We start from the raw sequence: 111,749 nt of genomic DNA, 5'->3' as shown, positions 1-111,749 counted from the left end.
TTCCTAGACAGCTCCACTCCACACCCGGGAGGCCTTCGCCCGTCTACAGATCAGACCGTGTCGTCACACGATCTCGACCAACGTGCCTGGGCATCACACCTAGCCGCGCGCCGCGCCCGGCGGGCCGCTGCCGGTCGGGCCGGTGGGACCGGATGCCGGTCCGGGCGCGGCCGGCTCCGGCCGACCGGAGCTGCCCGGTGCTACACCACCGGAACCGGTATCTCCCGGGCCGCCGGCGTTCAGGCCACCGGCGCTCGGGTCGCCGGCACCGGGGCGGCCGGCACCGGGGCCGCCGGCCCCCGAGCCACCGGGACCGGCGCCGGGCCCAGCAGCACCCGAACCACCGGAACCGGGGTCACCAGCACCGGGGCCGCCGCCCCCGGGTGCACCTGCACCACCGGCGCCGGGTTGAGCTGCACCCGCCCCGCCGCCCCCGGGCTGCGCCGTACCCGAACCACCGGGCTCAGCCGGGCCACCGGCACCGGGCTCTCCGGGCCCCGGACCCCCGGCCCCCGGCTCACCGGGCCCCGGTCCTCCGGCGCCCGGATGGACATCGCCCGGTTCCACGGTGTCCGGGTCTGCACCCGCGACGGAGCCACCGGCACCGGGCTCGACCGGTACCGGGGTGCCGAGCCACGGCTGACCGGGGTCGCCGGCCCCGGCCCCGCCGGTCCCGGCTCGCGCCGCGGCGCCGCCGGCGGGCCCGCCCGGATTCTCTGCGATGCCCTGCCCCGCCGTGCCGGGCGCGCCGTCACCCCCGGTCCCGGACGCGCCGCGATCGGCCCCCGGGCCGGGCAGGGCGGATCGTGCACCGGGATCCGCTGCACCCGGCCCGGCGGGCGCGGCGGGATCCAGCACCGCGGCGGGAGCCCCTGCCCGGGGCCAGCCACGGTCCTGCTGCACCGCGGCCGACGCGGCGACGACCGCCACCGACGCGCCCGCGACCGCGACCGCGAGGAACACACCCGCCATCCCGAACGTCAGCACCCGCGAGGCCGGTCGGCCGGGGACGGGCCGGGCCGGCGGTTCCACCGGCGACGACGGCTGGGACGAGATCGGCGACAGCAGCGCGGGGCGGGTCCCCGACACCGACTGCGGCACGGGACCGGGCCCGGACACCAGCGGTAGCGCGGCACCGGTCCCCGACACCAGCGGCAGCGCGGCACCGGTCCCCGAGACCGGCGCGGGACGGACCCCCGGCTCCGGCGCAGCACGATCCCCCGGCCCCGACCCCGACGCGAGACCGGGCCCGGGCCCGGGCGGCAGCGCGGCACCGGCTCCCGACACCGGCGGCGGATCGGACATCGGCGCGGGCTGCACCGGCGGTCGGGGTGGCATCGGCCGGCGCGCACCATGGACCGCCCAGTCCGGGACCCACCGGACCGTGTCCGGACCGCGATCGGGCGCCGGCGCGCCGTCACCGCCGGGATCCCCGGAGGTCACCGCCCGCCACCGGGGCATGCCGCACGGCACACCCGTCCTGAACCCGGCATCGCGTCCCCCTGTCGCACCGTGTCGCATCGCACTGTGTCGAACCAGCGATCCTCGGGACCGAGGCTGCGGGATTCCAGTCCGTCCGACGGAAATGCACCGCAGGAACCGGAAGACCGCACGGCCGGGTGACCCCCCGGCGGGGCCGGATCAGTCGCGTGGGCCGGGCCGGGGGAACTCCGCGGTCGATCCGGCGTCGTCGCCGGGCCGAGCGGGGAGGGTGAACACCGTCGTCGGGCGGTTGTCCGCCGGGAACCCGTCGGAAGCGGCGGCCGAACCGGTGCCGGCCCAGTCGGCGGGCCCGGTCTCCCCGGCCCGCCGCAGGTAGACCACGGGGGCGCCGGAGTCCGGGGCGATCCCGTCGGGCGCGGGGGCCCCGCCCCCGATGCCGTCGTAGGTCCGGGGCCGGGTCCGGCGCAGGTGCAGCGCCCAGCCGGCGCCGGCCAGCGCGGCCAGCAGCACGAGCCCGGGCAGCACCCAGCGGGCCGGCGACGACGGGTCGGTCCCGAGCAGCGCGTCGAAGTTGCCGACCAGCACGGTCAGGATGGACGCGAGCAGCAGCGCCGCCAGCGCGGGAGCGATCGTGGACGCCCACACCGACGCCCGCGCCGTCCGGTCCCGGCGGAAGAAGCCGATCACCGCGACCGAGGTGCCGGTCATCAGCAGCACCACGCCGATCGCGGACAGTCCGGAGAACCAGCTGAACAGGGCGAGCATAGGGTCGGCACCGGTCAGCGCGAACGCCGCCACCACGACCAGCGCCAGCACCGACTGGGCCAGCGAACCGGCGACCGGGCCACCGGACCGGGCGCCGACCGTGGCGAGCCCGGCGGGCAGCACCCGCTCCCGGCCGAGCGCGAACAGGTAGCGGGCGACGCCGTTGTGGAAGCTCAGCAGCGCGGCGAACACGCTGGTGAGCAGCAGCAGGGTCGCGACGTCGGCGACCAACGGGCCGAATCGGTCCGCCAGCGGCCCGAACACCAGTCCCGGCCCCTCCTCTGCGGCCCTCACCTGCAGTTCGGCCGCACCGGTGGCGGCGACCATCGCCCAGGCGGACAGCGCGTAGAACAGGCCGGTGAAGGCGACCGCGACGAACGTCGCCCGGGCCACCGTGCGCCGCGGGTCGCGGGCCTCCTCGGAGTAGATCGCGCCGGACTCGAACCCGGTGAAGGAGGCCACGGTGAACGCGATGACCGCCCCGATCCCCCCGGCGAGCAGCGTCGAGGGGAGCAGCGGCTCGGTGCTCAGCACACCGTCGGCGGGCTCGGTGAAGCCGACCACGTCGAACGCGACGACGACCGCGACCTCGACGAGCAGCAGCACCGCCAGCACCCGGGCGTTCAGATCGACCCGCAGCAGCCCCAGCCAGCCGACGGCGAGCATCGCGAACAACGCCCAGCTCCACCACGGCAACCGGAGCCCGGCGAGCTCGGCGACGAAATCGGACATGGCGGCACCGAAGAGGCCGTAGAGCGCGATCTGGATCGCGTTGTAGGCGACCAGCGCCACGAACGAACCGGCCACCCCGGCCGGCCGGCCGATACCGCGCGACAGATAGGCGTAGAACGCGCCCGCGTTCGCGACGTGCCGGCTCATCGCCGCGTAGCCGACCGCGAACAGCACGAGCACCGCGGCCACCCCGAGGAACGCCAGCGGCACGCCCTGGTTCCCGCTCACCGCGTAGGCCGTGGTGACGCCGCCCGCGAGCACCGTCAGCGGGGCGGACGCCGCGACGGTGAAGAACACCAGGTGCACCACCCCGAGCCGTCGCCGTCGCAGCCCGGGCACCTGCCGGTCCACCGTCGCGTGCCGTGCCATTCGGGTCTCCTGATCACCGGAAAACGTTTGTCGGCGCAAAATGCTAACGTCCAGTCACAACCGTGGCGCAATCGGAGGGTTATCCTGGCGTTATGCGCGCGAACAATTACTCAGAGTGAATTGCTTGGGGGCGGTGACGTGAAGCAGGGCGCGCTCGCGACCGGTTTCTTCCTGATCGCGTACGACGAGCCGGGCGGGCGCCCCGGCCTGGCGCCGGACCTGCTCGCCTGCGGCCTGGTCGGCGCCCAGCTCGGCGACCTGGTGACCGCGGGGGCGCTGACCGTCGACGAGGAGGACCGGGTCGTCGCGACCCGGGGCACCGGCGATCCCGAACCGACGGGCCGGGCCGCGACGCTCGTGCTGGACAGCGTCGCGCACGAGGCGCGGGCCCATCCGGTGCGGGCCTGGGCCGACGTGCTCGGCGAACCACTGCTGGGGGCCGTCCGCGACGAGCTCGTCCGACAGGGCGTGCTCGTCGCGGAGACCGGGCGGAGCCTGCTGGGCCGCCGCCGGGATCGGCTGGCCGTCTCCGACCGGTCCGCCGCGCACGGACCGGGGCTCGCCCTGCGGGACATGGTGCGCAGGCCCGGCACCTGCACGCTGCACGGCGCATTCACCCTGGCGCTGGTCTCGGCGCTCGGGGTCGAGCGGCTGCTGGAGCCCGAGATCGACCGGGCGAGGGTCCGCGACCTGGCCCGCGACGCCGTCGTGCACCTGCCGGCGCCGCTCGCCCGGCTGCACTCCGGGGTCGCCGCGGCGGCCGCGGCGGCCAGCCTCGCCGTCCGCCGCTGACCGGGGGTCGCAGCACGGTGACAGCGGGTGGACGGCCGGGGTGGCGTACGCCTCGAACAGCCCAGCAGTTCCCGACGACGACCGAGGGAAGGGTACGCTGAGTAGCGATCTTCAGAGCCGACCGGGTGGTCGGCCGACGACCGGAGAGGAGCCGACGATCATGGGCGACAGCGTCTTCGCCGGTTCCCCGTTCCTGCGCGAGAGCGCGGACGTCGAGCACCGCGCGGGCGGGGCACGCAGCGCGCTGCGGGTGCGGCACGACCGGGCCGCGACCGGCGTCCGGGCGGCCGGCCGGATCGGCGACGGGCCGGCGCTGACCGACGCCACCCGGCGGCTGGAGCGGGTGCTCGCCGCCGCGCAGCGCGACCTGGGCCCGCGCGACACCGACACGCTCGTCGTCGAGGGCAGTCTCGCCGTCGCCTATCTCCTCGGCGACGACGAGCCCCGCGGCCTCGCGCTCGCCGCCCGCAATCTCGCCGCACGCGAGCAGGAGCTCGGCGCCGACCATCCGGCGTCGCTGGCCGCCGCCGACGCGCTCGCCGCCGCGCACCGGATCACCGGGGACCCGCAGGAGGCGATCACCCGGCACCAGGACGTCATCACCCGGCGGACCCGGGTGCTCGGTCCGGCGCACCCGTGCACCATCGCGTCCTGCGCCGCGCTGGCGCTGGCCCGGGCCGACAACGGTGACCTGCGCGGGGCGGGCAACCTGCTGGCCGCGACCGCCGACACCGCCGCGGGGATCCTCGGCGACTCGCATCCGGTCACCGTCGACGTGCGCGAGCTGCTGGCCGAGGCGACTGCGCCGGAGGAGCAGCCAGCGCCGGACGACCAGGCCGTGTCGCACGACCACGCAGCGCCGCAAAACCACGCAGTGCCGCACGACCACACGGTGTCGCACGACCACACGGTGCCGCACGACCACACGGTGCCGCACGACCACGCAGCGCCGGACGACCACGCGGTGCCGCACGAGCAGGCTGTGCCGCACGACCAGGCTGTGTCGCGCGACCAGGCTGTGTCGCACGACCAGGCTGTGTCGCACGACCAGGCTGTGTCGCACGGGCCTCCCCGGGAGGACCCGTCGACGGGTCTGCTCCCGCTGTTGCCGCGGGTGCCCGATCCCCGCGAGTCCACCCGGCCGCTGCACCTGGACCGGCCGTCCGGCCCGCTGCCCGCCGTCTCCTGAACCCCGGGCCCCGGATCAGCCGCGGGCGACCAGCTTCATCAGGGTGTCGACCAGCTCGTCGAGTGCCCGCTCCTGCTCGGCCCCGCGCAGCTCGCCGCACCACACCGGGGCCTGGCTCATCGCCGCGTGCATGCACTGCAGGGTCGGGTCGACGGCGACGACCGCGAACTCGCCGCTCGCCAGGCCCTCGGTGAGGACGGACCGGAACACCCGGTCGTGCCGCAGCCGCAGCTCCTTGATCCGGGTGCGCTGTTCGGCGGGCCAGGTGCTCGGCACCAGGAACAGCCGCAGCGCGGCCGGGTACTCGCGCACCGCGATCCGCACGTGCTCGCCGAGCAGCGCCCGCAGCCGCCGGGTGGCGCTGCCCTCCCGAGCGGCGGGCAGGCTCTCCAGCCGGCTGGTCCAGTCGTCGCCGAGGGTCTCGATGGCGGCGGTGACCAGCTCGTCCTTGCCCGGGAAGTAGTAGTAGAGCGATCCCTTGGTGACGTCCAGCCGCTCCGCGACGTCCTCCAGGCTGACCGCGTCGTAGCCGCGCTCGCCGACCAGCTCGGCAGCGGTGGTGAGGATCTCCCGGATCCGCCTGCCGCGCCTGCGCTGCACCCGCCCGACCTGCCCGGCCGACGCGTCCGCCATCGTCACACCTCCCCGGCCAGTCTCGCACCCCTGAACATTGACTCTAGGGTCAAAGTTTGTCACTGTGGTCAAACTTCCAGTGACGAAGGAGGGTCGGTGTGGACCTCTCCCCCGACGACACCCAGCGTCGGTACCGCGACCGGGCTCGCGCGTTCTCCGACTCCGTGCTGCTCCCCGGCTACCGGGACCGGGAACAGGCCGGCCGGATCGACCCGGACCTGCGCCGCGAGATGGGCCGCCTGGGGCTGATCGCACCGCAGCTGCCCGCCGCGCTCGGCGGCGCCGGCACCGACGGTCTCACCACCGGCCTGGTCCTCGAGGAGATCGGCCGCGGCGATCTCGCGGTCGGCTACCTGGTCGTCGTCGGGGCGCTGGCCGGGCGGATCCTCGCCGGCAGCGCCACCCGCGGGATCGCCGAGGACCGGGTGCCGCGGATCTGCTCCGGGGAGGAGATCGTCGGGATCGGGCTGACCGAGCCGCAGGCCGGTTCGGACGCCGGCGTCCCCCGGCTGACCGCGGTCCGGGACGGCGGCGACTGGGTGCTCGACGGCGTCAAGTCGCTGTCGTTCGCCGCCGAGGCGTCCGCGGCCGTGCTCGTCGCCCGGACCGACCCGGATGCCGGGCGGGGCCGCGGGATCAGCGCGTTCCTCGTGCCGCTCGGCTCGCCCGGAGTGACCGTCGAGACCTACCCGGACATGGGGACGCGGGCGGTCGGGCGGGGCGCCGTCCACCTGGACGGCGTGCGCGTCCCGGCCGATCACCTGCTCGGCGAGGAGGGACGCGCCTTCGGCCGGGTACTCGCCGGCTTCGACTTCTCGCGGGCGCTGATCGGGCTGCAGTGCGTCGGCTGCGCGCAGCAGACCGTCGACGAGACGTGGGCCCACGTCTCCACCCGCACCGCGTTCGACCGGCCGCTGTCGGTCAACCAGGGCGTCTCGTTCCCGCTGGCCGAGGCGGACACGCTGCTCGCCGCCGCCCGCGCGCTCTGCCATCGCGCGCTGTGGCTGGCCGACACCGGGGCGCCGCACACCGCCGAGGCCGCCATGTGCAAGTGGTTCGCCCCGAAGACCGCCTACGACCAGATCAACCAGTGCCTGCTGCTGCACGGCCAGTACGGCTACCGCAGGGAGCTGCCCGTCGAGCAGCGGCTGCGCGACGTGCTCGGCCTGCAGATCGGCGACGGCACCGCCCAGATCATGAAGCTCGTCATCGCCCGCGACCGGCTCGGCCGCGAGCTCGCACCGTGAGAGCAGGAGGCCCGATGGGCAGGATGGACGACAGGACCGTGATCGTGACCGGCGCCGGCCGCGGCATCGGCCGGGCGATCGCCGAACGGCTGGCCGCGGAGGGTGCGACGGTCGCCGTCACCGACGTCGACGGCGACTCCGCGGCGGCCACCGCCGCCGCGATCGGCGGGCGGGCCACCGGGATCGAGGCGGACGTCACCGACCCGGAGTCGGTGCGTGCGATGACCGCGCGGGTCCTGGCCGCGCACGGCCGGATCGACGTGCTGGTCAACAACGCCGGCTGGGACCGGGTCGGCCCGTTCGTCGACTCCGATCCCGACGACTGGGACCGGATCGTCCGGATCAACCTCTACGGCGTCCTGCACACCGCGCACGCCGTCGCCCCGGTGATGATCGAGCAGGGCGCCGGGACGGTCGTCAACCTCGCCTCCGACGCCGGCCGGGTCGGGTCCAGCGGCGAGGCCGTCTACTCGGCGGCCAAGGGCGGGGTCATCGCCTTCACCAAGACCCTCGCCCGCGAGGTCGCGCGGCACGGCATCAACGTCAACTGCGTGTGTCCCGGCCCCACCGACACCGCCCTGTTCGCCTCGGTCGTCGAGGGCGACGACCGGCTGCGCGACGCGCTGGTGCGCTCCATCCCGTTCCGCAGGCTGGCGCAGCCGGCCGACCTCGCCGCGACGGTCGCGTTCTTCGCCTCGCCCGATGCCGGGTACCTCACCGGTCAGACCGTCAGCGTCAGCGGCGGTCTGACGATGGTCTGAGACGGAGGAACCGTGAGCACCGTGAGCACCGACTACTACCTGATCGACGCCGATCTCCCGGAGCACGTCCGCGACCTGCGCGACCGGGTCCGCGGCTTCGTCGACACCGAGCTGCTGCCGGTGATCAACGACTACTGGGACCGGGCGGAGTTCCCGTTCCCGCTGGTGCCGGGCCTGGCCGCGCTGGGGGTCGCCGGGTACACCGCGCAGGGCCCCGGCTGCCCGGAGCTGAGCCCGCTGGAGGCCGGGATCGTGATCCGCGAGCTGGCCCGCGGCGACGGCAGCATCACCACCTTCATGGGCGTCCAGTCCGGGCTGGCGATGGGCACGATCGCGCTGCTCGGCGACGACGAGCAGAAGGAGCGCTGGCTGCCCTCGATGGCCGCACTGGAGCGGATCGGCGCGTTCGCGCTCACCGAGCCCGACCACGGCTCGGACTCGGTCCGGCTGGAGACCTCCGCCCGGCGCGACGGCGACGGGTGGGTGCTCGACGGCGCCAAGCGCTGGATCGGGAACGCGAGCTTCGCCGACGTCGTCGTGGTCTGGGCCCGGGACACCGCCGACGGCCGGGTGGGGGCGTTCGTCGTCGAGTCGGACCCGGAGCACGGGTACCCGGCCGGGTACTCGGCGGAGGTGATCACCGGCAAGATCGGCAAGCGTGCCGTGTGGCAGCCCGACGTCGTGCTGGACGGGGTGCGGGTGCCCGCGGCGAACCGGCTGCCGGGTGCGCGCTCGTTCCACGACGCGTCCCGGGTGCTGGCCACCACCCGCGGCGGCGCCGCCTGGGAGTCGCTCGGGCACGCGATGGCCGCGTTCGACGCCGCGCTCGCCTACACCGCGCACCGCGAGCAGTTCGGCCGCCCGATCGCCGGGTTCCAGCTGGTGCAGCAGACGCTGGCCGGGATGCTCGCCGAGGTCGTCTCGATGCAGCTGTGGTGCGCCCGGATGGCCGAGCTGCAGGAGCGCGGCGAGTGGACCGGGCCGATGGCGTCGCTGGCGAAGCTGCACCACGCCCGCCGGGCCCGTCAGGTCTGCCTGGACGCGCGGGACCTGCTCGGCGGCAACGGCCTGCTCCTGGAGCACCACGTCGCCCGGCACCTCACCGACATGGAGGTCGTGCACACCTACGAGGGCACCGACCACATCCAGTCGCTGATCGTCGGCCGTGACCTGACCGGACTGTCCGCATTCGCCTGAGCCGGAGGAACCGATGTACACCTACGATCCCGCGCCGTACCGGGAGTGGTTCGAACGGGACTTCACCTACCTGGCCGGCTTCCGGCGCGTCGTGCGGCGCTTCGGGCGGCGCACCGCGCTGGTCGACCCGGACACCGGCGAGCAGCACAGCTACACCGATCTCGCCGGCCAGGTGGACGCGCTCGCCGCCGGGCTGCTGCACGCCGGCGTCGGCCCCGGCGACGTCGTCGTGCACCAGCTGTTCAACTCGCCCGATCTCGCCCGCCTCTACCTCGCGACGCAGGCGGCCGGGGCGGTCGGCGCCCCGGTCAACTTCCGGCTCGCCCCCGGTGAGCTCGCCTACGTTCTCGACGACAGCGCGCCCCGGGTGTTCGTCTACACCACCGAGCTGACCGGCACGGTGCGGGAGGCACTGGCGCTGGCGACACACCGGCCGCCGGTGCTGGTCGCGTGCGGCGGCGGTGAGCCGTTGCCCGGCGCGGTCCGGATCGGCGAGCTCACCCGGTCCGGTGCCGCACCACCGGACCCGGCGCGCAGCACCTTCGACGAGACCACCCGGCTGTACACCTCGGGGACCACCGGGATGCCCAAGGGCGTCCCGCTGAACAGCCTGGTGGAGGTGTTCAGCGCACACGACGTGATCATGCACTTCCCGCTGGGGCCGGAGGACCGCACGCTGAACATGACGCCGTGGTTCCATCGTGGCGGGCTCTACTCCGGCGGTCCGAACCCGGTGTTCTACGCGGGCGCCGGGTTGGTCCCGCTGCGCGCCTTCGACCCGCACCGGGTGCTGGACCTGGTCGGCGAGCACGCGCTCACCTACCTGATCGGCGCACCGACCAACCTGGAGATGCTCGCCGGCGCGCAGGCGGACCGGCCGCGCGACCTGTCGTCGCTGCGCGGCATCGTCACGATGGGGGCCCCGCTGGAGCGTGCGGCGTGCCTGCGGTACCAGCAGGTGCTGACGCCGCGGATCTTCAACGGGTACGGCACCACCGAGACCTTCTGGAACACGTTCCTGCGCCCGGAGGACCTCCCCGCCCACGCCGGGTCGGCCGGGCGCGCCTGCACCGACGACGACGTCCGGGTCGTCCGGATCGACGAGGCCGGGGTGGCCGAACCGGACCGGCTCGCCGCCCGGGACGGTCACGAGGTCGGCGAGGTGCTCGTCCGCTCGCCCAAGGCCGGCTACGCCTACACCGGCGGCGCCGACCGGGCCCGGTTCGCCGGCGGCTGGGTCCGGCTCGGCGACCTCGCCACCTGGGACGCCGACGAGTTCGTGACGATCGTCGGACGGCGCGACGACATGATCGTCTCCGGCGGGGAGAACGTGCACCCGGTCCAGGTCGAGGAGGTGCTCAACGAGCATCCGGGGATCGCCGACGCGCTCGTCGTCGGCGTGCCCGACCAGCGCTGGGGTCGCAGGCTGGTCGCCTACCTGGTGCCCGCCGATCCGGAGCTGACCGTCGCCGACTGCGACGCGCACTGCCGGGCGCATCCCGGCCTGGCCGACTTCAAGCGGCCGCGCGGCTACCGGTTCGTCGACACCTTGCCGCTCACCGCGACCGGCAAGAAGATCCACTACCGGGCGACCACCCAGGCCGCCGACGACGACAGCCGCGGCCTCTTCGAGGTCCCCCGTACGGAAGGAACCCACCCGTGACCCTCGACCCGAGCACCTACCGGCAGCTGTTGTTCGACCGCCGCACCGACGGCGTCCTGCTCATCACGATCAACAACCCGGACCGCTACAACGCCGCCGACGAGATCCTGCACGCCGAGCTCGCCCGGGTCTGGCGGGACGTCTCCACGGACGAGCGGACCCGGGTCGCGGTGATCACCGGCGCCGGGAAGGCGTTCTCCGCGGGCGGCGACCTGGACATGGTCGAGCGGATGGCGGGCGACCACGAGCGGGTCTCGTCGATGCTGGACGAGATGTCCGACCTGGTCTACAACATGATCGACTGCCGCAAGCCGATCGTGTCGGCGATCAACGGCGTCGCGGTCGGTGCGGGTGTGGTCGTGGCGCTGCTCGCCGACATCGCGATCTGCGCCGAGGACGCCCGGATCGGCGACGGGCACGTCCGGCTCGGCGTCGCGGCCGGCGACCACGCCGCGATCATCTGGCCGCTGCTCGCCGGGATGGCGAAGTCGCGCTACTACCTGCTCACCGGGGAGATGCTGACCGGGGCGGAGGCCGAGCGGATCGGGATGGTCGCGAAGGCGCTCCCCCGCGGGGAGGTGCTCGACGAGGCGCTGCGGATCGCACACGCCCTGGGCACCGGGTCGCAGCAGGCGATCCGGCTGACCAAGCGGGCGTTGAACGAGTGGCTGCGCAGCGCCGGTCCGGCCTTCGACGCGTCCGCCGCCTACGAGATGCTGACCTTCATGGGCCCCGACGTGCTGGAGGGGGCCGCGGCGCTGCGCGAGAAGCGGGCGCCGCGGTTCCCCTCCGCACGGGACGACTGAGCCCGCGACCTCGCGGGCCGGCCGGACTCGGCACCGGGGGTGCCGGCAGGGCAGGCTGGGCAGCGCGCGTCCCACCACACGCGAGGAGCACCATCGTGAGCACCGACCTGCACGACCGGCTGGCCGCCGCCGTCTCACCGGACGCCGTCCGGACCAGGGCGCTCGACAGGCTCGGCATGGCGCACGACGCGTCGCACTTCGCCCGCACCCCGCAGGCGGTGGTGACGGCGGCCGGCGCCGACGACGTCGCCCGGCTGTTCCGGGTGTCCGCCGCGACCGGCGTCCCGCTCACCTTCCGGTCCGGCGGGACCAGCCTGTCCGGCCAGGCCGTCACCGACGGGATCCTGGTCGACACCCGGCGGCACTTCCGCGGGATCGAGATCCTCGACGACGGCGCCCGGGTGCGGGTCGGCCCGGGGGCGACGGTGCGCGCGGTGAACGCCCGGCTGGCCCGGCACGGCCGGATGCTAGGGCCGGACCCGGCCAGCGAGGTCGCCTGCACGCTCGGCGGGGTGGTGGCGAACAACTCGTCCGGAATGGCCTGCGGAACGGTCGCGAACAGCTACGCGCTGCTGGACTCGCTGCACATCGTGCTGCCGTCGGGGACCGCGCTGGACACCGGCGCCCCCGGTGCCGACGACGAGCTGCGCGCCCGCGAGCCCGGGCTGTGGGCGGGCCTGGCCCGGATCCGGGACCGGCTGCGGAACGACCCGGCGGCCCGCAAGACGATCGAGCAGCAGTTCGCACTGAAGAACACGATGGGTTACGGCCTGAACTCGTTCCTCGACCACGAGCGGCCGGTCGACGTGCTGGCCCGGCTGATCGTCGGGTCCGAGGGGACGCTGGCGTTCATCGCCTCGATCACCATGCGGACCGTCCCGGTGCTCGCGCACACCCGCACCGGCCTGCTGGTCTTCGACGACCTGGCGGCCGCGAACCGGGCGCTGCCGTCGCTGGTGGACTCCGGTCCGGCGACGATCGAGCTGCTCGACGCCACCTCGCTGCGGGTCGGCCAGGCCGACGCCGACGCCGATCCCCGGCTGCGCGCACTCACCGTGCGTGACCAGGCCGCGTTGCTCGTCGAGTACCGCGGGCACTCGGCCGGCGAGGCCGACGAGCTCGCCGGGGCGGCCGCCGGGGTGATCGGGGCGCTGCCGCTGCAGGGCCCGCGCGAGCTGTCCGGTGACCCGGTCGCGAAGGCCGGGCTGTGGAAGCTGCGCAAGGGCCTCTACGCGAAGGTCGCCGGGGCGCGGCCGTCCGGCACGGCGGCGCTGCTGGAGGACATCGCGGTCCCGGTGCCGGACCTGCTGCCGACCTGCGAGGGCCTGATCGGGCTGTTCGGCCGGCACGGCTACGACCACGCGGTGATCTTCGGGCACGCCAAGGACGGCAACGTCCACTTCATGCTCACCGAACGGCTCGGCGACGGCGCCGGCCGGGACCGGTTCGGCCGGTTCACCGACGACATGGTCGAGCTGGTGCTCGCGCACGGCGGCACCCTCAAGGCTGAGCACGGGACCGGCCGGATGATGACGCCGTTCGTCCGCAGGCAGTACGGCGACGACCTGTACGAGGTCATGCGCGAGATCAAGCGGCTGTGCGACCCGCGCGGCGTGCTCTCCCCCGGCGTCGTCCTCGACGACGACCCGACGGCGCACCTGTCCGACCTCAAGTCCGCCCCGGCCGTCGAGTCCGAGGTGGACCGGTGCGTCGAGTGCGGTTTCTGCGAGCCGGTGTGCCCCAGCCGGGACCTGACGACGACGCCGCGGCAGCGGATCGTGCTGCGCCGCGAGCTGGAGCGGGCGCGGGCCGCAGGCGACGGGCAGCTGGTCGCCGAGCTGGAGACGGACTACGCCTACGACGGCGTCGACACCTGCGCGGTCGACGGCATGTGCGGCACCGCCTGCCCGGTGCTGATCAACACCGGGGACCTGGTGCGCCGGCTGCGTGCCGAGCGCCCGCAGCCGGTCGCCGCCCGGGGGTGGGCGTTCGCGGCCCGGCACTGGGGCGCCACCACCCGGGCGGCGGGCGTCGCGCTGTCGATGGCGCGGCGGGTGCCGGGTGCGGGGCCCGCCTCCGCCGCGCTGCGCCGGATCGCCGACACCGAGCAGGTCCCGCTGTGGTCCGCCGACCTGCCCGGCGGTGGCGGGCGGCGCAGGCCCGGCGGGCTGGTCGGGACCGACGCCGCACTGGTGCTGTTCTCCTCGTGCACCGGTGCGATGTTCGGCTCCGCCGGGGACGGCGCCGCGGACGCGTTCGTCCGGCTCTGCGACCGCGCCGGGATCCGGGTCACCGCACCCGCCGATCTCGGCTCGCTGTGCTGCGGCACCCCGTGGAAGTCCAAGGGGCTGACCGAGGGGGCGACGGCGATGGCACAGCGGGTGCTGCCCGCGCTCTGGACGACCACCCGGCGCGGCACCCTCCCGGTGGTGACCGACGCGTCGTCGTGCACCGAGGGCCTGCGGGTGATGATCGCGGCCGGACCGGCGGAGTACCGCGGCATCGAGGTGCTCGACTCGGTCGCCTACACCGCCGAGCACCTGCTGACCGCGCTCGCCGGCTCGGTGCGCGGACGGCTGGACCGGCTCGTGCTGCACCCGACCTGCTCGGCCACCCAGCTCGGGCTCGTCGAGCCGCTGCGGCGGGTCGCCGCCGCGGTCGCCGACGACGTCGTCGTCCCCGATTCCTGGGGATGCTGCGGGTTCGCCGGGGACCGCGGGCTGCTGCATCCGGAGCTGACCGCGGCGGCCACCGCGGAGCAGGCCCGGGAGATCGCCGCGGTGCCGGCCGACGGGTACGCCTCGTGCAACCGGACCTGCGAGCTCGGGATGAGCCGGGCGACCGGCGAGGAGTACGAGCACGTGCTGGAGATCCTGGAGCGACTCACCCGCCTGTGAGCCGTACAGGTGAACGCGATCGGCTGAATGCCACCCTCCGCAGTGACATTGACAGATACTTTCTCGATCCAGTTCTTGTTTGATCCCGGCGTGTCAGGGAAACAATGATCCGAGATGCGCACTTCGTGGGGCGGTGCGCAGCGGAAGGAGCCACGGACCGTGAGTGCTGTGAGCACAGGGATGCCGAATGCCGTGATGGCCGTCGTCCGGGTCGAGGCACCCGCCGGCGCCGAGGCACAGACGGTCGAGGCCGAGCTGACCCGGGCGTTGCACGAGCACGAGAAGCGGCCGATGACCGTCGAGCTGTCGCTCGCCGACGGCACCGGTCCCTGGCCTCGCCGCGGGCCCGCCCGCTACGCCTTCGTCGCCGTGCTGACCCTCGCCGGGCGGACCGTCCCGGAGCGGTTGGCGCACAAGGTCGAGAAGGTCGCCCGGAAGGCGATCAAGCGTCGCTTCGGCCGGCCCGCCGGGGTGGAGGTGCGCACCGACATGAGCGACGCCGAGGCCGGCGCGTACTGGTACAGCCTGCGCGGGACCCCGCACCGCCCGGCCTGACCCTGCCTACCCCCTCGGCCTGATCCCGGCGCGGGCCGCCGGGCCCCTGTTCCGCACCCCCGGCCGGGTCGCCGGGCCGGGGCGCCGCCCCGACGAGGCGTGTCCCCGTGACGCGCGCCGCGCCCTCCGAGTGACGCGCCTCCGAGTGACGTGCCCCCGGCCGCACACCTCGCACCCCTCCCCCTGCTTCGCACCCCGTGTCCGGCGTCGCACCGGACGGAAGCGGTGCGGCATCGCGCCAGGGGTGCGACGCCCGCACCCGCTCCGCATGCCGCACCCCGGCACTCACACCGCACCGGCTGGAAGCGGTGCGACGTCGCGCTGGGGGTGCGACGAGGGGGCAGGGGTGCGAGGCGTGCGAGACCCACGACCGGACCGCTCACCGCCTGCCGCGCGCGACGGGCAACACCCCAGCCCGCGACCCGACCCAGCCCGGGCGACGCGAGCGCACCGGACGATCCGCGATCACCGGACGGCGCGAGCACATCGGACACGCCGTCGCGCCGGGCGAAGCGGCCGCCCCGGCCACCCCGCGGCGACGCTGCGCCGGCACGGTCTGGGCGACGTGGACATGACCGGCGTGCTGTCGCACCTGGACGCGCACGGCCACGACGGTTGGCACGTCCTGGAGCAGGACACGATCCTGCACGGGCCGCCGACCGGCGACGGACCGGGCGGGGACCTCGCGACCAGCGTGGCGAACCTGCTGGGCGCGCTGCGCGCCTGGTGACCCGTCAGACCACCAGGGAGGTCTGCACCGTGTACCGATCGGCGCGATAGAGATGGCGGCCGAGCTCGACGAGCGCACCGGCGTCGTCGTAGACGATCCGTTCGGCGGTCACGCAGGCCAGCGGCTGCGGCTGCTCCAGCAGCGCCGCCTCCTCGGCGTCGGCGAGCCGGGCCCCGATCGTCTGGTGCGCGATCGCGATCTGCGCCCCCTGGTCGCGCAGCAGGTTGTAGAGGCTGCGCCCGGCGAGCGCCTCGCCGTCCAGCCGGAACCGGGCGGGCAGGTAGTTGGCCATGATCGCCAGCGGCTCGCCGTCCGCCCGGCGCAGCCGCAGCACCCGCTGCAGCGGCTCGTCGGCGGGCAGCAGCTCGCTCAGCACCGCGATGCCGGAGGTGGCCGGCGTGCAGCTCCCGTGCTCCAGCACGGTGGTGTCCGGGACCCGGCCGGAGGCGGCCAGGTCGTCGTAGAGGCTGCTGAGCCGGACGTCGCGGTGGATCGCCGGGCGGACCACCTGCGTGCCGAGGCCCCGCCTGCGCACCAGAAGCCCCTTGCGGACCAGTTCTTGGATCGCCTGCCGGGCGGTCGGCCGGGCGAGCCCGAGCCGCCGGGTCAGCGAGAGCTCGTTCTCCAGCCGGTCCCCCGGTTTCAGGTCGCCCGAGTCGATCGCGGCCTCGATCGCCTGGGCGAGCTGGTGGTAGAGCGGCACCGGGCTGGCCCGGTCGAGCCGGACATCGACCTGCACCGCATCGGTTCGGGTGGCCATGCCCGGAGCGTAACCCGGAAGGTCCGGTTGTCTTTATGTCTGTACAAATTACTTCCCGGACCCCCCTGTCGCGCCTACCGTTCGCAGGGAAGCCGCAGCACGGACCCCACAGGAAGAGGATCATGAACACCTCCGCCGATATCCTGACCTTCGGCCGCGCCGGGGTGGACATCTATCCGTTGCAGGTCGGCGTCGGCCTTGAGGACGTGATGTCGTTCGGCAAGTTCCCCGGCGGCACCACGGCCACGTCGCGGTCGTCGGGGCCGACCTGCTCTGGCTGTCGGTGTCCGGGCCGTCCGAGGAGCCGTCCCGCTCGGCGCACGACGAGGCCCTCACCGCCCGGGCCGGCGGCCGGACCGTGCTCGACCTGGACTACCGGCCGATGTTCTGGGACTCCCCGGCCGCGGCCACCGCGCAGGTGCAGAAGGTGCTCGGGCAGGTCACCGTGGCGGTCGGCAACCGGGAGGAGTGCGAGGTCGCGGCCGGCGAGACCGACCCGGACCGGGCCGCCGAGGCGCTGCTCGACGCCGGGGTCCGGCTCGCGGTCGTCAAGCGCGGCGCCGACGGGGTGCTGGCCAGGACCCGCACCGAGCGCGTCGTGTCCCCGCCGATCCCGGCCACCCCGTGCAACGGCCTGGGCGCCGTCGACAGCTTCGGCGGCTCGCTCGCGCACGGCCTGCTCGCCGGCTGGCCGCTGGAGACGGCGTTCGCCCGGGCGAACGCCGCGGGCGCGATCGTCGCCTCCCGGCCGGAGTGCCTGCCCGCCGGCGGCCACCGGCTCGTCGACACCGGGGACGAGGAGATCGACTCGGTGAAGCACTCCGGTGTGCCGGTCGTCGCCGACGCGCGGGAGACGCTGCGCGAGCTCACCGTGCTGCTGCGCGGGTACCGGGTGCCCGCGGCGTACCGGGCGGAGTACACCCGCGCGGAGGCCGAGTGGACGGCGCGGGTGGACACCGCCTTCCGCGGCACGCCGATCCCGGACGGGCTGCTGTCCCAGAGCGCGGTGATCGGCCTGGTCAACGAGCTGTCCGACGCGCAGGACGTGGTCGTGTGCGCGGCCGGTTCGATGCCGGGCGACCTGCACGAGCTGTGGCGGGTGCGGAGGCGAAGGGCTACCACGTCGAGTACGGCTACAGCTGCATGGGCTACGAGGTCGCGGGTGGGCTCGGGGTGCGGATGGCCTGCCCGGACCGGGACGTGTTCGTGCTGGTCGGCGACGGGTCGTACCTGATGATGGCGACCGAGCCGGCGACCGCGGTCCAGGAGGGCATCAAGACCACGGGTTCGCCTCGATCGGCGCGCTGTCGGAGTCGCTGGGCTCGCAGCGGTTCGGCACCCGGTACCGGGTACCGGTCCGCGGCGACCGGCCGGCTGGATGGCGACCGGCTCCCGATGGATCTGGCCGCGAACGCCGCGAGCTTCGGGGTGCGGGTCGTCCGCGCCTCGACGGCGGAGGAGGTCGCGGCGGCGATCCGGTCGGCGAAGGCGGCCGACGACAGCACGGTGATCCACGTCGAGACCGATCCGCTCGCGGGTTCCCCGCACTCGGAGGTGTGGTGGGACGTGCCGGTCGCCGAGGTCAGCGAGCTCGCGACCACGCAGTCCGCGCGCAAGACCTACGAGCAGAACAAGGCCGCGAACTCTGGGCCGAAGCCGGCCTGCCCGACGGCGTGTTCAACGTCGTGCACGGCGACAAGACCGCCGTCGACGGACTCCTCACCGGGCCCGGGCCGGGCACCGCACCGATCAGGTCGGCACGGGTGTCCGGTCCGGGAGGTCGAGGCCGAGGTTCTCGCGCAGGGTCGTCCCGGCGTAGTCGTCGGCGACGATCCCGCGGCGGCGCAGCTCGTGCAGCAGACCGTTCACGACGAAGTCGTGCAGCCGCGGATCGCCGACGCCCTGCAGCGAGATCACGTCCAGCACCCCGGCCCGGAAGCGTTCCTGCACCGCGTCGGCCAGCTGCTCCGGGGTGCCCGCCACCGCCCAGTGCCCGGTGTCCTGGGCAGCGATCACCAGCTCACGCAGCGTGTAGCCCTGCCGGGCGTAGCGGGAGAAGATGTCGACCCGGCCGCGCCGGCGGTGCACCGAGGCGACGTCGGGCAGCAGACTCTCCGGCAGCGGCGCGTCCAGCGGGAGCTCGGAGAGGTCCACTCCCCCGCCGAGCATGTCGGCGACCTGCAGCCGTCCCTTCTCGAAGTCGAGCGCCTCGCGGCGCTCCCGGACGATCCGGCGGGCCTCCTCCTCGGTGGCCCCGTAGGTGGCGTGGAACGAGCTGAAGATCAGCGGGAGGCCGCCGCGCCTGCCGTGCTGCGCGGCCTCGGCGCGGATCCGGCGGGTGAAGTCCTGCGCGACGTCCAGGGTGGGCAGCGAGGTGAAGACGATCTCGGCGTAGCGGGCGCCCAGCGACCGGCCGGCGTCGGACTGCCCGGCCTGGATCTGCACCGGGCGGCGCTGCGGCAGCGGCGGGATGTTCAGCGGACCGGCGACCGAGAAGAACCGGCCGGTGTGGTCGATCGGGTGCACCCGTTCCGGGTGCAGCACCGCGCCGCCGTCGGGACCCGCGGTCAGCGCGCCGGGCTCCCAGCTGTCCCACAGCGCGTTGACGACGTCGAGCGCCTCCGCGGCGCGGGCGTAGCGGTCCTCCGGTGCGGGCAGCCCACCCGGGCCGAAGTTCTCCTCGCCGACCGACGACGTCACCAGGTTCCAGGCGGCCCGCCCGTTGCTGACGTGGTCCAGGGTGCCGAACATCCGGGCCAGGTTGAACGGATGGTGGAAGGTCGTCGACACGGTGGCGATCAGCCCGATCCGGGAGGTCACCTGGCTCAGCGCCGACACGAACACCAGCGGCTCCTGCGACCCGATCGCGCCCTGCGCGCCGAAGCTCAGCAGGTCGGCGGTGAAGAACGCGTCGATCCGGGCCTCCTCGGCGAGCTTCGCGACCCGCACCGCGGTGTCCAGGGTGCCGCGGGTCGGGTCGATCGCGAGATCGTAGGTGTCCGCGGTGCCGACGCCGGTGACCGTCCGCAGGGTCCTGGGCCGCGCCGCGCTCACCGGATCTCCGGCAGGTCGAGGTGCTCGCGCAGGGTCGATCCCTGGTAGCCGGTGCGGTAGACGCCGCGTTCCTGAAGGGCGGGGACCAGCAGGTCGACGACGTCGGTGAGCGCGCCCGGGATCAGGTACGGCAGCAGGTTGAACCCGTCGACGACCCGCGCGCGGACGTAGCGCGCCCACTCGTCGGCGACCTGGGCCGGGGTCCCGACGAACGCCGGATGACCCGGCGAGACCTCCAGCGCGAGATCGCGGATCGACAGGTTCCCGGCGTCGGCCCGCTCCCGCCACTGCGCGATCAGGGCGAGCTTGCCGCTGCGCCGGTCGATCGAGATGGTGCCCCGCGAGGGGTCCAGCTCGGCGTCCGACGGCTCGATGTCGGGCAGCGGCCCGTCCGGGTCGTAACCGGACAGGTCGGTCCCCCAGTACTGCTCGAAGAACGCCAGCGCGCGGCGCCCGGTGACCTGCTCGCCGCGCACCCAGCGCGCCTTCTCCTCGGCCTCGGCGGCGGTCTCGCCGAGCACGATCTCGGCGCCCGGCAGGATCCGCAGCGACTCCCGGTCCCGGCCGTACCGGGCGAGCCGGACGGTCAGGTCCTCGGCCAGCGCGCGGGCTTCGTCGAACCGGGTGTGCGCGGAGAAGACGACGTCGGCGTGCTTCGCGGCGAGCTCGCGGCCGCCGGCCGAGTCACCGGCCTGGAACAGCACCGGCCTGCCCTGCCTGCTCGCCGGGACGGTCGGCACGGCGGTGAGATCGACCAGGTCGGTGTGCCGATCCACGGTCGCGATCGAGCCGGGCCGTGCCCAGCTCTTCGCGTCGGCGTCCTGCACGGCGTCGGCGTCCCAGGCCGACCAGAGCGCCTTCGCCGCCTCCACGAACTGCTCGGCCCGTTCGTAGCGGCGCTCGTGCGCGAGCCAGCCGCCGTGCCGAAAGTTCTCCCCGGTCCAGGCGTTGTCGGTGGTCACGACGTTCCAGCCGGCCCGGCCGTCGGAGAGCAGGTCGAGGCTCGCCAGGCGGCGCGCGAGATCGGCCGGGAAGTTGTAGGTGGTGTTCTGGGTGGCGACCAGGCCGATCCGTTCGGTGGCCCCGGCCAGCGCCGCCAGCTGGGTGATCGCGTCCGGCCTGCCGGCGACGTCGAGCTCGTGCACCCGGCCGCGGTTCTCCCGCACCCGCAGGCCCTCACCGAGGAAGAACGCGTCGAACAGGCCGCGCTCCAGCAGCTGCGCGGTCTGCACGAACGTCTCGATCGCGGTGTGCGGCGCGGCGTCCGGGTGCGCCCAGACCAGTTGCGGGCCGACCCCGGCCTGGAACACCCCGAGGTGCACGTGTGGTCCGGTCACGACTGTCCTCCTCGGACGGCGAAGCGGTTCTCGGGACGGGTCAGGCCGAACGTGCCGCGCAGGGTGTCCCCCGTGGCGGCCCGGAGATCGGCGAGCTCGGGCAGCACCCGGCCGGCCAGCACCGGCAGGTCGTCGGCGAGCACCGCGGGATGCAGGCGGACGCCGTCGACGAGCGGGGCGAGCCGGCGCAGCAGTGCGACCAGCCCGGCGGCCGGTCCGACGTGCCGCAACCGGCCGTCGTCCGGCCAGGGGGTGTGGTCGTCGAGCTCGGCGAGCCGCTCGGCGCCGGACCGGTCGGTGTCGAGAACGACCTGCACCTCGGCCAGCACCCGCGCCGCACCGGCACCCCGTGCCCGTTCGGCGCGGTCCGCGACGTCGGCCGGATCGGCACCGCCGACCAGCACCACGTCGGTGCGGCCGGCCACGTCCAGCTCCTCGGGCGCGAGCACCACGAGCTGCCCCTGCGGCGGGCGCGGGGTGATCAGCGGCCCCTTCACGGTGAACCGGGCGGCGGTCACGTCGACGTGGTGCACCCGGTCCGGGTCGAGATAGCGGCCGGTGGCGACGTCGCGGATCACGGCGTCGTCCTGCCAGGAGTCCCAGAGCGCCCGGGCGGTGTCCAGCACGTCGGTGATCTCGCGGTGCAGCCCGGCCGGATCGAGCGGCACACCGCCGACGGTGGCCGCGGACGCCACGTCGTTCGCCGCGCCGAGGACCCAGCCGGCCCGGCCGCGGGTCGCGTGGTCCAGCGAGGCGAGCTGGGTGGCCAGGTGGAACGGTTCGGTGGTCGTCACGTGCAGGGTCGGTGCCAGCCCGATCCGCGACGTGCTGGTCGCGACGAACGCGGCCCGCGTGCCGGCCTCGATCCGGCCGGCGGCGTCCGGGCCGCCGGCCGGCGGCACCGGGGTGTCGGCGAACGTCGCGAGATCGAAACCGGCGCGCTCGGCGTCGTGCACCGAGGTGCGCAGCGCGGCGCCGCCGAGCACGGCACCGGGTGAGCGGCGGGAGTGCCGCCAGGCGGACGGGTGGGCTCCGTCGCCGTCGAGTTCGACGGCAAGGACGAAGGACATGGCACCTCCGGGCGCGGTGGGGCGGAACACGAGCGGGTGCCCGCGCGCCCCATCACGGCAGCGACGGCAGGACCCGCTGGGCCGCCGGCGCGGGACTGCGCGGGGGCGGCCGGACGAGCGGTCAGCCCGGACAGCAGGCGCTGGACGTGCGGAGGAGATCCACGTGCCGGCGTCGCACCCCGACGAACATTCGGTCCTCCATCGCTCCCGGCATGAGCACCCGCCCGGTGGTCCGGGGCGGGTTGCTGCGGCGTCGTCGAGCCAGGTCTCTCGGCCGCTCTGGATGGTCCCTTCCGCACTGTACGTGCGTCCCGGCACCGGACGACGGTCCGTTGTGTAGCCCTCGTCACGCTCCGGCGGCATCCGCGCACGGCCGGTTCAGGATGACGGCATGCCCTCCCCGGCCATGCGCCGCGAAGTCCCCACCGCGAGCCACTTCGGGACCTACCTCGCCGAGACCGACGGGACCCGGATACTGGGTCTGCGTCCCGATCCGGCCGATCCGGAGCCGTCCCCGATCGGTCTCGGGGTGCCGTCCAGCCTGACCGCGCCGTCCCGGCTGACCCGGCCACACGTGCGGCGCGGCTACCTTGAGCACGGGCCCGGCCCGGCGGGCGGCGGGCGGGGCGTGCGCGGCACCGACCCGTACGTGCCGGTCGACTGGGACACCGCCGTCGAGCTCACCGCCTCGGCGCTGCACGACACGATCGACCGGCACGGCAACTCCGCGGTGTTCGGCGGCTCCTACGGCTGGGGGTCCGCGGGCCGGTTCCACCACCCGCAGTCCCAGATCCACCGCTTCCTGAACCTGCTCGGCGGCTACCCCCGGTCCGTCGAGTCGTACTCGTCGGCGGCGATGCAGGTGATCCTGCGGCGGGTCGGCGGCGGCTACGGGGCGGCGCTGGCGTCCAACCCGACCTGGCGCGAGATCGGCGAGCAGCGCTCGCTGGTCCTCGCATTCGGCGGGCTCCCCGGACGGAACACGCAGGTCAACGGCGGCGGCATCGGGCGGCACACGAACCTCGCCGAGCAGCGGGCGGCCCGCGCCCGGGGCGCCGAGTTCGTGTCGGTGTCGCCGCTGCACACCGACATCGACGACGCCCTGGACGCCACCCGGCTGCCCGCCCGGCCGGGCACCGACGTCGCGATCATGCTGGCGCTCGCGCACGAGCTGGTCACCGCGGGCGCGCACGACGAGGACTTCCTGCGCCGGTGCACCGTCGGCTGGGACCGATTCGAGTCGCACCTGCTCGGTCGCGACGACGGCGTGCCGAAGACCCCGCGCTGGGCGGCGGCGATCAGCGGTCTGGCCGCCGACGACATCGCCGGACTGGCCCGCCGGATGCGCGGCCGCCGCGTCGTGGTCACCACCGCGTACTCGCTGCAGCGCGCCGACCACGGCGAGCAGGCACCGTGGGCGGCGCTCACGCTGGCCGCGGTCACCGGATCGCTCGGGCGGCCGGGCGGCGGGTTCGGGGCGGCGCTGGGCGCGATGCACCAGCTCGGGCTGGTGCCGTCCCGGTTCCGGGCCGCCGCCCTGCCCCAGGGGCCGCGCGGCGTGGACACCTTCATCCCGGTCGCCCGGATCGCGGACATGCTGCTGCACCCCGGGGAGCCGTTCGACTACGACGGCGGCCGGCACACCTACCCCGACACCCGGCTCGTGTACTGGGTCGGCGGGAACCCGTTCCACCACCACCAGGACCTGAACCGGCTGGTCCGGGCGTGGCAGCGGCCCGACACCGTGATCGTGCACGAGCACTTCGCGAACCCGCTCGCCCGGCACGCCGACATCGTGCTGCCCGCGGCGACCTGGCTGGAACGCGACGACGTCGCCGTCGGCGGGGCCGATCCGTACGTCTCGGCGATGGTGCGTGCCGCCCGCCCGCCGGACGGCGTCCGCACCGACCACGCCATCCTCGCCGCGGTCGCCGCCCGGCTCGGGATCGCCGGGGAGTTCACCGAGGGCCGCTCCGAACAGGAGTGGATCGAGCACCTGTACCGGCAGATCCGGGACGAGGCCGCCGGGCTCGGCGGCGAGCTGCCCCCGCTGGCCGAGCTGCGCCGGATCGGCACCGTCGCGCTGCCGCAGCCGCCGCCGGTGCCCGCGCCGTACTCGGCGCTGCGCGACGACCCGGACGCGAACCCGATCGCCACCCCGTCCGGCCGGATCGAGATCGTCTCCGACACGATCGGCGGGTTCGCCCTCGACGACTGCCCGGCCCACCCCACCTGGCTGGAACCGGCCGAGTGGCTCGGCTCGCCGGCGGCCGCCCGGTTCCCGCTGCACCTGCTCTCCGGGCAGCCCGACCGCCGGCTGCACTCGCAGTTCGACAACGGCTCGCACTCGCAGGCCGGGAAGGTCGCCGGCCGCGAACCGGTGACGATCAACCCGCTCGACGCGGCCGCCCGCGGGATCACCGACGGCGCCGTTGTCCGGATCCACAACGACCGCGGCGCCTGCCTCGCCGGGGCCGTGCTGTCGGACCGGATCCGAACCGGTGTCGTGCGGCTCGCGACCGGCGCCTGGTACGACCCGTCCGGGCCGGACGGGCTCGACGTGCACGGCAACGCCAACGTGCTGACCGGGGACCGCGGCACGTCCGCGCTCGCCCAGGGACCGAGCGCGCACAGCTGCCTGGTCGAGATCGAACCGGTGACCGGTGAGGTCCCGCCGGTCACCGTGTTCGGACCACTACCCACGGCGTGACCGGCGGTTGCCCAGGGCACACCGCACAGATCGGACGATCGGAACGTGTCCGGACGTTTGCCGAGGTAGGGGGGTCGTCCGGGGCCTCGTTGCCTCACGTACCGTGCCGGGATGGCTTCCGAGACGACCCACGACACGGAGACCTCTCCGGTCGCGAACGACACGGACCCGAGGGGCGCCGAGACAGTCGGCGGGACCGACACCCCGGTCGGCTCCGGCACCGCCCGGACCGACACCGCGGCCGGCTCTGACTCCGGCGCTGACTCCGGCGCGGTCTCTGAGTCTGTCTCCGGCTCCGGCGCCGGTGCGGCGGCAGGCTCTGACTCCGGCTCCGGTGCGGCGGCAGGCTCTGACTCCGGCTCCGGCTCGGCGTCCGGCTCCGGCGAGCCGGCCCACGGCGCCGCGACCGGTGCGGCGGCAGGCGCCGCGGCGGGCACCGGCACCGCCTCGGCCGGCGCGGCGGCGGGCGCCGGTGCCGTGGTCGGCGCGGGCCTCGGGCTCGCCTCGCTGACCGGCACCTCGCTGACCGACATGCTGCGCTCCCGGGAGGAGCTGGTCGGCCAGATCGAGGCCGCCACCGGCATGCCGGGCGACTCGATCGACGCGTTCTACGGCGCCCCGTGGAACGTCGCGGCCGGCGTCAACGGCCTGATCGCACTGGTCGCCGTCGTGCTGACCACGGTGCTGCTGCTCGGCCCGGCCAAGCGCCCCGGCACCGCGGCCTGGGTGCGCCCGGTCGCGCTGGGCGGGCTGGTGCTCGGCGTGCTCGGCCTGTTCGTGTCCGGCGGGATGTACCTCGACCTGTTCGCGTCCCAGCCGGTGCTACCCGAGATGCCGATGATGCCCGGCATGCCCGGCTGAGCTGCACCACCAGCACCACCAGCACCACCGGTCCGCCCGGCCACCCCACGGTGGCCGGGCGGACCCGTTCATGATCCCTGTTTCAGGAGTGCGGGGCGCTCGGAGCGGTACCTGCACTCCCGAAACAGGGATCATGAACGGGGCGGGAGGGTGTACTCCCGCAGCGCCCGGTTCCGCAGCGCCACCCAGCCCACGACCACGCTCGCCGCCAGTCCCCCGCCGACCAGCGCGACCGGTCCCGAGGTCAGCGCCGCCACCAGCCCGCCGCGCAGGTTCCCCAGCTCGGGCCCGGCGATCCCGACCACCGTCTCGGCCGAGGACACCCGCCCGCGGAACGCGTCCGGCGTCGCCAGCTGCACCAGCACGCCGCGCACCATCACCGACGCCGAGTCCGCGGCACCCGCGACGACCAGGCAGCCCAGCGCCACCCACACCGAGCCCGCAAGGCCGAACCCGGCGACCGCGAGCCCCCAGGCGCCCGCGGCGGCGAGCTGGACCGTCCCGGCCCGCCGGATCCGGGTGAGGCCACCGGAGAACAGCCCGACGACAAGCCCACCGACCGCGAGCGCGCTGAGGAACGCCCCGAGCACCCGCGGGTCACCGCCGTAGCGCAGCTCGTTGACCAGCGGGAACAGTGCGACCGGGAAGGCGATCAGGGTGGCCGCGAGTTCGGTGGCGAACGAGCCGCGCACGACCGGCGAGCGCAGCAGGAACCCCCATCCGCCGGCCGCGGCCCGCCCGGTGCCACCGGCCACGGGAAGCGCCGGGAGCCACACCGTCGTAAGCAGTGCCACCACCGTGGTCCCGGTCAGCAGGCCGTATCCGGCGGCCGGGGTCCAGAGCGCGATCAGCGTCCCGGCGGCGGCCGGCCCGGCCAGCATCGACACCTGGAAGGAGACCGCCGTCAGGGCGATCCCGGCGGGCACCTGGGCGGCGGGGAGCAGCCGGACCGGCAGCGTCCGGCGGGCCGGAACACCCAGTCCCGCCCCGGCGGCGAGCAGCGCGACCAGGCCGAACAGCAGCGCCACCCGAGCCGCGCCGAGCACCGCCTGGGTGACCAGTGCGAGCGCGACGACCAACTGCCACGCGGACGCGAGCCGGATCAGCAGCCGCTGGTCGACCGCGTCGGCCAGTGCACCGCCGACCGGGCCGGTCAGCAGCGGCACCGCGGTCGCGACGCCGAGCGCACCGGTCCACAGCGGGCTCCGGGTCAGGTCCCAGGTCTGTTGCAGCACCGCGACGGTCGCCGCCTGCTGGCCGAAGCCGTGCGCGGTGCCGCCGATCCAGGCGGCCCGGAAGGCCGGGACCCGCAGCGGCCGTAGATCGATCAGGCCGGTGCGCATCAGGCGGACGGCGGGGGTCCCGGCTCACCGAGCCGGTCGGTGATCCGGTCGGCCAGGCCGCGCCGCCCCAGCGCGGCCCGCATCGCGTCCACCGCCGCACCGATCGAGGTCGGCAGGCACTCGTCGTCGAGCTCGGCGACCGCCGCCGCGGTCGCCCGCCACTCCGCCTCCAGGAACGGGACCAGTGCGCGGCCCTGCTCGGTGAGCGCGATCCGGCGGGTCCTGGCGTCCGGCCCCGGTTCGGACGTCACGAGCCCCTCGCGGCGCATCCCGGCCAGGGTCTGGCTGACCGCGGAGTGCGTGTGCCCGAGCGACGCGGCGAGCTCACGGATCGTCGACGGCCCGGTGTGCGCGAGCCGGATCAGCGGATACGCGTAGCGCGGCCGCAGCCCGTACAGCCCGCGCGCCTCGTAGACCTGCACGATCTCGTCCTCCAGATCGGCGACGAGCGCGCGCAGCGGCGCCAGCCGGTCCGGCCTGCAGGTCGGGTCGTCCGACGTCCCGGATGTCATGCCGCGATGTAACAGCGCTTATACGACAGCGCTTGCACGAGGCGCTGTCGGATTTCCCGAACGTCGTCCGCCAGCCGGCCGGGCCTGCCCCGACGACTCGTGCCTTCACCCGCCGCCGGCCCGGGCCCTGTTGCACGTCGCGAGATCAGCGCGAGGCCCCCGGGGGGCCACCACACGCGAGATCGGAGCGGCAGATGGCTGACACCCGGGACGCACTGGTCGTCGGAGCGGGACCGGCCGGACTGACGACCGCGTGCCGGCTGGCCCGGCTCGGGGCGTCCGTGCGGGTGGTGGAGCAGCTCGAGCGGTCGACGACCGAGTCGCGGGCGGTCGGGGTGCACGCCAGAAGCCTGGAGATGCTCGCCTCGCTGGGCATGGTGGACCGGCTGGGGGCCCGCACCAGCCGGTCCGGCCTGCTGGAGATGGTCGAGGGCCGCACCGGGCGGACGCGGGCCCGGATCGACCTGGCCGGTGCACAGCCCGGCCGGTGCGCAGGGGATGAACACCGGCGTCCAGGACGCCGCGAACCTCGCCTGGAAGCTGGCGCTGGTGGCGCGCGGGATCGCGGCACCGGAGCTGCTCGACAGCGACCAGGCCGAGCGGCATCCGGTGGGCGCCGAGGTGGTCCGGGCGACGACGCTGCTGACCGACGTCGGGACCGCCACCGGCCCGGAGTCGCTGCTGCGTGACGCGGCGCTGTTCGTCGCCGGGCACGTCCGTCCGGCGGCGGCCGCCGCGGCGACCCGGCTGGCCGAGCTGGCCGTCCGGTACCGGGACAGCCCGCTGTCGGTCCGGCACGGACACGGGCGGGAGCACCGACGCGGACGCGGCAGGCTGCGTGCCAGGGACCGGGCGCCCGACCCGGCCGGACCCGTCCCGGCCCGACGGCACCCCGGTCGCGATCGAGGACCTGCTCGCGGAACCGGGGGCTGCTGGGTGCGCGACGGGCAGCAGCGCGGGGCCCTGCAGGACGTCCTCGCCCGCCTTGGCCGAGTGCTCCCGGTGGGGCGCGAGGCGACCGGCGGCGACGGCCTGGTCGATCCGGACGACGGCCTGGGCCTGCAAGGTCGGGCACTGGTCCGCCCGGACGGCCATCTCGGGCTGGTGGCGGACACCGCCGATCCGGCGCTGCTGCGCCGCTACCTGACCGACACGCTGCAGGTCACCGCGACGGCGCCGGCGGCACGCGGTCTCCGCGGCTGACCTGCGCACCGGCCGCCAGGTGCAGCGGCGGTAGGTCACGCTCCCGACGATCCCGAGCAGCACACCGGTCCCGGCCGGGACGCCGGACGATGCCCCGCTCTATATCTTTGTTATGGTCGAGTGGTCAGCCGATATAGGAGAGGGTTCATGACCGCGCACACGCTGCAGGACAAGAACGTGCTGGTTGCCGCCGGCGGCAAGAATCTCGGCGGGCTGATCAGCCGCCAGGCCGCGGAGGCCGGGGCGAACGTGGCGATCCACTACAACTCCGAGTCCTCCCGCGGGGAGGCCGAGGACACCCTGAAGGCGGTCGAGGCGGCCGGTCGGACCGGCGTGGTGCTGAGCGGGGACCTCACGGTCCCGGCGAACGTCGAGCGGCTGTTCACCGACGCCGAGGCCGCCATCGGGCGGATCGACGTCGCGGTCAACACGGTCGGCAAGGTGCTACGCAAGCCGATCGTGGAGACCAGCGAGGCCGAGTACGACTCGATGTTCGACATCAACTCCAAGGCCGCGTACTTCTTCATCAAGGAGGCCGGTCTGCGCCTCGCCGACAACGGCAAGGTGATCACCATCGTGACGTCGCTGCTGGCGGCGTTCACCGACGGCTACTCCACCTACGCGGGCGGCAAGTCGCCGGTGGAGCACTTCACCCGGGCCGCGGCGAAGGAGTTCGCCGACCGCGGCATCTCGGTGACCGCGGTCGGCCCCGGGCCGATGGACACCCCGTTCTTCTACCCTCAGGAGACGCCGGAGCGGGTCGAGTTCCACAAGTCGATGGCGATGGGCAACCAGCTCACCCGGATCGAGGACATCGCTCCGATCGTGCGGTTCCTGGCCACCGACGGCTGGTGGATCACCGGGCAGACCATCTTCGCCAACGGCGGGTACACCACCCGCTGAGAGGAGCGGCCGTGAGCACGCAGATCAGCGATCCGGTCGTCGCCGCGTTCGTCGCGACGGTGAACCGGCACGACCGGGAGGGCTTCCTGGACGCCTTCGCCGACGACGGCGTCGTCGACGACTGGGGGCGCACCTTCACCGGCCGCGAGGCGATCGCGGCCTGGAGCGACCGGGAGTTCATCGGGTCCTCGGGCGTGCTGACGCCGGAGGAGGTCCGGGAGTCCGGTGGCGCGGTGACCGTCGTCGGGGACTGGCGGAGCACGCACGCCAACGGGCGCAGCAGCTTCGAGTTCCGCACCGACGGTGCGCGGATCGCGTCGATGACGATCCGGGAGGGCTGAGCGGTGGCCGGATGTGCGGGCGAGGGTCCGCGCATCCGGCCACTCGTCCGCGGACGCGCAGGCCCGGCACCGGGGGCCACGTACAGTGACGGGGTGGTTGATGGGCGTGTTGGGAACACGCGGGACCGGCTCCTGCGGGCCGCCGCCGATCTCATCGCGGCCGCCCCCGGCGAGCCGGTGCCGCTGCGGGCGATCTGCGACGCCGCCGGGGTCCGGCTGCCGACGCTGTACCACTTCTTCGGCAGCAAGGACGGCCTGCTCGACGCCGTCGTCGAGCACGGGTTCGATCAGTACCTGGAGCTGAAGGGGTCCCGCGAGTCGACCGGCGACCCGATCCGGGACATCCGCGACGGGTGGGACGCGCACGTCGCGTTCGGCCTGGCCAATCCCGGTTTCTACGCGTTGATGTACGGCCAGGTGACGCCGGGCCGGCGGCCTGCGGCGCAGGACCGGACGAACGCGATCCTGCTGGAGCTGACACGGGAGGCGCAGCGGCGCGGGCGGCTCGTGACGACCCCGGAGCGGGCGGCCGGGCACGTGCTGGCCGCGAACGTCGGGGTCACGCTGCACCAGATCACCGGCTCCCCCGATCCGGACCTGTCCGCGGACGTCCGGGACGCGACGCTGGAGGCGATCACGGGCGGCCGGCCGGGACGCAGGCCCGACGCCGGGCGGTCACCGGCGGAGGCGGCCGCGGCGGTGCTGGCCGGTCTGCCGGACGACAACACGGCGCTGGACGCGCCGGAGACGGTGCTGCTGAAGAAGTGGCTGGCGGCCGTCGTCCGTGACGGGACGGAGTGTTCTGCGGGGGCTCCGAACGATACGGACTGACGATGCCGGGGGTGATCGTCGGCGGGCCACCCTTGCCGCATGACGAGTCCGGTGAGCAGTCCAGCGAAGATCGACGTCGTGCCGCACTGGGTGGGTGGCCGGGCGGTGCCGGGTTCCGGAGAGCGTTACGGTGAGGTGACGGATCCGGCGACCGGCGAGGTGGCCCGGCGGGTGGCGTTCGCGGAGCCGGCGGACGTGGAGTCGGCGGTGGCGGCGGCGACGGCGGCGTTCCCCGCCTGGCGCGACACCAGCCTGACCCGCCGCACCCAGATCCTGTTCCGCTTCCGCGAACTACTCAACCACCGCGCACCCGAACTCGCCGCACTCATCACCGCCGAACACGGCAAAGTCCTCACCGACGCCGCCGGCGAAGTAGCCCGCGGCCAGGAAGTCGTCGAATTCGCCTGCGGCGCACCCCACCTACTCACCGGCTCCGCCACCGAGAACGCCTCCACCGGCATCGACGTCCACTCCATCCACCAGCCACTCGGCCCCGTCGCCATCATCTCCCCGTTCAACTTCCCGGCCATGGTCCCGATGTGGTTCTTCCCCATCGCCATCGCCACCGGCAACACCGTCGTGCTCAAACCCTCCGAGAAGGTCCCCTCCGCCGCGAACCGGATCGCCGAACTCTGGGCCGAAGCCGGCCTGCCCGACGGCGTGTTCAACGTCGTGCACGGCGACAAGACCGCCGTCGACACCCTGCTCACCCACCCCGACATCAAAGCGATCAGCTTCGTCGGATCCACCCCCGTCGCCCGCCACATCTACGAGACCGGCACCGCCCACGGCAAACGGGTCCAGGCACTCGGCGGCGCCAAGAACCACATGGTCGTCCTCCCCGACGCCGACCTCGACCACGCCGCCGACCAGGCCGTGAACGCCGGCTACGGCTCCGCCGGCGAACGCTGCATGGCCATCTCCGCACTCGTCGCCGTCGGCGACATCGCCGACGACCTGGTCGACCGGATCGCCCAACGCACCCGCGCCCTACGCACCGGCGACGGGCGCCGCAACACCTCCGACATGGGACCCCTGGTCACCCGCGCCGCGCAGCAACGGGTCACCAGCTACATCGACGCCGGACAGGCCGCGGGAGCCACCGTCGTCGTCGACGGACGCACCAGCAGCATCGACGCCGACGGGAACGGCTTCTTCGTCGGACCCACCCTCCTCGACCACGTCACCACCGACATGACCGTCTACACCGACGAAATCTTCGGCCCCGTCCTCTCCGTACTCCGCGTCGACACCTACCCCGACGCCGTCGAACTCATCAACACCAACCCCTACGGCAACGGCACCGCACTGTTCACCCGCAGTGGCACCGCCGCCCGACGCTTCCAGAACGAAATCGAAGTCGGCATGATCGGCATCAACGTCCCCGTCCCCGTCCCCATGGCCTACTACAGCTTCGGCGGCTGGAAGAACTCACTGTTCGGCGACACCCACGCCCACGGCACCCACGGCGTGCACTTCTACACCCGCACCAAAGTCGTCACCACCCGCTGGCCCGACACCACCGCCGGCGGCGTCGACCTCGGATTCCCGACGAACGCCTGACCGGCGGGATCATCAGGTCCCCTCGGCGAGCAGCGCCAGCTGGTTCCGTTCGTCGGGATCGAGGTGCCCGGCGTAGTAGGCCCGGATCCCGAGGGTGACCTCGCGGGCGGCGGCGCGGCCGTCCCGGTCGGCGATGGCGTCGAGCACGGCGGTGGCGTACCCCTCGCTGGCGCGCAATCGTCGCCGGACGTCGGGTTCGTCGGCGAGCCTGCGGTCGATCAGGGTACGGACGACCCCGGCCAGCACCCCGCCGGTGACGGCGACGAGCTGGTTGTGCGAGGCCCGCCGGATGGCGGCCTGGAAGCTGTCGGCGGCGGCACCGAAGCCGCCGTCGGCGCGGTCGGCGGCGGCCCGCAGCTCGCGGTGCGCGGCCCGGATGTCGCGCAGGTCGTCGTCGGTGCGGTTGTGCGCGGCGAGCAGCGAGCCGTTGGCCTCGATGACGATCCGGAACTGCAGGATCTCCACCCGGGACATGGTGTCGACGCCGGCGAGGCGGGTGAGCGACTTCTCGAACACGGCCGGGGAGTAGGCGAGGATCTCGGGGCCGCGCGGGTCGCCGGGGTGCGCGGCGACGACGCCGGTGGCCTGCAGCACCCGCATCGCCTCGCGGACGGTGGGGCGGCTGACGCCGAACTGCTCCATCAGCCTGCGCTCGCTGGGCAGCCGGTCGCCGGGGCGCAGCCGGCCGTCGTCGACGGCGCGCTCGATCTGCTCGACGATCGCCTCGTGCGCGCTCTGCCGGCCGATCGCCTGGAACTCCACGCGGGCTCTTCCCTCCGGGACGTGATCGACGCACCAGCCTAGTGCGCGCGCGGGCGGGTCCGCTCGTACCAGCGGGCGACCCGCAGCAGCTCGACGTCGGCGAACCGGCGGCCGGCGAGCTGCAGGCCGATCGGCCGTCCGTCGGAGGTGGAGCCGGCGTCGACGGTGGCGGCCGGCTGCTCGGAGAAGTTGTAGGGGGCGGTGTAGGCGATGTGGTCGAGCGCGGTGACCGGGTCGTCGGTGGGGCCGTGCTGCTCGGCCGGGAACGCGGCGACCGGGGCGACCGGGGACAGCACGACGTCGACGGTGTGGGTGGCGGTGATCGTGGCCGCCCGGATCCGATGGACGGCGTGGTAGGCCTCGAACACGTCGGGCCCGCGCAGGTCCGCGGCGGCCGCCGCCCACTCCCGGATGTAGGGCAGCACGGCGTCGCGGCGGTGCGGCGGGAGCGCGACCAGATCGGCCCAGGACCGGGCGCGCAGGAACATGTCGAGCTGGTGCAGCAGCTCGGGGGTGAGGAACGGATCGACCGGCACGATCTGCGCCCCGGCCCGCGCGAACAGCTCGGCGGCGGCGCGGACGGTGGCCGCGACCTCCGGATCGGTGGGCAGGCCGCACCCGGCGTCCGGGTGCAGTCCGATCCGCAGGGCGCCGATCGCGTCGTCGGTCATCGGGTCCGCGCTCACCCGCTCCCAGGAGGCGTCCGGCAGCGCCAGCCAGGTCGGGTCCCGGTACGCCGGATCGGGCCGGGCGAGCACCTGCATGGCGAGCGCGACGTCGTCGACGGAGCGGGCCAGCGGTCCGAGCGCCCGCCCCAGATAGGGCGGGTCGACCGGGACGATGCCGTAGCTGGGTTTCAGCGACACCAGCCCGGTCCACGACGCGGGCAGCCGGATCGAGCCGCCGATGTCGCTGCCGACGTGCAGCGGGCCGAACCCGGCGGCGGCCGCGGCGGCAGCGCCGCCGCTGGACCCGCCGACCGTCCACGCCGGGTCCAGCGGGCTGCGGGTGATCCCGTGCAGGCCGGACACCCCGGACGAGAGCATGCCCAGCTCGGACATGACGGTGCTGCCCAGCCGGATCGCGCCCTCGGCGGCGGTGCTCGCCGCGGCGGGCCCGTCCTCGGTGGCGGGTTCGGCGTCGGCGAATGCGGCCGAGCCGGACGGCCGCGGATGCCCGACGGCGGCGATGTTCTCCTTCAGGGTGACCGGGACGCCGTCGAGCAGCCCGGCCCTGCCCTGCGCCCAGCGGACGCCCGCGGCATCGGCGGCGGCGAGAACGTCCGCGGCGGGTTCCCGGCGGGCGAACGCGCCGAGCCCGGGCTCGCGCCGGTCGATGCGGTCCTGCACGGCGCGCAGCACCTCGGCGGGGCTGAACTCGCCGGCCGCGTACCCGGCGCGCAGCCGGGTCGCGGTCAGGGCAGTGAGCTCGGTGTCGGTCAGCGCGCTCGTCACGCCGGGTCTCCCTTCGTGCGGCCGGCCAGGGCCTCGCGCAGTCGCGGTGTGGCCGCGACCAGGCGCCGGGTGAACGGGTGCTGCGGGTCGGTGTAGACGTCGGCGGTGGGCCCGGCCTCCACGATCCGGCCCTGGTTCATCACGGCGACGGTGTCGCAGACGTGCCGGACGACGGCCAGATCGTGCGAGATCAGCACGACGGTCAGCCGGTACTCCTGGGCCAGGTCGGTGATCAGGTTGAGCACCTGGGCGCGAACGGACACGTCGAGCGCGCTGACCGGTTCGTCGGCGACCAGGATCCGCGGGCGGGTGATCAGGGCGCGGGCGATCGCGATCCGCTGCCGCTGGCCGCCGGAGAACTGATGCGGGTAGCGGTCGAGGGCGGCGGCGTCGAGGCCGACCGACTCCAGCAGCCGGGCCACCCGGTCCCGGATCTGCGCGCGGTCCCCGCGCAGCACCGGCTCGGCGACGATGTCGCGCACCCGCATCCGCGGGTCGAGCGAGCCCATCGGATCCTGGAACACGATGGAGACGGCGCCCCGGACCCGGCGCAGGGTGTCCCGGCCCGGGTCCGTCAGGTCGTCGCCGGCCAGCTGCAACGACCCGGAGGTGGGCCGGTCCAGCCCGCAGAGCTGCCGGATCAGGGTCGACTTGCCGGAGCCGGACTCGCCGACGATCCCGAGCGCCTGCCCCTCGACGACGTCGAACCCGACGCCGCGCAGCGCGTCCACCGGCCGGCTGCGGCGCAGCACCGACGCGCCGGCGCGGCGGTAGGTGCGGGTGAGGTCACGGGCCCGGATGAGCGCCGGGTGCTCGGGGTCGCCGGCCTCGTTGAACACCGGTGGCGGGCCGTCCTCGGGCAGGACCAGGTGCGCGGCCGGGCCGCCGGGGCGGGACGGGCCGGTCGGCGGCACCGGCGTGCCCGGGTCGTACCGCACCGGCGTGCTCGTCGTGGTGCGCAGCCGGCCGTGCTCGTCGAACACCGACAGGTCGGCGGCGGCGAGCAGCGCCCGCGTGTAGGGATGGCTCGGAGCCGTGAACACCTCGTCGACCGGCCCCTGCTCGACGACCCGGCCGTCCTGCATGACGGCCACCCGGTCGGTGACCGACGCGACCACCGCCAGATCGTGGCTGATGAACAGCAGCGCGGTCCCGCGCTCCCGGGCCAGTTCGGTGATCAGCTCCAGCACCTGCCCCTGGACGGTCACGTCGAGCGCGGTGGTCGGCTCGTCGCACACCAGCAGCGCCGGGGCGTTGGCCATCGCGATGGCCAGCACCACCCGCTGCCGCTGCCCGCCGGAGAGCTGGTGCGGGTAGGCCCGCGCCGCCTGCTCCGGATCGGGCATCCGGACCCGTTCCAGCAGCTCCACCGCGGCCGTCGCGGCGGCCGACCGGCCGGGCACCGTCCGGTGCTCCAGCAGCACCTCGGCGATCTGCGCGCCGACCCGCATCAGCGGGTTCAGCGCGGTCATCGGCTCCTGGAACACCATCGACGCGGTACGGCCGCGGGCCCGGCACAGGGCGGCCTCCCCGGCGTCGAGCAGGTTGCCGTCGACCCCGGCCAGCTCGACCGTCCCGGTCGCCCGCAGCGACTCGTCGAGCAGCCCGAGCGCCGCGTACGCGGTGAGCGACTTGCCGCTGCCGGACTCCCCGATCAACCCGAGCCGCTCCCCCGGGGCCAGCTCCAGGTCGACGCCGTGCACCAGCGTCCGCCCGCCGGCGTGCACGTCCAGGTTCGCCAGGCGCAGCGCCGGGGCGGTGACGGTCGTCGCTGTGGGGGCACTCATCGGCCCGCCTCCATCCGGGGGTCGAGATGGTCGCGCAGACCGTCGCCGAACAGGTTCAGCCCGAGCACGGTGAGCGCGATCGCCAGGCCCGGCCACACCACCAGGTGCGGCGCGGACGCCAGGTAGCTCTGGCTCTCCTGCAGCATCCGGCCCCAGGACGGGGTGGGCGGCACGGTGCCGAAGCCGAGATAGGACAGCGCCGCCTCGGAGAGCACCGCGATCGCGAACGCCACCGAGGACTGCACGATCACCAGGCCGGAGATGTTGGGCAGCACGTGCCGGACGGCGACGAACAGCCTGCCCCGCCCGGCGGCCCGGGCTGCGGTGACGTACTCCTGGCTCATCACCTGCAGCGTCCCGCTGCGCGACACCCTGGCGAACGACGGTGCGGCGCCGATCCCGAGCGCGATCATCGCGGTGCCGACGCCCGCGCCGAACACCGCGCCCAGCACGATCGCGAGCAGCAGCGCGGGGAAGGCCAGCGCGACGTCGTTGACCCGCATCAGGAACTGGTCGGCGCGGCCGCCGCTCATCCCGGCGCAGACACCGACCGGGACGCCGATCAGCACCGCCACCGCCACCGCGACGACGCCGACCAGCAGGCTGATCCGGGCGCCGTACATGAGCAGGCTGAGCACGTCCCGGCCGTACGGGTCGGTGCCCAGCAGGTAGCCGTCGCCGGGGCCGAGCAGCCGGTCCGCGGCGACGACCGGCAGCGGATCGTGCGGCGTCCACACCAGCGAGACGAGCGCGGCCAGCACGACCAGCGCGACCAGCCCCCCGCCGACGAGGATGCCGGTGTTCGGGCGCCGCGCGGCCGTGGCCGGGGCGGTGCGCTGCGGTCCGGTCACGAGGCCTCCCGGAGTCGGGGGTCGACGGAGGTCTGCACGAGATCGACCACCAGGTTGATGAGCAGCACCGCAAACACCAGGACCAGCACGATCCCCTGGACGGCGATCATGTCCCGGGTGGCGACCCGCTCCAGCAGCATGCTGCCGAGCCCATTGATCACGAAGACCCGTTCGATCACGACCGCGCCGATCAGCATCACGCCCAGCTGCACGCCGCCGACGGTGAGCACCGGGACCGCGGCGTTGCGCAGCCCGTGCCGCCGCAGCGCCCGCGCCGGGGACAGCCCCTTGGCCCGGGCGGTGCGCATCCAGTCCTCGCGCATCACGTCGAGCACCGCGGAGCGCACGTACCGGGCCAGCACCGCGCCCTGCACCGAGCCCAGCGCGAGTGCCGGGAGCACCAGGTGCCCGAGCAGCGTGCCGAACCCGTCGCCGGTGCGGTACCAGCCGCCGGCCGGGAACCAGCGCAGCTGCACCGCGAACACGGTGATCAGCAGCAGCCCGGCCAGGAAGCCGGGGATCGCGATCCCGACCTGGCTCGAACCGCTGAGCAGCGCGCCGAGCGGCCGTCGCTGGTGGGTCGCGGCGAGCACACCCAGCGGGACGGCGACGACGACCGCGACGGCCATTCCGGAACCGATCAGCACCGCCGTCGTCGCCAGCCGGGAGCCCAGCTCGGCGCCGACCGGCGTGCCGGTGACCGCGGAGGTGCCGAAGTCGCCCTGCACCAGCCCGCCCAGCCACTGCAGGTACTGCGCGGCGAGCGGCCGGTCCAGGCCCATCTCGGCGCGCTGGGCGGCCAGCTCGTCCGGGGAGGCGCCGAGCCCGAGTGCGACCTCGGCGGGATCGCCGGGGAGCACCGACAGCAACCCGAAGATCACCGCCGAGGCGGCGAGGACGGTGCCCGCGAACACCAGCAGCCGCCGCGTCATCGAAACGATCATGTTCCGCTCCCCCGGGTCAGCCGCGCGCGACGCGGGTGAGGTCGATGGACTCCGACGTCGAGTTCACCGGCAGGCCGGTGACGTCGCTGCGGTGCGCGGTCAGCCAGGGCGTCAGGTACAGGAACCCGGCGGCGGCGCGATCGGAGATGCGCTCGGCGTAGGCGCGCATCCGGTCCGGGTACTCCTCGGCCGGGCCGCTGCGCGCCTGCTCCAGCATGTCGTCGGCGACCGGGTCCTGGTAGCCGAAGTAGTAGTCCGGATTGGCGAACTGCCCGATGTCCCACGGCTCGGCGTGGTTGATGATCGCCAGCTGGTAGTCCTTGCGGCTGAACACCTCGTCCAGCCAGACCGCCGGGAACTCACGGATCCGCAGGTCGACGGTCAGCCCGACGCGGGTGAGATCGGACTGCACGACTTGGGCCGCGGCCACGTACTGGGGCAGGTTCGGCACCGTGAAGCCGATCTCGGCGCCGGTCAGCCCGGCCTCGGCGAGCAGCTGCGCGGCGCGCTCCGGATCGTGCGGGTGGGGATCGGGCCGGTCGTCGTACCAGGGATCGGTGGGCGGGACCATGGAGGTGATCGCGGTGCCGCGGCCGTCCGCCGCGACCTCGCGGACGGCGTCGTCGTCGACGGCGTGCCGGATCGCACGGCGCACCCGCTCGTCGTCGAACGGGGCGGTGGCGTTGTTCATCGCCAGCACCACCTCGCCGTTGGTGGTGCCCTCGGTGACGCCGAACTCCGGATCGCCCTCGAGCTGCTCCAGCAGCTGCGGCGCGGTCAGCCCGACGACCGCGTCCGCGCTGCCGCTGAGCAGCGCGTTGACCTGCGCCGTCGGGTCGCTGTAGTAGGCGAGGGTGAGCCGGTCGGCCGGCGGCGGGCCCGCCCAGTGGTCGTCGTTGGCGACCAGGCGCATCTCGAAGCTCTGTGCGTAGCCCTCGACCCGGTACGGCCCGGTGCCGACGGCGCTGGTCGCCAGCTCGTCCACCGCGCCCGGGGTGAAGATCGCACCGGCCGGGCCGGCCAGGTTGCGGAGCAGGTCGTTGTCCGGTTCGGACAGCTCCACCACCACCTCGCGCGGCGACAGCACCCGGGTCCCGGAGATCGACGACAGGGACCGCGCGCTGGCCGTCGTCCACTCGTCGAGCCGGTCGAAGCTGAACGCGACGTCGTCGGCGGTCATCGGGGTCCCGTCGGAGAAGCGGACGCCCTCGCGCAGCCGGAACGTGTAACCGAGCCCGTCCGGCGCCGCGGTCCAGGACTCGGCGAGCAGCGGCACCACGCGGGCGTCGTCGTCGATCTTCACCAGCCCCTCGTAGACGTTGTAGAGCAGGGCCTGCGGGATCGCGACGCCCGCGCTGCGGGTGAAGTCGAGGTTCGTCGGCGACGTGCCGAGGGCGATCGTGATCTCCCCGTCGGCGGACCGGGACGCCGGCGGGCCGGCCGCACAGCCGGTCAGGATCACCGCCGTGACCAGCGCCAGGGCCACGACCGGCAGACGTCGGCGGGCCCGCGTCGGGCGCGCGATGGGCGGCATGCGACCCCCTCGTCAGGTGCTACTGGCTAGGCCAGTAAATCGGAGCGGTGGGTATGCGACAAGAGCCGGACCGGAGCCGTTGCACCGCCGTCACGTCGCTGAAACGGGTGGGGTGCGGCGGGGTGGGAGTGGGGGTGCGGGGCGCGCGGGGCGCAGCGCGGTACGGCGCGCAGCGCGGTGTGGGGCGCGGCGCGATGTGCGGCGCGGCGCGATGTGCGGCGCGGTGTGGCGTGGGGCGCGGCGCGGTGTGGGGCGCGGCGCGATGTGCGGACGCGATGCGGGGCGCGGCACGGCGCGGCACGGCGCGATGCGGGGCGCGGCACGGCACGGCACGGCACGGCACGGCGCGATGCGGGGCGCGGCACGGCGCGGCACGGCACGGCACGGCGCGATGCGGGGCGGGGCGAGCGAGGCGCGGTGCGGTGCGGACGGGTGCGCGGCGCGGACGGCGCGAGGCGCGTCGCGGAGCGGATCGCTGCGCCACCCGCCACACTCGCAACACTTCGCACCCCGCGACTCGCCGAGATGCAGCTCAGCGGGCCGCGAAGATCAACAATTCCCGCTCATCTGCATCTCGGCGAGCGACGGGGGGCGACGTGGCCCGGCGGTCCCGGGGAGAGCGCGGGAGCGGGGCGGAACGCGGCATGAGGCGGAGTGGCGCGACACGGAGTGCACACAACACGCTACGGAGCGGCGCGGGCCGGCACGGCGTGGCGTGGCGTGGCGTGGGCACGACACACCCCAGGCGCAGCTCAGCGCGCCCGACGCTCCGCAGCCGGGAGCTCCTCCCGGTAGATGCTGTAGCGGACCGCGGCCCCCGCCTCACGCAGCGCCGGGACGAGCCGCTGCCAGGCCACCCCGGCCGGCCCGGTCAGGGTCAGCGCCGAGACGACGGCGCCGGCCGGGTTCGCGATCCCCACCGACATCGACGTCGTGCCGGCCGGACCGGTGCGGCCGACGGACAGGCCGTGCCTGCGGATCTCGCGCAGCGGCTCGGGCAGATCGTCCGCGGATCCGCCGAAGGCGGCGAGCAGCCGGGCGGCGGGATCGTCGCCGGTGAGCCGGTCGCCCTCCTGGACGGCGCCGGGCGGCACCCGTCCGCCGGGCGCGGCGGTGCTCACCACGAGTGCGCTGTCCTGGTCGAGCACCGAGAGGTGCACGCCGCGCCCGGTCTCGGTGGCGAGATCGCGCAGCAGCCGGGAGCTGTCCCGCTGGATCCGCCGGACGCACGGCGCGGAGCTGCCGACCGCCCACACCCGGGTGGCGATCCGGTAGCGGCCGTCGTCGAGCTGCTCGACGCCACCCCATTCGACCAGCTCGCGGACCATCCGCCAGGCGGTGGCCAGCGGCAGTCCGGTGCTCTCGGCGATCTGGCTGACCTGCAGCGGGCCGCGGGCCCGTTCGATCGCCCCGAGCACCGACAGCACCCGGGAGGCGACGCTGCTCCGTGGCTCGGCCATCCGCGGTCCCTCCCCTGCCGTGACGCGCCGTCGTGCAGCGATCCGCGTCACCCGCGAGCTTTCCGATGGCTGGAAGCGGGTGCCCGTCGCGGCAGCCCGACCGGGTGACGCTAGCGGCCCCGATCCCCGACGACAACAGGAACGCCGATGCAGATCCTCTCCCGCGCCGCAGCCGTGCTGGCCTGCGGTGCCGTGCTGGCCGGCTGCGGTGGCGGCGCCGCCGCGGACCCGGCCCGCGCCGACGTCCTCACCGCCGGGCTCAGTGCCCCGGTCGACTGCCTCGACCCGCACCAGACGCCGCGCACCCCGAACCTGCAGGTCTCCCAGCAGCTCGTCGCGAGCCTCACCGACCAGGACCCGGCGACCGGCGAGATCGTGCCGTGGCTCGCCGAGTCCTGGACCGTCGACGACGACGCGACCGTCTTCACCTTCACGCTGCGCCCCGGCGCCACCTTCGCCGACGGCACCCCGGTGGACGCGGCAGCGGTCGTCGCGAACCTCGACGACGTCGCGGAGCTGGGTGCCCGCTCCCCGCTCGGTGCGACCTACCTGGCCGGGTACGAGGGTGCGACGGTCACCGGCGAGCGCGAGGTGCAGGTGCGGTTCTCTGCACCGAGCGCCCAGTTCCTGCAGGCCACGTCCACGGTCACGCTCGGCCTGCTGGCGCCGGCCACGCTCGACGCGGACCCGGACGGCCGCTGTGCCGGCGAGCTGACCGGCTCCGGACCGTACACACTGGACACGATCGTGCTGAACGAGGAGATCCGGCTCGCCGCCCGGGCGGACTACACATGGCCGTCGGCGGTGTCGACGCACAGCGGGCCGCCCCGGGTGGGCTCGCTCGTCTTGGCCGTGACCACCGACGCCGGGGCCCGGCACGGCAGCCTGGTTTCCGGGCAGCTCGACGTCGACCTGCAGGTGCTCCCGCAGGACGAGCCGGCGCTCACCGGGGACGGCCCGTCGCTGCTGTCCGCGCCGCGCGCCGGGATCGTCTACACCCTGCTGCCCAACGAGTCCCGGCCGGTACTGGCCGATCCGGCGGTGCGCGGCGCGATCGGCGCCGCCGTCGACCGGGCCGCGCTGAGCCCGCTGCTGTCGGCCGGTGAGCGGCCCGCGACGAGTGTGATCGCGTCGACGACGCCGGGCTGGACGGACCGCTCCGACCTGCTGCGGCACGATCCGGCGGCGGCCGCGCGGCTGCTCGACGACGCCGGCTGGCGGCCGGGTGCGGACGGCATCCGGGAACGTGACGGCGAGCGTCTGGAGCTGGAGCTGGTCTACTCGGCGACCGAGCGCTACGGCTCGGTGTACGAGCTGGTCGCCCAGCAGCTCGCCGGGGTGGGGATCGCACTACGGCTGAGCCCGCTCGACGACGCGACGAACAACGCCCGTCAGTCCGCGGGCGACTACGATCTCGTCTCCTGGGCGGTGACCCGCGCCGATCCGTCGGTGCTGGCCAGCGTCTATCCGGTGCAGAGCGCGAACCCGCAGCGGCGCACCACCCCCGACGAGCTGGACGCGCAGGTCGCCACCATCTCCAGCACGCTGGACGACGACCGGCGCGCGGCCGCCGTCGACGCGGCGGTGGGCACGATCATCGGTGCGGGACACGGCGTCCCGCTGTTCGAGCAGGCCGCGTCGCTGGGCATCGCCCCGGGTGTCGACGGCGTGTGGCTGGACTCCGCGGGCCGGCCTCGCTTCGCGGACGCGCAGGTGCAGCGATGAGCGGCTGGAACGACTTCGGCCCCGGCCGCCCGGTCGGCGCCGCGGAGTTCGTCGCCGCCGCCGGGAACCTGCTCGGTGCGGCGCTGGCGGCGCTCGGCGAGGACGACGGGCCGGGCGCCCGCACCGATCTCGTCGACGGCCTGGCCGCGGTGCTCCGGCTGGACGGCCCGTACGCGACGCTGCGGATGGACACCGGACCGGCCGGGCAGCCGGCCCGCGCCGAGCTGGCGGCCTCGGCCGCGGCGGCGTCCGAGCTGGTGCTCGACCTGGTCGGCCGGGCCGTGCCGGAGGCACCGGCGCGGATCGACGACATCCACAGCTCGTGCGTCGGCTACGCCTGGACCCCTGCCGTCGTCGCGCTGCTGCTGGAGCGCCCTGGCCGGCACGCCGCCCGCAACCTCTACAACGAGTGGCTGTGGCAGCTCGTGCTGCTGCGCGACGTGCTGATCCCGTTCAGCACCCCGGAGCGGACCCGGGTGCACGCCGACGCCGACGGGCTCACCCGGCTGCAGGACGACCGGGACCGGTTCGTCGTGCAGCTGATGACCCGCCGGGTCGCGCACGCCGAGCTGGTCCGGTTCGCCGCGCGGGTGAGCGTGCCGGACGCCGCGGTCCCCGGGGCCGCGTTCGGCTTCCGGACCGGGGACGCGCTGGTACTGCCGCCGGTCGCGCTGGGCGGGCCGGTGCTCGGCCCGGCGCACCTGCTGGAGTGGCGCACCGGCGGGATCGACGGATTGCCGGACGGGGACACCGTCTTCTTCGTGCCCGCGGACGCCGCCGGCGACCGGTCCGGGCCGGACGCCGATCCGCGCGACCCCGGTGACGTCACGGTGGTGCCGATCCACGGGCGGCTGGTCGCCGGTGCGCCCGGTCCGGCCGGCGGGTACAGCCTGGACCTGGTCGTCAGGTTCGACGAGCACGAGTGGCGGGCCGACCTGGGCCGGGCGCTGGCCGGGCACCGCTACGCGATCCGGCCGACCGGTGGCGATGCAGCCGCAGCGGCCACGGAGGCCGGCGCCGGCACGGCCGGGACGGCCACCAGCAGCACAGCCGGGACAGCCACCAGCAGCACGGCCGGGACGGCCACCAGCAGCACAGCCGGGACAGCCACCAGCGGCACGGCCGATCCGGCCGCCTGGTCGGGCTGTGCGGTGCTGCGCCGCGACGGTGCGGTGGACCTGCCACCCGGCGGCGGCGTCGTCCCGACCGGCGGTCAGTGGGCGCTGACCCTGGCGCTGCTCGGCCGGCTGACGCCGGGCTCGGTGGTGCTGTGGCAGGGCCAGGACGTGTCGGCGGTGCCGGACGCCGTGCTGCTCGACCTGCGGGTGTGACGCGGTGGCACGGACGGGCTGGGTGCCGTTCGTCGGCGGCCGGCTGGGGCAGGCGGCGGGGGTGGTGTGGGCGGCGTACACGGTGGGATTCGCGCTGTTCCACCTGCTGCCGTCGGACCCGGTGCGGATCATGATCGGGCCGGAGACGGCGGTCGACGAGGCGCGGATCGAGGCATTGCGCGCCGAGCTGGGGCTGGACCGGCCGATCGGCCTGCGCTACCTGGACGGCCTGTGGTCGGCGCTGCACGGGGACCTGGGCACGTCGTTCCGCACCGGCCGCCCGGTGGCCGAGGCGATCGGCGAGGCGCTGCCGCGCACGCTGGCCCTGGCCGGTGCGGCGCTGGTGCCCGCGGTCGTCGTCGGGGTGCTGCTCGCCTGGTGTGCGGTGCTCACCCGCAGCGGCCGGGTGCGGGCCGTGCTGGCCGGGCAGCCCGGCCTGGCGCTGTCGGTGCCGACGTTCTGGCTCGGGCTGGTGCTGCTGCAGCTGTTCTCGTTCCGGTGGCCGCTGCTGCCCGCGCGCGGGGAGCACGGCTGGGAGTCGATGGTCCTGCCCGCCGCGACGCTCGCCGTCCCGGCGGGGGCGCTGCTGGCGCAGGTGCTGCTCGCCCGGCTGTCCGAGTCCTGGCGGGACCCGTACGTGACGACGGCCAGGGCGAAGGGCGTGTCGCGGCCGCTGGCGCTGACCGTGCACGCCCTGCCGAACGCGGTGATGCCCGCGCTGACGGTGCTCGCGCTGCTGGTCGGCTGGCTGCTGTCCGGCTCGGTGGTGGTGGAGACGGTGTTCGCGCGCAACGGGATCGGCCGGCTCGTGCACGCCTCGGTCGCCGCCCAGGACCTGCCGATGCTGCTGGGGCTGCTGGTGGTCGCGACGCTGGTGTTCGTCGCGGTCACGCTGGCGGTGGACCTGCTGCACCGGGCCCTCGATCCGCGCGCCGCCCGGTGAGCGCGCGTCGCGGGACCGGGTTCGCGGTCGCGGTGGCGACGCTGGCGATGGCCGCGACGGTGGCCGTCGCGCCGGGCCTGTTCACCTCGCGGGATCCGCTGCACGGCGAGCTCGCCGACCGGTTGCGGCCGCCGGACCTGCGGCATCCGTTCGGCACCGACGAGCTGGGCCGCGACGTGCTGGCCCGGGTGCTGCACGGGGCCGGACTCTCGCTGACCGCGGTGGTGATCGCGGTCGGGACGGCGCTGGTCGTCGGGGTGCTGGTCGGGGTGGTCGCCGGGTCGGGCCCGCGCCGGCTCGACGACGTGCTGATGCGCGGCGTCGAGGTGGTGCTGGCCGTCCCGTCGCTGCTGCTGGTGCTGTCGCTGGTGGCGGTGCTCGGGCCGGGCACGGTGAACATCGCGCTGGCGGTCGGGCTGACGTCGGCGGCCGGGTTCGCCCGGGTGATGCGGACCGAGGCGGTGCGGGTCCGGCGGCTGGACTACGTGGACGCGGCCCGCTCGTCCGGCACCAGGCGGGCCGCGGTGATCACCCGGCACGTGCTGCCGAACTCGGTCCGCCCGGTGCTGGCGCTGGCGACCGTCGAGCTCGGCAACGCGGTGCTGACAGTGGCGGCGCTGGGCTATCTCGGCTACGGTAACCCGCCGCCGACCCCGGAGTGGGGGTCGCTGATCGCGGCCGGCCAGGACTACCTGGCGAGCGCCTGGTGGCTGACCGTGCTGCCGGGGCTGGCCGTCGTCGCGGTGGTGGTGGCGGCCAACCACATCGGGCACCACCTGCGGGAACGGTGACGCGGGGCCCGGCCGGTGGGCCGGGCCCCGCGCCGCGGGGGTCAGTCCTGCCCGGCGCGCCGCTGCGCGACGGTCACCCCGCCGACCGTCCAGTGCGTCGGCGGGACCTCCCTGAGCAGCACCCGGACCGAACCGGGCGGCACGTCGAGGGCGGCGACGGCGGCGTCGTGCAGGGCGACCTGGAGGGCGTGCAGCACCTCGGGCCGGCGCCCGGCCAGCAGCGAGACGTCGATGACGGGCATCGCGGTCACCGCACCGGATCGGACTCGGTGACGGGTTCCTCGCCCGGGATGCGGACCGTCGTCAGGTCGGTGCCGCGGGTCTCGGGCAGCGTCACGACGAGCACGGCCAGGCCGAGCGCCATCGCGATCACCGGGTACCACAGCGCCGTCGAGGTGCTCCCCACCTCGGCGCCGATCGCGACCATCGTCGCCGGGAGCAGCCCGCCGAACACCCCGACGCCGAGCTGGTAGGGCAGGGCGAGCGCGGTGGCCCGGATCCGGGTCGGGAAGACCTCGGTCATCGTGGTGGCCGCGGGTCCCTGAGCCAGCTGCGCGAACAGCACGACGGTGAGCAGCAGCCCCATCACACCCAGCACCCGGACGTCGAACAGGTCCCCGAAGCCCTCGATCGCGATGACATCGGTGGCGCCGTCGACCGGGTAGCCGGCGTCGCCGAGCGCGCGGGTCAGGTCGTCGGTGAGGGTGGGTCCGCCGGCCACCGGGACGTCGTTCACCGTGACCACGGTCGGGCCGCCGGTGTCGACCAGGTCGAAGCGGACCGCGTTGGCCTGCAGCACCTCGCGGGCGCGGTCGCAGTCGGAGTCGAACGACGCCGTCCCGGCCGGGTTGAACTGGAACGCGCACTCGTCGGGATCGGCGCGCAGCAGCACCGACACCTCGCTCTGTGCGGTCGCGAGCTGCGGGTTGGCGACCGAGGTGAGCGCGCTGGTGATCGGGAACAGCAGGACCACGGCGAGGCCGAGCCCGGCGAACAGCACCGGCCGGCGGCCGACCTTGTCCGACAGCCGGCAGGCGGCGACGCAGAGGAAGAACCCGGCGAGCATGACGATCAGGAAGATCGTGTTGACGGTGAACGAGTCCACCGACAGGTTCGTGCGCATCGCGGTGAGCATGTAGACGGTCGACAGGTAACCGATGAACGCCTGCGAGGCGGCCATGACGAACACGATCGCGATCATGCGACGACGCGGGCGGGTGCCGAACGCCTCCCGCAGCGGCGCCTTCGCGGTGGTGCCCTCCTCCTTCATCCGGGTGAACAGCGGGCTCTCGTGGAGCTTGGACCGGATCCACACCGAGAGCGCCAGCGGAATGACCGAGATCAGGAACGGAATGCGCCATCCCCATTCCTCGAACGCGTCCCGGCCGATGATTCCCTCGACCGCCAGCTGCACGCCGACGGACAGGCTCAGGGCGAGTGCGGTGGTCCCGATGAGCCAGCCGAGGAAGAAGCCGCGGCGGTTACCGGGGGCGTGCTCGGCGACGTAGGTGACGGCCGCGCCGAACTCGCCGCTGACCGCGAGGCCCTGGATGATCCGGCAGGTGACGAGCAGGATCGGGGCCAGCACGCCGATCTGTTCGGAGGTGGGCAGCAGGCCGACGGCGACCGTGGCGACACCCATCATGACCAACGTGATCAGGAAGACGACCTTGCGCCCGACGACGTCGGTGAGCCGCGCGAAGATCACCGCGCCGATCGGCCGGACGATGAATCCGGCGGCGAAGGTGAGCAGCGCGAACACCGTCTGCGTCGCGGGCCCGTAGTCACCGAAGAACCGGCTGCCGATGATCGGCACCAGCGCTCCGTAGAGGAAGAAGTCGTAGTACTCGAACGCCGTCCCGGCCGAGGACGCGGCCACGACCTTACGTTGTTCCTTGTTCATCGGTGTCCCTTCACCAGTGCCTCGTCGCGAACCGACGGAGAGTGGGTGCGAGGAAGGTAGGAGCGCGGACCGTTGCGAGGATCCGTTCCGTTTCCGGCCACCGGAATGCGCGCGGAATTCGGCGGGTCACCCGCCGAGCAGGTCGGCGATCGCTGCCGGATGGGAGGCGAACAGGGCGTGCCCGGCGTCGAGGGTGTCGGTGCGGAACGCCGTCGCCGGGGCGGTCGCGTCGGCGTGGGAGATCATCAGGTCCTGCAGCCCGGGCGGTAGCGCCCGGTCGCGGGCCGCCCGCAGGTAGCGGCGCGGCACCGAGCCCCACCGGCCGGCGGTCGCGGCCGGATCGGTGCCGAGCAGGCAGAGCGGCTGGTCCGGGGTGAGCGCGTGGGCGAGCGCGTCGGCGTCGTCCAACCCGGTCAGGTAGGTCTCGCGCAGCTCGCGCCGGTAGCCGGGATCGGCGCGCCGGGGATCGATCCGGACCGCCCCGGTCGCCGCCGGGTCGCCCAGGTAGAGGCTCGCACCGGAGGCCGCGGTGGCCTCCGGCGTCGCCAGGTAGGCGCCCGCGGCGCCCAGCACGGTCGGCACGAACGCGGCCAGGTAGACGAGCTCGCCGACCAGACCGGGGGCGAGCTCCGCGGCCCGGGTGGCGACGACGCCGCCGATGCTGTGCGCCACCACGACCGGCCGCTCCTCCCCCGGCCGGTCGAGCCCGCGCAGCAGTCCGAGCAGGTCACTCGCCAGGTCGTCGAGGGTCAGCCCGGCGAGCGGGGACGGCGCGTCGGGCCAGCCGGGCCGGTCCGGGTAGCCGCTCGGGAACCGGGCCCGGGTGCCGTGCCCGGGCAGGTCCACCGCGATCGCGCGGTGCCCGCGGCAGGTGAGCTCGCGGGCCAGTCCGCAGAGGTGCCCGGCGCCGTGCCAGGCGCCGTGCACGAGCACGAAGGTCCTCACGCCGCCACCGCCGACCAGTGCGCGAGCAGCAGCGCGGCCAGCTCGGCCGGGCGTTCCTCGGGCAGGTAGTGCCCGCAGCCGGCGATCTCGCGGGTGCTCACCTGCTCGAACGCCTCGTCGACGGTGTCCCGCCAGCCCAGACCGACACCCTCCTGGGCGCCGACCAGCAGCACCGGCGCGGTGACCCGGCCCCGGGCCGCCAGCTCCCGGTTGTCGGCGATGTCGTCGGGCAGCGCCCGGTAGTGGCCCATCGCGCCGCGGATCCCGCCGGGTGCGGCGAGCGCGTCGGCGTAGTGGTCCAGGACGCCGTCGTCGATCGCGCCGGGCACGGCGAGCCCGATCGAGTCGCGCAGCAGGATGGCCCGCAGGTAGTCGCGTTCCCGTCCGGTGATCAGCAGCTCCGGCAGGTCGGGGACCATGTTGAAGCCGAAGTGCCACGATCCGCCGGTCAGCGGGTTCGCCGCGGCCAGGCTGTCGCCGAGCCCGGGCACGCCGGCCTCGACCAGCGCGACGCTGCGCACCGCGGCGGGACGGCGGGCGGCCAGCGGGTAGCAGACCTGACCGCCGACATCGTGCCCGGCGACGTCGTAGCGCGGGTACCCGAGCCGGGTCATCAGCGCGTGCATCCGGTCGGCGACCTCGGTCTTGCGGTAGCCGTCCGCGGGGCGCGAGCTGGCGCCGAACCCGGGCAGGTCGGGGACGACGACGGTGTGCCGGTCGGCGATCAGCGGCACCACCTTCCGCCACGCCGTGCCGGTCTGCGGCCAGCCGTGCAGCAGCAGCACCGGCGGCCCGGTCCCGGTCGTCCGGTACGCGATCACCGTTCCGTCCACCGTGGTCCGGTGGGTGTCCCGCTCGTCGTCGACGCCCATGAAGTTCATGGGCGGAACAGTGGCCGCTGCGCCGGCGACCGGCAGCGAGCCGTTTCCATTCACCGGAAGCGCCGCCTTCAGTGCCCGGCCGCGCGTTCCTACCGTTCGCCGGACCCCTTCGAAGGCGAGGTAGAGATGATCGAGGGCATGCGGGTGCTGGCGCTGTCGCACTTCGTGCAGGGCCCGGCCGCGTCGCAGTACCTGGCCGATCTGGGCGCCGATGTGGTCAAGGTGGAGCCGCCCGCGGGTTCGTGGGAGCGGCGGGCGGGCAGTGCCGGGATCCGGGTGGCCGGGCACAGCGTGACGCACCTGTCGGTGAACCGGAACAAGCGGTCGCTCGCGGTGGACCTGAAGCATCCGGACGCGCAGGCGGTGCTCCGGCCGCTGATCGAGCGGGCCGACGTGCTGATGGAGAACTACCGTGGCGGCGCGCTGGACCGGCTCGGTTTCGGCTACGACGCGGTGCGGGCGATCAAGCCGGACATCGTCTACGCCTCGGCGACCGGCTGGGGCTCGCGCGGCCCGATGGCCGGTCGACCCGGGGTGGACCTGCTGGTGCAGGCCCGGTCCGGGCTGGCCGCGGCCACCGGATCGGCCGGGCGGCCCGGCGCGGCGGGCACCCCGGTCGTCGACCACCACGGGGCCGCGCTGCTCGCGATGGGGGTGCTCGCCGCGTACGCGCGCAGGCTCGTCACCGGCGAGGGCACCCGGGTCGAGGCGAGCCTGCTCGGCGCCGGGCTGGACCTGCAGGCCGAGTCGCTGGCGCTGTTCCACTCCGGGCGGCGCACCGCCGCCGACCTGGACCGGCCCGCCGAGCTGGCCTGCTGGGCGATCGACGCGCCGTACGGGATCTACCCGCTGCGCGACGGCGGGTCCGTCGCGATCGCGATCAGCGGGCCGATGGCCGGGTTCGGTGCGGCGCTCGGCGAGCCGGCGCTGGACGCGTTCGATCCGGTCGCCCGCCGGGAGCGCCGCGACGAGTACGTGGCGCTGCTGCGGCCGGTGCTGGCCGCGCTGAGCTTCGACGAGGTCGACGCGCGGCTCGGTCCCGGCGGGTTCTGGTTCGAGCGGGTCGCCGGGTACGATGATCTCGCCGCCGATCCGCAGATCGTCGCCGAGGGGCTGTTCACCGAGGTCGACGGGGGCCCGGAGCGGGCGACCGTGCTGCGCCATCCGGTGCGCTACGACGGCGAGCTGCCCGCGGTCCGTCGGTCGCCCGCGGGACTGGGCGAGCACTCGGTCGAGGTGCTCGCCGAGGCGGGTCTGGACGCGGCTGCGATCGCCGGGTTCGTCGCGTCCGGTGCCGTCGTCGACGGCGGCGCAGGTGCTGTGGGCCCGTCCGGCGCCGCGAGCGGTCCCGGTGCCGACGGTGCCGCCGGCGACGGTGCGACCGGTGTTGCCGGTGACCGGGCGCGCGCCGCCGGCCCGGTGACGCAGTGAGCAGCCCGACCACCGCGGTCCTCTGCCGGACCCTCGGCGGCCCCGAGCTGCTGGAGGTCGTCGAGCTGGCGGAACCGGCCGCACCCGACCCGGGCGAGGTGGTCGTCGCGGTCGAGCACGTCGGGCTGAACTTCCACGATCTGCTGGTGCTCTCCGGCGAGCACGTGGTGCGCCCGGAGCCGCCGTTCTCCCCCGGCAGCGAGTACGCCGGGACGGTCACCGCGGTCGGCCCGGGCGTGCACGCGGTCACGGTCGGCGACCGGGTCGCGGGCAACGAGGAGTACGGCTGCGCCCGGTCGGCGCTGACCGTGTCGGCCGACCGGATCACCCCGCTGCCCGACGCCGTGTCCACCCGGCACGCGGTCGCGATCCTGGTGGCCTACGGGACCGCCTTCCACGCGCTCGTCCAGCGCGCCGCGGTGCGGCCCGGCGAGACGGTGCTGGTGCTCGGCTCGTCCGGCGGCGTCGGCTCGGCGGCGGTCGATCTCGCCGACCTGGTCGGCGCGCACGTCGTGGCCGCGGCGTCCGATCCGGACCGGGCAGCGATCGCGCTGGATCGGGGGGCGCGCAGCGCGTTCGGCTACGGCGGCGACGCGGACCTGCGCGCCGCCGTGCGCGAGCACACCGGCGGGGCCGGCGCCGACGTCGTCGTCGATCCGGTCGGTGGGACGGTCGCCGGTGCCGCGTTGCGGTCGGTCGCCTGGGGCGGCCGGTACCTGGTCGTCGGGTTCGCCGGCGGCGAGATCCCGTCGGTCCGGCTGAACATCCCGCTGGTGAAGGGCTCGTCGGTGGTCGGGGTCTTCTTCGGTGAGTTCGTCCGGCGGCAGCGCGCGCTGCACGAACGCAACATGGCGACGGTCTTCGGCTGGGCCGCCGCGGGCCGGTTGCGCCCGCTGGTGCACGGCGTGCTCCCGCTGGCCGACGCGACGCGCGCCTACCGGCTGCTCGCCGACCGGGCGGCCGTCGGCAAGGTCGTGCTGTCGGTGGCCGGATGAGACGGACAGAGCCGGCGGAGCAGGCCGGGCCGACACAGCCGGCGGTGACGGCCGGGACGGCGGACCCGGCGGAGGTGCCGCTCGGCCGGGTCCGCGCGACAGCGGTGACGGCGGCGCTGCTCGCCGGGACGCTGCTGGCCCCGCTGAACTCGTCGATCGTCGCGGTCGGGCTGGACGCGGTCCGCCGGGACTTCGCGATCGGCTTCGCCGAGGTCTCCTGGCTGGTGACCGGCTTCTACCTGACCGCCTGCGTCGCGATGCCGGTCGCCGGGCGGCTGGCCGACGTGTACGGGCCGCGGTCGGTGTTCGCCGCCGGGATGACGGTGGCGTCCGCCGCGTCGGTGGCGGCGCCGTTCGTGCCGACCATCGAGCTGCTGGTCGCGTGCCGCTGCCTGCTCGCGTTGGGCGTGTCGGCGTCGTTCCCGTGCCTGATGGTGACGCTGCGCCGGTTCGGCACACCGGGCCGGCTCTCCGCGGTCGCCGTCGTGAACACCACCGCGGGGGCGATCGGCCCGGTCGTCGGCGGGCCCGCGGTGGCCTGGCTCGGCTGGCCCGCGGTGTTCTGGGTGAACCTGCCGCTGACCTGCGCGGCGCTCGTCGTGGCGCTGGTGCTGCTGCCCGGACGGCCGCCGTGGGCCGGTCGCGGACCGCGCCGGATGCCGGACCTGCTGGGCGGCCTGCTGTTCGCCGGCGGACTGGTACTGCTGCTGCGGGCGGTGCTGATGCACCCGGTCGACGTGCCATCGGGGCTCGCCGCGCTCGGCGTGCTCGGCGCGTTCGTGGCCTGGGAGCTGCGGGTGCGCACTCCGTTCGTCGACGTCCGCGCGCTGCGCGCCGCACCCGGGATGCTCGCCGTGCTGGCCGGGTTCGTGCTGTTCAACCTGGCCTACTACGCCGCGTTCTACGGACTGCCGCAGTGGTTCCAGGGCCCGCTCGGGCTCGGCCCGGCACAGGCCGGGCTGCTGCTGTTCCCGCTGGCCGCGAGCAGCGTGCTGGCCACCGTCGGCGGGGCCCGGCTGCTCGGCCCGCTGAGCCCGCTGCGGCTCGGGCTGCTCGCGCTCGGCCTGCTGCTGGTGGGCGCGGTCGCGGTGGCGCTGCTGCGCCCCGGCAGCCCGATCTGGCTGGTGGTGATGGTCGCCGCGCTGCTGGGCGTGCCCTACGGACTGGGCAACCTGGGCATGCAGCAGCTGATGTACGACCGCTCCCCGCCGCAGCTCGCCGGGCTGTCCGGCGGCTTGTTCCAGTCGGCCCGCTACGTCGGCGCGATCCTCGCCGTCGGGGCGCTCGGCACCCTGACGCCCGCCGCCGGCGACGACGCGGCCCCGGACGTGACCGGGCTGGGCGTCGCGATGGCCGTGATCGCCGTTCTCGGCGCGGTCGTGCTGGGGACGGCCGCGCGCCGCCACCCGGCCGGCCCCGGTACTCCCCGGTGAGCCCGCCGCACGGTGCCGGCCACCCCGCCGGTCCCGCCGCTTCCGCCGGTCCCGCCGGTCCCGCCGTTTCCGCCGGTCCCGCCGCTTCCGCCGGCCCTGCCGCTTCCGCCGGCCCTGCCGGTCCCGCCGGCCCTGCCGGTCCCGCCGGCCCTGCCGGTCCCGCCGCACCGGCGTCCGGCCGCTCGGTGTCGTCGCGGGTGTTCACCGTGCTCGGCGCGTTCGGGCCGGACCGCACGGAGCTGCGGCTGGTCGACCTGCGCGACGCGACCGGGCTGCCGGTCGCGACCGTGCACCGGATCGCCGCCGAGCTGGTCGCCCTGGGCGCGCTCGACCGCAGCCCGGACGGGCTCTACCGGATCGGGATGCGGCTGTGGGAGCTGGGTTCGCTGTGCCCGCGCCCGCGGACGCTGCGCGACGTGTCGCTGCCCTACATGCAGGACCTCTACGAGGCGACCGGGGAGAACGTCCATCTCGCCGTGCTCGACGGCGACGAGGCGCTCTACCTGGAACGGGTGTGGGGCCGCCGGTCGGTCGAAGTGGTCACCCACGTCGGGGAGCGGTCCCCGCTGCACGCCACCGGCGTCGGCAAGGTCCTGCTCGGCCACGCCCCGCGCGAGCTGCAGGAACGGGTGCTGTCGGCCGGCCTGCAACGCTTCACCCCGCACACCGTGGTGATGCCCGGCCTGCTCATGCGCAGCCTGCAGCAGGTGCGCAACACCGGCATCGCCCGCTGCGTGGAGGAGCTGTCGCTGGGCACGGTCTCGGTCGCCGTCCCGATCGTGGACGCGCAGCCGAAGGTGATCGCGGCGCTGTCGGTGGTGCTGCACACCCGCACCCGGGCGCTGCACGGGGTGGAGCCTGCACTGCGGCTGGCCGCCGCGTCGATCTCCCGGGAGCTGGCGACCGAGACCGTCCCGGTGCTGAGCGGGCTCAGGAACCGGCCCGGGCGGCGAGCAACGCGCTGAGGGTGCCGTGCAGAACCTGCGCCCGCTGCCGCGCGGACAACCCGGCCGCGCCGACCGCACCCACCGGGTCGTGCTCGGCCAGCTCGAACGGGTAGTCGGTGCCGACCATCACCCGTCCGGCGCCGACGTCGTCGACCAGCCGGCGCAGCGCCTGCGGGGAGAAGGTGGCGCTGTCGTAGTACAGCCGGTCCAGGTAGGCACCGGGCGGGTGCGGCGTCGTCCGGGCGACGTCCTTGCGCTGCCAGCCCATGTCCATCCGGCCCCGCAGGATCGGCAGGCAGCCGCCGCCGTGCGCGAGCACCAGCGCGACGTCGTGGCGTTCCAGCACACCGCCGAACACCAGCCGGGCCGCGGCGATCGCCGTCTCCATCGGGAACCCGACGAGCTGGGGCAGCCAGAAGTCGTGCAGCCGGGCACCGTCCGGGACGCCGTTGGGGTGCACGAAGGCGAACACCCCGGCGTCGGCGAGGTAGGACCACAACGGTTCGTGCACCGGATCGTCGAGCTCGCGGCCCAGCCCGCGGGTGCCGAGCGCGACACCCGCGCAACCCAGCTCCTCGATGCAGCGGCGGGCCTCGGACACCGCCCACGGGGTGCCGAGCGGGACGAAGCCGAGCGGGTCCATCGTGCCCGCCCACGGGGCGAGCATCGCGGCCAGGCCGTCGTTGCCGCAGCGGGCGACCGACCGGACGAGGTCCTCGTCGTCGGCGGCCGCGCAGGTGACGAACGGCGGCAGCGACACCAGCTGCCGGTCCACCCCGGAGCGGGCCATCTCGGCAGGCCGGCCCGACGGGTCCCACTGCGCGCGGGCGATCGGGATCGGGGCACCGGGACCGACCCCGGACACCCGCGGGTCGAACCGGACGACGCCCTCGTCCAGCCCGGTGAGGTCGGCCAGGCCGTCGGCGGCCAGCCGGTCCAGCAGCGTGCGCGGCACCGCGTGCGCGTGCACGTCCAGCGCAGTCGGCTCCGGCAGCTCCGTCATCGGTGCTCCCTCTCCAGCGCCCGCCGGTCGAACCGGCCCATCGGGGTGCGGGGCAGCCCGCCGTCGCGGCCGACGACGCGGTCGGCGACCAGCCCGAAGCCGTCCAGCACGGCGGCCGCGGTGCGCGGCTCGATCCGGCCCGCGGCGACCACGACGGTCCCGCCGTCGCGGCCACGCAGCACCGCGGCCGGCACCCCGGTCGCGGCACGCAGCGCGGCCTCGACCGCGGGCGGGCACAGCGGCGCTGGGCCGTCGGTCAGCACGTCCTCGACCCGGCCGGCGTGCTGCAGCCGCCCGTCGTCGTCGCGCCGGCAGACGTCACCGGTGCGCACCCATCCGCCGTCGAACGGATCGGGCGCGCCGAACGCGTACCCGGTCAGCACGGTCGGGCCGCTCACCCACAGCTCTCCCGGGCCGTCGCCGGTGACATCGTGCCCGGCCAGGTCGACCAGCCGGGTGCGGGTGCCCGCGAACGGCGTCCCCAGTCCCGGTCCGGTGCCGGTGCAGTGCACCGCGGGCAGCGCCAGCGCGATCGTCTTCGGCACCTCGACCTGCCCGAACACCCCGCACAGGCCGGGATCGCCCCAGGCCCGCAGGGCCGCGGTGTCGGCGGCGGCGAGATCGTCGCCGCTGTAGAGGACCAGCCGCGGCACCGGCAGCCCGCCGGTCCGGGGATCGGCGAGCAGCGACCGCAGCAGCGGCGGCATCAACGCGAGCACCGCGCCGGGCTCGGCCGCCAGCGTCTGCACCAGGCCGTCGACGCCGGACCGGGCGGGCAGCACGAACGTGCCGCCGTGCAGCAGCACCGGCAGCACCATGTTCCCGAAGCCACCGGAGACCGCCTCCGGGCAGACCACGACCGGCCGCTGCGGCCACGGCAGCTGCTCGGCGCACATCGTGGCGACCGCGCCGAGCGCCGCCCCGGACAGATCGACACCCTTGACCGTGCCGCCGGTCCCGGAGGTGAAAGCCAGCCGCGCCGCGATCCGGTCCGGCCCGGCGGCGGGCACACCCACCGGACCGGCGGCGGCCAGGTCGGCCGATCCGCCCGCGGGCACGCCCGATCCGCCCGCGGACGCACCCGCGCCGCCCGCGGGCACCCCGGCCGGGTCCGGCCGGGCGTGACCGGCCCGATCGGCCGGGCGCGCCGGGACGCCGGAGCCGTCGACGACCCAGCGCCGGACCGCACCGCAGCCCGCCCCGGCGACCGGCTCCGGCGCCGTCACCACCACGGAGGGGCCGATCAGCTCCAGCCGCCGGGCGAGCTCCGCGGGCGGCAGCGACCCGGGGGCGACCGAGCAGACCCGCACCCCGGCGACGTAACAGGCCGCCGCGGTGATCCACTGCGCCGGGTCGTTGCCGCGCAGCTGCACCAGCGTGTCCCCCGGGCCCAGACCGGCCGCCGCGAGCCGGGCCGCCAGGTCGTGCACGGCGCGCGCGGTCGCGGCGTAGGTCAGCTCGGTGCCGCCCTGCCGCAACGCCACCCGCTCCGGGTGCCGGTCGAGCGCGTCGAGCAGCAGCGGGCCGATGCCGGTCACAGCCGCTCGTCCGGCAGCACGGTGCCGCACCCGTCGCAGGTCCGGGCGTCGAGGTCCTCGTAGAAGGATCGGTAGGCCCCGGCGACCGGGTCGACGCTGTAGTCGCCGACGTGCACCGCCTCCTCGTGCAGGAAGTGGTCGCACGACGGGCAGAACCAGCGGAACCGGTCCAGCTCGCCGGGCCGACGCAACCGCTCGATGACCAGCACGAACGAGTCCGGTGCGAACCGGGGCGAGTGCGCGATGCCGGTCGGGGTGAAGATGCACCGCCCCGGCGGGACGACGGCGACGTCGGACCCGCCCTCCGGGCGCCGGTAGTGCAGGTCCATCGTCCCGCGGACCATGAACATGACCTCGTCGCTGGGGTTGAGGTGGAACTCGCTGCGGTACTCGCGGCCGCGGGCGAGGAAGGCGAGCGACTCGCTGTCCTGCCACAGCACCGCGACCCGTCGCCCGGAGTCCTGCAGCTCCTGGGCGGTGCGGTCCAACTCGACGATCGGCATCTGGCTCGGATGCATGGGGTGCCTCCTTTCAGGCGGTGGCGGCCGGGGTGCGCTCGTGCACCACCCGGCCGGCGACGACGGTCAGCTCGACCGAGGTGCCGAGCAGGGCCGCGGGATCGTCGTCGAGCGGGTCCCGGTCGACGACGGTGAGATCGGCGTCGGCGCCGACGGTGATCCGGCCGCGGTCCGGCCGGCCGGTGTGCGCCGCGACGGACGCGGTGTAGAGGCCCAGGGCCTCGGCCGCGGTGATCCGCTGCCCGGCGCCGACGTCCGCGCCGGTCACGTCCCGGCGGGTGCGCATCAGGTACATGTTCGGGAACGGATCGAGCGCGTTGATCGGATGGTCGGTGCCCGCGCAGACCCGGTCCGGGCCGAGCACGTCGAGCCAGTCCCGGAACGGCACGGCCCGGCGCAGCGCGTCCTCGCCGAGGTGCCCGGCGATCGCCCGCCCGTTGCGCCACAGGAACGGTGCCTGCGCCGCGACGACGACGCCGCTCCCGCGGGCCCGCAGCATCTGGTCACGGGTCATCAGGCTGGCGTGGATCAGGACGTCGGGGAGCCTGCCGGGGGCGCCGCCGCCGAGCACGTCCAGGGCGAGATCGACCGCGGCGTCCCCGACGACGTGCACGCCGACCGGCCAGCCGCAGTCGTGCGCGATCCGTACCAGGGTGCGCAGCCGGGCGGCGTCGACCACGGTGCCGCCCCGGTACCCGCTGCGGCCCGGGTAGTCGTCGCGGGTGTGCGCGGTGCCGAGCGTCATCCCGCCGTCGATCTGCAGTTTCACCCCGCGCACCGACGTCCACGGGGTCGGGCCGGGTGGGCCGCCGGCGAGCAGCTCCCGCCAGCGGTCCCGGTCGACCTCCGGGTTCAGCGCCCCGGTGGGGACGACCATCGCGGCGACCCGCACGGTGGCCCCGCCGTCGTCGGCGACGGCCCGCACGACCGCCAGATCGGCCGGGGTCATCGCGCCGGCGACGACCGAGGTGATGCCGTGGGAGTTGAGCAGCCGCATCGCGTCCCGGATCTGCGCCCGGCGCTGCGCCGGCGTCCACGGCGGGACCACCGCGGCGACCCGGTCGGCGTCGGCCCGGTCCAGGTGCCCGCCGTGCCCGGCCGGGTCGATCCCGGCCCGCCGCAGGGCGGCGGAGCTCGCGGTGCCGCCGTGCCCCTCGTGCAGCAGGACGGGGCGGCCCGCGGCGGCGGAGTCGAGCTCGGTGCGGGTCGGCGGGCGCTGCTGCGCCAGCTGCAGGACCGGGTTCCAGGTCTGCCCCCGGATCCACTCACCGTCCGGGCGGCCGGCGGCGAACGCGGCGATCCGGTCCAGCGCGTCGGCGACGGTCCGCGCGTCGCGCAGCGGCACGGCGTGCGCGTCCATCGCGGCGTCCTCGAAGTGGCAGTGCCCGTCGGCCAGCCCGGGGACCACCCAGCGGCCGGAGACGTCGACCACCCGGGCGCCCGAACCGGTCGCCCCCCGCACGGCGGCGGGGTCCCCGATCGCGGTCACGACGCCGTCGCGCACCCCGACCGCGCCGGCCCAGCCGTCCGGGCCGAGCACCCGGCCGCCGGTCAGGACCAGCCCGTCAGACCGTGGGGACGGCGGCGGTGACTGCTGCAACGCACTCCACCTCCACCCGGACCCCGGTGCGGTGCGGCGTGGCGATGATCGTCGTGCGGGCCGGGAAGTGCGCGGCGCCGTCGAAGAACCGCCGGTACTCCTCGTTGAACGTGCCGAAGTCGGCGACGTCGGCGACGTAGCAGGTGCACTTGAGGACGGTGTCCCGCGAGCCGCCCGCCGCCTCGACGACGGCGAGCAGGTTGGTGAGCGTCTGCCGGACCTGCGCGGCGAAGTCGTCGGAGACGATCGTGCGGGTCTGCGGGTCCAGCGGTCCGGTGCCCGAGCAGTAGATCGTGCCGCCGTGCACGACGGCCTGCGAGAGCGGCGCGGCGGTGCCGGTGGAGAAGCCCACCACGGGAGCGGATCGGGTGGTCACGGTGCTGATCGCGGTCATCGCGCTGCCTCCTGCGTTGCGGGGTCGGGATCGATCTGCATGACGACGGCCTTGGGTTCGGTGAAGAAGTCGCGGCTGTAGAGCCCGCCCTCGCGGCCCACCCCGGAGTCACCGGCGCCGCCGAACGGGGCCCGCAGGTCGCGGACGAAGAAGCAGTTCGTCCACACGGTGCCGACCCGCAAGGCCCGGGACACCCGGTGCGCGCGGGACAGGTCGCGGGTGAACACCATCGCGTTGAGGCCGTAGCGGGTGTCGTTGGCCAGCGCGACCGCGTCCTGCTCGTCGTCGAACGGGAGCACGACGACGACCGGGCCGAAGATCTCCTCCTGGGTCACCCGGTCCCGCTGGCCGGCCCCGAGCACGATGGTCGGCAGCATCGTCCAGCCCTCGCCCGGTCCGCCGGTGTGCAGGGTGGCCCCCGCCCCGGTCGCGACGTCCAGATAGGACATGACCTTCGCGTGGTGCTCCTGCGACGACAGCGGCCCGATCCGGGTCGCCGGGTCCTTCGGGTCGCCGACCGGCAGCGCCTGCGCGGCGCGGGTGAGCCGCTCGACGAACTCGTCGAGGATCTCCCGCTGCACGTACAGCCGGCTGCCGGCCAGGCACACCTGGCCGCTGTTGGTGTAGACGGCGCGGACCGCCCACTCGACGGCCCGGTCCAGATCGGCGTCGGCGAACACGATGTTCGCGCCCTTGCCGCCCAGCTCCATGCTGACCGGGGTCAGGTTGGTGGCCGCGGCCCGGCCGATGGTCCGGCCGGTGGCCGACTCACCGGTGAAGGTGATCCGGTCGACGTCGGGGGTCTCGGTGAGCGCCTGGCCCGCGGCGTCCGGCCCGTAGCCGTGCACGACGTTGAGCACGCCGGGCGGCACACCGGCCTCCAGGGCGAGCCGGGCCAGGATCGTCGCCGACGCCGGGGACTGCTCGGCCGGCTTCAGCACCACGGTGTTCCCCCAGGCCAGCGCCGGGGCGATCTTCCAGCTCGCCATCATCAGCGGGAAGTTCCACGGCGAGATCGCCGCGACCACCCCGACCGGGTCGTAGCTGGTGAACGCGTGCTGCCCGCCGGCCATCGGGAACGCCTCGGCGGGCGCCAGCCGGGCGTGGTCGGCGAAGAACCGGATGTTGCGCGCCGCGCGCGGCACGTCGTGCCCGGACGACTCGGTGATCGGCTTGCCCATGTCGACGGTGTCGGCGAGGGCCAGCTCCGCGGTCCGCTCGACGACGAGATCGGCGAACCGGTGCAGGATCCCGCCGCGCTCCTCGGCGCTCATCCGCGGCCACGGGCCGTCGTCGAACGCGGTCCGGGCGGCCTCGACGGCCCGCCGGGCGTCCTGCGCGGAACCGGACGCCACCGTCGCCCACGGCGCCCGTTCCCACGGGTCGACCGAGTCGAACGTGGCCGCGTCGGCCGAGGCGACCTCCTCGCCGGCGATGACGTGACCGTAGGACTCCACCTGTGCTCCTTCACTCGCGGACTGCTGGGGCAGATCGTGCGGCGGGCCGGCCGGGCGGCCAACGGCTCGTTACCACCCAGCGGAAACGCCGGGTCGCGATCGGCTGCGCCGGTTCGAAGGATGGGCGGCGACCCCGACCGGCAGGAGATCCCCGTGAACCCAGCAGTCCCGACGGGCGCGCTGCTCGTCCGCCCGCAGCACACCGGCGACCCGCCCGGCCGGCCGGTGCCGGTGCACGACGCCGGCGCGCCCTACCGCGGCCCGGGACCGGTGCAGGTCGCGGCCGCGCTGGCCGTCACCGCTGGACCGGACCCGACCGTCCGGGGCGCCCTGCTGATATCCGGCGCCGACGGCCCCCGCGCGGTCGTCCTCGGCCCGGTCGTGGCGCCGCTCGCCGGGCCGGACCTGCGACTGGTCGGCTGCACCGTGCACGTCGGCGGCCTGCCCGCCGGCACCGGGGCCGGGGCCGCCGCGGTCCCGGCGTCCGGGCCGTGGGCGGTCACCGCCGGGCACGACCCGGGCGTCACCGTCCTGTTCGGACCGATCACCGCACCCGCGCCGGCCGCGGGCCGGACGACCGCGACCGCCGTGTTCGGCCGCGGGCTCGGCCCGGTCACCGTGCGCCTGCACCCCGAGGGGGACTCGTGAACGACCAGACCGTCGCCGGTGCCGCGCACCTGCTGCTGGACGCCGAGCAGCGGGCCAGCGCCGTCGAGCCGATCACCGACACCTGGTCCGGGCTCGACCTGGACACCGCCTACCGGGTGCAGGAGGAGACCCTGGCCCGGCGGATCATGCGCCGGGAGACCGTCACCGGGATCAAGCTGGGCCTCACCTCGCGGGCGAAGCAGGTCCGGATGGGCATCGACACCCCGCTCACCGCCTGGCTGACCGACGCGATGGCGCACGGCGCGGGCGAGCCGGTCCCGACCCACACGCTGATCCAACCCCGGGTCGAGCCGGAGATCGTGTTCGTGCTCGGCGAGCGGCTCGCCGGGCCGGGGGTGACCGCGGCCCGCGCGCTCGGCGCGGTGCGCAGCGTGCACGCCGGGCTGGAGATCATCGACAGCCGGTTCCGGGACTTCCGGTTCCGGCTGCCCGACGTGGTCGCCGACAACGCCTCGTCCGGGCTGGTGGTGACCGGCTCGACCGGAATCGCGCCGGCCGACCTGGACCTCGCGCTGGAGGCGTGCGTGCTGGAGGTCGACGGCGAGATCGTGCACACCGCCACCGGGGCCGCCGTGCAGGGCGATCCGGCGCAAGCGCTCGCGCTGGCCGCGAACACGCTCGGGGCGCGCGGGATCCCGCTGGAGCCGGGCTGGCTGGTGTTCACCGGCGGGATGACCGACGCGGTGCCGATCGCCCCCGGCTCGCACGTCGTCGCCACCTTCACCACCCTCGGCACCCTGGTCCTGGGCGCCGCGTAGACCCCGCGCCGCACACCCGTCGCCTGCGCCGCACACCCGTCGCACCAGGTGTGCGGCGCAGGCAACGGGTGTGCGGTGGGTCAGCGGCGGCGGACCTCGGCGGACCATTCGGCGCGCATCCGGGTGGACTCGGGGGACGCCAGCTGCGCGATCTGCTCGGTGATCTCCCGCCGCACGGCCTCCTCGACGGTCGCGTCGGCGGCGTCGTGGATCAGCGCCACCGTCCGCCGGGCGGCCTCCGGCGGGGTCGCGGCGAGCACCGCCGCCCGCTCGAGCGCCGCGGCCAGCGGGTCGCCGGCGATCTCGTCGAGCAGCCCGATACGCAGCGCCTCGGCGGCGCCGACCCGGCGCGCGGACAGCGCGATCTCGGTGGCCCGGCCCGGCCCGACCGCCCGGCTCAGCAGCCGGCTGATCCCCCAGTCCGGGACCAGCGCCATCCGCACGAACGGCACCGCGAGGAACGCCGACGGCGACCCGATCCGCAGGTCGCAGGCCAGCGCCAGGGCGGCCCCGGCGCCGACGGCGGCGCCGTCCACCGCGGCCAGGGTCGGTGTCGTCGCGCGGACCAGCCGGACGGTCGTCGAGAACTCGCGCGCCATCCGGGCCCGGGCCCGCCCCGGCGGCTCTTCGCCGAGCGCGCCGATCACGTCGAGATCGCCGCCGGCGCAGAACGCGCCGCCGCGCCCGGTCAGCACGATCACCCGCACCGCGGGATCGGCGTCCAGCGCGGCGACCAGGCCGGGCAGCCCGTCGAGCAGCGGCCGGTGCAGCGCGTTGCGCCGCTGCGGGCGGTCCAGGGTCAGCACGGCGACGCCGTCGTCGCCGACGTCGAGGACGGCGCCGTCGGGCACGGCGCGGGAACGGTCGTGGTGGGTCACCGTCCGATCGTCGGCGCGGTCCCGCCGGACCGGCCAGACGCGGTTTCCGCTGGGTGGGAGCGACCGGTGGCCCGGCGCCGGGACCGGGGCCGATCCTGCCCGGGTCCGCGCACCCCGCCTGCCGAACGGAGCACCACGCCCCATGCCAGACTCCCCCGCCACGCACCCGTCCCAGCTGGCCGGCCGGACCGCCGTCGTCACCGGCGCCGCGTCCGGCATCGGCCGGGCCACCGCCGCACTGTTCGTCCGGCGCGGCGCCCGGGTGCTCGCCGTCGACCTGGACGCCGCCGGCCTGGCCGGGCTCGCCGCCGAGCTCGGCCCCGATGCCGCGCTCGCCACGCTCACCGCGGATCTGACCGCACCCGACGCCCCGGACACCGTGCTCGACCGCGCCCGCGCCGAGTTCGGCGCGCCCGACGTGCTCGCCAACATCGCCGGCAAGGCGGGCGACGGCCCGATCGACGCCACCAGCGACGACGACCTCGACCGCTACCTGCAGCTCAACCTGGGCACCGCGTTCCGGCTGACCCGCGCGTTCGCGGCCGCCTGCGAGGGCGGCGGCGCCGTCGTCAACACCTCGTCGACGTTCGCGCTGGTGGGGGTGCGCGGGTCGGCGCCCTACTCGGCGGCCAAGGGCGCCGTCACCAGCCTGACCCGCCAGCTCGCCGCCGACCTGGGCCGCCGCGACATCCGGGTGAACGCGGTCGCGCCCGGCCTGGTCCGCACCCCGGCGACCGCGGCGAAGATCGACTCCGGGATCTTCGAGGACGTGGTGACCCGGTCCCGTCCGCTGCCCCGGGTCGGGCGGCCGGACGACGTCGCCGGCGCCGTCGCGTTCCTCGCCTCCGACGACGCCGCGTTCGTCACCGGCGTGACGCTGCCGGTGTGCGGCGGCTGGAGCACCACCCGGTTCCGCGAGTGACGCCGGTTCAGGCCGGCACCCGCGACCTGCGCAGCCACGGCGCGAGGTTCGGGTTGCGCGGGCGGTAGCCGGGCAGCCGTTCCCACCGCTCGCGCAGCGACGGCGCGAGCGTCTCCCGCTCGGTGGTGTTCACCGGCCGCAGGTACGGGCGACGGCCGGGCACCAGCGACGCGAGCCCGGCGAGCCAGCCGGGGTACGGGTCGCCGAAGGCGGAGCGCCACTCGTCGCCGGTGAGCGGGACGGCGGGCGGCCCGATGTCCAGGCCTGCCGCACGGGCCTGGTCGGCGATCCACTCGCGGGGCAGCGCGGAGAGCGGGGCGGGGCCGCGGGACCGCTCGCCGCCGCCGCCGACGTCGGAGTGCGCCCCGACGAACCAGCGCTGCTCGACCGACGTCGGGTGGTCCGGGACCGGGACGGGCACGGCCGTCCAGAGCGTCGGGGTGAACTCGGGGCGGTCCTCGTCGAGGGCGACCGCGTGCCGGGCGACGTCGACGTACCCGCTCAGCGCGGTGTCGTGGAACCGGTACCGGTGGGCGAACACCTTGCCGATGTCGCCCGGTATGCCGAGGCTGCCGACGGTGTCGAAGACGCCGATGAACCGGATGCGCTCCAGCCGGGACCGGGCGAGGACGGTCCGGTCCTGCGCCGTCCGGCGGCCCGGGTCGTCCTCGCCCTCGGTCATCTCCCGCAGCCCGGGCCTGCGCAGGTCGCGGTACCGGTCGAAGACCTCGCGATCGGTGAGCACGTCCGGTGCGACGAGGCCGCACCGGGTGATCATCCCGGCCAGGCTGCGCGCGGTGAACGCGCCCCGGCTGTAGCCGAACAGGTAGATCTCGTCGCCGGGCCGGTGCCGCTCGGCGAGGAAGCGGTAGCCGCGGCGGATGGTGTCGTCGACGCCGTGGCCGAACGCGCCGCCCCGGATCCGGTCCCACGGCCCGTTCCCGACGCCCTCCACGTAGCACCGCTGCTGCCCGCCGCCGGGGTCCTCGCGCCCGCTCTCGGCGGTGCGGTCGTGCAGCAGCGCGACATGCGTCCCGTCGGCCGGGTCGTTCCACGTTCCGTCCATGAACACCGCGAATCGCATGCACCACCGTCGCGACCGGCGACCGGCCCCCGCAATACGCATTCCTGATCAATTTCCGGCGCACGTTCCGCCAGGACACAACGGACTCTGCCGGTCATCGTCCGGATTCGGTATCCGGAACCCGGAAAGATGGTTTGCTACACACATGTGCGTATGGAATTGCCGGTAACAGCACTTCTATCGTCATTCCCACCGTGCCCACCACCACGACGATGCGGGGAGTGCAGACGATGAACGAGAACGCCGACGGACGCCGGGTGATCACCGGGATGCGACACGGCGGACACGCCATCGTGGACAAGGCCCCGGGTGCCGACCGGGCCGTCGAGCACGGGTCGGTGCGGCTCAGCGAGATCACCCAGGACGCCGAGATCGCGAAGACCGACGGCATCGCGGGTGCGCTGGTACTGGCCGGGGTGAGCGACTTCGACTACCTGTTCCCGGCGCTCGCCAACGACCCCGCCAAGCTGCTGCCCGCGGAGACGCCGCAGATCGCGGAGACCACCGTCGCCGCGCTGAACGCGCTCGGCACGGCCATGATCGAGCAGGCCCCGCCGTCCGGTCCGGACGCGCCGATCCCGCCGGTGCACACTTACTGGGGCCAGTTCGTCGACCACGACCTGACGGCCGCGACCGACAACGACAGCGTCATCGGCATCGACGTCACCCCGCTCACCCCGATGCCCCCGGCCGACGTCGTCTCGCTGCTGGTCAACAAGCGCAACCCGGCGCTGAACCTGGACTCGCTCTACGGCGACGGGCCGTTCGCCACGCCGGTGCCGGGCGGGATCGCCGTGCCGTACCGCGCCGACGACCCGGCCAAGTTCGCGCTCGGCACCCTGGCGGTGACCGGCGGGGTGGCCGGGGTGCTCGTCCCGCCGGTGAACGACGACGAGCGCGACCTGCCCCGCCAGGACCGGGTCGCCCTGATCGGCGACGGCCGCAACGACGAGAACCTGGTCGTCGCGCAGCTGCACGTGGCGTTCCTGCGCTTCCACAACAACGCCGTCGACTGGGTCCGCGCGAACGAGCCCGGCCACGCCGGGACCGGTGCGGTGTTCGCCCGGGCCCGCGACCTCACCCGCTGGGCGTACCAGTGGCTGACCGTGCACGACTACCTGGACACCGTGCTGGACGCCGGCGCCGTCGACCGGGCGATCGCCGGCGAGGACGACCCGCTCGGGCTCCTCGGCCGGGAACGGACCTACATGCCGCTGGAGTTCTCGGTGGCCGCCTTCCGGTTCGGCCACAGCATGGTGCGCGGCGCCTACGACTGGAACCGCAACTTCGGCTTCCCCGGCAGCTTCCAGGAGCGCGCGACCCTGCAGCAGCTGTTCCAGTTCACCGGCACCGGCGGCTTCCTCGGGGGCGCCACCACGCTGCCCGACAACTGGCCGATCGAGTGGCAGCGGTTCGTCGAGCTCGACGATCTCTTCCCGATCCGGGCTGCCCGCCCGATCGACACCTTCCTCGCGAGCCCGCTGCAGGAGATGGTCAACCAGCTCGACGGCACGAGCGTGCCCCCGGACAGCGACCTCGGCACGCTGCTCGTGCACCTGGCCCGGCGCAACCTGCTGCGCGGGTTCCGGCTCGGCATCCCCACCGGGCAGGCCATCGCAACCGCGCTCGGGATCACACCGCTCACCGTCGCCGAGCTGACCGACGGGCTGGACCCGGCGATCCGCGCCGCGCTGGAGTCCGGCGGTCTCGTCGACCGGACGCCGCTGTGGTTCTACGTGCTGCGCGAGTCCGAGGTCCGCAACGGCGGCGCCGCGCTCGGGCCGGTCGGCAGCCGGATCGTCGCCGAGACCATCGTCGGGCAGCTCCGGAAGGACCCGCGGTCCTACCTCAACCGCGACGGCTGGACCCCCGACGACGGCGTGCTGCTGCCCGACGGCGGGGCCGTCACCTCGATCGCCGCGTTCCTCCGGTTCGCCGGGGTGCTGTGAGCCTTTTGTCGGGGCAGCGCCGCAGGGCGCCGCACCCCCAACGCCGGCTCGCACCCCCAGCGCTACGCCGCACCCCCAGCGCCTTCTCGCACCTGCCCGATCCGGTGCGGGAAAGCGCTGGGGGTGCGGGAACGCGGCGGGGGCAGCGCGTGCGGGAATGCGGCGCGTGCGGGAACCCGCCGCAGGTACGGGACCGCGGCGCGCGTCAGGAGCGCAGGGTTTGCGCCGGTGAGCAGCCGTACTCCGCGTGGTAGTGCGCCGCGAAGCGCCCGGGATGGGTGAAGCCCCACCGGGCCGCGACCGCGGCGACCGACTCCCCGCCGGCCGGATCACCCGCCAGCAGGTCGGCGTGCGCGCGGGCGAGCCGGGCCCGGCGCAGCTCCTCCAGCGGGGTCCGGCCCCGGTGTCTGCGGAAGGCGTGCTGCAGCCCGCGGACGCCGATCCGGGCGGCCGCGGCGACGTCGTCGATCCCGATGTCGGTGCCGGCGTTCTCCTCGATGTAGGCCAGCGCGCGCCGCAGGACCGCGGGCACGGCCGGGTCGGTCCGCGGTGCCCGCCCGGCACCGGCGAGCCCGCTGTTGGGGAAGGTCAGCAGCGCGGCGCCGGCCAGCGTCCGGCCGGCCTCGGCCAGCGCCAGCGGGTGTGCGGCGATCTCGTCGTCGGACAGCACGGCACCCCGCACGTGGGCGAGCGCGGACTCCCAGTACCGGACGGCCGTTCCGGGCACCGGCAGCATCGAGCTGAACCGCACCCGCCCGACCTCGGGGCCGAACAGCGAGTGGGCGGCCCGGTCCAGGAGCGACATGTCGAGGGACACGGTGTCGACGGCCATGTCGTCGAGCCGGTTCCACCATCCGCGCTCCGGTGGCATCAGCAGCGGCCGGCCCTGCTCGGCCCCGGCGGTCTCCCGCCCGGCGCGGACACCGAGGCTGCCACCGGCACAGCCGCTGACGACGTGCACGGTCTCGCCCGGCGCCGCGACCTCGAACTCGGCGACCATGCTGTAGACCACGTGCGCCACGGCGAATCCCGGTGCCGCGGTGCCGGTGTGCGCGAACCGGAATCCCGCGGGGTCCCCGGAGAGGCCGACGTCGAAGTCCGCGTAGGCGTTCCGCAGCACCTGGTTCGACCACTCGGGATCGGTGGACTGGACGTCGAACCGGGTCAACGGCGGACCGAGCGTGTGCGGCACGTCTGGCATCCCTCGCGGAAGGACCGGACCCGGTGGGCGGCAAGGTGACCGGCACCGGTTGCCGGCGCCGGGTTACCGACACAGTATCCACAACGGAGCCGTCGAACGGTACGACCGTTCAGGAACGGGTCCCGCCGTGCGACGCCCGGTAGCCACCGGGGGACAGTCCGTAGCGCGCGGTGAAGGCACGGTGGAAGTGGCTGCTGTCGAAGAAGCCCCATCGGTGCGCGATCGTCGAGATCGGCTCGTCTCCGGTGGCGAGATCGTCGCGGGCCCGCGCCAGCCGCCGGCTGCGGACCACCCCGCCGAGGGTCTCCCCGCCGGCGTTGAAGACGCGGTGCACGGTGCGCTCGGACACCCCGTGCGCGCCGGCCACCCCGGCCGGGGTGATCTCGGGCCCGGTGAGGTGCCGGTCGATGTAGCGCTCCATGACGGCTCGCAGCACCGGGTCACCGGCCGGGCCGGCCGGGGTGCCCGGGCGCACCGCCCCGGCGACCAGTTCGAGCGTCGCGTTCCGGGCGGCGACCGTCGCGGCCGGCCCGAGCGCCGGGAGGGTGGCCGTGAGCGCGTCCAGGTAGTGGGCCAGCAGGCGGACGGCCGGGGCGTCCCGGTCCAGCACGATCCCCGGGTCGGCGGCCCATGCCCGGCCGCCGACCTCGGCCAGCGCCGCTCGGGGGATCAGCAGGCTGCGCTTCACCAGCCGGTCGCCGACGGCGAACCGCGCCGTCGTCGTGCTGTCCCAGACGACGGCGTCACCCGGGCCGAGGCGGGCCGTCCCGCTCTCCTGCCACACGGTCTCCGTGCCGTCCCGGACGAACAGGATCACCACGAACTCGCCGTCGGTGTCGGCGATCTGGGTGCGCGACCGCACGCCGCGGGTCCGCTCGCACTCGGCGTCGACGAGCGCGAGATCGTCGACCCACCAGCGCCGGACGCGGGCCCGGAAGGTCTTGTCCGGCCGGGCCGTCCCGGCCTGCACGCTCCACGGCAGGTGCGTCGCCGTGACGATCTCGCGCCAGCGGTCCGACATGTCGTCGTCGGCGCGGCCGTGCACGCTCCAGCGGTCCGGTCCGGTTCCTGTCACTGCCGACCTCCCCATCGCCGGTGCGGCGGCGCCCCGGGATGACACCGGCAACTGTGGCACCGGCGCGACCCGCGCGGAAGCGCCTGGCGGGCCCGTACAACGACCTGTCGCCCGGGTACACGCGGGCGCGCCCGTGGGCGTCGAGACTCGTCGGCGTCCAGGGAGTTCGGTACGCGAGGAGTTGACGACGATGTCCCGACGCGACGTGGAGTTCCGGTCCGACGGCACGACCCTGCGCGGGTGGCGCTACGAGCCCGACGGCGGGCCGCGCCCGTACCCGCTGGTGGTGATGGCGCACGGGTTCTCGGCGACGAAGGAGATGTACCTGGACGACTTCGCCGAGGTCTTCGCCGCCGGCGGGCTGGGGGTGCTGGTCTACGACAACCGCAACCTCGGGGAGAGCGACGGCGAGCCGCGCGGCGAGATCGATCCCTGGCGGCAGATCGAGGACTACCGCAGCGCGGTCACCTTCGCCTCCGGCCTGGACGGGGTGGACCCCGGCCGGATCGGGATCTGGGGTTCCAGCTACTCGGGCGCGCACGTCCTGGTGGTCGCGGCGATCGACCGGCGGGTCCGGGCGGTGTCCTCGCAGGTTCCGCTGATCAGCGGGAACGAGAACGCGCGCCGGCTGGTCCGGGCCGACCACATCGCCGGGCTGCGCGCCGCGTTCGACGCCGACCGGGTCGCGCGCTACCAGGGTGCCGCTCCGGCGACCATCCCGGTCACCTGGGTCGACGATCCCGGCGAGTCGTGCGCGCTGCCGACCGCCGACACCCACGACTTCTTCCTCGGCCCGATCCGGGAGCGCGCGAAGACCTGGGAGAACGAGGTGACGCTGCGCAGCGTGGAGATGTTCACCAACTACGAGCCGGGCGCCTACCTGCCGCTGATCAGCCCGACCCCGCTGCTGCTGACCGTCGCCGCCGGGGACCACCTGACCCCGGCCGACCTGGCACTCGCCGGCTATCAGCAGGCGCGCGAGCCGAAGCAGCTCACGATCCTGCCCGGCGGGCACTTCGAGGCCTACACCGGTGACAACTTCGCCGTCTCCAGCGCCGCGCAGCTCGACTTCTTCCGCACTCACCTGGGGTGAGCGCGGTCAGCCCCCGGCGTGCTCGCCCAGGAACCCGGTGACGATCTTCGTCAGGTCCGCGGGACGCTCGATGTGCAGGCCGTGGCTGGACCCGGGGCCGGTCACCAGCTCGAAGCGGGCCCCGGGAATCGCGTCGGCGACCGCGCGGGCCTGCCACGGCGGGGTCAGGAGGTCCTGCTCCCCCACCACGACCAGGCTCGGCGCGGTGACCGCGCCGAGCCGGTCCAGGGTGTCGTGCGCCAGGTCGGCGTCCCACTGCTCGACGGTCACCTGCATCTGCGCCTCGTTCTGCGGGAACGCGGGCAGCATCGGCTCCAGCAGCGCGCCGAAGTCGGGATGGTCGAGCAGCTGCGGCGAGAACGCGATCCCGGACGCGGCCAGCGCCGCGTCCATGTCCCGGTGCACGTAGGGGGCACGCAGCGCGCTGAGCACCGCGCGCTGGAACCCGTCGGCGCGGGCCCAGGTCGCGTACAGCACGGCGGAGCGGACCTGATCCGGGCGGGCGAGCGCGAGCTCCTGGGCGACCGCCGATCCCAGCGACCAGCCGAGCACGTGCGCCGACGGCACGTCGAGCGCCTCCAGCAGCGCGGAGGCGTCCTCGGCGAGCCCGCCGACGCTGATCGGGCCGGCGCCGCGGTCGCTGCCGCCCAGCCCGCGGTTGTCGAAGGCGATGACCCGGTGGGTCTGTTCCAGGCGGCCGACCAGCTCGCCCCACAGCGGGATCGAGCCGGACGTTCCCATGATCAGCAGCAGCGGCTCGCCGTCGCCGCTGATCTCGTGGTTGAGCGTGACGCCGGTGCGGACGGGGATGCGGGGCACGGGTCCTCCCTGGGACGCGGGTCGGGCGGATGGGGTCGGGCGGGTCCGGTCAGTGGTACTGCAGGCCGTCGTCGACGTCGGCCCCGGGAAGTGCGACGCGCTCGTGGTCGTGCTCGTGCATGTGCGTCCACGGGTCCCGGTCGCCCTGCCGGAACATCCGGTCCCGGCAGCGCTGCACGTAGCCGGGGCCGAAGTTGTCCAGCTCGACCCAGGGCCGCAGCTCCATGCCGGCGTCCTGCGGGCGCAGCTGCGGGACGACGGTGCTCGCGCCCCGCTCGGCCATCCGGTCGAAGATCCGCCCGATGACGTCGTTGACCAGGTCCAGGCGCAACGTCCAGCTGTGCCGGAAGTAGCCGAAGGCGTAGGCCATGTTCGGCACGCCGCTGATCATGATCCCGCGCCAGGTGACCCGGCGGGTGAAGTCGACCGGCTCGCCGTCCACCCGGAACGGGATGTCGCCGAACACCGACAGGTCGAACCCGGTCGCGGTGACCACGATGTCGGCCTCGATCACCTCGCCGGAGGACAGCCGCACGCCCTTCTCGGTGAACTCGTCGATCGTGTCGGTGGCGACCGAGACCCGCCCGGCGCGCATCCGCTCGAAGAAGTCGCCGTCGGGCACGAACGCGATCCGCTGCTGCCACGGCCGGTAGCGCGGGATGAAGTGCTTCTCGACGTCGGTGCCCTCGGGCAGCAGCGGCCGGATCGACTCGACGAGGAACTCGTGCAGCTGGTCGGGATCGTCGCGCCCGGTGGTCGCCAGCCAGTCGAGCTGCTGGACGTACTGGCGGCGGAGGATCTCGTGCGTCCAGTCCGCCGGGAGGTCCAGCGGCTCCAGCAGGGTGGCGAGCTCGTGCACCCGCGGCGCCGGGAACCAGTACGACGGCGAGCGCTGCAGCATCGTGACGTGCTCGGCGGTTCCGGCCATGGCGGGCACGACGGTCGCCGCCGTGGCGCCCGATCCGATGACGAGCACCCGGGCACCCTCGTGGTCGAGGTCGTCCGGCCACGCCTGCGGATGCACGATCCGGCCCTCGAAGCGCTCCGTGCCGGACCACTGCGGGGTGTAGGGCTCGTCGTGGTTGTAGTAGCCCTGGCACATCCAGAGGAACCCGGCGGTCAGCCGCAGCTGCTCACCGGTGTCGGTGCGGGTGACCTGTGCGGTCCACCGCCGGTCCGCCGACGACCAGTCCAGCCCGGTCACCCGGTGCCGGTAGCGGATGTGCCCGGCGAGGTCGTCCTCCTCGATGACCTCGTCGAGGTAGCCGAGGATCTCCTCGCCCGCGGCGATCGACGGGCCGCGCCACGGCTTGTGCCGGTAGCCGTAGGTGAACAGGTCGCTGTCCGAGCGGGCGCCGGGGAACCGGTGGGTCCACCAGGTCCCGCCGCGGGCGTCCTGTGCCTCCACAATGGTGAAGCTGCGGTCCGGGTACTGCTCGCGCAGCCGGTGCGCGGCACCGATGCCGGACACGCCGGCCCCGACGATCAGGACGTCGACGTGCTCCGGCCCGGCCGGGTCGTCGTCCCCCGCCCGGTCGCGCTCGAGGGTGGCGGCGTCGGTCATGTCGGGACCTCCCGGATCGGCGGTGACGGGACGGCCCGACGCTAGGCCGGGTGCCCGGCCGGGTCGGTGTCCCAATCTCGGACAGGCAGGTTCCTTGACGAGCACCGCATGATGTGACGGGAAGCACAGGGAGGTGCGGCGTTGGGTGACCTCGTCCGCCGGCGCAGGCTGCTCGACGCGGCCCGCTCGGCGTTGCTGGAGCGGCCCGACGCCGACCTCCCGGACGTGCCGCGGCACGTGGTGGCGTCCTGGCGGCGCAGCGCCGCCCGCGGCGTCGACCCGGGTGTGATCGCGAACCAGTACCACCCCGACCTGGACGTGCAGTCCCGGCTGGTCCGGTGCGCCCGCCCGGTCGTGGAGCGGCTCGCCGAGCAGGTCGCCGACATCCCGGTGTGCATCGCGCTCACCGACGACCGGGCCCGGCTTCTGGTCCGCCGGGACACCACGTCCCGGATCGGCCGCGACGCCGACGTGCACAACTTCGCGGAGCGGTTCGGCTACGCCGAGGACGCGGTCGGCACGAACGGTGTCGGCACGGTGCTGGAGAGCGGCGACTCGGTGCACATCGTGGGGGCCGAGCACTTCGTCGAACGGCTGCACGACTACGCCTGCGCGGGTGCCCCGGTGCACGATCCGTTCAGCGGGCGGATCGAGGGCGTGATCGACATCAGCTGCCGGGCCGAGCACTCCTCGCCGGTGCTGCACTCGCTGGTCCGCTCGGCGGCCGCCCGGATCCGGGACCACCTGCTCCGCGACCGGGATCCCGACCAGCAGGCGCTGTTCGACCTGTACACCCGGGTCGACGCGCGCACCCGGCGGGCGGTGCTGGCGGTCGGGCGCCGCACGGTGCTCGCGAACGCCGAGATGCGGACCCTGCTGGAGCCGGGTGACCTGGTGGCGCTGCAGGACCACGCGCGGTTCCTGATGATCGGCGGGCCGGGGGTGGACGACCGGATCGACCTGCCGTCGGGTGCCCGGGTGCGGCTGCGCGGGAGCACCGTCTCGGTCGGCGGGACGGTCGCCGGGCTGGCCGGGGAGGTCGCGGTGCTCCGGGAGGCGGGCGGTCTCCCGGCGCCGCGGGCGGCCGGGGACGATCGCGCGGCGATCGCCGCGGGATCGGTCCGCAGCCCGGCGCTGCGGGCGGCCAGGGCGGTCGTGGCGGAGGCGTTGCGCACCGGCGTCCCGGTGCTCGTCGTCGGGGAGCCGGGGAGCGGGCGGCGGCGGCTCCTGGCCGACCTGGACCGCGCCCTGCGCAGCCCTGACGGCACCGCCGGCACCGCAGGCCCGGCAGCCACCGCCGGCCCGGCGGACACGACCGGTACCCCCGGCGGCGGATCGGCGCCGCTGGTCGTGCTGCACGACATCGACCGGCTGGACGACGACGGCGCTCGGCGCGCGCTCGCCCTGCTCGACCGGCCAGGCGCCCGGTTCGCCGCGACAGCGACAACGGCAACGACAGCGGCAGCAACGACCACAGCACCGACGGCACCGACGGCACCGACGGCAGCAGCGACAACACCGACAGCAGCGACAACGACAGCGGCGGCGGTAGCGACGGCAGCGGCAACGGCAGCGGCAACGGCAACGGCAGCGGCGGCGGCGGCACCGACGACCGCGACGACGGCGGCAGCAACGGCGGCGACAGCAGCAACGGCGACGGGAGCGGGGGCCGCGCCGCGCGGACCGTCCCACGACGCGCTGCTCGCCCGGTTCCGGCAGTCGGTGACGGTCCCGCCGCTGCGCAGCCGGCTCGGCGACCTCCCCGCCCTGGTCGGCGAGCTGCTCGCCGAGCTCGCCCCGGGCCGCGACGTCCGCCCGTCGCCGGACGCGCTGCGGACGCTCGCCCGCTACGACTGGCCCGGCAACGTGCGCGAGCTGCGGGCGGCGCTGGAGGCCGCACTCGGCAGGCGGCCGGTCGGCGAGCTGACCGCGGCGGACCTGCCCGAGTTCTGCCAGAGCGCGCCGCGCACCGCGCTGCGCCCGGTCGACCAGGCCGAGCGGGACGCGATCGTCGCGGCGCTGCGCGACAGCGGCGGCAACCGGGTCGCCGCCGCGGCGGCGCTGGGCCTGGCCCGGTCCACGCTCTACCGCAAGATCGCCCAGTACCGGATCAGCGGCTGAGCCGCCTCAGCGGTCGGCCCACCCGGGCACGACCTGCTGCAGGGCGTCGAGGAACTCCCCGATCAGCGGGTTCACGTTGCCGGTCCGGTACGCGACCAGCACCGTCCGGTGCGCCCGGTGCCGGGTGATCCGGGTGGCGGCGATCCGGTCGTCCGCGGTGTGCCCGAGCTCGGGCACGACGGCCACCGCGCCGGTGGCGACGACCAGCTCGCGGACCACGTCGTAGTCATTGCTGCGGTGCAGGATGCGCGGCACGAACCCGGCCGAGGCGCAGAGCCGGCTCAGCGACAGCGCACCTGCGGTGCCCTCCCGGCTGATGATCGGGCACGCCGTGTACTACGCGACCCTCTCCGGGTTCCTCACCACGCTGTTCCCGACCGAGCTGCGGTACACCGGGATCTCGTTCGGCTACCAGCTCTCCGGCTCGCCGGTGTCGGGTTTCGTCCCGCTGGTGGCGGCGGCGCTGGTGGGCGCGGAGGGCGCCCGGATCCTGCCGGTCCGGCCGCTCGTCGGGGCGCTCATCGCGTTCTCGCTGGTGGGGGTGCTGCTCGGCTCCGCGGCGAGCCGGCGGGAGAGCGCCGCGTACCAGGCCGCGACTGGCCTGCTCCCGGCACCGGGCGGCGCCGGGCGCGGCTGACCGGGCTCAGACCGGGACCGGTCCGTGCGGGTGCCGCTCGTCGACCACCGTCCGGTGCGAGTGGGTCCATCCGCGCGCGGTGCGCCGGCCGCGCGCGACGTGGTCGTGGTCGACGTCGTCGCCGTGCCGGTGCCGGACCAGGTCGGCATCGGTCCGCGGCCACAACGCGACCGCCGCCCCGGTCCCGATCACGGCGAGGACGGCCAGCACCAGCCAGGTGCCGGCGAGCCCGACGGCGACGGTGAGCCAGCCGGTCAGCGGGTAGCCGAGCAGCCAGCAGGCGTGCGAGAGCGAGAACTGGGCGCTGAACAGCGCCGGGCGCTGCCCCGGCCCGGACGACGACCGCAGCAGGCGACCGGTGTTGACCATGATCCAGCCGGGGCCGAGCCCGACCAGCGCCCAGGCGAGCACGGCGGCCGGCCACGACGGGTACAGCCCGAGCAGGACCGTGGCGGCCGCCGCGCCCAGCGAGACGCCCGCCCCGGTGAGCATCACGGTGCGCACGGGGGCGCGGCGCGCGAACCACGGCGAGCAGACCGCCGCCACCGCGGTGCCCGCCCCGGACACCGCGAGCAGCAACCCGACCTGTGCGTCGGTGCCGCCGAGCAGGTCGCGGACCACGTTCACCGTCGTGACCAGCGAGACCACCCCGACCGCCGCGACCACCGCGTTCAGCGCGAGCAGCGCGCGCAGCTGCGGGACCGCCCGGAACAGCCGCATCCCCAGCAGCAGCCGCGCGCCGAACCCGCCGGGGGCGCGCTGAGCGACCGGCGGGACGGCGGTGCCGGCGACCAGCAGCGCCGAGACGGCGAACCCGATCGCCGTGCCGACGAACAGCGACGAGTAGCTCAGCACCAGCAGCGCAGCGGCGGCCAGCAGCGGACTCAGCACCGTCTCCAGGCTGCTCGCGAGCTGCGCGGCCGACAGCGCCCGGGTGTAGTCCTGCTCGCCGGTGACGATGTCGGGCAGCACGGATTGGAACACCGGCGTGAAAATCGCCGAGGCGACCTGGAGCACGCCGATCAGCACGAACACCTGCCACAGCGCGGTGACGCCGGGCAGCGCCAGCACCACCCCGGCGCGGACCAGGTTCGCCGCCAGCAGCAGCCGACGCCGCGGCACCCGGTCGGCGACCGCGCCCACCACCGGACCGACGAGCACGTAGGCGACCATCTTGACGGTCAGCGCCGATCCGAGCACCAGCGCGGCCCGCTCCCCGGCGAGCTCGTAGGCGAGCAGCCCGAGCGCGACGGTGGCGAGACCGGTCCCGGTGAGCGCGACCACCTGCGCGGCGAACAGCCGACGGAAACGCACGTCGGCGAACAGCGATCCCATACCCGTCTCCCCCGAATTCTCGTCCGAGCCGGAGCATAGATTCCGAATGCGATGTCCCCAATACCGCAACTGCCAGCGATGTGCATCGGCGAGTCATTCCTTGCTGACAGCCCCGGCCAGCAGCAGGTCCAGGAATTCGCACCGGCGGACCACGCGACGCAGAGCCGGAATTCGGCCCCATGACCGGTCCGGCCCGCCCGGAATGAACTCGGCGATGCCAGTTCGGGCCCCACCGCCTCCGTCGCCCTCGTCGGGTTCTGCCGCACTCTCCGCGCCGGCGCGCGTACACGCCGGACAGTCGGCGCCACTCCGAGTGAGCGATCCTGCAAGAATGTAGGCACCATATACAGCACGGTAGGCACCACGGTCATTCGACACTCCGTCGGCAAAGTCGCGATCGGACACCAGGTGCAAACGTCCATCCCGACCGCAGTTCAACGACAGGTGCTGGCGACTGTTTCCGCGTGCGTTCGACACGACCTGCCTCCACGACGACGAGTGGCGCCGAACCCGGCGAATCGAACGATTGCTCCGTTCTGAACCTGGTCACCATTCAAGGTCCACAGTTTCAAACACCACTGACCGGCGGTACGGGTTCCGGTCACCACGTACTCGGCAAAGGCAGATTCACCATGGTCCGGCGCGACGACACCCTGACCCGCGGTCACAGTGCACGCCCCGTGGGGATCGTCGCAGGCTTCGCGCTCAAGACCGCGCGTCGCACTGCGTCGATGACCCAGGAGCAACTGGCTGCACTGCTCCGCGTCGACGTCTCGACGATCCAGGGCTGGGAGTCGGGCCGACGTCCGCTCGCCGCAGCCGCAGCCGGGGATGTGATGGGCGTGAGCCGACTGCTCGCCCGCGCCGCTGCACCTGCCACCGTCGCGGGACACATTCATCAGGCAATCGCTGCGGACCTCATCCTGTCATGCGGGTTACGAATTTCCGGGGAGCTCGCCGAACTCGATCAGCACCCGCAGGCGAGTACCGTGCTGCGGCGAACGGAGGCCGGACACCGACGAATGGCTCCTGCGCAGGCAGGCCATCTACCTTCTGGGGTTCGACTCACGGCCATCAACGATGGACTGGATCCGTGCACTGCATCGCCGGACGACGCCAAGATCGATCGACCTGTCGGGTGACCTGCACGAACACCTCACATCACGCTCGGCGGCCGTCGCATTGGCAACTCGAGGTGACTCGGATCGAGTGCAGGAATTCGTCGACCTACTCGATGGAGAACGCGCACAACTGGTGAACCTCAATTTTTGGGCACACTGGATCGGCGAGACGTGCGGAAACCATGCCGACGACTCGTTCATGCTGAAGGACTCCCGTTCCGACTGGAGTGGCAGCCGACTCCTCGCCCACCTCGTCGACCGCCTGGACGAACGCGCCGCGCACCGGCCGTTGAATCTCCGGTCACTGCACACACTGGTGTCGTACAAGAGCGAGCTCCTCCGACACTTACCGAAGGATTCGGTACAGAAACTCGGTGGCTGAAGCGTATCCGCCGCGCCGGCTGGTGACATGCAGGAGTGCGCGATCCCGAGTCCGTTGCCGAGCACACCGCCCGCGTCGCCCAGCTGGCCGCGCTGATCGCGGCCGAGGAGGGCGCCGATCCCGGGCAGGCGTCCCTTCTCGCGATCTTCCACGACAGCCAGGAGGTGCGCACCGGGGGCCTGCCGCCGACCGCCGGGCAGTACCTGGTGAAGCCGGATGCCCGTGCCATCACCGCGGACCAGACCGCGTCCCTTCCGCCGGGCTCGAGGACCATGGTCCGGGCCGCCGTGGACGAGTACGAGAGCGGGGAGTCACCGGAGTCCCGCTGCGCGCGCGACGCGGACAAGCTGGAGATGATCCTGCAGGCCGTGGAGTACCGGGACGTCGGTGTCGGCCGGGTCGACGGTTGGATCGACTCGGGCCGGAAGGCGCTGAGCACCGAGACCGCCCGCCGGGTCGCCGAGGCGGCGGTGAACCTGTCGCCGCTGAGCTGGCGGGACCGGTAGCGGCGCCACGGTCCGCCCGGACCGGCCGGGTCACAGCTCGACGCGGAACCGCTCGATGTACTGGCCCGGCGTCTCGCCGAAGTGCCCCTTGAACACCCGCCGGAACGCGCTGGTGTTCGCGTACCCCACCCGGCGGGCCACCGCGTCCGGCGTCGTCTGCGAGCGGAGCAGGATCGCCGCCGCCTCCATCCGGTTGCCGATCCGCCAGCGGCGCAGCGTCATGCCGGTCTCGGCGAGGAAGGCGCGCTCGATCGTCCTGGTGGAGGCGTGTGCGGACTCGGCGAGCTCCTCGACGGAGCGCTCGTCGCCCGGGTTGAACCGCAGCGCCTCGGCGACGACGAGCGCCGCGTCCGTCGTCGGCATCGGCAGCGACGTCGCCAGCACCGGCCGCTCCTCGATCAGGGCGAGGATCTGGCGCGCGATGTTGGTGCTGGGCCGGATGATGCTGTAGCTCGACTGGACGAAGGCCAGCAACAGCGTCCGCAGGTCACGGTCGACATCGATCGTGGTCGGCTGATGTAGAGTCGTGGCGGTCTCCGCGACGTCGAAGGACATCGGGAGCAGGACCGAGTTCACGCACGTGGTGAACGCGTGCCGGGTACCGACCGGCAGCCAGAGGGCCTGGCCGGCCCGGAGTCCCCGGGTCGCGCCGTCGACAGTGAAGTCCGAGCGGCCCCGCACCTGCCACAGCAGGACGTGCTTGTCGGTCTCGATGCGTTCGTCGATCGACACCGGCGGCACGTGGATGCGCCACGGCAGCCCGGCCCCGCCGGGCTCGGCGTGATCCTGGTCGCTCATCATCCCGTCGTCGGGCGACCGCACAGCGTGGGACACCTCACCAGTGTCCGGCAGCGATGCACCCGAGCGCGGGATCTTGGCGGTAACTGCACACATCGTGTCGGAATCTGCACGCCACCCCATGTAGCGTTGCCTAACCTGACTGCTGTTGTCCGGGCACCCCGGATCACCCCGTTCCCGGGCATCACCTCACTCAGGAAGGACGGTCATGGCCATCCCCATGTTCCGCCGCGGGCGGCGGAACGCCGTGCCCGCACTCGCACTCGCACTGCTGGTGGCGCTGGCCGGCTGCGCGAGCACCGGCAACGAGGACGCGGGCGGCGACACCGCCGCCGGCGGATCGGCGCTCCCCGCGGCCGAGGGCACCACACAGTACCCGCTCACGCTCACGACCTGGGCCGGCGAGACGACGCTGCAGGAACGCCCGGAACGCATCGCCGTGATCGGGTTCTCCCCCAACCTGGACGCGCTCGAGGCGCTCGGGGTCACCCCGGTCTACACGATGGCCGAGGAGTCCGAGTGGCCGTGGCGCAGCCCGGAGTGGTTCTCCGGCATCGAGACCCGGGACACCGCCACCCGCCGCGACCCGATCAACTTCGAGGGCATCGCCGCGACCGAGCCCGACCTGATCATCGCCACCAACTTCGTCCAGGACGAGGTGACCTTCGAGCGGCTCAGCTCGATCGCCCCGGTGCTGGAGAACCCGGAGCAGGTCCCCGGTGACCAGATCTCCTGGCAGGAGACGCAGCGCATGGTCGGCCGCGCGCTGGACCTCCCGGCAGCCGCCGACACGGTGATCACCGAGGCCGAGCAGGCCGTCACCGCCGTGGCCGGGGAGCACCCGGAGTACGCCGGGCGGACGATCACCATCGCCACCGACTACACCCAGTCCGGCATCGACTACTACACCGTCACCGGCGGCACCGCCGAGCGCATCGTGACCGCGATGGGCTTCGCCCCCAACCCGCTGGCGGAGCAGTTCGTCGCCGACGCGAGCGTCGCCGACGAGCAGATCGGTCAGCTCGACGGCGACGTGCTGGTCGTGTTCTACAACGACGCGGCCGGGCGGGAGACGCGCGAGAGCGCTCCGCTGTTCCAGGCCCTGCCCCCGGTCGTCGAGGGCCGCTACGTCGGCGTCACCATCGACGAGCCGGGCAGCGAGCTGACCTGGGTGCTGCGCCGCGGGGCCAGCGCGACGAGCCTTCCGTGGGCGGCCGACGAGCTGACGAAGCGGATCGACGGGCTCGACCTCAGCTGATCGGCAGTGACAATGAGCTCCAGGTTCCGGACGACGGCCGGGCGGGACGACGATCCCGCCCGGCCGTCCGCCGGGGCGTCGCTGTATCGGCGCCGGGCCCTCGGGCTCGGCGCCATCGTCGTCGCGCTCGCGGTCGCCGTGCTGCTGTCCATGGCGCACGGCGCGAACCCGGTCGGCTACGACCAGGTGTGGTCGGCGCTGTGGTCCCGGGACGGCTCGGAGGCGTCGATCATCGTGTGGACCGAGCGGTGGCCCCGCACGGTCGTCGCGCTGTTCGTGGGCGCCGCGCTCGGCGTCGCCGGCGCACTGATCCAGGCGCTCACCCGCAACCCGCTGGCCGAGCCCGGCATCCTCGGCGTCAACGCGGGCGCCGGGTTCGCCGTCACCCTCGGCGCCGGGGTGTTCGGCCTGACGAGCATCACCGGGTACCTGTGGTTCGCCTTCCTCGGCGCCGCGGTGACCACGGTCGTCGTGTTCGTCATCGGCTCGGCAGGCGGCGGGACCGCGTCGCCGGTCACCCTGGTGCTCGCCGGGGTGGCGCTCGGCGCGGTGCTCAACGGCTTCTCGACCTTCCTCACCCTGATCGACCCGGAGACCTTCCGCGCGTTCCGCAACTGGGGGCTGGGCTCGATCGACCGCACCGGGCTGGCCGACACGCTGCTGGTCGCCCCCTTCCTGATCGCGGGTCTGATCGGTGCCGTGGCGCTGGCCGGTGCGCTGAACTCGATCGCGCTCGGCGACGACCTGGCCGCGTCGCTCGGAACGAAGGTGGCCAGGGCCCGGGTGCTCGGCATCGTCGTGATCACCCTGCTCGCCGGCGGTGCGACCGCGCTGACCGGCGGGATCGCCTTCGTCGGGCTGATGGTGCCGCACGTGGTGCGCTGGTTCGTCGGGCCGGACCAGCGGTGGATCATCGCCTACTCGGCGCTCGCCGCCCCGGTGCTGGTTCTCGTCGCCGACGTGCTGGGCCGGGTGATCGCCCGCCCCGGCGAGATCGAGGTCGGCATCGTCACCGCGATCATCGGCGCGCCGGTGCTGATCGCGCTGGTCCGCCGGAGGGAGGCGAGCGGCCTGTGACCCGCACCCGGCACGACGTCCCGGGCCCCGGGACCGCAGGCACCGGCGAGCCGGTCGACTTCGGCTATCCGCTGCGCACCGTCCGCACCCCGCTGTTCTCCGGCCGGATCGGACTGCGGCTGGTCGGGGTCTCGGCGGCGCTGCTCGCCCTCGCACTCGGGACCTCGGTGCTCGCGCTCGGCCTGGGCGACTACCGGCTCGGCGTCGGCGAGGTCGCCCGCGCCCTGGTCGGCGGCGGGGAGCGCTTCCACCGCACGATCGTGCTCGAGTGGCGGTTGCCGGTGGTCACGGCCGCGCTCGTGTTCGGCGCGCTGCTGGGCGTCGGCGGGGCGATCTTCCAGTCGCTCACCCGCAATCCGCTCGGCTCGCCGGACGTGATCGGCTTCGACGCCGGCTCCTACACCGGCGTGGCGCTGACCGTCCTGGTGTTCGGCGCCGGCAGCTACTGGAACATCGCGGCCGCCGCGCTGGCCGGCGGGCTGGTCACCGCGCTGGCGGTGTACCTGCTGGCCTACCGGGGCGGCATCGCCGGGTTCCGGCTGATCGTCGTCGGGATCGCGATCGCGGCCATGCTGCACTCCACCAACGCCTACCTCATCACCCGTGCCGATGTCGACGAGGCGCTGACCGTCGGCTTCTGGGCCGCCGGCTCGATCGCGAACATCACCTGGTCGTCGATGCTGCCCTCGCTGGGCATCGCCGCGGTGATCGTGGTCGCCGCCGTCGTGCTGTCGCCGTCGCTGCGACGCCTCGAGCTGGGTGACGACGCCGCCGTCACCCAGGGCACCCGGGTCGGCACGGCCCGGCTGTCGCTGCTGGTCGTCGGGGTGGCGACGACGGCGCTGGTGACCGCGGCGGCCGGCCCGATCGCGTTCATCGCGCTGGCCGCACCGCAGATCGCCCGCCGGCTGAGCCGCACCGCAGGCGTCAGCACGCTGTCCGCCGCCTGCACCGGCGCGGCCCTGCTGGCCGGCGCGCACCTGCTCTCCCTGGTGATCGCCGCGGTGTACCGGGTCGTCCCGGTCGGGCTCCTCACGGTCTGCCTCGGCGGCATCTACCTGATCTGGCTGCTGGTGCACGAGGCCCGCCGGCAGTACGGCACCCATCCATGAGCGGGAACGGGAGACCCCCGATGACCAGCACGACCTCCGGGAACACCGACACCGCCGGGGCCGGCGCCCCTACCGGGCCCGGCGCGGCACGGATCGTCACCCGGGACGCCACGATCGGCTACCGGCGCCGCGTCGTCGCCGAACACCTCTCCGTCGAGGTACCCGACCGGTCGTTCACCGCGATCATCGGCCCCAACGGCTGCGGCAAGTCCACGGTGCTCCGGGCGCTGTCCCGGATCCTGCCGCCGAGCTCGGGCGAGGTGCTCCTCGACGGCCGGGCGATCGCCGGGTACCCGGCCAAGGAGGCCGCCCGCCTGCTCGGCCTGCTGCCGCAGAGCTCGCTGGCCCCGGACGGCATCCGGGTCGCCGACCTGGTCGCCCGCGGCCGCGCGCCCTACCAGAACCTGTTCCACCAGTGGCGTCCCTCCGACGAGACCGCGGTGCGTGACGCGCTCGCCGCGACCCGGCTCACCGAGCTGTCAGGCCGGCTGGTCGGCGAACTGTCCGGCGGTCAGCGGCAGCGGGTCTGGGTGGCGATGCTGCTGGCCCAGGACACCCCGATCATGCTGCTGGACGAGCCGACCACGTTCCTCGACATCGCCCACCAGTACGAGCTGATGGAGCTGTTCCGCACCCTGCACGCCGACGGCCGGACGATCGTGGCGGTGCTGCACGATCTCAATCAGGCCGCCCGCTACGCCGACCACCTGATCGTCATGCGGGGCGGCCGGGTCGTGATCACCGGCCCGCCGCAGGCGGTGATCACCGCCGAGCTGATCGAGGAGGTCTTCGGGCTCCGCTGCCTCGTCGTCCCCGATCCGGTCACCGGTACCCCGACCGTCGTGCCGCTCGATCCTCGCACCGCGACCACCGAAGGAACCCGATGAGCGCTCCCGGAACCCGGACCCGCAGGCCCCAGATCGTGCTGGAGGTGCTCGAGCGCGTGCAGCTCTCGCCGCATCTGGTGCGTATCGTCGCGGGCGGGACCGCCCTGGCCGACGCCGCCGAGGGTGCCGCGAAAGGACACACCGACACCTACACCAAGATGCTGTTCCGGCCGGCAGGCTCGGACCTCGTCCCGCCCTACGACCTGGCCGCGCTGCGCGAGCGGCTGCCGGTCGAGCAGCTCCCCTCGACCCGGACCTACACGATCCGGCGCTTCGACCTCGCGGCCGAGCGGATCTGGATCGACTTCGTCGTGCACGGCGACGCCGGGATCGCCGGGCCGTGGGCTGCATCCGCGCAGCCGGGCGATCCGGTGGTCCTCGGCGGGATCGGCGGCGGCTACGCCCCCGACCCGGGCGCCGACCGGCACCTGCTGGCCGGGGACGAGTCGGCGCTGCCGGCGATCGCGTCGGCGCTGGAGGCGATGCCCGCCGACGCGCGCGGGACGGCGCTGATCGAGGTCGGCACCGCGGCCGACGAGCTCGACCTGGTCGCGCCGGGCGGGATCGAAGTGCGGTGGCTGCACCGCGGCGGCGCCGGGGCCGGCACGAGCACGGTGCTCCTCGACGCGGTCCGCGCGCTGGACCGGCCGGACGGGGACGTGCAGGTCTTCGCACACGGCGAGCGCGGGGCGATGAAGGCGCTGCGGCCGTACCTGACCGACGAGTGCGGGATCGACCGGTCCCGGCTGTCGCTGTCGGCGTACTGGGCGCACGGCCGCGGCGAGGACGCGTTCCAGTCCGAGAAGCGCGAGCCGATCGGCCAGGTCTGACGCCGGCGCCGGTGCGCACCGGGGGCGGTCCGCCGCCGCCCCGGTGCGCACCGGCCGGTGCGGGCCGTCAGCCCGCGGGCACCGCGCCGGCCCGGGTCCGGGCCACCAGCTCGTCGAGCGCGGCCGCGCCGCGGGCGGCCACCTCGTGCGGGTCCTGCCGGCGCAGCGCCGGATCGAACAGCTCCAGGGACAGGGCCCCCCGGTAGCCGCCGGCCAGCAGCGCGGCCAGCGGCCCGACGAGATCGAACTCGCCGTCCCCCGGCAGGCAGCGGTGGTTGCGGCTCCACTCCGCGAGCCCGCCGGACCGCCACGGCGCATCGGAGACCTGGACCAGCGAGATCTTCCCGGCCGGCACCCCCGCCAGTGCCGCGGCGTCCTCACCGCGGCAGATGAGGTGGAAGGTGTCGACGGCGACCGACAGCGCCGGATGATCGGTGCGGCGCACGACGTCCCACGCGTCGGTGAACCGGCCGACGTGGGTGCCCCAGGCCAGGGCCTCGTAGGTCACCGTCATGCCCCGGTCGGCGGCGGCGTCGGCCAGCGTGGCGAGCTGGCGGACGGAGCGGTCCCGGTCCGGATCGGCGTCGGCGTCGGTGTTGGAGACGACGAGGATCGACGACGCGCCCACCTCGGCCATGACGTCGAGCTCGCCGCGGAAGCGGGCCAGCACCGCGTCGAACTCGGCGTCGTCCACCCCCTCGGCGCGCCGGAACGGCTGGTAGAGGTCGATGCCCAGGCCGAGCTCGGCGCAGCGGGCCGCCACCCGGGCCGCCGGCCACGGCCCGTCGCGCAGGTCGGCGTCGAGCAGCTCGACGCCGTCGAACCCGGCCGCTGCCGCGGCGTCGAGCTTCTCCGGCAGTGTCCCGCCGAGCGAGATGGTCGCGATGCAGGTGCGGAGCCGGGGCTCCGGCTCCGGATCGACTCGGGTCTCCCCCTGCAGCTCCCCCAGCAGCTCCAGCCAGCGTTCCAGCCTGCGGTCCTCGGCGAGCAGCACGAAGCTGACCCCCGGCACGCCCGCCCGGCGCCACCGGTCGACCAGCTCCATCGTGCGCACCGAGTCCAGGCCCTGCTCCCGCAGGTCGAGCCGGTGGTCCACGTCGCGGGGTTCCAGGAACAGCACCTCCGCGACGTCCGCGGCGGCCTCGTCGGCGGTCAGGCTCATCGGTGTCCCTCCTGGTTGTGGGTCCCCGGCCCGCTGCGCCGCAGCAGGCCGGTGAGGTGGTGCGCCCAGTGCGGCAGGCCGCGATCCGGGCGGACGATCGAGTTGTGGTCGGCGTCCCCGACGTGCACCGTGCGGGCCCGCGGCAGGTGCGCGGCCCACCCGGCGATCCCGGTGCCGGCGGCCGTGTCCGCCTCGACCGGTGCGCCGGCCGCGACCAGCAGCGCCGGGCAGTCGAGCCCGCCGGTGGTCGGCTCGGCCATGTGCCGCTCGCACCGCAGCCCGGACACGGCGAACGCGGTGAGCTGGGTGCGGTCGGCGAAGACCTCGGCGCTCGCCCGTTCGCCGAGCACCTCGCGCAGCTCCCCGGAGGTCGCACGCAGGAACTCCTCCTGCCGGAGCGTGTCGGCGGCCACCGGCACGCCGGGACGGGGCGCCACGTCACCCGGGTCGGGGACGTGGTCCGGGCCGGTCGGGGTGGTGTCGATGATCGTGATCGTGGCGACCGGCTCGCCGCGGGCGACGAGCTCACGGCCGACGGCGAACACGATGTGCCCGCCGAAGGACCAGCCGAGCAGGTCGTAGGGACCGGCCGGCTGGACCCGCTGGAGCGCGTCGGCGTAGACGGCGGCGAGCTCGCCCATCGAGCCGAACTCGGTGTCCAGCCCGGCGTGCGCCGGATCCTGCAGCCCGACGACGCCGACCCCGGGCGGGACGTGGCCGGCCAGCGCCGAGTACAGCGACGCGTGCCCGTAGCGGGCGTGCGCGCAGAACAGGTGCCGGCCGGTGGTCGACGGCGCGAGCGGCACCAGGACGGCACCGGCCACGTCGGCCCCGCCACCGCCACCGCCACCCCCACCGCCGCCGTCACCCCGATCGGTGCCGGTGCCGGGATCGATCAGCTCGGCGATCGAGGCGAGATCCTGCGCGGTGAACACGTCGCGCACCAGCAGCCCCGACCCGAGCCGCTCGTTCAGCCGCGCGACCAGGCGCATCGCGAGCAGTGAGTTGCCGCCGACGTCGAAGAAGCCGGCGGTCGCCGACACCTGCGGCACGCCGAGCAGCTCGGCGACGGCACCGGTGACCGCGGCCTCGGCCGGGGTGCGCGGTGCCACGTGCTCCGCGGCGTCGGTCGTGATGTCCGGCAGCGCCCGCGCCTCGATCTTGCCGTTGACCGTCAGCGGCAGCTCGTCGATCGCGGCCAGTCCGGCCGGGACCATGTAGTCGGGCAGCAGCTGCCGCGCGCGGGCCCGCACCGCGTCGAGGCCGATCTCACCGTCCGCCGGGACCAGGTAGCCGTACAGCGCCGTCGAGCCCTGCGGGTCCGGGCGCGCGATCACCGCGGCCCGGGCGACCTGCGGGTCACCGGCGAGCACGTCGGCGACCTCGCCGGGCTCGATCCGGTACCCCCGGATCTTGACCTGGTCGTCGGCGCGGCCGAGATAGTCGATGGTCCCCTCGGGGGTCCAGCGGGCGAGGTCCCCGGTCCGGTACATCCGGGTGCCGGGCTCCCACGGGCAGGCGACGAACCGCTCCGCGGTGCGCCCCGGCTCGGCCCAGTAGCCGCGGGCGGTCCCCGCCCCGGCCAGGTAGAGCTCGCCGGGCACGCCGGGCAGCGCCGGGTGCAGGGTCCCGTCGAGGATGTAGGCGCGGGTGTTGGCGATCGGCCGTCCCACGCTGGGCGTCTCCGAGCGGGACAGATCGGCGCCCAGCGCGTTGATCGTGTACTCGGTCGGCCCGTAGAGGTTGTAGGACTCGACCCCCGGTGCCTCGCGCAGCCTGCGCCACAACGCCTCCGGCACGGCCTCGCCGCCCAGCGACACGAACACCACACCAGGCGCGTCGGCGGCGACCGACCGCCCTGCCGGCCGATCCCGGTCGAGCAGGCCGGAGTCGACGAGCAGCTGCCCGTAGGAGGGGGTGACGTCGAACCCGTCGATCCGGGCGGCGTCGTAGTGGTCGAGCAGCCGCTGCGGCTCGCGCCGCAGCTCCTCGTCGATCACGTGCACCTCGTGCCCGTTGAGCAGCCAGAACAGCTGTTCCCAGGAGGCATCGAAGGAGAACGATGTGGTGTGCGCGATCCGCATCCGGCGCCCGCCCTGGTGGGCGACGACCCGGTCGAAGATCTCCTCGACGTGGTTGGCGTACATGTTCGTCAGGCCGCGGTAGCCGATCGCGACCCCCTTGGGCAGGCCGGTCGATCCGGAGGTGAAGATGACGTACGCCAGGTTGTCCTGCTCGATCGGCCCGCCCCGCTCGGCGTCGGTCACCGGGGTGGGATCGCCCGCCGCCAGCTCCGCGCGCACCGCCGGGTCGTCGAGATCGAGCAGCTCACCGGCACTCCCCCGGCCGGAGCCCGGCGCAGGCCCCGGGACGCGGGCGGCGTCCCGGGTGGTCACCAGGGTCGCGGTCGGGCGCGCGATGTCGAGCATCGTCCCGATCCGCTCGTCCGGGTGTTCGGCGTCGATCGGCACGTAGGCGGCGCCGACGGTGAAGACCGCGAACATCGCGACGACCATCCGCTCGTCGCGCGGGAGCAGCAGCGCCACCCGGTGCTCGGGGCGGACCCCGCGGGAGAGCAGCAGTCGCGCGTAGCGGTTCACCTCGGCGGCGAACCCGGCGAAGGTGAGACTGCGGTCACCGGCGACGATCGCCGTCTCCTGCGGGGACCGGGCGACCTGCTCGTCCAGCAGGTCGGCCACTGTCACCTCGCGGACCGGGCGGGCCGCCCCGGCGGGCGACGGTGGCCGCTCGTCGGGCAGGTAGGTCCCGACCCTGGCGACCGGCCGGTCCGGGTCGGCGGTGAGCTCGCCGAGAACGTGCAGGTAGCGCTCGGTGAGCCGGTCCGCGGCGTCGGGACCGAAGGCGTCGCGGCGGTAGGACAGCCGCACGTGCACGGTGGCGCGGCCGGCCCGCTCCCAGGGGTTCACCGCGACGGTGACCGGGTAATGGGTGGCGTCGTTGACGGTGCCCCCGGTCACCCGCAGCCCGCCCGCCGCCGTCTCGTCGGTGCCGAACGGGTCGAACGGCAGGTTCTGCACCACGAACAGGGTGTCGAACAGCGCGCCGAGCCCGGTGGCGTCCTGGATCCGGGTCAGCTCCGCGTAGGGGTGGTCGAGCACCCGCAGCTGCTCGGTCCGGATCCGGGACAGGAGCTCGCCGACGCTCTCGGCGGGCCGGAGGCCGACCCGCATCGGCAGCGTGTTGAACAGCAGCCCGATCATCCGGTCGGAGCCGGGGAGCTCCGGTGGCCGCCCGGAGACCGTGTTGCCGAACACGACGTCGTCGCCACCGGTGACGCGGGCGAGGGTGAGCGCCCACGCGGCCTGAAGCAGGGTGCCGACGGTGACCCCGGCCCGGCGGGCGGCGGCGTGCACCGCGGCGGCCGCGTCCGGGGTGAGGTCCCGGTGCACGTCGCCGGTGTCGACCCGGGTCAGACCGAGGTCGCCGCCCTCGGGCCAGAGCAGGGTCGGGCCCGCGAGGTCGGCGAGGTAGTCGTCCCACGCCCGGTGGGCGGCGGTGGTGTCGCGGGTGCCGAGCCAGTCCAGGTAGTCCTCGAACGACGCCGGCCCGGTCCGGTCGGGCAGTCCTGGATCGGCGTAGCTGTCGACGATCTCGGCGAGCAGCGCGTTGATCGACCAGCCGTCCATCAGGATGTGCTCGAAGGTCATCGCGAGGGTGGCGGCCCGCTCGGCGTGCCGGACCAGGGTGAACCTGATCAGGGGCGGGTCGGTGAGGTCGAACGGGACGCGGCGTTCGCGCTCCAGGTAGGACGCGGCGGTGTCGCCGGCGAGCTCGTCCGGGCCGACCACCCGGAAATCGGCCGTGGCCCCGGCCGGGACGACCGCCACCTCGGTGTCGTGCAGTGGTACGAAGGCCGCGAACAGGTTCGGGTACCGGGCACACACCCGTTCGACGGTGCGGCGCAGGTGGTCGACGTCGAGCTCCCCGCTGATCTCGCGCAGCACCTGCGAGACGTAGGCGTTGTTGTCGCCGGTCTCGCGGGCCCGGACCATGTGGTAGAGCAGTCCGCTCTGCAGGGCGGACAGCGGCAGCAGCCTGCTGTCCGCGCCGTAGCGGGCGCGGAGACGGTCGGCGTCGGCCGGTGCGACGCGGACCCGGTCGGCGGGCCGCAGCTGCGGGCGGCCCGGGTGCACGCCGGGTTCCCGGCCGACGGTCAGGGGAACCCGGGTCCGGTAGGACGCCACGAGCTCGGCGGCGAGCCCGGCCACGGTGCCGAGCGCCGCGGCCGGGCCGCCGCCGGGCCCGGCGAGCGCCGGACCGTCGGGGTGCCCGGTCAGCTCAGCGGAGCCGTCGTCGCGCACGTGCAGGGTGAGCGGGCCCGCCCCGGGGAGGGTGCAGCTCAGGTACTCCAGCGCGGCGTTCCAGGAGGTGACGTCGTCCGGGTCGAGATCCGGCAGCGGATGGCGGGCCTCGGGCCCGGAGTGCACCGGGTCGGCCGTGTCCCGGTCGGCCCGGTCGTCGAGCCGGTCACCTGCTGCCCGGACGAGCTGGACGAGATGGCGCACCGGCAGCTGCGGGTAGCGGGCTCCGAGGACCAGGAACCGGTGCACCCGGGCGAGCAGTCGGTCGGCGGTGGCAGCGGTGAACAGCTCCCGGGCGGAGTTGAGCTGCAGGTCGAGCTGCCCGTCGGGGCGCCGCACGACGAGCCCGACCAGGTCGGACAGGGCGGGCCTGGCCCGGTCGTCGGCCGCGGCGGCCACCACCGCCGGATCGGGGACGAGCCGGCGCGGCCGGTGGTCGTCCCGCCGGTGATCGTCCCGGAAGGCGGCCATGACCTGGAACAGCGGGCTGATCCCTGGGATCCGGGGCGGCGCGAGGGTCTCGACCACGCTGTCGAACGGGGCGTGCTTGTGCTCCCCGGCGTCGACGACCCGGTCGCGGACGTCGGCGAGCAGCTCGCCGAACCCGGCGCTGTCGTCGACGTCGGCGCGCACGACGACGGTGTTGACGAGATAGCCGATGGCGTCGGCGAGCTCGGGCTGGTCGCGCAGCTCGACCGGGGTGCCGACCGGGACGGTGTTCCCGGCGCCCTCGGTCCACAGGCCGAGCGCCAGCGCGGTGACGAGTCCGTGCAGCGGGGTGGCCCGCCGGTCGGAGAGCAGCCGGTCGACGGCGGCGGACCCCTCGCCGCCCAGTCCGGCCCGCACGGTCCGGATGGTGCGTTCGGTGGTCTCGGCCCGCGGCCGGTCCAGCGGCAGCGGGGTCTCGACCGGCAGGTCGGCCAGCTGCTTCGCCCAGTGCTCCAGGTCGGCCCGGAACCGGGAGCCCGGGTCGTCGCGGTCGCCGAGCAGGCGGCGCTGCCACACCGCGAACTCCGCGGACTGGACGGTCAGCGGGGGCAGCGCGGCCGGCGTGCCGGTCAGCTCGGCGTCGTAGAGCGTGTCGAGGTCGCGGACCAGCGGCCGCACCGATCCCTCGTCGATCACGATATGGTGGCCGTGCACGACGAGCAGGTCGTCCCGCCCGGCCGGCCCGGCCCCGGTCCGGTCGTGCACCTGGAGCAGGGTGAACCCGGCGCCGCCGTCGACGGCCAGATCGCGCCGCTCGGCGAGCAGCTCGCCGACCCGGGCCGGGAGGTCGTCGGCGGCGACGGTCCGGACGGCCGGGCCCGGCTGCTGCGGCGGCGCGGTGACGACCTGGGTGAGCAGCCCGTCGTCGTCGGCGACGAAACGGGTCCGCAGGATCTCGTGCCGTTCGACGAAGCGGTGCAGCGCCCGGCCGAGCGCGGCGGCGTCGGCGCCGCCGGGGATCCGCAGCACGATCCCGACCTGGTAGGCCGGGCCCATCCCGAGCTCACCGAGCACCCAGAGCGCCTGCTGGCCGAAGGACGCCGGGATCGGGTCCGGGCGGACGACCCCGGTGATCGGTGGCAGCGGCGAGCTGTCGTGCCGGGCGGGGCCGGACACGGCGGCGGCCAGCCCGGCGATCGTCGGGTGGGCGAACACGTGCCGCAACCGCAGCGCGGACGCCAGCGTGGTGTTGACGCGGGTCAGCAGCCGGGCGGCGAGCAGCGAGTGCCCGCCCAGGCGGAAGAAGTCGTCGTCGACACCGAGCGCGGTGTCCGGGTCGAGTGCCAGCACCTCGCGGAACGCGGTGGCGAGCAGCCGCTCGTGGTCGGTGGCCGGGGCCCGTCCGGCGGCGCCGGTGCCCGGCCCGGGAGCGGGCAGTGCGCGCCGGTCGATCTTGCCGTTCGGGGTGAGCGGCAGCTCGTCCAGCTCCACCAGTGCCGAGGGCACCAAGTGGTCGGGGAGCCGCTCGGCCAGGAAGGTCCGCAGCTCCCCCGGCACGTCCGGGCCGGCCGCCCCGGGGCGCACGGTCACGTACCCGACGAGGCGCATGCCGCCCGCCGGATGTGCGGCGGCGACGACGACGGCCGAGGAGACCGCCGGATGCGCGCGCAGCACGGCGCGTGCCTGGCCGGGTTCGACCCGGTGCCCGCGGATCTTGACCTGGTCGTCGGCGCGGCCCAGGTGTTCGAGCCGGCCGCCGGCGGTCCACCGGGCCAGGTCGCCGGTCCGGTAGAGCCTGCCGCCGCCGGCGCCGAACGGATCGGCGACGAACCGCTCGGCGGTGAACGCCGGCCGGCCCAGGTAGCCGTCGGCCAGCTGGGCGCCGCCCAGGTACAGCTCACCGGTCACGCCGGGGCCGACCGGGCGAAGCCGGCCGTCGAGCACCCGCGCGGTGACGCCCGGTTGCGGGCGCCCGATCGGCACCTGCCCGCCCACCCGCGCCGTGTCCACTGTGTCTGATTTGCCCGATGTGTCCACGGTGCAGACGGTGGCATCGCCGGTGACCTCGGTCGAGCCGTAGAAGTTGTGCAGCACGGCGCCCGGGGCGAGCCGGCGCATCGTGTCCCGCGTCCCGGGGGTCAGCGGCTCCCCGGACGACACCCAGTGCCGCAGCGTGTCCGGTCCCGGGTCCCCGGCGGTGTGCGGCTCGGCGCCGAGCCCGTCGGCCAGCGCGGGCACCGTGAGCAGGTGGGTGATGCCGTGGTCGCGCACGGCCGACCACAGTGCTGCGGCGTCGCGGGCGATCCGGTCCGGCGCGACGACGACGGTGGCTCCCGCGGTGAGCGGGCCGAACAGCTCGGTCACCGCGTCCACGAATCCGACCCCGCTCTTGACCAGCGCCCGCGCCCCGCCGTCGAGGCCGAGAAGGGCGTTTCCCCAGCTCAACCGGTTGGTCAGGGCGGCGTGCGAGAGCTGCACACCCTTGGGCTCGCCGGTGGTGCCGGAGGTGAAGATGATCTGTGCGGGATCGCCGCCGGACGGGGCCCGGCCCTCCGCCCTGGCCGGCGGCGCCTGCGCCACCTCCGGGACGGCGAGCAGCCGGTCGGCATCGAGCGGCAGCTCCGGCCCGCCGGGAGCGGTCACCACGAGCCGGGGCCGGGCGACCTCCACCAGCCGGGCGAGGTGCGCCGGCGGATGTGCCGGGTCGAGCGGCACGCAGGCCGCCCCGGCACGCAGCACGCCGGCGAGCACCGGCACGAGATCGACGCCGCGCGGCAGCAGCACGCCCACCCGGTCGCCCACCGTGACACCCCGCTCGGCGAGGGCGGCTGCCACGGCGTCGATCCGGGCGTCGAGCTGGGCGAAGGTCCACCGGCGACCACTCGCACCGTCCACGACGGCCGTCGCCGCCGGGGTGGCCGCGATCCGCTGCCGCAGCATGGCGTCCACCGTGGACGCCCCGGCGGGTGCCCCGGTCGTGCCGCGGGACCACTGCTCGATCCGCGCGAGGTCGTCGGTGGGCAGCAGCTCCAGGCGGGCCAGCGGCTGCTCCGGGTCGGCCGCGAAGGCGGCCAGCGCCCGGGTGAGGACCGCGACGAACCGCTCGGCGGTGGCCCGGTCGAACAGGTCGGTCGCGGCGCTGACGAACCCGTCGATGCCGTCCGGGCGGTCCGTCAGGTACACGTCGAGGTCGGCCTTCACGGCGCCGATGCCGGTGCCGTCCGGGTGGACGTCGGCGCCCGGCAGCACCAGCGGATAGGGCTCGCCGGTGTGCTGCTGGTGGGTCAGCATGACCTGGTACACGGGGTTGCGACCGGTGTCCCGGCCGGCGCCTGCGGCGGTGACGATCCGGTCGAACGGCGCGTCCTGGTGGGCGAAGCCGTCGAGCACGGTCTCTCGGGCCCTGGCCAGCACGTCGGCCGGCCGGTCGGCGGCGGAGAAGCGGTGCCGGAACGGCAGCACGTTCGCGAAGTAGCCGACCGCGTCGGCCAGGCCCTCCTCGGTGCGGCCGCCCACCGGCGACCCGACGACCACGTCGGCGTCGGCCGAGCCGGTGCCGTCGAGCGCGGACACGGCGAGTGCGACGGCGGCCTGGGCGATCATGAAGGAGGTGACGCCGTGGCGGGCGGCCACCGTGCGCAGCGCACTCACCACGTCGTCGTCGAGCGCGAACCCGACGTCCTCGCCCCGGTGGGTCGGCTCGGCGGGCCGCGGCCGGTCCGCGCAGATCGTCGACTCCTCCGGCGCACCGGCCAGCGCCTCCCGCCAGTACGCCAGATGCCCGGCCAGCACCGAGCCCGGGTCGTCCGCCCGGCCCAGGTGGGCGCGCCCGCGGATCGTGTGATCGGCGTACTGCACCGGCAACGGCGTCCGTTCCGGCTCCCGTCCGGCCCGTCGCGCCCGGTACGCCACCGACACGTCCCGCAGCAGCACCGGCAGCGACCACTCGTCGACCGCATGGTGGTGCACCGCCAGCACCCACCGCCACGCCTGCGCCCCGGTGCGCAGCACCGCCACCCGCACCGGCAGGTCCACGGCCAGGTCGAAGCGGGCCCGCACCACCCGGGCGACCCGCTCGTCGAGCACCTCCGGTGCGGCGGCGCGCAGGTCCTCCACCGTGCACACCAGCCGCCGCCCCGCCTCGTCGGCGGGGACGACGACCTGCACCAGCCGGCCGTCGTCGTCGCGCAGCAGGGTGCGCAGGGACTCGTGCCGGGCGACGACGTCGCGCACCGCGGCGGTGAGCGCCGCCGGATCGAGGTCGCCGGTCACCTGCGCGACCGTCGGGACGACGTAGCGTCCGCCGGGTCCGCCGAGCTGCTCTGCGAACCAGAGCGCCTGCTGGCCCGCCGAGGCGGGCACCCGTTCCGGGCGGACGGCGGCCGGCGCGGCCGCGGCCGCGGATCGGGGCAGCTCGCCGAGCAGGTCGGCGAGCCCGGCGATCGTGGGCCGGTCGAAGACGTCGCGCAGCGAGGCGCGGGTCCCGGCCATGGCGTTCACCCGGGCCAGCAGCCGGGTCGCGAGCAGCGAGTGCCCGCCGAGTGCGAAGAAGTCGTCGTCGACACCCGGCCGGGTGCCGGCGGGCAGCCCGAGGATCTCCCGGAACGCCTCCGCCAGCGCGATCTCGGTGCGGGTGCGGGGCGGCCGGCCGGCGGCCGCGGGCTCGGCGAGCGACCCGGGCTCGGGCAGGGCCCGGCGGTCGATCTTGCCGTTGGCGGTGACCGGGAAGCCGTCGAGCTCCACGATCGCGGCAGGCACCATGTGGCCGGGCAGCCGCCCGGCCAGGTGCGCGCGCAGCGCCGCGGCCCGCCCGGACGGCTCGTCCCCGGTCTCCGGGACAGTGGTCACGTAGCCGACCAGCCGGGTTCCGGCCGTGCGGTGTTCCTGTGCGACGACCACCGCGCGGGTCACCGCCGGGTGTCGCTCCAGCACCGCGGCCACCTCGCCGGGTTCCACCCGGTGCCCGCGGATCTTGACCTGGTCGTCGGCGCGGCCGAGGTACTCCAGCAGGCCGTCGGCGGTGCGGCGCACCAGGTCCCCGGTGCGGTAGAGGCGCTGCCCCGTGCCGTCGGGATCGGCGACGAAGCGTTCCGCGGTGCGGCCGGGCCGGCCGACGTAGCCGGTGGCGACCTGGTCGCCGCCCAGGTACAGCTCGCCGGGCGTCCCGGCCCCGACCGGACGCAGCCACCGGTCGAGCACCCGGGCCCGGGTGTTGGCCATCGGGGTGCCGATCGGCACCAGCGCGCCCCGGCCCGGCGTCGTCGGGTCCGCCTCGTGGTGGGTGATCTCGCCGGTCTCGGTGGGGCCGTAGATGTTGAGGACCGTGCCGCCGGTGCGCTCGCCGAGCGCGGTCGCGAGCGCGGCGGGGAACGCCTCGCCCGCCACCATCGTCACGGTCGGTGACGGCAGCGTGCCGGTGCCGGCGCGGACGAACTCCTCGCCCATCGAGGGCACGAAGTTGATCCGGTGCACGGCGTGCCGGCGGATCACCTCGTGCAGGTACTCCGGATCGCCGTGCCGCCCGTCCGCGGCGACGACCAGCGAGCCGCCCTCGGTGAGCGGGGCGAACACCTCCGGGGCGGAGACGTCGAACGAGACCGGGGTCTTCATCAGCACGGTCCCGCCGGCGCCGAGCGGGTAGCGCTCGCGGCCCCAGGCCAGCCGGTTCACCAGCGCCCGGTGCGGGACCTCGACACCCTTGGGCCGTCCGGTGGTGCCCGAGGTGAAGATGACGTAGACCGGGTCGTCGGGCGCCGGTTCCCGGGACAGCGCCGGCGGCGTCACCGCGCCCCGGTCCAGATCGCCGGTGTGCTCGTCGAGGACCAGCGCGTCCGGGCCGGCGCGGCCGGCACCGCCGGTGTCGGTGACGACCAGGCGCGGGGTGCCGTCCTCGAGGATCGTCGCGATCCGCGCACCGGGCAGGTTCGGGTCGATCGGCAGGTAGCCCGCGCCGGCCCGGAGGACCGCGACCAGTGCCACCACCAGGTCGGGGCTGCGGGGCAGCAGCACCCCGACCCGGTCGCCCACCCGCACGCCGCGCTCGACCAGCAGCGCGGCCAGCGCGTTGACCCGCGCGTCGAGCTCGGCGAAGGTCCAGCGCAGTCCGGTCGGGTCGTCGACGACGGCGGTGGCCCCCGGGGTGCGGGCCACCTGCCGGCGGACGAGCTCGTCGACGGTGCCGGCGGGCGGGTCCAGCACGATCCCGTCAGCCCCGGCGGCGGTGTCGCCGGCCGGGCGCGGCGCCCCGGCCCGGTCGAGCTCCGCCAGGGTCGTGTCGATCGGCAGGTCCAGCACCGCGTCGAGGTAGTCGGCGAAGCGCCGGGCGTGCTCCTCGACGGCGCGCCCCGCGTACTCCGGCTCGCGCCCGCGCAGGTCGAGCCGGAAACCGTGGACCGGATCGTTGTGCACGGACAGGTCCAGCCGGCCGACCGGGCCGGGATTCACCGTCTGCTCGACGCCCGCGGTGCCGGCGAAGTCCGCGGCGTAGTCCATCAGCTTGATGTTGACGACCGGGAGTTCGAAGTAGGCGGCCTCACCACCCGGCCACAGCCGGGCCAGCTGCGCGTCCTCGATCGCGGTGTGCGCGGGGACGCGGCGGATCTGCGCCGAGATCGCCTGCAGCAGCTCGGCCACCGTCGTCCGCGGTCCGATCCCGACGACCAGCGGGACGATCCGCGACGTCATCGACGGGGTGCGCAGCCGGGCCGCCCCGTCCCGCAGCATGAACGGCATGCGGACCGCGACCCGGTCGGAGTGCCGGTCCCGCGCGGTGAACAGGCCCCACAGCGCCACGAGCGCGTCCGGCCAGGACAGCCGCGCGGGCCGGGCGAACGCGGCGATGCGGTCCCGGACCTCCGGGCCGAGCGGCACCGGCACGGTGTGCGGCCGGAACCCGAAGGCGTCGGCGAGCCGGCCCGCGTCGTCCGGGACGCCGGGATCGACGTCGAGCACCCCCCGCCAGTACGCCTCCGCCGCCTCCGGGCCGCCGCCGGGGCCGCCGTCGGGGGAATCGACGATGTCGGCCAGGGCGCCGAACCAGCGTTCCGGGGCCGGTGCGCCCGACACCCGCGCGGTGTAGAGCTCGGCGATCCGGCGGACGACCAGCGAGACACCGTAGGCGTCGAGCACCAGGTGGTGGTGGTTGAACGCCCAGGCCCAACCGCCGCCGCTGCGCCGGGCCAGCAGCGACCACGGCGCGTACAGCGCGTCCGGTCCGGTCGCCGGCGTGCGGTAGTCGATCCGGGCGCGATCGACGATCGCGTCGTCGTCGAGCGGTTCGTGCACGATCGCGGTACGCACCGTGGCGTCGTCGTCGACCCGTTGCACCGGCGATCCGTCGATCTCGCCGAACCGTGCGCGCAGCGCCTCGGTCTCGGCGACCGCCGCGTCCACCGCCTCGGCGAACGCGGCCGGATCGATCGGCCCGGACATCCAGATGATCTGGCCGACCCGATAGACGGTCGAGTCCGGGAACAGCTGCTGCGCGGACCACACCCCGCGCTGCGCGACGGACAACGGCAGGCGTACCGGATTGCTCACGTCAGTCCCTCTTCGTCCGCTGGGCGCGCTTGCTGACCTTCCCGGCGACCGTGCTGGGGAAGCTCTCGACCACCTCGACCAGGTCCGGCAGCTTGTAGCCGGCCAGACCGCGTTCGCGCAGGAACGACCGTGTCCCGGCGAGCGTCAGCTCCGCGGGGTCACCGTCCCGGCGGGGCACGAGATAGGCCTTGGCGCGCTCCCCGAGCACGTCGTCCGGGACGCCGACGACCGAGGCGTCGTGCACCGCCGGATGGGCGAGCAGGTGGTTCTCGATCTCCTCCGGGGCGATCTTCGACCCGCCCCGGTTGATCTGGTCCTTCGCCCGGCCGACCACGGTCAGGTAGCCGCGCTCGTCCTGCTGCACCAGGTCACCGACCCGGTAGAAGCCGTCCGCGGTGAACACGGTCCGGTCGTGTTCCGGGGCCCGGTAGTAGCCGCGCACGGTCGCCGGCCCCCGGGTCAGCAGGTGGCCGGGGGTGCCCGGCGGGACCGGCCGGTCCTCGTCGTCGACGATCAGGATCTCGTCCGCGTCCGAGGTCGGCCTGCCCTGCCGGGTGGTGATCGTCTCCTCGTCCTCGTCGAGACCGGTGAAGGTGTGCAGGCCCTCCGCCATGCCGTAGCTCTGCTGCAGGGTGGCGCCGAGCTCGCGGCCGATCCGGGCGGCGGCCTCGGCCCCGAACTTCGCGCCGCCGACCCGCACCGTCCGCAGGCTGCCGAGGTCGTACTCACCGCGCAGCGACGAGTTCAGCCAGGCCAGTGCCAGCGGCGGCACGAGCGCGGTCTCGGTCACCCGGTGCCGCTCGATCAGCGGGAACACGGAGTCCGGGCTCCCGTCGGTGGCGAGCACGATCGTGGCACCCGCGTGCAGCGCGCCCAGGTAGCCGGGCGAGCGCATCGCGAAGCTGTGCGGCATCGGCAGCACGACGAGCTGGACGGTGTCCGCGGTGATGCCGCCGACGCGGGACGCCTGGACCATCGATCCCAGGTAGCCCTCGTGGGTGTGCGGGATGAGCTTCGAGGTGCCGGTGGTGCCCCCGGACAGCTGCAGGAACGCGACGTCGGAGGGCAGCGAGCGGCGCTCGTGGCGCAGCGGCTCGTGCGCCAGCAGCGCGTCGAGCTCCGGGCCGCCGCCGGCCCGGTCCAGCACGACGGTGTGCGCCACCGTCGGCGACGACGCTGCGATCCCGGCAGCCAGCCCGGCGAGGTCGCTGCCGTCGTGCGACTCCACGGTCAGGTAGGCGACGGCCTCGGCCAGGTCGACGAACTGGGCGATCTCGTTGCGCTCGTGCGCCGCCAGCGCCAGCACCGGGACGGCGCCGAGCTCGAACAGCGCGAACACGAGCGGGACGTACGCGGCGACGTTGGGCAGCTGCACGACGACCCGGTCGCCGCGGCCGATGCCCCGTGCGCGGAACCCGGCGGCCAGCCGCAGCACCTGCTCACCGAGCTCGGCATAGGTGAGCTCGGTGTCGCCGGCGATCACGGCGACGTCACCGGGGACCCGTTCGACCGTGTCGAACAGGATCTCGGAGAAGGTCCGGTCGATCCAGAGCCCGTCCCGGCGGTAGCGGGCGGCGAACTCCTCCGGGTGCCCGACGACGCCGTCGAGTACCAGCGGCCCGGGATCCGGCACGGCGCTCACCGGGACGCGAGCTGGTCGGTGGCCCCGGGGACCGGCTCGGCCGGGTCCGTCCCGAGCTCGACGATGCGGTTGTCCGCGTCGACGTGCACCACCCTGGGCCGGTGCGCGGCCAGCTCAGCGCCGTCGGCCAGCAGGTAGGAGATGATGATGACCAGGTCACCGGGGTGCACGAGGTGCGCCGCGGCACCGTTGATACAGACCACGCCGGAACCGGGCTCGCCCAGGATCACGTAGGTCTCGAGCCGGGCACCGTTGGTGATGTCGACGACCTGGACCTTCTCCCCCTCGACGAGCCCGGCGGCGACGGCCAGGTCGGAGTCGAGGGTCAGCGAGCCGACGTAGTGCAGATCGGCCTGGGTCACGGTCGCACGGTGGATCTTCCCACCGAGCACGGTGCGGAGCATCGGATTCCTCTCGGTCTGCGCGGAAGCGCGGCAGCCGACGTAGCGGGCCGGGAGAAACGACGAGGGCCGCGGAGGGACGCGGAGGACACCGCGTCACGACCCCGCCGGACATCCGGGACGGTCCCGGTTCCTCGCCCACTGCGAGGACCGGATACCTCGGTCGTCGACGGCGGGTGCATGTCGGCTGATCTCGGTTACGCCGGGAGACGCTAACTCTTTTGGTTTGTTTAGGCTAGCCTGATCGTTGTGGTTACTCTCACCGGCCGATGGAGTTCGGACACGCCGTGATCTCTGGTTAGGGTCGCCTTCCTCGGAATGCCCGTGCGGTCCACCGGACGCCCACGGGTGCGCCCTGCGGAAAGGACGACATGACCATGGCTCCGCGTGAGCCCTGAGCGCCCCGCGGACCCGGCCGGGCTCGGCCGCGGCCGCCTCGCCCGCCGGCTCCCGGTGCTCTGGCAAGCCCCCTCCGTCCCGCCCCCGGTGGAACCGTTCACCGTCGCACCCGGCATCGGCCCACGCCGGTTCACCGCCCGGGTCGCGGCCGCGGCCCCCCGCCTGACGGTCCCGGCCGCGGCGCTCGCGATCGTGCAGCACGTCGCCACCGCGCTGATTCCGGTGATCATGGGCCTCGCGATCGACCGGGCGCTGCAGACCGGGGACCTCGTCGCGCTCGCCGGGTGGCTGGCGCTGCTCGGGATCACCTTCGTCTGCCTGGCGGTGGCCTTCCGGGTCAGCGCGTTCCTCGCGGCCCGGGCGATGCAGACGGTCGAGCACCGGCTGCGCAGCACCCTGTCCGGGTCGGTCCTGCACCCGGCCGACGGGCGGGTCCGCCAGCCCGACGGGGTCGTCCTGTCCACCGCGACCAACGACCTGACCCGACTCTCGACGGCGGTCAATCTCGGGGTGTACCCGGTGGGCGAGCTCGCCGGGATCACCTTCGTCGCAGTCTCCCTGCTGGTGATCCACTGGCCGCTGGGCGTGGCCGCGCTGCTCGGTGCGCCGGTCGTCGTCTGGCTGATGAGTGCGCTCAGCGGGCCGTTCGCGCGGACCGCGCGACAGGCCCAGTCGTTGCTCGCGGCCGCGGTCGGACGGGCGACCGACCTGGTGACCGGGTACCGGGTGGTCAAGGGCGTCCGCGCCGAGGAGGAGGCGACCCTCCGCTACCGGACCGAGAGCCGGGCCGCCCGGGCCGGGGCGTTCACCAACCTCGGGGCGCTCGGCCGCTACCTCGCCGGGAGCAACACCGTCTCCGGGCTCTTCGTCGCCGGCATCGCGGGGCTGGCCGGGTTCCACGCCGTCGCCGGGCAGATCACGATCGGTGAGCTGATCGCGGTCGCCGGGCTGACCCAGGCGCTGCTGCCGCCGCTGAACCTGCTGACCGCGAACGCCGGCGCCGTGTGGGCGGCCGCCGTCGGCTCCGGCGGGCGGGTGCTGGACCTGCTCCGGGCGGCCGGCGACGCGCCGGAACCGGCCGCTCCGCCACCCGGACCGGACACACCACCGGTGGTGGAGGTCCTCCTGCGGGGCACCCCCGAGGACCGGGAACGGATCCGGATCGAGCCCGGCGCCCTGGTCGGACTGCACGCCGACGACGACCTCGCGAACGCGATCGTCGCGTCGTTCCTCGCGCCGCGCAGCGCGGACCGCGCAGCGGAGGTGCTCCTCGACGGCGTGCCGGCCGCCGAGCTGGACCCGGCCGGGTACCGGGCGGCGGTGGTCGTCGCACCGCACGAGGCCGCCCTGTTCAGCGGCACCGTCGCCGAGAACCTGGACCTGCCCGGCACCGCCGGGCCGGACCGGGCGACCGCGCTGTGGGCGGCGGCCTGCGACGACTTCGTGTCCGGTGCGCCGGACGGCCTCGACACCCAGGTCGGGGAGAACGGCAACCGGCTCTCCGGCGGCCAGCGCCAGCGGCTCGCACTCGCCCGCGCCTACGCCCGCGACGCCCTGGTCCTGGTGCTCCACGAGCCCACGACGGCCGTCGACTCGGTGACCGGTGCGGCCATCGCCGACCGGCTGCGCCGGGTGCGGGCCCGGCGTTCGACGTTCCTGGTCACCAGCTCCCCCGCGCTCCTGGCGCGCTGCGACCGGGTGGTCGAGTTGGGGCCACCGGTCGGCAGCCCGATGCGGGCGAACCGGTGACCGCCGCGACGGGGTCCGGGCTACCGGTCGCCGGCCGGGCCGCCACCTGGGCCGAGCTGAAGCTCGTCAGCCGCGGGCACCGGCTGCGGCTGCTCACCGTCGCGGTGCTGGGGCTGGGCAGCTCCGCGCTCGGGTTGGCGATGCCGGTCGCGCTCGGTTCGCTGATCAACGCCGTCGATGCCGGGACCGCGGACGCGGGCACCGTCTGGTGGACCATCGCGGTGCTGGTCGGCGCGACGAGCGCGGCCGCGGCCGGCACCGCGCTGACCGCGGTGCTCGCCGGACGGATCTACCAGACGCTGCTGGCGGAGCTGCGCGAACGCCTGGTGGCCCGGGCGATGCAGCTGCCGCAGGGCGTCGTCGAGCGGTCCGGGACCGGTGATCTCGTCGCGCGGGCCAGCGACGACGTCTCGCAGATCGCCGAGGCCGCGCACCGGGTCGTCCCGGCGCTCACCGCGGCCGGCTTCACGATCCTGGTCTCGGTCGCCGGGATGGCCGCGCTGGACTGGCGCTACGGGCTGGCGCTCGCCGCGACCCTGCCGGTCTACGTGCTCGCGCTGCGCTGGTACCTCGCCACCGCTCCGCCCGTCTACCAGGCCCAGCGGACCGCGGCCGGGCAGCGCGCCCAGCAGATCCTGGAGTCGCTGCGTGGGTTCGACACCGTGCAGGCCTTCGGCCTCGGCGACCGTCGGCACCGGCGGGTGGTCGGCGCGTCCTGGGACGTCGTGCGGCACACGCTGCGCGCCCGGACGGTGCAGAACATGTTCGTCGGCCGGCTGCACCTCGCCGAGTACCTCGGCCTGGCGGCCGTCCTGGTCACCGGCTGCGTGCTGATCGGCGCGGGCCGGTCGACGGTCGGCATGGCCACCACGGCCATGCTGGTCGTCCTGCGGCTGTTCGGACCGATCACCCAGCTGCTGTTGGTGATCGACGTCCTGCAGTCGGCGCTGGCCTCGTTGAACCGGATGATCGGCGTGATCACCATGCCGGCCGACCGGCCCGCGGCGGGCACCTCGGGCGGCACCCCGGACGGCGCTCCGGTCGTCCGGCTCAGCGGGGTCGGGTTCGGCTACCCCGGGGGCCGGCGGGTGCTGCACGATGTCGACCTCACCGTCGGGCCGGGCGAGCGGGTCGCGGTGGTGGGCGCCTCCGGGGCCGGCAAGACCACGCTGGCCGGGTTGCTCGCCGGGATCCACGCCCCGGACAGCGGAACCGTCAGCCGTCCGGAGAACACCGTGCTGATCACCCAGGACACCCATGTCTTTGCCGGGACGCTGCGGGAGAACCTGACGCTCGCCGCTCCCGGTGTCGACGACGCCGAGATCACCCGCGCACTCACCGAGGCCGGGGCGGACGACCTTCTGACCTCGCTGCCCGACGGGCTGGACACCGTGCTCGGTGCCACCGGCCGGGCGCCGACCGCGGCCCGGGCCCAGCAGATCGCGCTGGCCCGCGTCGTGCTCGCCCGCCCGGACCTGGCGATCCTCGACGAGGCGACGGCCGAGGCCGGGTCGAGCGACGCGGAGCTGCTGGACCGCTGTTCGGAGGCCGCCCTGCGCGGGCGGGCGGGCCTGGTGATCGCCCACCGGCTCTCGCAGGCCGCGGTGTGCGACCGCATCGTCGTCATGCACGGCGGCCGGGTGATCGAGAACGGCAGCCACCGGGAGCTGCTCGCCGCCGAAGGGGCCTATGCCCGGCTCTGGCGGTCCTGGACGGCGCGCTGAGCCGGCCCCGGGGCTCCCCCCGGGGCCGGCGGTCAGCTCGTGCGGTCGACCAGGCTGCGGGGGCGCAGATCGGTCCAGTTCTGCTCGATGTGGGCCAGGCAGGAGGCCCGGCCGGCCGGGCCGTGGTCGATCCGCCAGCCGTCCGGGACGGCGGCGAACTCCGGCCACAGGGAGTACTGACCCTCGTCGTTGACCAGGGCGAGGAAGGTTCCGTCCTCGTCGTCGAACGGGTTCACGGACATGGGGGTCTCCTCGGTTCCTCGATGGGCGGGCCGCAGTCAGCGGCCGCTGCGGCCGGCGGGCAGCGGATCGGTCCGGACCTCCCGGGGGGCCGGTGCCCGGTCCCGGACGGAATCCGGGGCGACCAGCGACCCGACGATCTCACCGGATCGCACGGCGATGTTCGACAGCAGGGTCGAGGTGATGCCGTGCGTGTGCTCGGTCGGTCCCTGGACGTAGATCCCGGCCCGGACGGGGGTGCCGTCGGCTAGCCCGGCGGTGCCGATCCGGTAGTCCCGTCGCACGTCCGGCCGTCCGGCCGGGTCCCGCAGACAGGCCGCGGGAAGGCCGCCGCCGAGCAGCTCCAGCGGATCGGTCGCCCGGTAGCCGGTCGCGTAGACGACGGCGTCGGCGGTGATCACCTCGCGGGACCCGTCGATCAGCGACTCGACCGCGATCTCCACGTGATCGGCGAGCTCGACCACGTCGGCCACCCGGGACACGTTGCGGAACCGCAGTCGCTCCGTTCCGGCGACCCGCTCGTGGTAGTGGGTCCTGTACAGGCCCTCGATCAGCTGCGGATCGACGACCGAGTAGTTGGTGTTCGCGTGGTAGCCGAGGATCCGTTCCTTCACCTCGTCCGGCGCGGTGAAGAAGTCGTCCACCGCGGCCGGATCGAAGATCCGGTTCGCGAACGAGGTGTCGTCGGCCGGGCTGTAGCCGTAGCGCGCGAACACCGCGTGCACCTCGGCCGTCGGGAACGTCCGGTGCAGGTGCTCGACGGTCTCGGCGGCACTCTGCCCGGCACCGACGACGACGAACCGGGCGGGCGCCGAACCGGCCAGCTCGCCGGTACGGAACAGCAGGTCCCGGTTGTGCCAGATCCGGCCGCTCGGGACGACGCCCGGCGGCAGCGCCGGTGTCATCCCACAGGCGAGGGCGACGTTGCGCGTCCGAAGCCTGCGGATCCCGCCGTCGGCCGTGCGGATCACCACGTCCAGCAGCTCGACCGCGCCGCCGTCCTCGCGCACCGGGAGGATCTCGAGGACCTCGGTGCCGTAGTCGACGGCCACCTCCGGTCCGCCCCGGCCGACCCGGGACGCCGCCCACTCCAGGTAGTCGTGGAACTCGCGGCGGGTCGGGAAGCTGCTGCCGTAGTTGATGAAATCGGCGAGCCGGCCGCGTTCGTGCAGGTAGGCGAGGAACGAGTACCCGCTGCTCGGGTCACGCAGAGTCACCAGGTCCTTGAGGTAGGACACCTGCATGGTGGCGTCCTGGAGAAGCATGCCGCGGTGCCAGCCGAACGCCTCCTGGCGTTCCACGAAGCGACCGGTCACCCGGTGGGATGCGTCGACCGTCGCGTTGAACTCGCGCAACGCGATCGCGACGCCGAGGTTCGACGGTCCGAACCCGACCCCGACCACATCAGATACTGCCTGGTCGACATGGGGTATCGGATCGGCGGGGAACGCCATCACGATCCTTCCTGAGATCAGCGGAGCATATCTAAGGCGAGGCTAACTTCAACACGGCGGTGGCCGTCCCGCCTAGGGGGTGACCCGCCGGGAGCCGGTGATTAATCAACGAAGTTGCAGGTCGACACGCATGACGTGACGCTCACGTCACCCGATCGAGTGAGTTCACGGAGCGTCAGCGTTGCGGGATCGAGGTGGTGAGGGTTACTTCTGGGCGGCCTCGGACAGACCGGGGGCGATCCGGTCCGGGATCCACGGGACGGACAGCGGCGAGGAGCTGCGGAGCCCGATGAACTCGTCGTAGTCGTAGGTCACGATCGCGTCCCGCTGGACGACGGGCAGCCGCTCGAGAGCGCGTTCTGCTCCAGCGCGGTCCGGGCCTCGGCGTCACCGCCGTCGAACAGCACGAGGACGTCGGCGTCGAGCGCCGGGATCTCCACCGGGCCGAGCTCCACGCCGAAGGACTCGCCCTGCGGGAGGGCCAGGATCTGCGGCGAGAGCGTCATGCCGATGGCGGCCGGCGCTGACCAACGGCCGGCACCGCTCCCCCAGGAAACGACTGTGCCGCAACGGAAACCAGTCGTGCCCCGGGTCAGCGGCCGGTCAGGATCTCCACGTACCCGCTCGTGCCGTCGACCCGGATCCGCTGCCCGTCCCGGATCAGCCCGGTCGCGCCCGCCACCCCGACGACCGCGGGCAGCCCGTACTCGCGGGCGATCACCGCACCGTGCGTCATCAGCCCGCCCACCTCCGTCACCAGCCCGCCGACCGTGACGAACGCCGGTGTCCAGCTGGGATCGGTGAAGGCGGTGACCAGGATGTCGCCGGTGCGCAACTCGGCCCCGGCCAGGTCGGGCACGACCCGGGCGCGCCCCTCGACGAGCCCGGTGGACGCCGGCAGCCCGGCCAGCGCGCCGTCGGGCAGGTCGGCGCGCCGGTAGGCCCCGGCGACGGTCTCGCCGTCCGAGGTGAGCACACGGGGCGGGGTGAGCGCCCGGAACGCCGCGAGCTCGGACCGGCGACGGCGGACCAGCTCGCGATCGACCCGGCCGGTGCGTGCGACGTCGTGGAACTCGTGGAGCCGCAGGAAGAAGCAGTCCTCCCGGTCGTCGAGCACGCCGGCCCGCACCAGCCGGTCGGCCTCCCGCAGCAGCGCCCGCCGGTAGGCGGAGTACCGGCCGACCATCCCGAACTTGGGGTACTCGCGGTACCCGGCGAAGGTCCGGAGACGGTCGATCATCGCCGTGGTCCGGTCGGCCTTCCGGTCGCCGTCCGGGAGCTGCCGCAGCCGGTCCAGCAGGTCCCGTTCCTTCGCCGCCGCTTCCTGCCCGCCCTGCTCGAAGCGGTCGCGGCCGGCGCCGGGTCCGGCGTTGTCGATGTTGCCGAGCAGCACCGACACGAGCTCGGTCGGGCGTTCGGCCCACCGCGGCCGGGCGATGTCGATCTCACCGACGCAGCGCGCGCCGTACCGGTCGAGATAGCCGCGGATCGCGTCCTGCGCCTGCGTGCCGCCGGGCAGCTCCGGCAGCTCGTCGAGGAAGCCGTCGCCGGGGACGTTCCGCAGGAAGGCGACCACCGCCGGGTGCGGGCGGATCGCGTCGGCGACGTCCAGCAGCGCGAGCCCCATCTCCGAGGTGACGTTGCCGGGTGCGGACCGGGCCAGCGTGTCGGCCGCGTTCTCCTCCCCCAGCCACTCGCGCATCCGGTCGTTGAGCCACCAGGTGGCCTGCATTCCGGCCATGATCACCTGGTGGCTGCGCGGCTCGACCAGCAGCCGCTGCAGCTCCGCGAGATCCGCCACCAGGAAGTCGAACAGCTCCGGTCCCCGGAGCTCCGCGATGTCCCGTTCGACGCCGGCCAGCGAGGCACGCCAGTGCGCGACGAGCTCCTCGACGAGCGCCGGATCGGCGTCGATCGGGTCCGGCTCGGCGACCCCCGGTGGCGGGGCCGCGGCCGCCGCAGGCTCGGCCGGGACGATCTCGCCACGGTCGAGGACGGTCTGCAGCGCGTCCCGGATCAGCGGGTCCGAGTTGCCCAGGCCGTCCAGGATCAGCTCCCGGGTCGCCGGCGACGCCAGCTGGTCGGCGACGTCGACGAACAGCCGTCCGCCCGCCTCGGCCATCTGCTTCGGCGTGGTCAGCTGCCAGACGGACAGGCCCAGCGGCGTCATCGCGTCGGTCATCATCTGCTGGTGCCCGACCGACACGTAGACGTGGAACCGGTCGTCGGTGGTCACCGGGACCGGGAACAGTGTGGTGATCGGCCTGCTCTGCACGATCCGGAACCGGCCGTCGGCCAGGCACCACTCGATGTCCTGCGGACCGCCCAGGTGCGCCTCGATCCGCCTGCCGAGCCGCGCCAGCTCCAGCACCTGCGCGTCGGTCAGCGCCGGCCGGCGGCGCAGCTCCGGCCCGATCTCCCGGGTCCACGTCCCGCCGCCCGGCGCTGCGCGGACGGCCGGCTCCGTGGCGCCGACGGTCGTCCCGACGACGCCGTCGCGCACCGTGTGGTGGTCGGCGTCCACCTGGCCGGAGACCAGTGCCTCGCCGAGGCCGAGGCACGCCTCGACGGCCACCACCCTCCGGTTCGACGTCACCGGGTCGGCCGTGAACAGCACACCCGAGGCGTGCGGGTCGACCATCTCCTGCACGACGACCGCCATCCGCGCCGCACGGTGGTCGATGCCGTGCTGCGCCCGGTACGCCACGGCCCGCTCGGTGAACAGCGACGCCCAGCAGGACCGGACGTGCCCGACGACCGCCGCCGGGCCGACGACGTTGAGGTAGGTGTCCTGCTGGCCGGCGAACGACGCCGTCGGCAGGTCCTCGGCGGTCGCGCTGGACCGGACCGCCCGGCCGGCCCCGTCGACCGGCCCGGCGATCTCCGCGGCCAGGTCGCCGGGGACCGGGGTCGACTCCATCGCGGACCGGATCCGCGCGGCGGTCCCGGCCGGGTCGTCCTGCGCGAGCCGGTCGAGCAGCTCGTCGAACCCGGGTACCTGCGCCGTGAACGCCCGGAACGCCTCCGTCGTCACGCAGTAGCCCGCCGGCACCTCGACGCCGTCGATCCGGGACAGCTCCCCCAGGTGCGCGGCCTTGCCCCCGACCAGCGCGATCATGCTCCCGTCGAGCTCCCGCAGATCGCGAACCCAGCGACCGGTCGTGATGCTGCCGGTGTCGGTCATCGTCCCCCCGTGTGCCCGTGCCGCTCGGCGGAGCGGCATCGGCGGGAGAGCCTGCGGCATGATCGGGGGCTTGTGGCAAGCCCCCTGCCGCGCTATAGCTTGAAGCGGGACGGGGGGCGGTGCCTCAGCCGGTGGGCGCCGCCGGGCTCAGCGCCGGGTCGTAGGACCGCGCGTTGGACGTGGCCCCACCGTCGATGGACAGCACCGTCCCGGTGATGAACGAGGCGAGGTCCGAGCACAGGAACACGACCGACTCGGCCACCTCCTCCGGGCTGCCCGGACGGTGCATCGGCTGCGGCGCCGCCAGCATCTCCCGGCCGGCCTCGGGCAGGTCGAGCACCATCCTGCTGGCGATCGCCCCCGGGCGCCACGGCGTTGACCCGGATCTCCATGTTGGCGTACTCGCCGGCGGCGCTCCTGGTCAGGCCGATGACGGCGTGCTTCGCGGCGACGTAGGGCCCGGCGATCGGGGTGCCGACGAGCCCCGCCTCGGACGCGGTGTTGACGATGGTGCCGCCGCCGTTGCGCGTCATGTGCAGCAGCCCGTCCTTCATCGAGAGCCGGACGCCTTGACGTCGATCCCCATGATGCGGTCGAAGTCGGCCTCCTCGACCAGCCGGACCGTCTCCTCGCCACCGGGCCGCATGGCCTCGATGTCGGCGACGAGCACCGCGGCGCCCTCCCGCCCGAACGCCACAGCGTGAGATCACCCCACTCCGTCCGGCGCGTCACCGGGTGACCCGGCCCGGTGGCTCTGCTCGATCACCCACGTCGCGACCTGGATGCGGGACTCGGCGTCGAGCTTGCGCAGGATGCGCTCGACGTGGCCGTCGACGGTGCGGCGGGAGATGACGAGCCGTTGCGCGATCGCCTTGTTGCTGAGCCCCTCGGCGATGAGCAGTGCGACCTCCTCCTCCCGGGCGGTCAGCTCGGCCAGGGTGCGCCCGGCCATCCGGGATGTCCGGTCCGGCCGCCCGGAGCCGGCGGCCGTGATGATCCCGGTGCAGATCCGGACGGCGTCGACCACGTCGGCACCCCCGTACTCGTTCCGGAGGGTCCCGGCGACCGCGGCGCCGAGCGCATGATCGATCTGCTCGCCGCAGGCGCGCCCCTCGGCCGAGGCGTGCGGGCCGAACGCCGCGAGTGAGGTGCCGAGGCGCCGCCAGACCCCCGCGGCGACCCCGGACAGGGTCGCCCCGTCCGCCGCCCGGCCCATCGCGGTCATGATCCACGAGGAGACCTCGACGCTCAGCGCGGTGCAGACGCCGTCCCGGAAGTCCCGCTCGATCAGCAGGGTGCTCAGGATCGCGTCGCGGGCGGCCTCCAGCTCGCCCAGGTGCAACCTGGCGATCGCCTCCACCCAGCGGGCGTAGCCGTGGTTCCACATCTCACCGTCGGCGGTCGCCCGCTCTGTCACCGCCGCGACGGTCGACAGGGCCTGCTGCGGCCGGTCGTGGTAGGTCTCGGCCATCCCGAGCTGAAAGCCGGCCGCGAGCTCTGCGGGAACGTCTCCGACCTTGCGATGCAGCTCGATCGCGTACCGGTACCGCTCCACGGCCTCCTGCAGGTCGCCCTCGAACAGGTTCATCAGGGCGGTCCAGTGGGCGGCGTGCCCCTGCATGGCGATGTCGCCGAGCTCCTCGGCGATCGTCGTGCACTCGTCCAGGTACTCACGGGCCACCGAGCGGTCGCCCTGGATCAGGGCGACCCACGCCACCACCCACAGCGCCTCGCCGCGCTCCGGGGTACGGGCGTCGAGCCGGCGCAGCAGCCGCTCCAGCCAGCGCCGCCCGTAGGTGAGGAAACCGCCGGCGATCCAGTGGTAGCGCAGCAGCGAGGCGAGCCGGGCGCCGGCGACCGCCTCTCCGGGCGTGCTCGCGCTGAACCCGAGCGCGGCGAGCAGGTTGGGATGGTCCAGCCGCAGGCGGGCGAGGTCGCGTGCCTGGTGCGGGCCGCACCAGCGGTCGAGCACCGTCGTGGCGACCGCGATGTAGTGGTCACGGTGCAGGCGGCGGATCTCCTCGGTGCACCCCGACGCGTCGAGCTGCTCGGCGCCGTACTCCCGGAGGGAGACGAACTGCCGGTACCGCAGCTCCTCACCGTCCCGGTCGGCCACCACGACCGACTTCCCGATCAGGCCGTCCAGCGCGTCGAGCAGCCGGTCCCCGGCCAGGTCGCCGTGCCCGCAGACCCCCTCCAGGGTCTCCAGGCCGACCGACGCGGGGAACACCGACATCCGGGCCCACAGCAGCTGCTCGGCCTGGCTGCACAGGTCGTAGCTCCAGGCGATCAGGGCGCGCAGCGACTGCTGGCGCGGCTCGGTGCCGGGGCCGGGTGCGGCCAGCAGGTGCAGGCGCCCGTCCAGCCGCTCGACGACCTGCGAGACGGACAGGGAGCGCAGCCGGACCGCGGCGAGCTCGATGGCGAGCGGGAGGCCGTCCAGCTTGCGGCAGAGCGCCACGACCGCGTCGCAGTTGTCGTCGTTGATCCGGAACTCGGGCAGCACGCCGCGGGCGCGGTCGAGCAGCAGCCGG

At 74.7% G+C, this 111,749-nt stretch carries 88 protein-coding genes, 4 pseudogenes and 1 riboswitch (1 of these 93 cut by a window edge); of the genes and pseudogenes, 45 read left to right on the top strand and 47 right to left on the bottom strand.

Going from position 1 to position 111,749, the window contains the following annotated elements; all coding sequences use genetic code 11:
- Window positions 1-239: 239 nt before the first annotated feature.
- Together ABZ881_RS09020 and ABZ881_RS09015 are read right to left on the bottom strand one after the other, a co-directional pair.
- Entirely contained in the window at window positions 240-554 is a 315-nt protein-coding gene (locus ABZ881_RS09020; RefSeq protein ID WP_358483089.1) for a hypothetical protein, read from the bottom strand.
- Between the two features lie 1,087 nt (window positions 555-1,641).
- Window positions 1,642-3,309, bottom strand: coding sequence for an APC family permease (locus ABZ881_RS09015; protein WP_358483087.1), 1,668 nt, complete (start codon window positions 3,307-3,309; stop codon window positions 1,642-1,644).
- Between the two features lie 138 nt (window positions 3,310-3,447).
- Between ABZ881_RS09015 and ABZ881_RS09010 the strand changes: the two genes are divergently transcribed.
- Entirely contained in the window at window positions 3,448-4,101 is a 654-nt protein-coding gene (locus ABZ881_RS09010) for a GPP34 family phosphoprotein (RefSeq protein ID WP_358483085.1), read from the top strand.
- Between the two features lie 160 nt (window positions 4,102-4,261).
- Entirely contained in the window at window positions 4,262-5,290 is a 1,029-nt protein-coding gene (locus ABZ881_RS09005) for a tetratricopeptide repeat protein (protein WP_358483082.1), read from the top strand.
- Between the two features lie 15 nt (window positions 5,291-5,305).
- Here the strand turns inward: ABZ881_RS09005 and ABZ881_RS09000 are convergent, their stop codons facing one another.
- Window positions 5,306-5,923 carry a TetR/AcrR family transcriptional regulator gene (locus ABZ881_RS09000; RefSeq protein WP_358483081.1) on the bottom strand — a complete coding sequence of 206 codons (618 nt, stop codon included), beginning with the start codon at window positions 5,921-5,923 and terminating at the stop codon, window positions 5,306-5,308.
- 98 nt (window positions 5,924-6,021) lie between these two features.
- Between ABZ881_RS09000 and ABZ881_RS08995 the strand changes: the two genes are divergently transcribed.
- From ABZ881_RS08995 to ABZ881_RS08960, 8 genes are all read left to right on the top strand, one after another.
- Window positions 6,022-7,170 (top strand): acyl-CoA dehydrogenase family protein, encoded by a 1,149-nt coding sequence (locus ABZ881_RS08995; RefSeq protein WP_358483079.1) that lies wholly within the window; start codon window positions 6,022-6,024, stop codon window positions 7,168-7,170.
- Window positions 7,171-7,184: 14 nt separating this feature from the next.
- Entirely contained in the window at window positions 7,185-7,931 is a 747-nt protein-coding gene (locus ABZ881_RS08990) for a 3-oxoacyl-ACP reductase family protein (RefSeq protein ID WP_344025947.1), read from the top strand.
- Window positions 7,932-7,943: 12 nt separating this feature from the next.
- Complete coding sequence (locus ABZ881_RS08985; RefSeq protein ID WP_358483078.1) at window positions 7,944-9,128, top strand: acyl-CoA dehydrogenase family protein; 1,185 nt, start codon at window positions 7,944-7,946, stop codon at window positions 9,126-9,128.
- A 13-nt stretch (window positions 9,129-9,141) separates the two neighbouring features.
- Window positions 9,142-10,791: an AMP-binding protein gene (locus tag ABZ881_RS08980; protein ID WP_358483076.1), complete on the top strand. Its 1,650-nt coding sequence runs from the start codon at window positions 9,142-9,144 to the stop codon at window positions 10,789-10,791.
- Window positions 10,788-11,597 (top strand): enoyl-CoA hydratase/isomerase family protein, encoded by an 810-nt coding sequence (locus ABZ881_RS08975; RefSeq protein ID WP_358483075.1) that lies wholly within the window; start codon window positions 10,788-10,790, stop codon window positions 11,595-11,597. The genes ABZ881_RS08980 and ABZ881_RS08975 overlap by 4 nt, the downstream gene beginning before the upstream one ends.
- Before the next feature lie 95 nt (window positions 11,598-11,692).
- The gene (locus ABZ881_RS08970) at window positions 11,693-14,494 is read left to right on the top strand and encodes an FAD-binding and (Fe-S)-binding domain-containing protein (RefSeq protein ID WP_358483073.1); all 2,802 of its coding nucleotides are present in this window, start codon (window positions 11,693-11,695) and stop codon (window positions 14,492-14,494) included.
- A gap of 168 nt (window positions 14,495-14,662) precedes the next feature.
- Window positions 14,663-15,049: a hypothetical protein gene (locus ABZ881_RS08965; RefSeq protein ID WP_344025956.1), complete on the top strand. Its 387-nt coding sequence runs from the start codon at window positions 14,663-14,665 to the stop codon at window positions 15,047-15,049.
- 571 nt (window positions 15,050-15,620) lie between these two features.
- Entirely contained in the window at window positions 15,621-15,779 is a 159-nt protein-coding gene (locus ABZ881_RS08960; RefSeq protein ID WP_358483071.1) for a hypothetical protein, read from the top strand.
- A 4-nt stretch (window positions 15,780-15,783) separates the two neighbouring features.
- On the opposite strand, the gene ABZ881_RS08955 is transcribed toward ABZ881_RS08960, so the two are convergent.
- The gene (locus tag ABZ881_RS08955) at window positions 15,784-16,539 is read right to left on the bottom strand and encodes a GntR family transcriptional regulator (RefSeq protein ID WP_358483070.1); all 756 of its coding nucleotides are present in this window, start codon (window positions 16,537-16,539) and stop codon (window positions 15,784-15,786) included.
- Window positions 16,540-16,822: 283 nt separating this feature from the next.
- Between ABZ881_RS08955 and ABZ881_RS08950 the strand changes: the two genes are divergently transcribed.
- Complete coding sequence (locus tag ABZ881_RS08950; RefSeq protein ID WP_358483069.1) at window positions 16,823-17,773, top strand: PfkB family carbohydrate kinase; 951 nt, start codon at window positions 16,823-16,825, stop codon at window positions 17,771-17,773.
- A pseudogene (locus ABZ881_RS08945) lies at window positions 17,683-17,997 on the top strand (thiamine pyrophosphate-dependent enzyme); the annotation flags it as partial. The gene ABZ881_RS08950 and the pseudogene ABZ881_RS08945, both read left to right, overlap by 91 nt.
- Before the next feature lie 291 nt (window positions 17,998-18,288).
- Here ABZ881_RS08945 and ABZ881_RS08940 read toward each other — a convergent pair.
- From ABZ881_RS08940 to ABZ881_RS08930, 3 genes are read right to left on the bottom strand one after another with little or no spacing between them, the layout of a single operon-like run.
- Window positions 18,289-19,593, bottom strand: a complete 1,305-nt coding sequence (locus ABZ881_RS08940; RefSeq protein WP_358483067.1) for an NtaA/DmoA family FMN-dependent monooxygenase — start codon at window positions 19,591-19,593, stop codon at window positions 18,289-18,291.
- Window positions 19,590-20,930, bottom strand: coding sequence for an NtaA/DmoA family FMN-dependent monooxygenase (locus ABZ881_RS08935; protein WP_358483065.1), 1,341 nt, complete (start codon window positions 20,928-20,930; stop codon window positions 19,590-19,592). The genes ABZ881_RS08940 and ABZ881_RS08935 overlap by 4 nt, the downstream gene beginning before the upstream one ends.
- Window positions 20,927-22,000 carry an LLM class flavin-dependent oxidoreductase gene (locus tag ABZ881_RS08930; protein WP_358483063.1) on the bottom strand — a complete coding sequence of 358 codons (1,074 nt, stop codon included), beginning with the start codon at window positions 21,998-22,000 and terminating at the stop codon, window positions 20,927-20,929. The genes ABZ881_RS08935 and ABZ881_RS08930 overlap by 4 nt, the downstream gene beginning before the upstream one ends.
- Before the next feature lie 195 nt (window positions 22,001-22,195).
- Window positions 22,196-22,290, bottom strand: a riboswitch (SAM riboswitch).
- A gap of 101 nt (window positions 22,291-22,391) precedes the next feature.
- Between ABZ881_RS08930 and ABZ881_RS08925 the strand changes: the two genes are divergently transcribed.
- The gene (locus ABZ881_RS08925) at window positions 22,392-24,710 is read left to right on the top strand and encodes a molybdopterin-dependent oxidoreductase (protein WP_358483062.1); all 2,319 of its coding nucleotides are present in this window, start codon (window positions 22,392-22,394) and stop codon (window positions 24,708-24,710) included.
- Window positions 24,711-24,821: 111 nt separating this feature from the next.
- Window positions 24,822-25,571: a hypothetical protein gene (locus tag ABZ881_RS08920; protein WP_358483060.1), complete on the top strand. Its 750-nt coding sequence runs from the start codon at window positions 24,822-24,824 to the stop codon at window positions 25,569-25,571.
- Window positions 25,572-25,702: 131 nt separating this feature from the next.
- On the opposite strand, the gene ABZ881_RS08915 is transcribed toward ABZ881_RS08920, so the two are convergent.
- Entirely contained in the window at window positions 25,703-26,914 is a 1,212-nt protein-coding gene (locus ABZ881_RS08915; protein WP_358483058.1) for an MFS transporter, read from the bottom strand.
- A complete protein-coding gene (locus tag ABZ881_RS08910; RefSeq protein WP_358483056.1) occupies window positions 26,914-27,426 on the bottom strand; it encodes a MarR family winged helix-turn-helix transcriptional regulator in 513 nt (170 codons plus the stop codon). Before ABZ881_RS08910 ends, ABZ881_RS08915 begins: the two co-directional genes overlap by 1 nt.
- Between ABZ881_RS08910 and ABZ881_RS08905 the strand changes: the two are divergent.
- From ABZ881_RS08905 to ABZ881_RS08880, 6 genes and pseudogenes are all read left to right on the top strand, one after another.
- Window positions 27,420-27,839 (top strand): annotated as a pseudogene (locus tag ABZ881_RS08905) (FAD-dependent oxidoreductase); the annotation flags it as partial. The gene ABZ881_RS08910 and the pseudogene ABZ881_RS08905 sit on opposite strands and share 7 nt — an antisense overlap.
- An 85-nt stretch (window positions 27,840-27,924) precedes the next feature.
- Complete coding sequence (locus ABZ881_RS08900; protein ID WP_358483054.1) at window positions 27,925-28,629, top strand: FAD-dependent monooxygenase; 705 nt, start codon at window positions 27,925-27,927, stop codon at window positions 28,627-28,629.
- Window positions 28,630-28,776: 147 nt separating this feature from the next.
- Window positions 28,777-29,532, top strand: a complete 756-nt coding sequence (locus tag ABZ881_RS08895; RefSeq protein ID WP_358483052.1) for an SDR family oxidoreductase — start codon at window positions 28,777-28,779, stop codon at window positions 29,530-29,532.
- An 11-nt stretch (window positions 29,533-29,543) separates the two neighbouring features.
- Window positions 29,544-29,873, top strand: a complete 330-nt coding sequence (locus tag ABZ881_RS08890) for a nuclear transport factor 2 family protein (protein ID WP_358483050.1) — start codon at window positions 29,544-29,546, stop codon at window positions 29,871-29,873.
- A 93-nt stretch (window positions 29,874-29,966) separates the two neighbouring features.
- A complete protein-coding gene (locus ABZ881_RS08885) occupies window positions 29,967-30,704 on the top strand; it encodes a TetR/AcrR family transcriptional regulator (RefSeq protein ID WP_358483049.1) in 738 nt (245 codons plus the stop codon).
- A gap of 39 nt (window positions 30,705-30,743) precedes the next feature.
- Window positions 30,744-32,267 (top strand): CoA-acylating methylmalonate-semialdehyde dehydrogenase, encoded by a 1,524-nt coding sequence (locus tag ABZ881_RS08880; RefSeq protein WP_358483047.1) that lies wholly within the window; start codon window positions 30,744-30,746, stop codon window positions 32,265-32,267.
- A 12-nt stretch (window positions 32,268-32,279) separates the two neighbouring features.
- Here ABZ881_RS08880 and ABZ881_RS08875 read toward each other — a convergent pair whose 3' ends face one another.
- The 7 genes from ABZ881_RS08875 to ABZ881_RS08845 form a co-directional block, all read right to left on the bottom strand.
- The gene (locus ABZ881_RS08875; protein ID WP_358483045.1) at window positions 32,280-33,029 is read right to left on the bottom strand and encodes a GntR family transcriptional regulator; all 750 of its coding nucleotides are present in this window, start codon (window positions 33,027-33,029) and stop codon (window positions 32,280-32,282) included.
- A 38-nt stretch (window positions 33,030-33,067) separates the two neighbouring features.
- Entirely contained in the window at window positions 33,068-34,483 is a 1,416-nt protein-coding gene (locus ABZ881_RS08870) for an amidase (protein ID WP_358483044.1), read from the bottom strand.
- Window positions 34,480-36,270 carry an ABC transporter ATP-binding protein gene (locus ABZ881_RS08865; RefSeq protein WP_358483042.1) on the bottom strand — a complete coding sequence of 597 codons (1,791 nt, stop codon included), beginning with the start codon at window positions 36,268-36,270 and terminating at the stop codon, window positions 34,480-34,482. Before ABZ881_RS08865 ends, ABZ881_RS08870 begins: the two co-directional genes overlap by 4 nt.
- Entirely contained in the window at window positions 36,267-37,121 is an 855-nt protein-coding gene (locus tag ABZ881_RS08860; protein ID WP_358483040.1) for an ABC transporter permease, read from the bottom strand. Before ABZ881_RS08860 ends, ABZ881_RS08865 begins: the two co-directional genes overlap by 4 nt.
- A complete protein-coding gene (locus tag ABZ881_RS08855; RefSeq protein ID WP_358483038.1) occupies window positions 37,118-38,065 on the bottom strand; it encodes an ABC transporter permease in 948 nt (315 codons plus the stop codon). Before ABZ881_RS08855 ends, ABZ881_RS08860 begins: the two co-directional genes overlap by 4 nt.
- A 16-nt stretch (window positions 38,066-38,081) precedes the next feature.
- Window positions 38,082-39,599: an ABC transporter substrate-binding protein gene (locus ABZ881_RS08850; protein WP_358483036.1), complete on the bottom strand. Its 1,518-nt coding sequence runs from the start codon at window positions 39,597-39,599 to the stop codon at window positions 38,082-38,084.
- Window positions 39,600-40,351: 752 nt separating this feature from the next.
- Window positions 40,352-41,059: a helix-turn-helix domain-containing protein gene (locus tag ABZ881_RS08845; protein ID WP_358483034.1), complete on the bottom strand. Its 708-nt coding sequence runs from the start codon at window positions 41,057-41,059 to the stop codon at window positions 40,352-40,354.
- 147 nt (window positions 41,060-41,206) lie between these two features.
- Here ABZ881_RS08845 and ABZ881_RS08840 point away from each other — a divergent pair, with 147 nt between their 5' ends.
- From ABZ881_RS08840 to ABZ881_RS08825, 4 genes are read left to right on the top strand one after another with little or no spacing between them, the layout of a single operon-like run.
- Entirely contained in the window at window positions 41,207-42,784 is a 1,578-nt protein-coding gene (locus tag ABZ881_RS08840) for an ABC transporter substrate-binding protein (RefSeq protein WP_358483032.1), read from the top strand.
- Window positions 42,781-44,115: a hypothetical protein gene (locus ABZ881_RS08835; protein ID WP_358483030.1), complete on the top strand. Its 1,335-nt coding sequence runs from the start codon at window positions 42,781-42,783 to the stop codon at window positions 44,113-44,115. Before ABZ881_RS08840 ends, ABZ881_RS08835 begins: the two co-directional genes overlap by 4 nt.
- A 4-nt stretch (window positions 44,116-44,119) precedes the next feature.
- Window positions 44,120-45,058 (top strand): ABC transporter permease, encoded by a 939-nt coding sequence (locus ABZ881_RS08830; RefSeq protein WP_358483028.1) that lies wholly within the window; start codon window positions 44,120-44,122, stop codon window positions 45,056-45,058.
- Window positions 45,055-45,849: an ABC transporter permease gene (locus tag ABZ881_RS08825; RefSeq protein ID WP_358483027.1), complete on the top strand. Its 795-nt coding sequence runs from the start codon at window positions 45,055-45,057 to the stop codon at window positions 45,847-45,849. Before ABZ881_RS08830 ends, ABZ881_RS08825 begins: the two co-directional genes overlap by 4 nt.
- A 41-nt stretch (window positions 45,850-45,890) precedes the next feature.
- Here ABZ881_RS08825 and ABZ881_RS08820 read toward each other — a convergent pair whose 3' ends face one another.
- From ABZ881_RS08820 to ABZ881_RS08805, 4 genes are all read right to left on the bottom strand, one after another.
- The gene (locus ABZ881_RS08820; protein ID WP_358483025.1) at window positions 45,891-46,091 is read right to left on the bottom strand and encodes a tautomerase family protein; all 201 of its coding nucleotides are present in this window, start codon (window positions 46,089-46,091) and stop codon (window positions 45,891-45,893) included.
- 5 nt (window positions 46,092-46,096) lie between these two features.
- On the bottom strand, window positions 46,097-47,728 hold the full coding sequence (locus tag ABZ881_RS08815) for an MFS transporter (RefSeq protein WP_358483023.1): 1,632 nt from the start codon (window positions 47,726-47,728) through the stop codon (window positions 46,097-46,099).
- Window positions 47,729-47,878: 150 nt separating this feature from the next.
- Window positions 47,879-48,697 carry an alpha/beta fold hydrolase gene (locus tag ABZ881_RS08810; RefSeq protein ID WP_358483021.1) on the bottom strand — a complete coding sequence of 273 codons (819 nt, stop codon included), beginning with the start codon at window positions 48,695-48,697 and terminating at the stop codon, window positions 47,879-47,881.
- Window positions 48,694-49,578 (bottom strand): alpha/beta hydrolase, encoded by an 885-nt coding sequence (locus ABZ881_RS08805; RefSeq protein WP_358483020.1) that lies wholly within the window; start codon window positions 49,576-49,578, stop codon window positions 48,694-48,696. Before ABZ881_RS08805 ends, ABZ881_RS08810 begins: the two co-directional genes overlap by 4 nt.
- Window positions 49,579-49,704: 126 nt before the next feature.
- Here ABZ881_RS08805 and ABZ881_RS08800 point away from each other — a divergent pair, with 126 nt between their 5' ends.
- The 4 genes from ABZ881_RS08800 (at window position 49,705) to ABZ881_RS08785 (ending at window position 54,402) form a co-directional block, all read left to right on the top strand.
- On the top strand, window positions 49,705-51,009 hold the full coding sequence (locus ABZ881_RS08800; RefSeq protein ID WP_358483018.1) for a CaiB/BaiF CoA-transferase family protein: 1,305 nt from the start codon (window positions 49,705-49,707) through the stop codon (window positions 51,007-51,009).
- Entirely contained in the window at window positions 51,006-52,004 is a 999-nt protein-coding gene (locus ABZ881_RS08795) for an NADPH:quinone oxidoreductase family protein (RefSeq protein WP_358483016.1), read from the top strand. The genes ABZ881_RS08800 and ABZ881_RS08795 overlap by 4 nt, the downstream gene beginning before the upstream one ends.
- A complete protein-coding gene (locus ABZ881_RS08790) occupies window positions 52,001-53,437 on the top strand; it encodes an MFS transporter (protein ID WP_358483013.1) in 1,437 nt (478 codons plus the stop codon). Before ABZ881_RS08795 ends, ABZ881_RS08790 begins: the two co-directional genes overlap by 4 nt.
- A gap of 185 nt (window positions 53,438-53,622) precedes the next feature.
- Entirely contained in the window at window positions 53,623-54,402 is a 780-nt protein-coding gene (locus ABZ881_RS08785) for an IclR family transcriptional regulator (RefSeq protein WP_358483011.1), read from the top strand.
- Here ABZ881_RS08785 and ABZ881_RS08780 read toward each other — a convergent pair.
- From ABZ881_RS08780 to ABZ881_RS08755, 6 genes are read right to left on the bottom strand one after another with little or no spacing between them, the layout of a single operon-like run.
- Entirely contained in the window at window positions 54,368-55,387 is a 1,020-nt protein-coding gene (locus ABZ881_RS08780) for an amidohydrolase family protein (RefSeq protein WP_358483009.1), read from the bottom strand. The two genes, ABZ881_RS08785 and ABZ881_RS08780, sit on opposite strands and share 35 nt — an antisense overlap.
- Window positions 55,384-56,925, bottom strand: a complete 1,542-nt coding sequence (locus tag ABZ881_RS08775) for a class I adenylate-forming enzyme family protein (protein WP_358483007.1) — start codon at window positions 56,923-56,925, stop codon at window positions 55,384-55,386. Before ABZ881_RS08775 ends, ABZ881_RS08780 begins: the two co-directional genes overlap by 4 nt.
- On the bottom strand, window positions 56,922-57,443 hold the full coding sequence (locus ABZ881_RS08770; RefSeq protein ID WP_358483006.1) for a 3-hydroxybutyryl-CoA dehydratase: 522 nt from the start codon (window positions 57,441-57,443) through the stop codon (window positions 56,922-56,924). Before ABZ881_RS08770 ends, ABZ881_RS08775 begins: the two co-directional genes overlap by 4 nt.
- Window positions 57,444-57,456: 13 nt before the next feature.
- Window positions 57,457-59,043: an amidohydrolase gene (locus tag ABZ881_RS08765; RefSeq protein WP_358483004.1), complete on the bottom strand. Its 1,587-nt coding sequence runs from the start codon at window positions 59,041-59,043 to the stop codon at window positions 57,457-57,459.
- Window positions 59,009-59,437 carry a RidA family protein gene (locus tag ABZ881_RS08760; RefSeq protein ID WP_358483003.1) on the bottom strand — a complete coding sequence of 143 codons (429 nt, stop codon included), beginning with the start codon at window positions 59,435-59,437 and terminating at the stop codon, window positions 59,009-59,011. The genes ABZ881_RS08765 and ABZ881_RS08760 overlap by 35 nt, the downstream gene beginning before the upstream one ends.
- Window positions 59,434-60,894, bottom strand: a complete 1,461-nt coding sequence (locus ABZ881_RS08755) for an aldehyde dehydrogenase (RefSeq protein ID WP_358483001.1) — start codon at window positions 60,892-60,894, stop codon at window positions 59,434-59,436. Before ABZ881_RS08755 ends, ABZ881_RS08760 begins: the two co-directional genes overlap by 4 nt.
- Window positions 60,895-61,047: 153 nt before the next feature.
- Here ABZ881_RS08755 and ABZ881_RS08750 point away from each other — a divergent pair, with 153 nt between their 5' ends.
- Together ABZ881_RS08750 and ABZ881_RS08745 are read left to right on the top strand one after the other, a co-directional pair.
- The gene (locus ABZ881_RS08750) at window positions 61,048-61,542 is read left to right on the top strand and encodes a hypothetical protein (RefSeq protein ID WP_358482998.1); all 495 of its coding nucleotides are present in this window, start codon (window positions 61,048-61,050) and stop codon (window positions 61,540-61,542) included.
- Between the two features lie 29 nt (window positions 61,543-61,571).
- Complete coding sequence (locus ABZ881_RS08745) at window positions 61,572-62,321, top strand: fumarylacetoacetate hydrolase family protein (protein ID WP_358483107.1); 750 nt, start codon at window positions 61,572-61,574, stop codon at window positions 62,319-62,321.
- Between the two features lie 80 nt (window positions 62,322-62,401).
- On the opposite strand, the gene ABZ881_RS08740 is transcribed toward ABZ881_RS08745, so the two are convergent.
- Entirely contained in the window at window positions 62,402-63,199 is a 798-nt protein-coding gene (locus ABZ881_RS08740; RefSeq protein ID WP_358482996.1) for an enoyl-CoA hydratase/isomerase family protein, read from the bottom strand.
- Between the two features lie 142 nt (window positions 63,200-63,341).
- Between ABZ881_RS08740 and ABZ881_RS08735 the strand changes: the two genes are divergently transcribed.
- Window positions 63,342-64,121, top strand: a complete 780-nt coding sequence (locus tag ABZ881_RS08735; protein ID WP_358482994.1) for an SDR family oxidoreductase — start codon at window positions 63,342-63,344, stop codon at window positions 64,119-64,121.
- Between the two features lie 7 nt (window positions 64,122-64,128).
- On the opposite strand, the gene ABZ881_RS08730 is transcribed toward ABZ881_RS08735, so the two are convergent.
- The gene (locus ABZ881_RS08730) at window positions 64,129-65,205 is read right to left on the bottom strand and encodes a DUF2235 domain-containing protein (RefSeq protein ID WP_358482992.1); all 1,077 of its coding nucleotides are present in this window, start codon (window positions 65,203-65,205) and stop codon (window positions 64,129-64,131) included.
- Between the two features lie 194 nt (window positions 65,206-65,399).
- Between ABZ881_RS08730 and ABZ881_RS08725 the strand changes: the two genes are divergently transcribed.
- Window positions 65,400-67,154 (top strand): heme peroxidase family protein, encoded by a 1,755-nt coding sequence (locus ABZ881_RS08725; protein WP_358482989.1) that lies wholly within the window; start codon window positions 65,400-65,402, stop codon window positions 67,152-67,154.
- A 205-nt stretch (window positions 67,155-67,359) separates the two neighbouring features.
- On the opposite strand, the gene ABZ881_RS08720 is transcribed toward ABZ881_RS08725, so the two are convergent.
- Window positions 67,360-68,346, bottom strand: a complete 987-nt coding sequence (locus ABZ881_RS08720) for an AraC family transcriptional regulator (protein WP_358482988.1) — start codon at window positions 68,344-68,346, stop codon at window positions 67,360-67,362.
- Window positions 68,347-68,464: 118 nt separating this feature from the next.
- The gene (locus tag ABZ881_RS08715; RefSeq protein ID WP_358482987.1) at window positions 68,465-69,430 is read right to left on the bottom strand and encodes a helix-turn-helix domain-containing protein; all 966 of its coding nucleotides are present in this window, start codon (window positions 69,428-69,430) and stop codon (window positions 68,465-68,467) included.
- A 190-nt stretch (window positions 69,431-69,620) separates the two neighbouring features.
- Between ABZ881_RS08715 and ABZ881_RS08710 the strand changes: the two genes are divergently transcribed.
- Window positions 69,621-70,523: an alpha/beta hydrolase gene (locus ABZ881_RS08710; RefSeq protein ID WP_358482985.1), complete on the top strand. Its 903-nt coding sequence runs from the start codon at window positions 69,621-69,623 to the stop codon at window positions 70,521-70,523.
- A 6-nt stretch (window positions 70,524-70,529) separates the two neighbouring features.
- On the opposite strand, the gene ABZ881_RS08705 is transcribed toward ABZ881_RS08710, so the two are convergent.
- On the bottom strand, window positions 70,530-71,342 hold the full coding sequence (locus ABZ881_RS08705) for an alpha/beta fold hydrolase (protein ID WP_358482983.1): 813 nt from the start codon (window positions 71,340-71,342) through the stop codon (window positions 70,530-70,532).
- Between the two features lie 49 nt (window positions 71,343-71,391).
- Entirely contained in the window at window positions 71,392-72,906 is a 1,515-nt protein-coding gene (locus ABZ881_RS08700; protein ID WP_358482981.1) for an NAD(P)/FAD-dependent oxidoreductase, read from the bottom strand.
- A 141-nt stretch (window positions 72,907-73,047) separates the two neighbouring features.
- On the opposite strand from ABZ881_RS08700, the gene ABZ881_RS08695 reads away from it, so the two are divergent.
- Window positions 73,048-75,027, top strand: a complete 1,980-nt coding sequence (locus ABZ881_RS08695; RefSeq protein WP_358482979.1) for a helix-turn-helix domain-containing protein — start codon at window positions 73,048-73,050, stop codon at window positions 75,025-75,027.
- Between the two features lie 6 nt (window positions 75,028-75,033).
- Here ABZ881_RS08695 and ABZ881_RS08690 read toward each other — a convergent pair whose 3' ends face one another.
- Window positions 75,034-75,312 (bottom strand): LysR substrate-binding domain-containing protein, encoded by a 279-nt coding sequence (locus ABZ881_RS08690; RefSeq protein WP_358483106.1) that lies wholly within the window; start codon window positions 75,310-75,312, stop codon window positions 75,034-75,036.
- Between ABZ881_RS08690 and ABZ881_RS08685 the strand changes: the two genes are divergently transcribed.
- Window positions 75,272-75,664 (top strand): hypothetical protein, encoded by a 393-nt coding sequence (locus ABZ881_RS08685; RefSeq protein WP_358482978.1) that lies wholly within the window; start codon window positions 75,272-75,274, stop codon window positions 75,662-75,664. The genes ABZ881_RS08690 and ABZ881_RS08685 overlap by 41 nt on opposite strands.
- 6 nt (window positions 75,665-75,670) lie before the next feature.
- On the opposite strand, the gene ABZ881_RS08680 is transcribed toward ABZ881_RS08685, so the two are convergent.
- Window positions 75,671-76,999, bottom strand: coding sequence for an MFS transporter (locus ABZ881_RS08680; protein ID WP_358482977.1), 1,329 nt, complete (start codon window positions 76,997-76,999; stop codon window positions 75,671-75,673).
- Between the two features lie 464 nt (window positions 77,000-77,463).
- Between ABZ881_RS08680 and ABZ881_RS08675 the strand changes: the two genes are divergently transcribed.
- The 3 genes and pseudogenes from ABZ881_RS08675 (at window position 77,464) to ABZ881_RS08665 (ending at window position 79,008) form a co-directional block, all read left to right on the top strand.
- On the top strand, window positions 77,464-78,141 hold the full coding sequence (locus ABZ881_RS08675) for a helix-turn-helix transcriptional regulator (RefSeq protein ID WP_358482975.1): 678 nt from the start codon (window positions 77,464-77,466) through the stop codon (window positions 78,139-78,141).
- 67 nt (window positions 78,142-78,208) lie between these two features.
- Window positions 78,209-78,502 (top strand): hypothetical protein, encoded by a 294-nt coding sequence (locus ABZ881_RS08670; protein WP_358483114.1) that lies wholly within the window; start codon window positions 78,209-78,211, stop codon window positions 78,500-78,502.
- Window positions 78,499-79,008: pseudogene (locus ABZ881_RS08665) on the top strand (HD domain-containing protein). The gene ABZ881_RS08670 and the pseudogene ABZ881_RS08665 overlap by 4 nt, the downstream one beginning before the upstream one ends.
- A gap of 30 nt (window positions 79,009-79,038) precedes the next feature.
- Here ABZ881_RS08665 and ABZ881_RS08660 read toward each other — a convergent pair.
- Window positions 79,039-79,842, bottom strand: coding sequence for an AraC family transcriptional regulator (locus ABZ881_RS08660; RefSeq protein ID WP_358482974.1), 804 nt, complete (start codon window positions 79,840-79,842; stop codon window positions 79,039-79,041).
- A 172-nt stretch (window positions 79,843-80,014) separates the two neighbouring features.
- On the opposite strand from ABZ881_RS08660, the gene ABZ881_RS08655 reads away from it, so the two are divergent.
- Genes ABZ881_RS08655 through ABZ881_RS08635 form a run of 5 tightly spaced genes read left to right on the top strand, consistent with a single transcriptional unit; the run spans window position 80,015 to window position 84,970 of the window.
- A complete protein-coding gene (locus ABZ881_RS08655) occupies window positions 80,015-81,064 on the top strand; it encodes an ABC transporter substrate-binding protein (protein ID WP_358482971.1) in 1,050 nt (349 codons plus the stop codon).
- A gap of 12 nt (window positions 81,065-81,076) precedes the next feature.
- Window positions 81,077-82,141, top strand: coding sequence for an iron chelate uptake ABC transporter family permease subunit (locus ABZ881_RS08650; RefSeq protein WP_358482969.1), 1,065 nt, complete (start codon window positions 81,077-81,079; stop codon window positions 82,139-82,141).
- Window positions 82,138-83,253, top strand: coding sequence for an iron chelate uptake ABC transporter family permease subunit (locus ABZ881_RS08645; protein ID WP_358482967.1), 1,116 nt, complete (start codon window positions 82,138-82,140; stop codon window positions 83,251-83,253). The genes ABZ881_RS08650 and ABZ881_RS08645 overlap by 4 nt, the downstream gene beginning before the upstream one ends.
- 20 nt (window positions 83,254-83,273) lie before the next feature.
- Window positions 83,274-84,140 carry an ABC transporter ATP-binding protein gene (locus ABZ881_RS08640; RefSeq protein ID WP_358482966.1) on the top strand — a complete coding sequence of 289 codons (867 nt, stop codon included), beginning with the start codon at window positions 83,274-83,276 and terminating at the stop codon, window positions 84,138-84,140.
- Window positions 84,137-84,970 carry a siderophore-interacting protein gene (locus tag ABZ881_RS08635; RefSeq protein ID WP_358482964.1) on the top strand — a complete coding sequence of 278 codons (834 nt, stop codon included), beginning with the start codon at window positions 84,137-84,139 and terminating at the stop codon, window positions 84,968-84,970. Before ABZ881_RS08640 ends, ABZ881_RS08635 begins: the two co-directional genes overlap by 4 nt.
- 67 nt (window positions 84,971-85,037) lie before the next feature.
- Here ABZ881_RS08635 and ABZ881_RS08630 read toward each other — a convergent pair whose 3' ends face one another.
- The 4 genes from ABZ881_RS08630 to panD are packed head-to-tail and all read right to left on the bottom strand — an operon-like array spanning window position 85,038 to window position 100,468.
- Window positions 85,038-86,132, bottom strand: a complete 1,095-nt coding sequence (locus tag ABZ881_RS08630; protein ID WP_358482963.1) for a TIM barrel protein — start codon at window positions 86,130-86,132, stop codon at window positions 85,038-85,040.
- Entirely contained in the window at window positions 86,129-98,422 is a 12,294-nt protein-coding gene (locus ABZ881_RS08625) for an amino acid adenylation domain-containing protein (RefSeq protein ID WP_358482960.1), read from the bottom strand. Before ABZ881_RS08625 ends, ABZ881_RS08630 begins: the two co-directional genes overlap by 4 nt.
- A gap of 1 nt (window position 98,423) precedes the next feature.
- Entirely contained in the window at window positions 98,424-100,064 is a 1,641-nt protein-coding gene (locus ABZ881_RS08620; protein WP_358482958.1) for an AMP-binding protein, read from the bottom strand.
- Complete coding sequence (gene panD, locus ABZ881_RS08615; RefSeq protein WP_358482956.1) at window positions 100,061-100,468, bottom strand: aspartate 1-decarboxylase; 408 nt, start codon at window positions 100,466-100,468, stop codon at window positions 100,061-100,063. Before panD ends, ABZ881_RS08620 begins: the two co-directional genes overlap by 4 nt.
- Window positions 100,469-100,852: 384 nt before the next feature.
- Here panD and ABZ881_RS08610 point away from each other — a divergent pair, with 384 nt between their 5' ends.
- Window positions 100,853-102,613, top strand: a complete 1,761-nt coding sequence (locus ABZ881_RS08610; RefSeq protein ID WP_358482954.1) for an ABC transporter ATP-binding protein — start codon at window positions 100,853-100,855, stop codon at window positions 102,611-102,613.
- Window positions 102,610-104,337 (top strand): ABC transporter ATP-binding protein, encoded by a 1,728-nt coding sequence (locus tag ABZ881_RS08605; protein WP_358482953.1) that lies wholly within the window; start codon window positions 102,610-102,612, stop codon window positions 104,335-104,337. The genes ABZ881_RS08610 and ABZ881_RS08605 overlap by 4 nt, the downstream gene beginning before the upstream one ends.
- A 32-nt stretch (window positions 104,338-104,369) precedes the next feature.
- Here the strand turns inward: ABZ881_RS08605 and ABZ881_RS08600 are convergent, their stop codons facing one another.
- The 8 genes and pseudogenes from ABZ881_RS08600 to ABZ881_RS08565 form a co-directional block, all read right to left on the bottom strand.
- The gene (locus ABZ881_RS08600) at window positions 104,370-104,579 is read right to left on the bottom strand and encodes an MbtH family protein (RefSeq protein ID WP_358482950.1); all 210 of its coding nucleotides are present in this window, start codon (window positions 104,577-104,579) and stop codon (window positions 104,370-104,372) included.
- Between the two features lie 36 nt (window positions 104,580-104,615).
- Window positions 104,616-106,031 (bottom strand): SidA/IucD/PvdA family monooxygenase, encoded by a 1,416-nt coding sequence (locus tag ABZ881_RS08595; RefSeq protein ID WP_358482948.1) that lies wholly within the window; start codon window positions 106,029-106,031, stop codon window positions 104,616-104,618.
- 311 nt (window positions 106,032-106,342) lie between these two features.
- Window positions 106,343-106,537 (bottom strand): hypothetical protein, encoded by a 195-nt coding sequence (locus ABZ881_RS08590; protein WP_358482947.1) that lies wholly within the window; start codon window positions 106,535-106,537, stop codon window positions 106,343-106,345.
- Between the two features lie 86 nt (window positions 106,538-106,623).
- Window positions 106,624-109,215, bottom strand: a complete 2,592-nt coding sequence (gene rph, locus ABZ881_RS08585; RefSeq protein ID WP_358482945.1) for a rifamycin-inactivating phosphotransferase — start codon at window positions 109,213-109,215, stop codon at window positions 106,624-106,626.
- A 124-nt stretch (window positions 109,216-109,339) separates the two neighbouring features.
- Window positions 109,340-109,558 (bottom strand): SDR family oxidoreductase, encoded by a 219-nt coding sequence (locus ABZ881_RS08580; RefSeq protein ID WP_358482943.1) that lies wholly within the window; start codon window positions 109,556-109,558, stop codon window positions 109,340-109,342.
- Between the two features lie 73 nt (window positions 109,559-109,631).
- Window positions 109,632-109,748 (bottom strand): annotated as a pseudogene (locus tag ABZ881_RS08575) (SDR family NAD(P)-dependent oxidoreductase); the annotation flags it as partial.
- A 17-nt stretch (window positions 109,749-109,765) separates the two neighbouring features.
- Window positions 109,766-109,912: a hypothetical protein gene (locus tag ABZ881_RS08570; protein ID WP_358482941.1), complete on the bottom strand. Its 147-nt coding sequence runs from the start codon at window positions 109,910-109,912 to the stop codon at window positions 109,766-109,768.
- Between the two features lie 9 nt (window positions 109,913-109,921).
- On the bottom strand, window positions 109,922-111,749 hold the 3' portion of the coding sequence (locus ABZ881_RS08565) for a LuxR C-terminal-related transcriptional regulator (protein ID WP_358482939.1). The gene runs 563 nt beyond the window's last position; 1,828 of the gene's 2,391 nt are visible here — the last part of the coding sequence; its start codon lies beyond the right edge, outside the window; it ends in the stop codon at window positions 109,922-109,924.

This window comes from Pseudonocardia sp. NPDC046786 (genome assembly GCF_040645415.1).
Taxonomy (GTDB): Bacteria; Actinomycetota; Actinomycetes; order Mycobacteriales; family Pseudonocardiaceae; genus Pseudonocardia; species Pseudonocardia kongjuensis.
Note: the sequence above shows the minus strand (reverse complement) of the source record. Positions and strands in the feature narration are given on the sequence as shown.

Coding starts and splice junctions, on each gene's coding strand:
- ABZ881_RS08730 (WP_358482992.1), bottom strand. CDS start 65,205: ATGCGATTCGCGGTGTTCATGGACGGAACGTGGAACGACCCGGCCGAC.
- ABZ881_RS08925 (WP_358483062.1), top strand. CDS start 22,392: ATGCCCTCCCCGGCCATGCGCCGCGAAGTCCCCACCGCGAGCCACTTC.
- ABZ881_RS08840 (WP_358483032.1), top strand. CDS start 41,207: ATGCAGATCCTCTCCCGCGCCGCAGCCGTGCTGGCCTGCGGTGCCGTG.
- ABZ881_RS08900 (WP_358483054.1), top strand. CDS start 27,925: ATGAACACCGGCGTCCAGGACGCCGCGAACCTCGCCTGGAAGCTGGCG.
- ABZ881_RS09000 (WP_358483081.1), bottom strand. CDS start 5,923: ATGGCGGACGCGTCGGCCGGGCAGGTCGGGCGGGTGCAGCGCAGGCGC.
- ABZ881_RS08835 (WP_358483030.1), top strand. CDS start 42,781: ATGAGCGGCTGGAACGACTTCGGCCCCGGCCGCCCGGTCGGCGCCGCG.
- ABZ881_RS08990 (WP_344025947.1), top strand. CDS start 7,185: ATGGGCAGGATGGACGACAGGACCGTGATCGTGACCGGCGCCGGCCGC.
- ABZ881_RS08590 (WP_358482947.1), bottom strand. CDS start 106,537: ATGACGCTCTCGCCGCAGATCCTGGCCCTCCCGCAGGGCGAGTCCTTC.
- ABZ881_RS08820 (WP_358483025.1), bottom strand. CDS start 46,091: ATGCCCGTCATCGACGTCTCGCTGCTGGCCGGGCGCCGGCCCGAGGTG.
- ABZ881_RS08595 (WP_358482948.1), bottom strand. CDS start 106,031: ATGGCGTTCCCCGCCGATCCGATACCCCATGTCGACCAGGCAGTATCT.
- ABZ881_RS08920 (WP_358483060.1), top strand. CDS start 24,822: ATGGCTTCCGAGACGACCCACGACACGGAGACCTCTCCGGTCGCGAAC.
- ABZ881_RS08880 (WP_358483047.1), top strand. CDS start 30,744: ATGACGAGTCCGGTGAGCAGTCCAGCGAAGATCGACGTCGTGCCGCAC.
- ABZ881_RS08910 (WP_358483056.1), bottom strand. CDS start 27,426: ATGACATCCGGGACGTCGGACGACCCGACCTGCAGGCCGGACCGGCTG.
- ABZ881_RS08980 (WP_358483076.1), top strand. CDS start 9,142: ATGTACACCTACGATCCCGCGCCGTACCGGGAGTGGTTCGAACGGGAC.
- ABZ881_RS08850 (WP_358483036.1), bottom strand. CDS start 39,599: ATGCCGCCCATCGCGCGCCCGACGCGGGCCCGCCGACGTCTGCCGGTC.
- ABZ881_RS08845 (WP_358483034.1), bottom strand. CDS start 41,059: ATGGCCGAGCCACGGAGCAGCGTCGCCTCCCGGGTGCTGTCGGTGCTC.
- ABZ881_RS08760 (WP_358483003.1), bottom strand. CDS start 59,437: ATGACCGCGATCAGCACCGTGACCACCCGATCCGCTCCCGTGGTGGGC.
- ABZ881_RS09020 (WP_358483089.1), bottom strand. CDS start 554: ATGTCCATCCGGGCGCCGGAGGACCGGGGCCCGGTGAGCCGGGGGCCG.
- ABZ881_RS09015 (WP_358483087.1), bottom strand. CDS start 3,309: ATGGCACGGCACGCGACGGTGGACCGGCAGGTGCCCGGGCTGCGACGG.
- ABZ881_RS08915 (WP_358483058.1), bottom strand. CDS start 26,914: ATGCGCACCGGCCTGATCGATCTACGGCCGCTGCGGGTCCCGGCCTTC.
- ABZ881_RS08630 (WP_358482963.1), bottom strand. CDS start 86,132: ATGAGCCTGACCGCCGACGAGGCCGCCGCGGACGTCGCGGAGGTGCTG.
- ABZ881_RS08635 (WP_358482964.1), top strand. CDS start 84,137: ATGAGCGCTCCCGGAACCCGGACCCGCAGGCCCCAGATCGTGCTGGAG.
- ABZ881_RS08955 (WP_358483070.1), bottom strand. CDS start 16,539: ATGGCCACCCGAACCGATGCGGTGCAGGTCGATGTCCGGCTCGACCGG.
- ABZ881_RS09005 (WP_358483082.1), top strand. CDS start 4,262: ATGGGCGACAGCGTCTTCGCCGGTTCCCCGTTCCTGCGCGAGAGCGCG.
- ABZ881_RS08655 (WP_358482971.1), top strand. CDS start 80,015: ATGGCCATCCCCATGTTCCGCCGCGGGCGGCGGAACGCCGTGCCCGCA.
- ABZ881_RS08865 (WP_358483042.1), bottom strand. CDS start 36,270: ATGAGTGCCCCCACAGCGACGACCGTCACCGCCCCGGCGCTGCGCCTG.
- rph (WP_358482945.1), bottom strand. CDS start 109,215: ATGACCGACACCGGCAGCATCACGACCGGTCGCTGGGTTCGCGATCTG.
- ABZ881_RS08700 (WP_358482981.1), bottom strand. CDS start 72,906: ATGACCGACGCCGCCACCCTCGAGCGCGACCGGGCGGGGGACGACGAC.
- ABZ881_RS08805 (WP_358483020.1), bottom strand. CDS start 49,578: ATGAACTTCATGGGCGTCGACGACGAGCGGGACACCCACCGGACCACG.
- ABZ881_RS08770 (WP_358483006.1), bottom strand. CDS start 57,443: ATGCATCCGAGCCAGATGCCGATCGTCGAGTTGGACCGCACCGCCCAG.
- ABZ881_RS08960 (WP_358483071.1), top strand. CDS start 15,621: ATGACCGGCGTGCTGTCGCACCTGGACGCGCACGGCCACGACGGTTGG.
- ABZ881_RS08580 (WP_358482943.1), bottom strand. CDS start 109,558: ATGGTGCTCGACCTGCCCGAGGCCGGCCGGGAGATGCTGGCGGCGCCG.
- ABZ881_RS08650 (WP_358482969.1), top strand. CDS start 81,077: ATGAGCTCCAGGTTCCGGACGACGGCCGGGCGGGACGACGATCCCGCC.
- ABZ881_RS08640 (WP_358482966.1), top strand. CDS start 83,274: ATGACCAGCACGACCTCCGGGAACACCGACACCGCCGGGGCCGGCGCC.
- ABZ881_RS08800 (WP_358483018.1), top strand. CDS start 49,705: ATGATCGAGGGCATGCGGGTGCTGGCGCTGTCGCACTTCGTGCAGGGC.
- ABZ881_RS08735 (WP_358482994.1), top strand. CDS start 63,342: ATGCCAGACTCCCCCGCCACGCACCCGTCCCAGCTGGCCGGCCGGACC.
- ABZ881_RS08780 (WP_358483009.1), bottom strand. CDS start 55,387: ATGACGGAGCTGCCGGAGCCGACTGCGCTGGACGTGCACGCGCACGCG.
- ABZ881_RS08710 (WP_358482985.1), top strand. CDS start 69,621: ATGTCCCGACGCGACGTGGAGTTCCGGTCCGACGGCACGACCCTGCGC.
- ABZ881_RS08895 (WP_358483052.1), top strand. CDS start 28,777: ATGACCGCGCACACGCTGCAGGACAAGAACGTGCTGGTTGCCGCCGGC.
- ABZ881_RS08600 (WP_358482950.1), bottom strand. CDS start 104,579: ATGTCCGTGAACCCGTTCGACGACGAGGACGGAACCTTCCTCGCCCTG.
- ABZ881_RS08790 (WP_358483013.1), top strand. CDS start 52,001: ATGAGACGGACAGAGCCGGCGGAGCAGGCCGGGCCGACACAGCCGGCG.
- ABZ881_RS08930 (WP_358483063.1), bottom strand. CDS start 22,000: ATGTCCTTCGTCCTTGCCGTCGAACTCGACGGCGACGGAGCCCACCCG.
- ABZ881_RS08855 (WP_358483038.1), bottom strand. CDS start 38,065: ATGATCGTTTCGATGACGCGGCGGCTGCTGGTGTTCGCGGGCACCGTC.
- panD (WP_358482956.1), bottom strand. CDS start 100,468: ATGCTCCGCACCGTGCTCGGTGGGAAGATCCACCGTGCGACCGTGACC.
- ABZ881_RS08685 (WP_358482978.1), top strand. CDS start 75,272: ATGCGCGGCACGAACCCGGCCGAGGCGCAGAGCCGGCTCAGCGACAGC.
- ABZ881_RS08680 (WP_358482977.1), bottom strand. CDS start 76,999: ATGGGATCGCTGTTCGCCGACGTGCGTTTCCGTCGGCTGTTCGCCGCG.